We start from the raw sequence: 112,507 nt of genomic DNA on the forward strand, positions 1-112,507 counted from the left end.
CCAGGGGTTGCCGTTGCTGTCGACGGGTCGGGCGCCGGCGCCGGCGACGATGCCCTGCTGGACGTCGGTGCCGCCGATGATCGCGGCGACCGTCGGGTCGTCCTGAACGGCATCCTCGGTGATCCCCAGCGGGGACTTCTCGAGCAGCTGCGCGATCATGACGGCGAGCATCTCGACGTGACCCATCTCCTCGGCGCCGATGCCGAAGACCAGATCCCGGTACTTGCCGGGGATGTGCATGTTCCAGGCTTGGAACTGATACTGCATGGCCACGGTGATCTCGCCGTACTGACCGCCGAGCACCTCCTGGAGCTTTCGTGCGTAGACGGCATCCGGTGCATCGGGTGTGGCCGCGAACTGGAGTTCCTGACGATGGAAGAACATGTCTGCCTCTCTGATCGGTTCTGGATGGATGCCCAGGCAAACCGTTCGGCGCTCGGTCCGATAAGGGCTTTCCATCTGCAGGATCGGCGAGGATAATCCGCGCGGGCCGCGCGAGACCGCTCTCTGCCTCGCGCTTCCCTGATGTGTCAAGACCCCAGATCGACCGGCGGTGGCGGTCGTAGCGTGCGGGCATGAAACACGTGACGTATGGCGAGAAGTCCCTGTTCATGGGCGACGATGCCGCCGACGTGCTCCTCGAGTACGCCAGGGTCGTCGCCGACACCGGGAAGGCGGACACGGTCACCCTGCGCTCGATCAGTCCGGACGGCAACACGGTGGAGGCGTCGTTGCTGTTGAACGTGAGCACGGTACTGATGACCGAGTCCACGCACTCGGACGTAGAGCCGCCGGACAACTCGGCGAGTGTGGAGGACATCCGAGAACGGATCGAGCGGCCGGCGGCGATGCCTGCGGAGGAGGCCTGGGACCGCCCGGACTACGATGCCACCGCCACGCTCTGACCCGCACGGGCGTTAGGCCCCGAATTCGTATGGCCGTTTTTTACTCATAAACGCGAACTTCGTGCTAGCTTCACTCGTAAAACAGTTGATCTAGCTACGGAGTCGCATTGCTGAGTAATACTGCGGTTTCTACTGATTCCGGACAAGCTGCCACGCCGGCGCCCACGCCTGATCAGCTGGCTCGCGAGAACATGCCGCTGGCCACGTTCCTCGCGGTCGAGAAGGCTCGCTCGGCAACACATCTCGACCTCGACGATCTGCTCTCGGCCGCCCGCCTGGGTCTCGCCCGTGCGGCGCTGTCTTACGATGCATCCCGCGGCATCCCGTTCGGCGCTTTCGCGAGCAGTCAGATCAACTGGGCGATGCTCTCGGAGATGCGCAGAGCCGACCCCGCAGGCGAGCGCGGCCGCGACAAGATCGAGCGCGTGCGCGTGGCCGCCGAGACACTGCTCGCGAGGACGGGTCGCCCCGCGACGACAGCCGAGCTCGCGCGGGAGTCGGGGCTCTCGGTCGACGCGGTCGGCGAGATGCTGCAGCTCGACGAGATGGTGCGCACGGCGATCAGCTTCGAAGAGCACTTCGACGTGGAAACGGGCCGTCAGGCCGCCGATCTCACCGACAGCGTCATCCTCCCTGAGCATGCCGTCGAGCAGTCCGAGACGCGAGCGATGGTGAACCGGATCGTCGACGCGCTTCCGGCCGCGATGCAGCAGGTGGTGCGCGGCATCTACCTCGAAGACCGCATGGTCAAGGACATCGCCGAAGAGCTCGCGGTCAGTCACGCCTACGTCTCGAAGCTGCGCTCACGGGGACTCGCCCTGATGCGCGAGGCGATGGAGGCCTGGGAGGACGGCACGACCGGCGACCGATCGACCAAGGCGAAGGCGGAGTTCTTCGAGGCGCTGTTCGGCCCGCTGCCCGTAGAACTCGGCACTCGCGACGGCGACCGCACTCGCGGCCTTCTCGCCGCCGTGTGAGGCAGCCCAGATTCTTCTGGATCGGTGGTTACGCCGCCGACGCTTGTCGCGAATGTCGGTTGTGCAGGCCCACGGATGGGCCCGCATCCAGCCCCATAACCACGGAGGAATTCTCATGGGTCTTCAGATCGCAACCAACGTCGGTGCACTCAACGCGTACCGCAACCTGTCCGTCAACCAGAACGACGTCTCGAAGTCGCTCGAGAAGCTCTCGAGCGGTCTGCGCATCAACCGCGCAGCCGATGACGCCGCCGGTCTGGCCATCTCCGAGGGTCTGCGTTCGCAGGTCAACGGCCTGAACGTCGCAGCCCGCAACGCGCAGGACGGCATCTCGGTCATCCAGACTGCAGAAGGTGCTCTCACCGAGGTGCACTCGATCCTGCAGCGCGTTCGCGACCTCGCCGTGCAGGCGGGTTCCGACTCGAACAACGCCGAGTCGCGTGGCGCCATCAAGACCGAGATCAACTCGCTCGGCGAGGAGCTCACCCGCGTCGCCGCCAGCACGAACTTCAACGGGATCAAGCTGCTCGACAGCGCGAACACCCTGACGTTCCAGGTCGGCGCCGGCTCCGAGGCCGCCGAGGACCAGATCGCTGTCACGCTGACCAACTTCTCGGGTCTCGGTGCCACGATCGGTGCGCTCACGGTCGACACCGCCGCGAACGCGCTCACCACGATCGCGGCCGTCGACGCGCAGATCACCAACGTCTCGACGGCTCGCGCCGGCCTCGGTGCTGTGCAGAACCGCTTCGAGTCGACGATCAACTCGCTCCAGGTCTCGGCCGAGAACCTCGCCGCGGCCAAGAGCCGCATCGCGGACACCGACATGGCAGCCGAGATGGTCAAGTACACCGCCTCGAACATCCTGCAGCAGGCCGGCACCGCCATGCTCGCGCAGGCGAACCAGTCGGGCCAGGGCGTCCTGCAGCTGCTCCGTTGAGCCGCTGCGCCTGAGGCGCACAGGGCGCCCGGGCGGACTCACCTCCGCTCGGGCGCCTTCCTGTAGGACCCCCTTGACCGCATCGCACGGAAGACGACCGGATGAAACTCGACGGACTCGTATCAGGGCTCAAGACCGAAGAGCTCATCAAGGCGCTGATGGACGTCTCGGCGATCCCCAAGACGCTGATCACGAACAAGATCGCGGACCGCAACTCGGTCATCACCAACCTGCAGTCGCTGAACAAGACCCTGCAGGAGCTCGTCGACAAGGCGAAGACCGCAGCGGCGCCGACGTCTCTGGCGTCGTTCACGGCGACCTCGTCGTCCGAGACTGTCACCGTCACGGCCGGGGCGAAGGCGGGCGCATTCTCGACCGCCATCGTCGTCGACGCCGTCGCGACCTCGCACTCCGTGGTCACCGCCGCTGCGGGGGCGACCGCCTGGGGCGGCACGTTCACCCTTGTCGGCTCGGACGGCGAGGCGATCGAGGTGACGCCCGTCGGCACCGGTCCACAGGACCTGGCGAAGGCGATCAACGCGTCGAAGGCCGGCGTGAGCGCCACCGTGGTCCCCGCAGGGACGGATGCCGACGGCAAGCCGCTCTCGCGCATCCAGCTCACCTCGTCCGCCACCGGAGAGGTCGGCGCCTTCACCGCGTACCGGGGGACCGCTGCCCAGGTCGCCGGCGGCACGGCGGCAGACCTCGTCGGCGAGCCGGGAGCCGCCGTCCTCACGCAGGGCGCGGACGCCCGCATCCGACTCTTCGCCGGCACCGCGGCCGAGCAGACTCTGAACAGTGCGAGCAACACGATCTCCGTCGGCGAGGGCATCGAGGTCACCGTGACCAGGGTCAGCGCCGAGCCCGTGACGGTGTCGGTGGCGCGCGATGCGAAGAAGCAGAGCGCGACGGCCGAAGCATTCGTCAAGGAGATCGCGGCGCTCCTCACCCGCATCGACAACGGCTCGAAGGCGACGGTCGGCGAAGTCGGTGAGACCACGACGCTCGGCGTCTTCACGGGAGACAGCACCGTGCGCAACCTCCGCGGTGCGCTCGCGAACGCCGTGCAGCATCCGGTGGACGGCGTCTCGCCCTCGAGCATCGGCATCACCGTGAGCGACAAGGGCGTGCTGTCGTTCGACGCCGACAAGTTCGCCGCGGCGCTGGCCGAGGACCCGGAGGGAACCCAGGAGCTGTTCTCCTCGGTCTCCGCCCGCGTGCAGACAGTCACCACGCAGTACTCGGACAAATACGACGGTCTGCTCACCCAGCGCATCACCGGCCAGGAGGACGAGGTCAAGACCCTCAAGACCCAGGTCGAGCGCTGGGATGTGCGGCTCGAGCAGCGCCGGGCCACCCTCGAGCGCACCTACGCGCAGCTCGAGGTGCAGCTGTCGAAGCTGCAGTCGCAGTCCTCCTGGCTCACCAGCCAGCTCGCGGGTCTGACGCCCTCTGACTCCTGATCACCCTTCCTGACACCGCACCTCATCGGAGCACCCCCCATGGCACTCACCTCCCTCGATCGGGCCAAGCAGCAGTACCTCGAGCAGCAGGTCGCCTCGGCCACGCCCGAGCGTCTGCTCACCCTGCTGTACGACCGCCTGCTGGTCGACATCGACCGAGCGGCCTCCGCGCAGGATGCCGAGGACTGGCCGGCCGCCGGCACCCACCTCACGCACGCGCAGTGGATCGTGTCGGAGCTGAACGGCTCGCTCACCGATGTGTGGGACGGCGCAGCCGAGCTGCGCGGTGTCTACACCTATCTCACCGGCCGACTCATCACGGCGAACATCTCCCGTGACCGTGCAGCGACCGCCGAGTGCCGCGACCTCGTCGCTCCGCTGCGCGAGGCGTGGCACGAGGCCGCTGCGATCACGACTGCCGCGGCGCCGCAGCGCTCGGCGCTGGGTTGAGTCGTCCGTGAGTGACAACCTGACCGCCTGGCTGGCCGTGCTCGACCAGTTCGAACGCGCGCTCGACGCTGCAGACGACACGCTCGACGCCGAGGGGTTCGAGCCGCCGGCAGGTCCCATCCCGGCCGAACTGCGCGCCCGCGCCGAAGCCGTGCTCGCGAGGCAGCAGCTGATGATCGGCGGGCTCACCGCCTCTCGCGCCCATGTCGCGCGGGAGATCGCCGCCCTGCGCCGGGTGCCGACGGGTCGAGCCGACGTCCCCGCCTATCTCGACATACAGGGGTGACGACCGCGGTTACGGCCGGCCCCGAGTGTCGCGATAGTGGGCACAGAGCACGGATCGCTCGACGATTGGCCAAGGATCGGCCTCTCCACCAACATCCGGAGTGCCCCCGTGCTCGAATCCGTCACCTCCTCCGCGCTGATCAGCGCGCTCGACGGGCTGGCGCTGCGCCAGCGCTCGATCGCCGAGAACATCGCCAACGTCAACACCCCCGGCTACCACGCCCAGCGCGTGCAGTTCGAGGATGAGCTGCGCTCTGCCGTCGAGGCGGGCTCAGGCACCGTCTCGCCGACCGTCGAGAGGTCGCTGGAGCCGACCCGCCTGAACGGCAACAATGTCAACCTCGACACCGAGACGCTGTCGAACATCGACACCGTGCTGCGGTTCCAGTTCGCCAGCCAGGCCATCGGCGGCCAGGCGGCATCGATCACCAAGGCGATCGGGCAGGCGTCCGCATGACCTTCGACGCCATCGGCATCGCCGGCACCGGACTCACCGCCCACCGCAAGTGGCTGGACGCCCTCAGCGACAACATCGCCAACGTCAACACCGCGACCCCTGCCGGTCAGGACGCCTTCCGCGAGAAGTTCGTCACCGTTCAGGCAGGCACGGACAGCCCCGGCGTGTACGTCGCGGGGGTCGTGGAATCCGAGGCCGAGGCGAAGCTCGTGTACGACCCCGAGCACCCCTACGCGAACGAGGACGGCTATGTGCAGTACCCCAACGTCGAGCTCGGCGACCAGATGAGCATGCTCATCCTCGCGCAGCGCGGATACGAGGCCAATGCCGCGGTCGTCGACCGCGCGAAGACGACCTACGAGGCCGCCCTGCAGATCGGTCGCGGCTGATGAGCGGCGGGATCGAGGCGGTCTCCGCCGCAGGCATCACGCCGCTGTCGGCGCTCAGCTTCGAGACAGGACCGGATGCCGCGGGCGCCCCGACCTCGGCCGGCACCTTCGCCACCTCGCTCACCGGCGCGGTCGAGAGCCTGCAGCAGCTGCAGTCGACCTCGAACGAGCTCGCGGTGCAGGCCGTGACGGGAGATCTGCAGGACATCCATCAGGCGATGATCGCCTCGACACGTGCGTCGGTGACTCTCGACCTGGTGGTCGCCGTCCGTGACCGCAGCGTCTCGGCGTTCAACGAGATCATGAGGATGCAGGCCTGACGATGCCGAAGATGCTGACCACGTACTACGGCCGCGCCAAGCAGGTCGTCTCGGGCTTCACGCTCGCCCAGCGCACGATCGCCATCATCGGCGTCGCGCTGCTGGTGATGGGCGCCATCGCGCTGGGCTCCTGGCTGACCAAGCCGCAGATGAGTCCGCTCTTCACCGGCCTGAGCGCGGGCGACGCCTCCGCGGTCGTCGAGCAGCTGAAGTCGGCGGGCGTCTCGTACGAGCTCACCGAGGGCGGCGCGACGATCCTCGTCCCGGACGACCAGGTCTACCCGCAGCGCCTCGCCGCGGCATCCGCCGGTCTGCCCGGCGACACCAGCGAGGGGTACACGCTCCTCGACAAGATGGGGGTGACCGCGAGCGAGTTCCAGCAGTCGGTGACCTACAAGCGTGCGATCGAGGGTGAGCTCGCCGGCACCATCGGAGCGATGGAGGGGATATCCACGGCATCCGTGCAGCTGGCGATCCCGGAGGAGAGCGTGTTCGTCTCGGAGCAGCAGAGCCCGACGGCATCCGTGTTCGTGAAGACCCGCAACGGGGCGACACTGAGCGACGAGAAGATCGAGGCCATCGTGCATCTCACGAGCGCCTCGGTGCCGGGCATGACTCCCGAGGACGTCGCCGTCACCGATCAGGACGGCCGGGTGCTCTCCGCCGTCGGTACGGGTCTCACCGGGAACTCCTCGAAGCAGGCGACCGAGCACGAGGCCAAGGTGGCCGCGTCCGTGAGCGCCATGCTCGACACGATCGTCGGGCCTGGCAACGCCACCGTCACCGTGTCGGCCGACGTCGCGAACTCCACCTCTGAGCGGATGGAGGAGACGTACTCGGCGCCGGAGGGCGAGCTGAGCGCGTCGGAGCAGACCAAGACCGAGACCTACACCGGCGGTCAGGGCGGGGGGACCGGCGTGCTGGGCCCGGACAACATCGCGGTGCCGAACAACGGCTCGGGCAACGGCGCCTACGAGTTCGAGGAGACCTCGCGCGACAACGCCGTCAACAAGTCGACCGAGAAGACCATCACCCCCGCGGGCGAGGTGACCAGGCAGACCGTCAGCATCGCGCTGAACCGGGGCACGGTCACCGGTGTGAGCGCCGCGCAGATCGAGTCGCTGGTCGCCTCAGCCGCGGGCATCGACGTCGAACGCGGCGACGAGATCGCCGTCGAGTTCGTCGAGTTCACCGAGGCCGGCGCGACCGCGGCGCAGACAGCGCTGCAGGCGGCGGAGGCCGAGCGCGACGCGCAGTTCCAACAGGAACTGCTGCGCTCGGCGATCATCGGCGGTTCGATCCTGCTCGCCGTCATCATCCTGGTCGTCTACCTCGTCGTGCGTCGCCGGATGAAGCGCCGCGTGATGTACACCGAGGACGGCCCGATCGAGTACTTCGCCACGGTGACGGAGAGCGAGGAGGAGAAGCTCCGCTCGCTGCGCGGACTCAAGGATGCCGACGCCATCATCGCGCCCGCGCCGACGAAGCTGCTGCCCTCGGCGTCGGTCGACCTCGACGATGAGCCGGAGCCGGACAAGGTGCTCGTCGAGCGCCGCCGCCGGGAGATCGACGACCTGGCGCGCCGTGAACCCGATGCCATCGCCAGCGCGCTGGCCGACCTGATGGACGAGGCGACCGTATGAGCCTGCTGACGGATGTGCTGGACGCCCAGGCCGACACTGTCGAGGTCTCCACGGAGACCGTGCCGGCGACGCCGCCGGCGGCGATGAGCGGTCTGCGCAAGGCCGCCATCGTCCTGATGAACATGGATCGAGCGGCCAGCGCCGAGGTCCTGCGCCATCTCGGCGAGGAGCGCTCAGAGCTGCTGGCTGCCGAGCTCACCCAGCTCGGCGGTGTGGATGTCGCCTCGACCGCCCGCGCCCTCGCCGAGTTCCGTCGGATCGCGACCGGGGGCTCCGTGCCCTCTCGAGGCGGCCAGGAGCTCGCCACGGGTCTGCTGGAGACGGCGTTCGGCCGCGAGAAGGCCGTGGGCATGGTGGGACGGGTGATGTCGCAGGGCACCGTCTCCTTCGACTTCCTCAACGCCGCCGACCCCGCCCAGCTCGCCACCATCCTCGAGGGGGAGCTGCCCACGACCGTCGCGGTGGTCCTCGCGAACCTGCGGGCGGATCGCGCGGCCGCAGTCCTCGCCGCGCTCCAGGATCCGCTGCGCACCGACGTCGCCCAGGCGATCGCCACGATGGGCACCGCGACCCAGGAGGCGATCTCGATCGTCGCCGATTCGCTGCGCTCCCGCACGGGCGTCTTCGCGTTGCGAGACAACCATGAATCCATCGGGGGAGTGCAGCCGCTGGTCGAGATCATCAACCGGTCGGACACCGCTCTGGAGAAGTCGCTGCTGGCGAGCCTGGAGGGGCGCGATCTCGCGCTGGCGGAGGACATCCGCAGCCGGATGGTGACCTTCGCCGACATCGCCCGACTCGAGGACCGAGATGCGCAGCGCGTGCTGCGCGGCATCGACCTCCGGATGCTCGCGCTGGCGCTGAAGGGCGCGGACGAGCAGATCACCGAGAAGGTCAAGGGCAACATGACCGAGCGCAACCAGGAGAACCTCGCGGAGGAGACCAAGGTGCTGGGTCCGGTGCGCATGCGTCAGGTCGACGAGGCCCGCGCGGAGATCGTGCGCATCATCCGCGAGCTGGAGGCCGCCGAGGAGATCACGATCTCCCGCGAGGACGAGGACGAGCTCGTCGAGTGACGAGCGCCGCGGTGCCTGATTCGGCCGCGCTGGTTACGGCCGCACCCGACCGTCGCGATAGTCGGGGACGAGCACGGACAGCTCGCCCATCGGGCCACGGACAGGCCTCGTCTTCTACCTCCGAGGTGTCCGTCGTGTTCGAATCCGCCTTCACCCCCCTCGTGGTGCCGCGCGTGGGCGAGACGCCGATCGACGTGCGCAGCGAAGCGGACAGGGCTCGCACCCGGGGGTACGCCGACGGATTCGCTGAGGGCAGACGGGTCGCCCTCGACGAGGGCAGGATGCAGCAGGCGGCGCAGGAGCTGCGCGCCCAGGAGCTGCAGGAGTCATTCCTGCACGAGCGCGGCTCGGCGCTGCGTGCTCTGGCGTCCGCACAGACCGCACTCGAGCAGCGGATCGACGCGCTCAGCGCGCTCAGCGCGGATCGGATCGAGCAGTTCGCCGTGCAGCTCGCCGAGTCGATCCTGGGGGCCGAGCTCTCGGACCCCGCTCGTTCGGCTGCTCATGCGCTGCGGCGCGCACTCGCGCAGATGCCCGCCGACCGATGGACCAAGGTCGCGTTCAGCGTGCGCGACGCGGAGGTCCTCGGGGGCGACCTCGGTGCGATCGAGCAGCTGCACGGGGTGGAGTTCACGGCGTCGGACGACGTCGACCGGGGTGGCGCGATCGTCGAGATCGAGGATGGCGCCGTCGACACGCGCATCGACCAGGCGATGGCCCGCGCATCCGCCGCGTTGCGTGGCGAGGCCGACCTCGGCGATCCCGCCGACGCACAGATCACCGAGGTGCTCGGATGACGGCAGCGACAGCGGTGACGACGTCGTGGCGGCGGGCCCTCGATGCCGCACGCCCCGAGCGCACGGGCACGGTCAAGGCTGTTCGCGGTCTGGGAATCGAAGTGCTCGGCCTCGATGCGGCGGTCGGTGACCGGGTACGCATCGACGCCGCAAAGGGCCGCACGGTCGACGCGGAGATCGTCGCGGTCGACGGTGCGTCCGCCCGGTGCATGCCGCTCGGTCGGCTCGACGGGATCACCGCCAGAGCGCGCGTGCGGCACGGCGGAGCACCGCTGCAGGTGCCGATCGGTCCCGCGCTCCTCGGTCGGGTGCTGGACGGGCTCGGCCGGCCTATCGACGGCAAGGGGCCGCTCGGCGCGAACACGGCCTTCGTCTCGCTGGACCACGATGCGCCGAGCATCATGGACCGCCGCCGCATCGACGAGCAGCTCGGTCTCGGGGTCCGGGTGCTCGACACGATGACGCCCGTCGGCACGGGCCAGCGTCTCGGCCTCTTCGCCGGCTCCGGCGTCGGCAAGTCCTCGCTCATGTCGATGATCGCCCGCGGGTCGGCGGCCGACGTCACCGTGATCGCCCTCGTGGGGGAGCGCGGCCGCGAGGTGCGGGAGTTCCTCGAGGACGACCTCGGTCCCGAGGGCCTCGCGCGCTCCGTGGTGGTCGTCGCCACCTCGGATCAGCCGGCGATGGCACGTCTGCGTTCTGCGTTCGTCGCCACGCGGATCGCCGAGGGGTTCAGAGACGACGGGCGCGACGTCGTCCTGATGATGGACTCGCTGACCCGCGTGGCCATGGCGCAGCGCGAGATCGGCCTGAGTGCCGGTGAGCCGCCGGCGACCCGAGGGTACCCGCCGTCGACGTTCTCCGTCCTCGCTCGACTGCTCGAGCGGGCGGGCACCGGGACCACCGGGTCGATCACCGGTCTCTACACGGTGCTGGTCGACGGAGACGACCACAACGAGCCGATCGCCGACGCTGCGCGCGGCATCCTCGACGGCCACGTCGTGCTCGACCGCGCGCTGGCGATCCGCGGTCATTTCCCGGCCGTCGACGTCCTCGGCTCCGTGTCCCGCGTCGTGTCGAAGATCACCACGCCGGAGCAGCGCGGGCACGCGGTGACGCTGCGCAGCGTCCTGGCGGCCCGTCGCAGTGCGAACGACCTGATCGACATCGGCGCCTACCGCCACGGGGCCAACCCGCTGGTCGACGCCGCGCTCGCTCATGACGAGAGCATCTCGCGGTTCCTCACTCAGCGGATGGACGATCTCACGGCATCCGACGACTCCTGGCAGCAGCTCGCCGCCCTCATCACCGACTTCGGAGGACTCACCCCATGACCTTCCCCTTGGCTGGCCTGCTGCGTGTGCGCGGTGCCCAGGAACGCGTCGCCGCAGAGCAGCTGTCGCGGGCGAGTGCAGAGCGCGTCGACGCCGAGACGGCGACGCAGCACGCCGTCAGCAGCCTCGCCGACATCAGCGCGCAGGTCGACGACCCGAGCACGCTCATGGCGATGGCGGCCGCGAGGGCTGCCGGCCGCAGCACGCTCAGCGATCTGCAGGCGCTCGTGGAGATGAGACGCAGAAGCGAGTCGGAGGCGAAATCGGCCCATGTGGACGCTCGCCGCGAGCTCAAGGGGCTGGAGCGGCTGGAGTCGACGCACCGCGCGGAGGCGGCGAAGTCGGAGCTGGCGGCGGAGCAGAGCGCCCTCGACGAGATCGCCGTGGTGCGCAGCTCTCGCCGCGAGGGGAGTGCAGCATGAGCGGTCTCGATGCGGTGATCACACGCGTCGATGCGATCGAGAGTCAGATCGTGTCCCTTGACCCTGCGGCCCGTGCAGCCGACGCAGCGGCCGTCGAGGCGACGCCGGAGACGGCGCAGGCGAATGCGACGGCGTTCGCCGAGGTGCTCGACGCGGCGAAGTCGGCGTCCGGCGTCGAGACCACGGACCCTGCCGCGGCATCCGGCGCCGTCGGAGAGACAGGCACGGGCGGGACGGATGCCGAGCTGCTCTCCGCCTTGCAGACGCTCTTCTCCGCCGGCTCGGCAGGCTCGAGCCCTGTCGGCGGATCGACATCCTCGATGCAGAAGCTCATCGAGATGATCGGATGAGCGCGGTGAGCCTGGTGGGTGCGATGCTCGGCGCTGCCGCCGACGGAGAGACAGGAAGCCGTCCGGTCGCGGACACCGGATCGTCGTTCGGCGATGCGCTGCTCGTCGCCGGCCGCGAGCTCGATGCATCGGAGGGCCGGGGTCGACCAGAGGGCGACGCTGATTCCGCTGCGGACGGTGAGCGGCCGGGCGTGACCCCGACGCCCGCGGAATCGCACACGGATGCCGGGGCGATGGGTGCGGCGCTCCTGCAGCTCGCGGCTCAGGCCACGGGCGCGATGCCGGGTCCGGGTGCGTCCACGCCGGGCGCCGGCGTGGACGACGACGGTGCCATGCCGGTCCCGTCGTCGGGCGGGACGGCCCTGGCCGGGTCGGTGTCGAACAGCGGTGCTGCCGCGCAGCTGGCGCCCCTCGGAGCCGAGTCCGCGGTATCGATCAGCACGCCGAGCACCGCGTCGCCGAGCGCTCAAGCAGCGGAAGCGGGCGCGAGTGCGACGACGGGCGCGGCAGCGGTCACCCGGCCCGGCCGGGCATCGGAGTCGCCGACGCCGGGCGCACCCTCCGCGTCGACGCCAGCTCCAGCTCCGGGAGTCACGGTGGAGGCGGCGGCAGGGCCGGTCGGCTCCGCCCCGACGCCGGGGCGAGCGTCGACGGACGGCAGCGCGCAGGCAGCTTTGACGCCTCCGCCCGTCCTCGGTGCGGCCGCTGCCGCGCCGACCGCAGTGGAGGCATCCGACGACGGCGTGACGTCGCGCGATGCAGGGGAGCCGATTCCGCAGACCACCGGGGCGTCGGCATCGGGGCCTGTCGTGGCGACGGCATCCGCCCCACCCGTGGCTCCTGCGGCGGGCGCAGGCGCTTCCGCTCCCGTCGCCCGGGCCGTCGCGGCGCAGGTGGCGCCTGTCGTGGTGAGCATCGCGCAGCGGCCGAGCGGCACCCATCAGCTCACGATGACGGTGAACCCCGACAGCCTCGGGCCGGTCACCGTCCGCGCGCACATCAGCGCGGCCGGCGAGGTGCGGGTCGAGCTGAGCGGTGCGACGGATGCGGGCCGCGATGCCCTGCGCACGATCCTCACCGACCTGCGCCGAGACCTGGCCGCGGTGATGCCGCACGCCACGCTCAGCGTCGGGGGCGCGGCCGATGCCTCCGGCGATCGCGGCGGCCAGTCCGGTGCCGGCTCGGCGGCGGCCGACCAGAGCGGCACTCGTGAGGGGAGTGCTCGCGACGGCGGGGCGCGCGAGGGCGGCGACCGTGGCCGATCCGCGCTGCGCACCGACGGCGACCTCGATCCCAGCGCTTCCCGCCTCATCCAGACCACACCCCACGCCGGCCTCGGCGCGGGCCTCGACATCTTCGCCTGAGAGGACGATCACATGACCGTCGACGCCGTGAGCGCACCCAGCTCGATCTACACCGGAAGCACCAGCGACCCGGCCGCCCGCAAGCAGGTGCTCGATGGCGAGGTGTTCCTGAAGCTCCTCGTCACGCAGCTGACCCACCAGGATCCCTCGAGCCCGATGGACACCAACGAGATGATCTCGCAGACGACCCAGCTCGCGATGATGGAGCAGCTGACGACCCTCGCCGACAACGGCGCCGAGGCCTTCGCCCTCAATATGCGCCAGGCGGCGAGCGCCCTCATCGGCCAGGAGGCGAGCTACAAGGACGCCGACGGCAAGACGGTGTCCGGCGTCGTCACGAAGGTGTCGTTCGACGGGCCGATCCCGCAGGTGACGATCGGCCAGAAGACCATCGCACTGGATGCCATCACCGGCCTCGCCTCCCCGACCACCCCGCGGTTCCCCAGACCGCAGCCTGACCCCCGTTCCACCCAGGAAGAGAGAATCCCCATGCTTCGCTCGCTCTACTCCGGCATCTCCGGACTCCGCTCGCACCAGACCATGCTCGATGTCACGGGCAACAACATCGCCAACGTCAACACGGCCGGCTTCAAGGGCTCGTCCGTGCTGTTCCAGGACTCTCTGTCGCAGCTCATCGGCAATCCTGGCATCCCCGACGACGAGGTCGGCGGCCGCAACCCCGCCCAGGTCGGTCTCGGCGTGCAGGTCGCCGGCGTGCGCACCAACTTCGCACAGGGCTCGGCGCAGGCGACCGGCCGCGGTGGGGATCTGATGATCTCCGGCGACGGCTTCTTCGCGGTCCGCTCCGGCGGCGAGACCCTGTACACCCGTGCCGGAGGGTTCTCGTTCGACCCCACCGGCAAGATGGTCACCGCCGACGGCGCGGTCGTCCAGGGCTGGTCGGCGCAGAACGGCGTGGTCAACACCGGGCAGGCGACGGGCAACATCGTGCTGCCGCTCGATGCCGTCTCGCCGGCGAAGGCGACCACGACGGCGACCGTCACCGGCAACCTGCCGTCGACGGCGGCGACCGGAGACGAGCTGGTCCGCGATGTGACCGTGTACGACGCGCAGGGCACCCCCTCGACGCTCAGCCTCACGTTCACGAAGACCGCGACCGGGTGGAACGTCACGGAGCCGGTCAGCGGCGCGACCGGCGCTCTCGCGTTCACCGACGGCAAGCAGGCCGGCGCTGGGCTCACCCTCACGGCCGGCACGGTCAGCGTCGACCTCGGCTCCGTCACCGGCTACGCCAACATGTCGACCGTGGCTGTGTCGGAACAGAACGGCTCGGCGGCCGGGTCGCTGAAGTCGTACAGCATCACGGGCGACGGGTCGATCGTCGGCACGTTCAGCAACGGCGCGACCCAGACGCTCGGCAAGATCGCGATGGCGACCTTCGCCAACCCCGAAGGTCTCGAGAAGGCGGGCGGCACGGCCTACCGCGTGTCGGTGAACTCCGGCGCCGCTCGTATGGGAGAGCCGGGACAGGCCGGATTCGGCAACCTCGTCTCCGGTGCTCTGGAGATGAGCAACGTCGACCTCTCGCAGGAGTTCACCAATCTGATCGTCGCGCAGCGCGGCTTCCAGGCGAACGCCCGCATCATCACCACCAGCGACGAGGTGCTGCAGGAGCTGACCCAGCTGAAGCGCTGACGTCTGATCCCGCTGCTGGCCTGATCCTGCGAATCGCGGCGCCCGTCTCTGGTTACCAGGGACGGGCGCCGTCGCGATAGTCGGGGCAGACTTCCCCCTCTCGTCCGACCCGGAGAACCCCGATGATCATCGTGACCCGCCTCGACCGCACCCGGTTCGCGGTGAACCCCGATCTGATCGAGCGGATCCACGCGTCGCCGGACACCACCCTGCACATGGTCGACGGGCATGTCTACGTGATCGAGGAGTCGCTCGACGGTGTCATCGACCTCGTCGTCGCCTACCGGGCCCGTGTCCTCGACGCAGCGCACGCACTCACGACGCAGACGGGAGCCTGAGCGTGGATCCCGCATTCGTCATCGGCGTCGTCCTCGCGTTCGGCGCCCTCGTCGCCATGATCACGATGGAGGGTGCGAGCTTCGAGGCGCTGCTCATCCCCGCACCGATGATCCTCGTGCTCGGCTCGACGATCGGCGTGGGGATCGCGAGCCACACCCTGCGTGACACGATCCAGGCGGTGAAGAGTCTCGGGCGCATGGTCAGAGGACCCCAGAGTACTCCGGAGGCGGTGATCCCGTTCCTCGTCGGCTACGCGGAGAAGGCGCGCGGCGAGGGGCTCCTGGCGCTCGAGCAGGAGCTCGACGACGCACCGGACCCGTTCACCAGGAAGGCCCTGCAGGCTCTCGCCGACGGCACGGATGCCGAGGACCTGCGGACGGTGATGGACGACGAGATCGTCGCCACGTCGTCGCGCAACCGCGTGGCCTCCAAGTTCTTCGGATCGCTGGGCGGCTACGCGCCCACGATCGGCATCGTCGGCACGGTCGTGTCGCTGACGCACGTGCTGGAGAAGCTGGACGAACCGGATCACCTCGGACCCATGATCGCCGCGGCCTTCGTCGCGACACTCTGGGGGCTGCTCTCGGCCAACTTCATCTGGAATCCCATCGCCGGCCGGCTCGGCCGCATCGCCGCTGTGGAGACCGAGCGTATGACGCTCGTCTCCGAGGGCATGCTCGCGATCCAGGCCGGCAGCGCGCCGCACCTGCTGCAGGAGCGGCTGGAGGCGATGTCCGGCGCGGCGCCCGCGGCGAAGAAGCAGAAGAAGGATGCAGAGCCGGCAGAGGGCGCACGGTGAGCACCGCCCGTCGAGCGCGAGGTCGTGGTCACGAGGAGGACTCGCACGACGAGCCGGACGAGCGCTGGGCCGTCTCCTACGCCGACATGGTCACCGTGCTGATGTGCCTGTTCATCGTGCTGTTCGCCGTCTCGAACGTCGACAAGACGAAATTCGAGATGCTGGCCAACAGCCTCGCCACCGGATTCGGGCAGGAGAGCACCGAGGGTGGCGCCGATACGGCGGAGGGAATGATCGTGCCCCCGGAGCTGCAGGACGACGACGGCGTGGTCGACCTGGCCGCTCGCGCGCAGGCCGAATACGAGTCGCTGGAGGAGCTGCGCGATCGGATGAGCGCCGCTCTCGCCACACAAGGCCTGCAGAACACGGTCGAGTTCGTGATCGACGACCGCGGACTGCAGGTCGGCCTCGTGGGTGCCGAGACGTTCTTCGCCGACAACAGCACCGATCTCTCGCGCAAGGCGGATGCGGTGCTCGACGCGATCGGCGACGTGCTGGTCACGGTCGACAACCAGGTGAGCGTCGAGGGGCATGCCGATCATCGCCATTCCGCCGCCCCGTTCCCGACGAATTGGGAGCTGTCGGGCGGTCGCGCCACCCAGGTCGCCCGCTTCCTCGTCGAGCATGAGGGCGTCGGCGGGCCGCGGGTCAAGGCCACGGCCTTCTCCGACACCCGACCGATCGTGCGCGGCGACAGTCCTCAGGCGCTCGCCAGCAACAGGCGTGTCGACATCGTCGTCGAGTCCACCGAAGAAGAGCAGGTGCGCGCGCTGATCCCCGCACTCGCCGCCGCAGCGAAGAACTGAGTGCCCGTGACCACGATCGTCGAGGAGAACACCATGACCGCAGCCGCCGTGCTCGAGGACTCCGCTGTTCGGTACGCCGAGTACGACTTCAGTCGCCCGGCGCAGCTCGGGCGGGAGAGCACGAGGCACCTGGAGGCGGCGTTCGAGTCGTTCGCCCGCCTGTGGTCGTCCCAGCTCACCGCGAAGGTCAGGGTGCGAGCGCACCTGACCCTCGAGAGCGTCGACCTCGTCTCATACGAGGAGTACTCCGCGACCCTGCCGGGCACCACGGCGATGGTGGCGGGGTCGTTCGCCGACCGCGAGGAGCCGTGCGTCGTGCAGTTCGGGCTCGACAGCGCGCTGCTCTGGGTCGTGCAGATGATGGGCGGGCGCAGCACGTCGCTGCCCGCGGCGCGCACGTTCACGCCGATCGAGCTCGCCCTCGTGCGCAACCTCATGGAGGGCACCTTCGAGCACCTGCACGCGAGCCTCGACGCGCTGCTGCCCGGAGCTCCGCGATTCAGCGCGGTGCACTACAACCCCCAGTACATGCAGGTGATCGCGGCGACGACCGCCGTGATCGTCGCCCGGTACACGATGCGGCTGGGGGACTCCGAGACGGTCGCGACCGTCATGCTGCCCGCCTCGACGGTGGTCGATCGACTCGCCGCGACCGGATCGGACGCGGGCGCGGCACACACCGCGGAGCAGACGCTGGAACAGGTGCGGTCGACACCGCTGGAGCTCACGCTGCGGCTCGCGCCGCTCACGATCGGCACCGGGGAGATCCTCGATCTGGCCCCGGGGGACCTGCTGCGTCTGCCGCATCCGGAGACCAGACCATACGAGCTCGTGGCAGGCCGGACCCAGATCGGCCTCGCCACCCCGGGCAGCAGGGGCTCGCGCCTCACCTGCAAGATCACGACCACCCCTGAGGAGACCCACTGATGAGCACCTTCCACGAGACCGCGATCGCCGCGGCGATCGCCGGCAAGCTGCCGTTCGGCTACCCCGTCATCCCGGCCCCTTCCACCGACCCCGGCGCCGCGGGGGAGGCGGTGGTGGTCACCTTCACCGGGAGCCCTGGAGCGCGGATCGCGATCCAGGTCGCCGACCCGTCGCAGCTGGAGGACGGCTCGCCGACGGCGGACCTGGCCGACCGGCTGCATCCGATCTTCGAGGCGGCGGTCGCCGTCCTCGGCACCGGTGCCCTGAGCGCGGGCGAGCTCGCACCCGCGACAGAGGTGTTCACGGCCGCGGGCACCCAGGTCTTCGACATGGTGGACGCCGACGGCCGTGTCGTCGCCAGGGCCGCCGTGCGCATCGACGGCGCGCGCAGCAGCGCCGCCCCCGGACCCCAGCGGCTGAGTCGGATCGCGGGCGTCGAGATGGAGCTCGTGGTCGAGATCGGCCGCACCCGGATGCCGGTGCGCGACGTGCTCTCCCTCGAACCCGGTCGCGTGGTCGAGCTGGACCGCGCCGCCGGCAGCCCCGCCGACATCAAGCTCAACGGTCGCCTGATCGGACACGGCACCGTCGTCGTGGCCGAGGGCGACTTCGCGATCCGCGTCGAGCGGATCCTCGACGGCGCAGAGAACGTCTGACGATGGACGACCTCCTCGTCGCCCTCCGCGCGATCGTCGCCCTGGCGGCCGTGCTCGGGCTGCTGTACTTCCTCAGCCGGCGGCTGCAGAAGTCGCAGGCGAAGGGATCCAGTCCACTGGCGGGTCTCCTGCCGAAGCGGTGGACGCGACTGGGCGAGCTCGTCCCCTCGCGCCCTGCACCGGGGCCCAGAGCGCCCAGAACGCGGCCGGAGAAGATCACGGTGGTCGCCCGCTCGGGCATCGGCGGCAAGGCCCAGCTGGTCGTGGCCGAGTTCGGAGGCATCCGCTATGTGCTCGGCGTGACCGAGAGCGGTATCAGTGTCGTCGACACGCAGGAAGCGCCTGTCGTGGAGGAGGAGCTGCCGGCGGACGAGTCTCCGGCGGTGAGCCCGCAGCCTCCGGACGACATCGTCGATCGCGCGCTGCGCTCGGTCGCCTGACCGCGCCCGACGCGATCAGACCGCCGGCGGTTACGCGAGGGCCGTCCCGTCGCGATAGTCGTCTGCGAGCACGGATCGCTCACCCCCCTGGCTACGGATCGGCCACGTCACCCATCCTCGGAGTGCCGCCGTGCCCGTATCCGCCGCCGCTGCGTCGCCCCTGCGCGTGACGCACCCGCGTCGGCGTGCCTGGCTCCTCCTCGCCGCCGCTCTGGGAGCCGCAGCCGTGCTGGTGGTGGTCGACGCCCACGGCGCGCACGCCGCAGCGGCCCATACCGCGCTGCCGGCGATCCTCCCCGCCGAGATCGGTGACGGCGAGGGCGTGACGATCAACGGCATCAACGGCGCCCCGTCCGACAGCATCATGACGCTGCTGGGCATCACGATCCTCAGCGTCGCCCCGGCTCTGCTGCTGATGATGTCGAGCTTCACCAAGATCTTCGTCGTGCTCGCGCTGACCCGCAACGCGCTCTCGCTGCCCTCGATCCCGCCGAATCAGGTGCTCGCGGGTCTCAGCCTGTTCCTCACCCTGTTCATCATGTGGCCGGTCCTGACGGACATCAACGCCGTCGCGGTCGCCCCGTTCACCGACGGTCAGATCGACTTCGGTCGAGCCTTCGAGCTCGCTCAGGAGCCGCTGCGCGAGTGGATGCTCTCCTACACCCGCGAAGAGGACATCGCCCTCATGCATCGAGCGGCCCAGATGGAGAACCCGGCGGATGCCGCCGACATCCCGCTGCAGACGCTGGTGCCCGCCTTCATGATCAGCGAGCTCCGCGCGGCCTTCCTGATCGGATTCATCATCTTCGTCCCCTTCCTCGTGATCGACCTGGTGGTCGCCAGCGCGCTGATGTCGATGGGAATGATGATGCTCCCGCCGGTGATGATCTCGCTGCCGTTCAAGATCCTCCTGTTCCTGCTCATCGACGGGTGGGGCATGGTCATCACCGCGCTGGTCCAGTCCTACAACGGCGGCGGCTGATGAATCCCGAAGCAGTCATCGACATCGGCCAGGCGGCCCTGATCCTGGGCGCGAAGCTCTGTGCGCCGCTGCTGATCACGGCCCTCGTGGTCGGGTTCGCCATCTCGCTCCTGCAGTCGATCACCCAGGTGCAGGAGATGACGATCTCGTTCGTCCCGAAGCTGGTGGCCGTGGGCATCGCGCTCCTCGTCAGCGGGCACTGGATGATCGCCGAGATGATCGCGTTCTCGAACGAGATGTTCGCCCGCATCCCGTCGCTGCTGAACGGCGGCTGATGCACATCCCGATCGACTTCACGTGGCTCGAGGCCACCGCACTCGCCTGCGTGCGGATCACGGCGTTCCTCGTGATCGCCCCGCCGTTCAGCCATGGCACGATCCCGATGCGGATCAGGGCGATGCTCGGGGCGGGTCTCGCTCTGGCCGTGTCCCCAGTGGTGACGGACGGCTATGAGCGTCTGGACACCGGCGCGTTCATGCTCGCCCTCGCGGGGCAGGCGCTGACCGGGGCGCTGCTCGGCTTCCTCGTGATGGTGCTGTTCAGCGCGATCCAGGGCGCCGGGCATCTCGTGGACACGTTCGGCGGATTCCAGATGGCCCAGGCGTTCGATCCGGGCATGGCGATCAACGGAGCGCAGTTCACCCGCCTCTTCCAGATGACCGCGATCCTGCTGCTGTTCGCGTCCGACGGCTACCAGCTGGTGCTGGGTGGGCTCTTCCGCTCGTTCGACGCCGTTCCCGTGACCGGGATGATCGACCTCGGCAAGCCCGCTGAGGCCCTGGTGGGCGCTGCCGGCCAGATGATGCTCAGCGCCGTCCAGATCGCGGGGCCGCTGCTGATCGTCCTCTTCCTCGCCGACGTGGGACTCGGACTCGTCAGCCGCGTCGCTCCGGCACTGAATGCCTTCGCGATGGGCTTCCCGATCAAGATCGGTCTGACGCTGCTGCTGGTCGGATTCGTCTACGCCGCACTGCCGAGCGTGGTCGCCGTCATCGCCGAGGACGCTGCCAGGCTGCTCCTGGGGGTGACCCGATGAGCGAGACCGACACCGGAGAACGCACCGAGAAGGCGACCGAGCGTCGCCTGAAGGAAGCGCGGAAGAAGGGCCAGATCGGCCGCAGCCAGGACTTCACCGCCTGGGTGTGCATCGCCGCCGCCGCGGTGATGATGGTCCCGACGATCTCCTCTGGCACCCAGGTGCTCACCGAACTGTTCCTCGCGGTGACCCCGGTGGCGAAGAATCCCACGGACGCGGCCGCGCTCGACGTCCTCGGCTCGGCCGTCGGCTCGCTCGGCGGCATCATGCTGCCGATGCTGCTCGTGGTCCTGCTCGCCACCACCGCCACGGCGGTCGCGCAGGGCGGCATCCACCTCCGGGGCGTCACGACCCGCACCGAGCAGTTCAACATCGTCGCCGGGCTCAAGCGCGTGTTCGGTCAACAGGCGCTGTGGGAGGGTGCGAAGGCGCTCCTGAAGACCGCCGCGATCGGCCTGGCTCTGTGGATCGTCGTCTCGGGTCTCGTGCCCGTGCTGATGGCCAGCGGCAGCCACAACATCACCTGGCTGCTCGAGCAGGCGGCCGGGGGAGCGGTGGCCCTTCTGCAGGTGGCGGTGGCGGTCGGCATCCTGCTCGCGGCGATCGACGTCGCGGTGGTCATGCGCCGGAATCGCAAGCACACCCACATGACCAAGAACGAGGCCAAGGATGAGCACAAGAAGAGCGAGGGCGACCCGCTGGTGAGATCCCAGCGTCGCTCGCGCCAGCTCGCCATGAGCCGCAACCGCATGATCGCCGCGGTCGGAGACAGCGATGTCGTGCTGGTGAACCCCACCCATGTCGCCGTCGCCCTGCGCTACGAGCCGGGCAAGTCGGCGCCCCGCGTGGTGGCGAAAGGTGCGGGCATCGTGGCGCAGAAGATCCGCGAGAAGGCCGAGGAGGCCGGCGTGCCGATGGTCAGGGACATCCCGCTCGCGCGGGCGCTGCACTCCGCATGCGACATCGGGCGGGAGATCCCGGAGGAGCTGTACACCGCGGTCGCTCAGGTGCTCGCGTTCATCGAGCATCTGAAGCGCCGCGGCTCGGCACGCGGGACTCACACGATGCCGTTCGAGAGCACCAAAGACCGCGGGCTGTGAGCCCGGCGGGTCCGGATCAGACGAGTAGAGAGAAACGAAGGCGAGACGCATGATCGGTCAGCTGCTGTCCAAGGGAGCCGTGCCCGTCGGGGTCGTGGGCATCATCCTCCTGCTCATCGTGCCCATCCCGACCCCGCTGCTGGACGTCCTCATCGTCCTCAACATCTCGTTCGCGCTGCTGATCCTCCTCACCGCGATGTTCATCAAGAAGCCGCTCGACTTCTCGGTCTTCCCGAGCCTGCTCCTGGTCGCGACCCTCTTCCGTCTCGGCCTCAACGTCGCCTCGACCCGTCTCGTGCTCAGCGAGGCTCACGCCGGCCAGGTGATCCAGGCGTTCGGACAGATCACGATCAGCGGCTCGCTCGTCATCGGCGCCGTGATCTTCCTCATCCTCACCGTCATCCAGTTCGTCGTCGTGACCAAGGGCGCGGAGCGCGTAGCCGAGGTGGGCGCCCGGTTCACCCTCGACGCGATGCCGGGCAAGCAGATGGCGATCGACGCCGACCTCAACGCCGGGCTCATCACCGACACGGAGGCGCGTCGCCGCCGTGCCGAGGTGGCGGCAGAGGCCGACTTCTACGGCGCGATGGACGGTGCGTCGAAGTTCGTCAAGGGCGATGCGATCGCCGGCATCGTCATCGTGGTGATCAACTTCGTCGGCGGCATCATCATCGGCATGATCCAGCACGGCATGGAGGTCGGTGAGGCGCTGGAGACGTACAGCATCCTGACCATCGGGGACGGCCTGGTCACCCAGATCCCCGCGCTGCTCATGGCGGTCTCCACCGGCATGATCGTCACGCGCGAGAACGCCGAGACCGAGATGGGGCAGGCGGCGGGACGCCAGCTCATGCAGTCCCGCAACGCCCTGGTGATCACCGGACTTGCGGCGATCGCCATGGGCTTCATCCCCGGGATGCCCCTCGTCGTCTTCCTCGCGATCGGCGCCGTGCTGCTGTTCGCCGCGTCTCGCGTGAAGGCCAACGAGGACCGGGATGCCGCACTCGAAGCGGATGCTCTGCAGCAGGAGGCCGTCGAGGCCGGCGCTGAGGGCCCCGAGGAGCTGATGGATCGGATGCGCGTGCACGCGCTGGAGATCTCGCTGTCGCCCGACATCGTCGACCTGGCATCCGGGGGATCGGGCGACCTGCTCACCAGGGTGAAGTCGCTTCGGCGCAAGCTCGCGCTCGACATCGGGATCCTGATGCCGCCGGTGCGCACCCGCGACAACATCGACCTGCCGGCCCAGACCTACGCGATCCTCATCGCCGGCGTCGAGGCAGGTCGCGGCTCGGTGCCGCGCGGTCACGTCCTCGCCATCGGCACCGGGCTCGAGCAGCTGCCCGGCACCGCCGTGGTGGATCCCGTGTTCGGGCTGGAGGGCAAGTGGGTGCCGACCGAGATGTCGCACGCCGCGGACATGGCGGGCGCGACGGTGATCGACCGGGCGAGCGTCATCATCACCCACCTCTCCGACATCGTGCAGGGCCAGGCAGACCGGCTGCTGTCGCTGGAGGATGTACGCCAGCTCACCGAGCATCTGAAGCAGTCGAGCCCGGCGACCGTCGAGGAGCTGACCCCGGCGGTGCTCTCCCTCGCCGCGATCCAGCGGGTCCTCGCCGGCCTCCTGGCCGAGCGGGTGCCGATCAACGACCTGGCCCGCATCTACGAGGCGCTCGCGCTGCGCGGCAAGACCTCGACGGAGACGGCCGGGCTGATCGATGCCGCCCGCGCGGCGCTGGGACCTGCGATCGCTTCGCGCTTCGCCGAAGACGGTCGCATCCGAGTGATCATGTTCGACCCGATCCTCGAGCAGCAGATGCTCGAGGGGATGCGCGTCGTCGAGGGGCTCCCGCAGATCGTGCTCACCCCCGAAGCGACGATGCAGCTGCTGGAGGGCGTGCGACGTACGGTCGCGGAGCTCGAACAGGCGGGCCCGGAGCCGGTGCTCGTGTGCGCACCGTCGCTGCGGCAGGCCGTGCGTCGGATGGTGTCGTCGCAGGTCAGCGGGCTGCCCGTACTGTCGTATGACGAGGCGGCGGCCGGGGGACTCGCGACGGACGTGGTCGGTGTGGTGCGGATGTCGCAGTCCGCGCTGCCGAGCGCGACGGTCTGACCCCGTGATCTGCTGATTTACGAGTCGAGTGCGATAGCTTTATGTGCAGAAGGCGCGACAGCGCTCGAGCCATGGAAGGCAGACGCATGCTGGTACTGACGAGACGCGCGAACGAGAGCATCGTGATCGGCGACGACATCACGGTCACCATCCTGGCGGTGACTCCCAGCGGCGTGCGCGTGGGCATCGACGCCCCTCGGGACAAGCGCATCCATCGCGCGGAGATCGTCCTCGCCGTCACGGACGCGAACCAGGAAGCGGTGCAGACGTCGTCCGACGAATCCGCGGAGGCCCTTCTGCTGAGCGCTCTCGGACGCACGACACCCACGAACTGACATCTGTCAATGGGGAGTTCTCCCCATGCGGTCCGAGTTACTCGTGCGCGCGATGTCGCGATAGTCCTCACTGTGACGGGCGAACCCGACACGTAACCGCGACTTTGACGAGGTGACCTATCGTGGCCGCTCACGACCTGAGCATGCAGCTGATGCGAGAGCGCGATCTGCTCGAAGTGCTGCTCTTCAAGCTGGACGAGCAGCAGATGCTCCTCGCGACCGGACGCAATCGCTGGATCCACCATGCGGCGAACGAGGTCGAGCGCGTGCTCGCCGCGATGCCGACGGTGGCGCTCTCGCGTGACACGCTGGTCGTCTCCGTCGCGGACGAGTGGGGCGTCCCCGAGGCGACGACCCTGCGCGAGCTCATCGATGCCGCACCGACGGACGCGTGGCGCGAGGTCTTCTCCGGCCATCTAGAGGCGATGGTCGTCCTCGCCGACGAGATCGGCGAGATGAAGAAGGTCAACGAGCAGCGCCTGCGCACGGCCATCCGCGTCACTCAGGAGACCATCGCCGGGCTCGGCGTGCCCACCGGCGAATACGACCCGCAGGGCGACGTGGTGCGCGAGGCCGACGCCCGTCTGCTCGACACGAGGGTGTGACGGCCATGTCGTCCTTCGCAGGCCTCCGTCTCGCCGAATCCGCGCTCTCCGCAGCGCGCGCGGGCATGACCGTCACCGGCCAGAACATCGCGAACCAGACAACCCCCGGCTACACGCGCCAGCGGGTCGATCAGGCATCCGTCTCGGCGCCCGGTCAGACGGGACTCTGGCCGTCTGGCCTGGCCGTCGGCGGCGGAGTGAATGTGACCGGCATCGCCCGTCTCGGCGATGACATCCTCGACGCGCGAGTGCGCGATGCGCTGTCCACGTCGGGCTTCTGGGCCGCTCGCGCGACCGCGGCCGGGCGAGCCGAGGACGTGCTCGCGGAGCCGACGAAGGACGGACTCGCCGCGAACCTGAACCTGTTCTGGTCGGGATGGTCCGATCTCGCGAACACGCCGAACCCCGCGGCAGCGCAGGTCGTCCTCACGAAGGCGACGGTGCTCATCGGGCAGATCGCGGCCGGGTATCAGACGATCGCAGGCCAGTGGAGCGACCTCCGTGGACAGGTCGACAGCCAGATCGATGAGGTGAACGCCGTCGCAGGCCAGGTGGCGGCGTTGAACGGCCAGATCCGGGATGCGCTGCAGTCGGGGCGCAACGCGAACGAGCTGATCGACCAGCGCAACGTGCTCGCGCAGCAGCTGTCGACGGCCGTCGGCGCGAAGGGGAACGTCGAGGCTGACGGCACTCTCACGCTGCGCGTCGACGGCAACGCCCTCGTGTCGGGCGACACGAGCAGGGCGCTCGTCGCGAGCGGTCCGCGCGACATCGCCGACGCCGGCCGCATCACCGTGGCGTGGGCCGATCGACCCGGCCTCGCCGTGACCATCACCGGCGGACTCGTCGGCGGCACGATCAGCACGCTGGCTCCGGCGGCCGAGGGCGGCACCCTGGCCGACGTCGCCGCCGCCTACAACCAGACGGCCACGGCGCTCGCGACCGCGGTGAACGACATCCACCGCACCGGCGTCAATGCCTCGGGCACCCCGGGTGGGGACTTCTTCGCGCTGGACGCTGCGGGCCCCGCCGCACTCGGGTTGAGCGTGGTCCCCACGGGCCTCGGCGATCTCGCACTCGCAGCTCCGGGAGCCGGCGCCAAGGACACCACGATCGCCGACCGCATCAGCGGCCTGGGGACGTCCGCGACGGGGCCGAGCAAGACGTGGTCGAGCTTCGTCACCGGGTTCGCGGTGGCCGTCGCCGGTGACCTGCAGCGCGCCGACATCGCCGACATGGGGGCGGTCGCCGCTGTGACCGCCCAGCAGTCGAACTCGTCCGTCGACGGCGACGAGGAGACGATCAACCTCCTGACCTACCAGACCGCGTACCAGGCCGCAGCCCGCGTGCTGACGGCAGTGGACGAGGCGCTGGACCTGCTGATCAACCGCACAGGCCTCGTCGGCCGCTGACTCTGGGGAGAGCATTCATGATCGGTCGCATCACGAGCAGCACCATGACGCAGCAGTCGCTGCGGACGCTGCAGACCAACCTCGCCGACCGCGAGCGCCTGCAGAATCAGGCGGCGTCGCAGCGTGCGTTCCGCTCGCCGAGCGAGGACCCGGCCGCTGCGGCGACGACGCTCGGGGTGCACGGCGACCAGGCCCGCGTCGCGCAGTTCGCCCGCAACATCAGTGACGGGATGGCGTGGGTGACCACCGTCGACACCGCTCTCGGGGCGAGCACCGATCTGCTGAACCGCGCTCGCGACCTCACCGCGCAGGGCGCCAACTCCGGCGCGCTCAGCCCCACGGCCAGGGAGGCCATCGCGCAGGAGCTCGAGACCATCAGCGCCGAGCTCCTCGCGAAGGCCAACACGACGGTGCTCGGCCGAAGCGTGTTCGCGGGCACGAGCGATGCAGGGGGAGCGTTCGATCCGGTGACGTTCGCGTTCAACGGCAGCCAGGGGGACGGCGTGCGTCGACGGATCAGCGACACGGAGACCGTCCGCGTGGACTTCGACGGCGCGCAGGCGTTCGGGCAGGGGGCGAACAGTGCGTTCGCCCTCCTCACCGACATCGCGGCCGACCTCCGCAGCGGTGCCGAGGTGGGTGGCCGACTGGCTGACATCGACGACCGGCTGACGGAGGTCGTGGCAGCGCGTGGCGCCACCGGCGCACGTCAGGTGCAGCTCGAGCGCGCCTCGGCGCAGAATCGCTCGACCTCAGTCGACCTCGAAGCGCGCCGCGCCGAGGTCGAGAACGTCGACAGCCTCGAAGTGCTCGTGCGGCTGCAGTCGGCGGAGCTCGTGTTCCAATCCGCGCTGCAGGTGACGGCGAAGTCGCTGCAGACCAACCTCCTGGAGTTCCTGCGATGACCGCCGCCGCTGAGACGATGAGCCGTTCCGTCCAGTTCGTCTCCCCGATGCCGGGGCTCGCGCCGTACACCGCCTTCACGATCGAGCAGCTCGACGGGGCGGCCGGACTGTTCGCCCTCCGAGCCGTGGATGCCGACGTGCGGCTGTTCCTGTGGGATCCGCTGTCCGCCGACTACCCCTACTCGCCCGACATCCCCGCCGACGTCCTCGCCGATATCGGTGCGCCCGATCAGGGCGCTGCCGGCGTCTTCGTCGTCGCGAACCCGTCGGCTGAGGGCGTGCACGTCAACCTCCGTGCCCCGATCGTCATCCACGACGAGAGCGGGCGCGCCGTACAGGTCATCCTCGATGACCAGGCCCATCCGATCCGCGCGCTGCTCGGCAGCTGACGACCGCCTGCACCCACCAGACGCACAGGAGAGATGAAGTGGTCGATCTGCGATCCCGGACCCATGGACCCGGCGCGATGCGCGCGGTCAATCTCGTCGTGCTGGCGTACGACGACCGCGTCGTCGCGCGGACGGCGGATGAGGATGCCGTGCACTACCTCGACGCGCGGGTGCACCCCGGTGATCGGCGCGCGCCGGGCCAGATCAGCCTCGCTCTCGTCTCGAAGAAGGACGGCAGGTCGGCCTCTGGGCACGAGAACTCGGCGCGATACTCGGCGGAGCAGTTCGCGTCCATCGAGCGCGCCGCCGGCGAGAACAGGACCCCGCTCCGCGATGCAGCGGGAAGCGTCGTCGGTACCGTGTTCGGTGTCAGCGCCGACCTGCTGATCCACGACGGAGCGGTCGTGCTGAACACGAAGACGCTCGGCGGCACGGAGCTGTCGGTGGGCGCCGATGCGGAGGGCCGGGACATCCGCGCGCAGATGGTCGCATCGACGAGATCGGCACGGCGTGCGCGCGACGCGGCCCAGGCGCAGACGCCGCCGCTCGCAGCGGAAGAGCTGGCACTCCGCTAGCACCGGTCGGATGTCGGGGAAGCAGAGAATTCCGATATTCACCGCATATACCAAGGAAGAGCATCTATTCTCTGAAGAGCACAGGCTGGGGTACTGGCAGATCCCGGCGTCGTCGCAGGAGTTTGGGACCTGCGCACGCCACGGATGCGGCTGGTAGGGGTACAGCGCACATCGCTCGGCGACGAGCATTCCATGGGACGGAAACAGAATGAGCACATCAAGGACGCTCGAGACCGCACGCGTCAGCAAGAGAGAGTTCGTGCAGAGGTTCGCGCGACGGGGCGGGATCTCGGTGCAGGCCGCTCAGACGGCGTACAACGCGATGATCGACGAGCTTCTCGACCTCGTCGGGCGGGGCAACACGGTGACTCTCACCAACTTCGGCAAGTTCTATCCGCAGACTCACAAGGGCCACCGCGTGCAGTTCGCGAAGCAGGACGGCGACGCCGAGGTGAACGATTACACGGTGCTGAAGTTCTCGGCGACCCGTGAAGTGAACAGACGCGTGAAGGTGAACGATTAGTCATCGTTATCTGAACGTAAACGAGAATCCCCGGAGGTTGACGCCTTCGGGGATCTTTCTGTGCCGCGCACCTCTAGCATGTAGTTGAATGTAGATCCGGTCGCTGGGGAGTGGCCACGCTGTGAGTCGCTGGGGAGGGCTTGCTCTTACAGTGAAAGAGGCCGTCCGATGCCGATGCGCGCACGGAACCAGCTCGTGGTCGACCACCTGCACATCGTCGGAGCGGCGACCGCCTACGTCGCCTCCCGTCTCACGCAGGTCTCCCGTGACGACCTCGCCTCAGCCGGCGCGTATGCGCTGGTGCGAGCCGCCGAGAAGTTCGACGCCACCCTCGGGGTGCCGTTCGGGGCGTTCGCGAGAGGACGCATCAACTGGGCGCTCATGGACGAGCTGCGTTCGATGGACTGGGCGCCCCGCGAGGTGCGCGCCCGCGCGAAGGCCACCACGAAGGTGCGCGAGACGCTCTCCGCGACGCTCGGGCGCACGCCGACGGTGGCGGAGATCGCGTCGGTGATGGGGGTCGAGCCCGTCGAGGTGCGCGAGGGTCTCGCGGATGCCGAGCGCATGCTTCTGAGTCTCGACGCTCCCGACGCGCCGGATGTGGTGTGGACCGGATACCTGCCGGAAGACCTCGCGATCGCCTCCGAGCGCGACGAGTTCCTGCGTCGAGCGGTCGATGCGCTCCCCGAGCGCAAGCGGTGGATCGTGCGGGCGGTGTACTTCGAGGACCGCACCGTCAGAGAGATCGCCGAGGAGCTCGGAGTCTCACACGCCGCGGTCTCGCAGCAGCGCGCTGAGGCGGTGCGGATGCTGCGCGATGCGCTCCAGCGTCACTACGAGGACGAGCCGCATGCGGTCCCAGAACCCGTGTCGCGATCATCCGCATCCGTGCTCGACGCGTACTTCGAGCGTCTCACCGCCGGTGGGCAGCGCTTCACCAGGGCGATCCTGTCGCACGCCGTCGGCGTCTGACGCGCGGGTTCAGAGCCCGAAGCCGTAGCTCGCCTGGCCGACCAGGATGAGGCTGACCGTCGTCGGGTAGACCTCCGGCTCCTCGTCCTCGTCGTCGAGCAGATCGAGCTTGTGGATCGGGACGAAGATGCTGCCGTCCGGCTCGAAGATGAGATCCTTCGGCACGAATGACGCGAACAGTGAGCGGGTCGCATTGCGCAGCTCGAATGTGCGACCGACGTCCCCACGCTCGAAGAGGTTCATCTCGACCTCTTCCGACCAGACCTTGCCGTCGGGGAAGCGCGCTTCGATGCGGTAGGTGCTCGGTTCCACGGACTTGATGTTCAGATCCTGGACGATCTCGGCGAACCGCGCATCCGCCTGCTCGAGCTCGAAGGCGATCGCGCGCAGATGGTCGTAGTTCAGCCGTGCTCGTCGGGAGAAGAGCGCGACGTTCTCGATCTCGTCCGGATCGGCGTTCGGGGCCTGATCGACCAGGTACTGGCGCACCTCATCCGGCCCCGGGTACTCGAAGCGCATGTGGTAGTGGAATCGTCCAGGACGGTTGACGATGTAGGTGCTCACATCGCTGATGTCGTTCACGGTGAGGCAGTAGATGCGCTTGACGGACGAGAGACCGTCGAAGAGCGAGAGGAACTGGTTCTGGCGATTGCTGCCGTCGGCGATGCCGCGACGACCGGCGGGGAAGATCTTCTCGAACTCGTCGAAGATGATCAGGCACTCGTCGAGCGTGTCCAGGAACTCCACGATGCCGTCGTTGTCCTCCGACACGATTACGACCGGCAGGCACTGCTCGCGCGCCTCCTCGGCCACCATCCGGAGGAACAGCGTCTTGCCGATGCCCTTGTCGCCCGAGAGCATGACTCCGAGGCTGCGATCGGAGAGAGCGTACGAGCGGAAGATCTTGTCGACCTTCCTCTCGCGACCGCCGTAGATCCGCTCGGTGCCGACGGTGAGGTCCTCGACCTTGATCAGGCTGAAGCCCTCTTTCGAGGTGAAGTGCACCCGGTACGTCCCGAGCGGGAACTCCTGATGCGTACGCACAGCGTCGTCGTACACCCGCACGTGCCCACCGGTCTCGATGTAGGTGCTCGTCACCGTTCCTCCTCCTGCATCCCCAACCTATATATCGGTCAGGAATCGGGGAGCGTAAGGCGATTCGTCCATCGTCTTGATCGAACGTGTCCGCCGGTCACTCCGTGCGCAGATACGCATCGACCAGAAGCGGCCCCCTGATGTCGCGCAGGGTGTCGATGAGCCGGTCGACCGTGCGCACCGAGACCGACGAGACCGTCAGGTCGTGCGGCCCCAGCGGCTCGAGTCGACCGGTGCGCAGCCGGATGACCTCCCACCCCGCGGCCCGCAGCGCGCGGTCCTTGCGGAGGTCCGCGTCCTGCCGTTTCCCCACGTGTTCCAGGCCGTGACGACCGACCGTGTCGTACTCGATCGCGATTCTGAGCTCGGGCAGCACGATGTCGGGCCACACCTCGGTGTGTCGGAAGAAGGGGCGCGCGACCTTGACCGCGTTCGCGTCGAGGCAGAGGGTCATGCGCCCGGCGAGCGCGGCGCGCAGGCGGCCCTCGGCGGCGGATGCCGGCGCCGGCGCGCAGACGCTGACGAACGCCTCGCCGGTGGCCAGATCCGGCGTCTTGGTGCACAGCGTCGTCGGTGACTTCGGGCGTCGCGGGATGGCGCGGGCCTCGCCGAGTACGACCGGCTGTGGGCGGGCGAGCGATGAGCACTCGGGACACCACGCGGACTGACGGCGGACGCGCCCAGGGCGTTCGCGCTGTTCGGTGGGGGTCGCCGCGAAGCGGTGGCCGACCCTGCACTCCCAGCACAGCAGCACGTCGGCGGCGAGTGGCACCTGCGACAGCGTGATGCCGTGATTGAGCTCGGGATGGTACTGGCGGACCAGCTCTGGATAGGCCGCCCAGGCCGAGCGGTAGGTGCCAACCTCGTACGGCACGTCGCGGCCACGCGAGAACTGGCGTCTCGCCCACCAGGCCTGCACGGATTCGGTCACATCGGCACGGTAACCTCCGCCGCCGACATCGCCCGGGCCCGGCGGACGTGACAGACTCACGGAGACGGATGGAACCGAGATATCGGGCGGGTCCGGGGAGACAGCAGGGGAGCAGTCATGGCGCAGCGGATCGTGATCAGCGGAGCATCCGGTTTGATAGGCACCGCGCTGGCCTCGTCGCTGCGTGCGGATGGGGCGGAGGTCACGACCCTCGTTCGGCGCCCGCCGCGCGAGAGCTCCGAGGTGCAGTGGGAGCCGGGGGAGCGAGAGCTCGATCCGGATGTCCTCGCCGGAGCGGATGCCGTCGTGGCCCTCGGCGGCGCGAGCGTGGGGCGCCTGCCCTGGACCCGCCGTTACCGGCGTGAGCTGGTCGAGTCCCGGCTGACGACGACGAGGACGATCGCCACGGCCGTGCGGGCACTGCGCGACGATGCCCCGGCTCTGGTGTCGGCGTCCGCGGTCGGATACTACGGATCGGCGCCGGGGGAGACTCTCACCGAGGATTCGCTGGCCGGCGACACGTTCCTCGCGCAGCTCTGCGTCCGGTGGGAGCAGGAGGCGCTGCGCGCCGGGGAGCACAGCAGAGTCGCGCTCCTGCGTACCGCGCCGATCATCCATCGGAAGGGCGTCCTGAAGCCGCTCGTGCAGCTCACCCGGTTCGGTGTCGCGGGGCCGATCGGGCCGGGAACGCAGATCTGGCCGTGGATCTCGCTCGACGACGAGGTGCGAGGCATCCGACACGTGATCGACGCGCAACTCGAAGGCCCGGTCAACTTCACGGGTCCCACCCGCGCGTCGGCCGATGACATCGGTCGGGCGCTGGCGCAGGGCATGCGGCGCCCGTTCTGGCTCCCGGTCCCCGCTTTCGCGCTCCGGCTCGCGCTCAGCTCTGCGGCGGCGGATTCCCTGCTGCTGTCGGACGCGGATGTGCGTCCGACGGTGCTGGAGGGCTCCGGGTTCGTCTTCACGCACCCGACCGCGCAGTCTGCGGTCGACGCGGCGCTCTGATCGCCGGACCGACCGCAGCTCACGACGACAGCAGCAGGGTCAGTGTCCGTGCGGGTCGCGACGGTTGAGGGTGGAGACGACCTGGTCGTACTCGCCCCTGGCCTCGGCGTACCGCAGGAACTTGACGTTCTCGACCTGGATCTCGGTGGCCTCCGGCTGCGTCTCGATCAGCTGCATCACCTCGGTCACGAAGTCATCGAGCGGCATCGCGAAGTCGCTGGTCTCCTGCCCCGGCATCAGGGCGGTGCGCACCGACGGGGGCTCCAGCTCGAGCACCTGCACTGTCGTGTCCGCCAGCTGCAGCCGCAGCGATTCGCTGAGCATGTGGATGGCCGCCTTCGTAGCGTTGTAGGTCGGTGTCACCCGCAGCGGCGTGAAGGCGAGGCCGGAGGAGACCGTCATGATCGTCGCATCGGGGCGGGTCTGCAGGTGCTCGATGAATGCGGCGATCAGGCGGATCGGTCCCAGCAGGTTGGTGGTGACCGTCGCCTCGGCGGTATCGAGGAACCCGGCCGGTGCGGTCCAGTCCTCGACGCGCATGATGCCGGCCATCGTGACCAGGACGTCGAGATCGGGGTGCTTCGCCAGCACGGTCGCGGCGGCGGAGCGGATGCTGTCGGCATCCGTCGTGTCGATCCGCACGGTGTCCAGCGCGGGGTTCTCGGCGGCGATCGTGGTCAGCAGCTCCTGCCTGCGGCCGCCCACGATGACGGTGTTGCCGCGTGCGGCCAGCTGCTGGGCGAGAGCGAGGCCGATGCCGCTCGTCGCCCCGGGGATGAAGATGGTGTTTCCGCTGATGTTCATGTCTCCACTGTCAGGCCCCGTGACACCGTTCACCAGGGAGCGCCTGTCCAGGGACCCGCGATCCCTGGATGCGGGCGAGCGGCCGCGGCATACTGCTGAGGTGGACAGAGAAGCACTCGCAGACTTCCTCGTGCGGCGCAGGGCGCAGCTGAAGCCGTCCGACGTCGGCCTCAGTACCGGAGCCCGGCGTCGGACGGCCGGCCTGCGTCGCGAGGAGGTCGCCCAGCTCGCCGCGATGTCGACCGACTACTACGCGAGGCTCGAGCAGCAGCGCGGACCGCAGCCGAGCGTGCAGATGCTCGCCTCCCTCGCCAGGGCGCTGCGGCTGACGCCGGATGAACGGGACTACCTGCACCGCGTCAGCGGGCACAGCGCTCCCGACCGCACCGTCTTCACCGACTATGTGCATCCCGGCATGCTCCGAGTGCTCGACCGTCTGGAGGACACTCCGGCCTTCGTCGTCTCGGTGCTCGACGAGGTGCTGGTCCAGAACGAGCCGGCCAGAGCCCTCCTGGGCGACGCGAGCGGCTTCGAGGGTCTCGAGCGCAGCGGCATCTATCGGTGGTTCACGGCACCCGACGAGGAGCGGGGCCGATACCCGCGGCCGGATCACGAGCACCGCAGCCGAGTGCTCGTCGCCTCGTTGCGGGCCGCCTACGGTGCTCTGGGGGAGCAGTCCAGGGCGGGGGACATCGTGCGAGAGCTCATCACGCGCAGCCCCGAGTTCGCCGCGCTGTGGGAGGTGCACGAGGTGCAGCGGCGCTTCGAGGATCACAAGGTGCTCATCCATCCCGAGATCGGCGCGATCGAGGTCGACTGCCAGGCGCTGTTCACCGAGGACGAGTCCCAGGCGCTGGTGGTGCTGACAGCGGCACCGGGCAGCGATGCCGCGAGCAAGCTCGAACTGCTCAGAGTGCTCGGAACGCAGCGGGTCTGACCGGCACCCAGCAGGAGACCCTGCGGCTGTACTCGACGAACTCCGATCCGAACCGCTCTTCCAGGTCCGCCTCCTCGAGCGGCCGGACGACCGAGTTCCAGAGCACGGAGCCGAAGAGCGAGTAGGCGACCACCAGCCACGAGCCGAGGATGAGGCCGACGCTGATCCCTTGCGCGATGCCGGCGACGGCCATCGGATTGCGGACGTACCGGTAGGGGCCGCTGATCACCAGTCGTCGAGCCATCTGGGACGGAAGAGGCGTCCCGTCGCCGTCGACCGACATCGACACCGCCGACCAGATTCCGAGCGCGGTCGCCGTGGTGAGCAGCGCACCGCCGGCGAGATGCACGACGAGCGGAACCTCGATGCGCAGTGACCAGCGGGCTTCGACGAACGAGACCACGAGCGGGATGACGAGCAGGAAGGTGCCCCAGAAGAACAGCGTCTGCAGTCCCGTGCGGGCGAGCAGCGCCCGGGTGCCGACTCTCGCCGCCGGACGGAACGCCAGCGGGCCGGTGACGAGCCATTCGACGGGTGCTCGTCCGCACAGCAGGACGATCCCCGCCGCAATACTCGCTCCGGCGGCGACCACCATGGCCAGAGCGCCCCACCCGGCGAGGCCCGTCATCGTGGCGTAGACGGCCATGCCGACGGCCACGATCGTGGTCCACGGGACGGCGACCCAGATCGCCCACCGCGCGCCCGCCGCGATCAGGGCGGAGGCGGCGACGAAGAACGGGAGATCGAACGCCGCCACGAGGCCGGCCGGCAGGTCTCCGAGGGTGACGCGGCGCACGTCGTCGGACAGCGGGACGAGGATCCACCACATCGCTCCTGCCACGGCCTGCACGGCGAAGTACAGCCGAGCCGTCGCCGGTGTGATCGGGATCCCTGCGATGACCGGCATGCCGCCAGTCTAGAAGCGCGACGTGCCGGCGATCGGCGTCGGCGCAGCCTCAGGACTCCTCGTGCGATGCGGGATCCGCATCGAACAGCCGACCGTCCGGGCGCCCGAGCGCGGTGATGGACTCCACCTCCGCCTGGTCGAGCACCACGGCCCCCGCCGCGAGGTTCGAGACCTGATGCTCGCGCGACGAGGCCTTCGGGATGGCGACCGTCTCGCGCGCCACATGCCAGGCCAGGACGACCTGCGCGGGGGAAATGTCGTGTGCGGCGGCGACCTCTCGGATCACCGGCTCGTCGAGGAGCTCCTGCGCACGACCCAGCGGACTCCACGCCTCGGTGAGGATGCCGTGCTCGCGGTGAAAGGCCAGCTGCTCGCTCTGCGGGAAGTACGGGTGCACCTCGATCTGGTTCACGACCGGCCGCACGCCCGTCTCGCGCTCGATGCGCTCGAGATGCTCAGGGAGGAAGTTCGAGACGCCGATCTGTCGCACGACCCCGCGCTGCTGCGCGTCGACCAGTGCCTGCCAGGCCTGCACGTACTCGTCCTGGTGGGGATTGGGCCAGTGGATCAGGTGCAGGTCGGTCACGTCCAGGCCGAGCCGGGAGCGACTCTCCTCGATGCTCGTCCAGGCCTTGGCCGACGGGTGATGCCGGCCGGGGAGCTTGGTCGTGACGATGATCTCGGAGCGGTCGACGCCGGCGGCTCGGAGACCACGACCGACCGAGCCCTCGTTCTCGTAGTTGAACGCGGTGTCGAGGAGGCGGTATCCGGCATCGATGGCGGTCGCGACGGACTCCGCTCCCGTATCGCCGTTGAGGGCGTACGTGCCGAGTCCGAGGGCCGGGAGGGTGAAGCCGTTGTGCGCGGTGAAATGGGGAAGAGCCGTCATGGCGTCAGCGTACGCTGGGGCCATGACAGCAGCGGAGAGGATGGCGCCGCGTGACGGCATCCCCGATAATGCGGCCAGATGTCCCTGCGGCTCTGGGGAGACCTTCGGGGCGTGCTGCGCTCCGCTGCTCGACGGAGCGGCCGCCCCCACCGCCGAACGCCTGATGCGATCCCGGTTCACCGCCTTCGCCGTCGGAGACGGGTCATATCTTCTGTCGAGCTGGCATCCCTCGACGCGCCCCGACGACATCGATCTCGACGACGGCCTGCGATGGCGGCGGCTCGACATCCTCGACCGCGAAGCCGGTGGGCCCTTCGATCGCGAGGGAGTCGTCGAGTTCGAGGCGTTCTGGCGCCAGGGGGACGAGCGCGGCTCGCTCCACGAACGCAGCAGGTTCGTGCGCGAGGACCGTCGGTGGTTCTATCTCGACGGTCTGGTCGGGTGATGGATCGCTCGAGCAGCGACTAGATTTGAAAGCGTGAACGCCAGCCCGGAACACCAGCGCATCCTTCTCGACGTCGCCGACCTGGACCGGCGCATCGCGCAGGCGGAACGCGCGCGCACCAAGCCTCCACAGGCCGCTCGCATCTCCGAGCTCGTCGCGATCCGGCAGGAGCAGCTCCGCGAGCTGACCACGCTGACCGGCCGTCGCGATGATGTGCGCACCGAGCTGACCCGGCTCGAGGCGGACGTGAAGCTGGTCGAGCAGCGTCGCGCGCGCGACGCCGACCGTCTCGCCGCCGCGACGAACTCCAAAGAGGCACAGGCGCTCGAGCACGAGATCGCCAGCCTCGCGAAGCGACAGAGCGATCTCGAGGACATCGAGCTCGACGTCATGGGGCGGGTCGAGGACGCCGACGCCGCCGTGGCGGCGCAGCAGGCTCTGCTCGACACCACCACCTCCGAGGGCAGCGCGCTCACCGCACAGGCCAAGGCCGAGGTCGCGGCCGCGACCGAGCTCGGAGCGCAGCTGACCCGCGATCGCGAGGCCGTGACCTCCGGAGTGCCCGCGCCGCTGCTGGCCGAGTACACGCGCCGGGCCGCCAACAGCGCGGGTGCCGCACTGCTGACCCGTGGCACGTGCGAGGGCTGCCGCATGATGCTGCCCAGCACCGATCTCAACGACATCCGCAACGCCGCCGACGACCTCGTGGTGTCCTGCCCCGAGTGCGGCTGCATCCTGGTGCGTACCGAGGAATCCGGGCTGTGACCCCCGCGCCGCGCGCGCGACGGCGGTGAGCTCGCGCCCGCCGAACGAACGCCGTGTCGTCCTCGTGGCGACCGCGCCCGGCGCGTACACCGCGGTCGAGCTCGACGGGGATGATGTCGAGGCAGCGCGAACCGTCCTCTCCGCATCTGAGCTGTCGACCTGGGTGGCCGCGCAGGAGGCCGAGAATCCGCCGCGCTGGGTGATCCGCAGTGCGCGGGAGCTCTACCCCCTGCTGCTTGCTGACGGCGTGCTGATCGGACGATCGCACGACCTGCTGCTGTGCCATGCGATCCTCCGCGACACCGACATGGTCGCGCGTCCGCTCGCCCCGTCCGACACCTGGCTGCGCCGGGATCCGGTCGACGAGGCGCCTGCCCTGTTCGACGTCACTCCGCACGATGACGTCGACGACCCTGTCGGTGCGGCTCTGGATCAGTACCGGGAGCAGCGCCGCGTGCTGCGGGACTGCAAAGACGGCCGCCTGACTCTGCTCACCTCGGCGGAGTCCGCCGGAGGACTGATCGCCGAGGAGATGCGCGTCGCAGGTCTGCCCTGGAATGAGGCCGTGCACGATGCGATCCTCACCGACGTGCTCGGGACTCGTCCTGCGGCGGGCGGACTCCCGAGCCGGATGGTGGCGCAGGGCGAGCAGGTCCGGTCGATCCTGGGTGATCCGACGCTCAACCTCGAGAGCCAGCCGAAGCTGCTCAGGGCGCTGCACCGGGTGGGGGTGCAGGTCGAATCCACAAGCCGGTGGGAGCTTGCGCAGCACAGCCACGCCGTGGTCGAGCCGCTGCTCGCCTACAAGAAGCTGTCGAGGCTGCTGAGTGCGAACGGATGGGCGTGGCTCGCCGAGTGGGTGCACGACGGGCGGTTCCGTCCGATCTACATCACCGGCGGTGTGGTGACGGGGCGCTGGGCGTCGGCGGGCGGCGGGGCCCTGCAGCTGCCGCGCAACCTGCGCGCCGCGGTGCGGGCCGACGAGGGCTGGACGCTGGTCGTCGCCGACGTCGCGCAGCTCGAACCGCGGATGCTGGCGGGGATGGCGGGCGATCGGGCGATGGCCCGAGCGGCGCAGGGCAAGGATCTGTACGCGGGCGTTGTCGAGTCCGGCGCCGTGGCGACGCGTGAGGAGGCCAAATACGCCGTCCTGGGGGCGATGTACGGGGCGACGACCGGCGACAGCGGTCGACTCGTCCCACGCCTGCGCAAGGTGTATCCCCGAGCGATGGCGCTCGTGGACAAGGCGGCGCGGTTCGGGGAGGACGGGGGAGTCGTGTCCACCTGGCTCGGGCGTTCGTCCCCTCGGCCGTCCACCCAGTGGGAGGCCATGCAGGCGCAGGCGACCGATGCCGACGCCGATCCCGCCGACGTCGCCCTCGCCAGACGCCGTGCGCGTGACTGGGGCCGGTTCACCCGGAACTTCGTGGTGCAGGGCACCGCAGCCGAATGGTCGCTGATCTGGCTCGCGGAGATCAGGCACCGCCTGCAGCGGCTTCCGGACGCCGAGACGCCGGCGCCCGCATCCGGGGTGTTCCGCTCTCGCGCGCATCTGGCCTTCTTCCTGCACGACGAGGTGATCCTGCACGTCCCCGCCGAGCAGGCGGAGGCTGCGGCCGACGCGGTGCGCGAGGCCGCGGCGGTGGCCACTCGTCGCCTCTTCGGCGGGTTTCCCATCGATGTCCCGCTCGATCTGCGGATCGCGGAGTCGGCTGAGAAGTGAGACGCGCTGGTCGTAGACTGGAGGCGCGAATGGGTCGACTGGACGGTCGCGTGGCGGGCAACCGCACCGAGGAACGTCCGGGCTCCTCAGGGCAGGACGGTGGGTAACGCCCACCCGGAGCAATCCGCGAGAAAGTGCCACAGAGAGCAGACCGCCCCGCAAGGGGTAAGGGTGAAAGGGTGGTGTAAGAGACCACCGGGGGCCATGGTGACATGGCCCGCCAGGTAAACCTCGTCCGGAGCAAGGTCAGACAGAGGATGTTGACGCGGCTCGCCGAGTCCTCGGGTAGACCGCTAGAGTGCCACGGCAACGTGTCGCCGAGAGAGATGGCCGTCGAAGGGGCGAAGAACCCCGGAACAGAACCCGGCGTACAGGTCGGCCCATTCGCCTCGACGTGCAGAAGGCCCCGCTGATCCAGCGGGGCCTTCTCGTGTCCGGAGGGGTGGAGGGTCAGTCGCCGGCGAGCGACGCGGCGCCGATGATGCCCGAGTTGTTGCGGTGGATCGCCGGGACGATCGGCGTCTTCAGGTCGAGCAGGGGGAGGAAGTCCCCGGCGTTCTTCGACACGCCGCCGCCGACCACGAACAGGTCGGGGCTGAACAGGAACTCGATGTGCGAGTAGAACTTCTGCAGGCGCTCTGCCCACTCGGCCCAGCTGAGACCCTCGCGTTCGCGCGCCGAGGTCGCAGCGTAGGTCTCGACCGACTCGTACTCGCCGAAGTTCAGGTGACCGAGCTCCGTGTTCGGCAGCAGGACGCCGTCGTACAGGAACGCGGACCCGATACCCGTGCCGAGCGTGGTGAGCAGCGTGAAGCCGCGCACATCCCGCGCTGCGCCGTGGCGGGCCTCGGCGACGCCGGCGGCATCCGCATCGTTCACGAAGACGATGTTGCGGCCGAGCCCGTCGCGGAAGAACCGCTCGGCGTCGAAGTCCAGCCACTCCTTCGAGACATTGGCCGCCGAGAGGGTCTTGCCGCGCTTGACGATCGCCGGGAAGGCGACGCCGAGCGGCAGAGTCGAGTCGTGGACGTCGAGGGTCTTGAGGACCGTCTGCACGGCCTGCAGGACATCCTGCGGGGATGCGCCCTCAGGAGTGGGTACGCGCACCCTGTCCGAGGCCATGATGCCGTGCTCGAGGTCGACGATGCCTGCCTTGATTCCCGTGCCGCCGATGTCGACGCCGATCGCTTTTGCCATGGTCGCTAGCTTAGCGACCGCGCCCCGCGCCAGTAGGATCGATGACACCACGTGATGAAGGGGATCTGCCATGTCGAACGGCGATGAGAAGTACTGGTACAACCTGGAGACCGGACAGGTGGAGTTCGGCATGCTGTCGCCGTCGGTCGACCGAGTGGGCCCCTTCGACACCGAGGCGGAGGCCGCGCACGCGCCGCAGAAGCTGCAGGAGCGCTCGCGCGCCTGGGCCGAAGAGGAAGCGGCCGAGAACGGCTGGGACGCCGGAACGCGCAAGGGCGCAGAGTGACGATGGACAAGCAGAGGGATTTCGTCCTCCGGACGATCGAAGAGCGCGGCGTCAAGTTCGTCCGCCTGTGGTTCACCGATGTCATCGGCACTCTCAAGTCCGTCGCGATCGCGCCGGCCGAGGTCGAGGGGGCTTTCGCCGAGGGCATCGGCTTCGACGGCTCCGCCATCGAGGGCCTCACCCGCAGCTATGAGTCCGATCTGCTCGCGCAGCCGGACCCCACCACGTTCCAGACGCTCCCGTGGCGCGGCGAGATCGACCCCACGGCTCGCATGTTCTGCGACATCACGACGCCGGACGGTCGTCCGGCCGTCTCCGACCCGCGTCACGTGCTCAAGCGCACCCTCGCGAAGGCCGCGGATGCCGGATTCACCTTCTACACGCATCCCGAGATCGAGTTCTACCTGCTGAAGTCCTCGTCGTTCGGTCCGGAGGGACCCGTTCCCGTCGACTCCGCCGGGTACTTCGACAACGTCCCAGGAGGCACCGCCCACGACTTCCGCCGTCGTTCGGTGCGGATGCTCGAGGACCTCGGCATCTCCGTCGAGTTCAGTCACCACGAGGGCGGTCCGGGGCAGAACGAGATCGACCTGCGGTATGCGGATGCGCTGACGATGGCGGATAACGTGATGACCTTCCGCACGGTCATCAAGGAGGTCGCGATCGAGCAGGGCGTCTATGCGACATTCATGCCCAAGCCGTTGAGCGGGCACCCGGGGAGCGGGATGCACACGCACATGTCGCTCTTCGAAGGCGAGCGCAACGCGTTCTACGAAGAGGGCGCGAAGTACCAGCTGTCCAAGACCGGGCGCCACTTCATCGCCGGTCTGCTGAAGCACGCGAACGAGATGGCGGCGGTGACGAACCAGTTCGTCAACTCGTACAAGCGGCTCTGGGGCGGCGACGAGGCGCCGAGCTTCGTCACCTGGGGCCACAACAACCGCTCGGCGCTCGTGCGTGTTCCGATGTACAAGCCCAACAAGGGCGGTTCGTCGCGCGTGGAGTACCGCGCGCTCGACTCCGCGGCCAACCCGTACCTCGCGTACGCGCTCATGCTGGCCGCCGGCCTCAAGGGCATCGAGGAGGAGTACGAGCTGCCGCCCGAGGCCGAGGACAACGTGTGGTCGCTCAGTGACGCGGAGCGCCGTGCGCTCGGCTACTCGGCACTGCCGGCGAGCCTCGACCATGCGCTCGAGTACATGGAGAGCTCCGAGCTCGTGGCCGAGACGCTGGGCGAGTCGGTCTTCAACTACGTGCTGCTGAACAAGCGCAAGGAGTGGGAGGCGTACCGCGGTCAGGTCACGCCGCTGGAGCTGAAGAACAACCTCGAGCTTCTCTGAGCGTCGCGCATGGCCCGTTCGGACGATTCCGTCTCACTCTCCGCGCTGGCCAGGCTGGGTTTCGCCGAGCTCAGTGAGGCGGCAGAGAACCTCACGGAACTCGCGACGCTGATCGGCGTCGAGCGCTCGCTCCTGCTGGGCGAGGCCGACGCCGCCGATCCGGACGCGGCCGTCGAGGGGATGCTGCGCGTGGCGCGACGCGACCCTGCGCCTCTTGCCACGCTGTTCGGCGATGCGCGAGCGCGCAGACGAGCCTGGCGGGTGTTCGGCGCGTCCCACGGCTTCGCGGACTTCTTCCTGCGGCATCCGGATCAGATCTCCGTGCTCGGTGACGCGTCGGCGGACCTCCCGTCCGCCGACGAACTGCGTCGTCGCATGCTCGACGCCGTCGGGGCCGTCGACGGCTTCGCGGAGTCGGGCGATGACGCCGCGGTCGTGACCCTGCGCGTGGCGTATCGCCGCAACCTCGCCGAGATCGCAGCGATCGACCTGACCGCGCACAACCCGGTGCGCATCGTGGGCGATGTCGCCGCGGCCCTCGCCGACATCGCCGGCGCCGCGCTCGAGGCGGCGCTCGCGATCGCCCGCCGACGCCTCACCGACACCGTGAGCCGCGACCAGGTCGCCGCCACGCAGCTCGCCGTGATCGGGATGGGCAAGGCGGGAGCCCGAGAGCTGAACTACGTCAGCGACGTCGACGTCATCTTCGTCGGCGGCACGATCGACGAAGAGGTCGTCTCGGAGGCGCGGGCGATCGACATCGCCACGCGTCTCGCCAGGGAGACGATGCGCGCGCTGAGCGGGATCGAGGTCGAGCCGCCGCTGTGGGAGGTCGATGCGGCGCTCCGACCGGAGGGCAAGCAGGGAGCGCTGGTGCGGTCCCTCGGCTCCCATCTCGCGTACTACGACCGGTGGGCGAAGAGCTGGGAGTTCCAGGCACTGCTCAAGGCGCGTCCGCTCGCCGGTGATCCGGAGCTCGGGGCGGCCTACATCGCAGCGCTCCAGCCGAAGGTCTTCTCGAGCGCCGCGAGGGAGAACTTCGTCGACAGCGTGCAGCGGATGCGCGAACGCGTCATGGAGCACATCGACCCCGAGGATGCGCCGTACCAGATCAAGCTCGGATCCGGTGGGCTGCGCGACATCGAGTTCACCGTCCAGCTCCTGCAGCTCGTGCACGGCCTGACGGATGCACGGCTGCGCACGCGCGGCACTCTGGAGAGCCTGGATGCGCTGGTCGAGGGCGGTTACATCGGGCGGGCCGAGGCGGCATCCTTCGCCGACGACTACTGCGTCCTGCGGCTGATGGAGCACCGCCTGCAGCTCACGGATCTCAGCCGCACCCACCTGATGCCCCGCACACCCGCAGGGCTCCGCGTGCTGGCCCGCAGCACGGGGCTCGGCGACTCGGGGGAGGCAATCTGGGCTCGCTGGGAGAGCGTGCGGCGCGAGGTGCGCGACATCCACACGCGGCTGTTCTACCGCCCGCTGCTCAGCGCGGTGGCCTCGCTCCCCGAGGAGGAGCGGACGCTGTCGACCGAGCAGGCGCACGACAGGCTGATGGCGATCGGGTTCCGCGACCCCGCCGGCGCCCTCCGTCACATCGGGGCGCTCACGACGGGACTCAGCCGCAAGGCGACCATCCAGCGGCACCTCATGCCCGTGATGGTCCGCTGGTTCGCCGACGGCAGCGACCCCGACTACGCGCTGATCGCCTTCCGACGCATCAGCGAGAGGCTCGGCGACACGCCCTGGTTCCTGCGGATGCTGCGCGACTCCTCCGGTGCAGCGGAGAGTCTGACCCGACTGCTGTCGTCATCGCGGTACGTGGGGGAGCTGATGGAGTGGATCCCGGAGTCCGTCGCCTGGCTCGACAGCAGCGAGCTGCTGCGCCCCCGCAGCGGTGCAGCGCTCGACGAGGAGGCGAGGGCGATCCAGACCCGCCACCGCAGTGTGGGCGGTGCACTGCAGGCGGTGCGCGCGCTGCGGCGTCGTGAGCTGCTGCGCACCGCGATGGGCGGCGTGCTCGACGTGCTCTCGATCGAGCAGATCGCCACGTCCCTCACCGAGATCACGGATGCGACGATCCAGTCGGCTCTGCGCGCCGTGCGGCGCGAGATCGTCCCCGCCGAGGACGACGCCCTCGACTTCGCAGTGATCGGCATGGGGCGCTTCGGTGGCGCGGAGCTCGGCTTCGGGTCCGACGCCGACATCCTCTACGTGTACGACGCCAACGGAGTCGACCCGCAGCGCGCGCAGTCTCTCGCCAGCAAGATCGTCGCAGGGCTCCGGGAGCACCTCACCGATCACCGGGTGCCGCTCGACCTCGACGCCGATCTGCGTCCCGAGGGCCGCAACGGCCCTGTGGTCCGCTCGATCGACGCCTACGCCGAGTACTACCGCCGCTGGTCCCTCTCCTGGGAGGCGCAGGCGCTGCTGCGGGCCCGAGGAGTGGCCGGCAGCACGACTCTCATCGAGAAGTTCACCCGGCTCGCCGACAGCATCCGCTACCCGGCCGAGATCGACCTCCAAGGCACGCGCGAGATCAAGCGGATCAAGGCGAGGGTCGAGGGCGAACGCCTTCCGCAGGGTGTCGATCCGCGGCGGCATCTGAAGCTCGGGCCAGGGACACTGAGCGACGTCGAGTGGCTGGTGCAGCTGCTGCAGCTCCAGCACGCCCACGAGGTGCCGGAGCTGCGGACGACGTCGACGCTCACGGCACTCGACGCCGCGGTCACGGCGGGCTTCGTGCCGTCGGAGTCGGCCGACCTGCTGCGCGAGGCCTGGCTGCTGTCGAGCAGACTGCGATCCGCGATCACCCTGTTCACCGGCAAGACCAGTGACGTCCTGCCGACCGACCCCCGCGACCTGGACGCGATCGGGCGACTGCTCGGCTATCCGGACCGCTCGGCGAGCGTCCTCGACGACGACTATCTCGGAGTGACCCGACGGGCACGCCGAGCATTCGAACAGCTCTTCTACGGCTAGACCCCCGGGCGCTGGCGCGCCGTTTTGCGTTTTCTGCGGTCGTCGCCCAGGCTGAGCGCATGACGATCTCGAAGCTCGGTGTGATCTGGAACCCCTCCAAACTCGATGGGGCGGCGCTGCGTGATGCCGTGGCCGAGGTCTTCCCTGCGACGGAGTCCGAGTGGTGGGAGACCAGCATCGAGGACCCGGGGCGTGGAATGGCCGCGCTCGCTGTCGAGGAGGGATGCGACGTCGTGATCGCCGTCGGTGGCGACGGCACCGTGCGCGCAGTGGCCGAGTCTCTGGCCGGCACCGATTCCGCGCTCGGGATCGTGCCGCAGGGCACCGGCAACCTGCTCGCGCGGAACCTCGAGATCCCCCTGAACGACATCCCCGCCGCGCTGGTTCGGGTGCGCGACGGCAAGCCGCAGCGGATCGACATGGGCTGGGTCGACCACGACGGCACCGAGCATGCGTTCGTAGTGATGGTCGGCTTCGGCATCGACGCGCAGATGCTGGTGGAGACCGACGAAGACCTGAAGAACCGGGCGGGATGGATCGCATACGTCGAGGCGATGGGACGTGCTCTCGCCGGCACCGAGATGACCGACATCACCCTCACGCTCGACGACCAGGAGCCGCAGGGTCTTCGCGGTCACACCATGCTGATCGGCAACTGCGGCATGCTCCAGGGCGGCATCCGTCTCCTGCCGGATGCGGTGCTCGACGACGGACTGCTCGACATGCTGCTCGTGAGTGCGGAGGGCCCCCTCCAGTGGCTCGACACCGTCCGTGCCTTCGTCTGGGAGAACGGCATCCGCCGAATGATGGGCAATGTCGACACCGCCGTGAGCACCGAATCGACGACGCACGTCTCCGCTGAACGTGTGCGCGTCGAGCTGGCGTCGCCGCAGATGTTCGAGATCGACGGTGAAGAGGTCGGACACGTCTCCGACTTCACCGTGCGGGTTCAGCCCGGAGCGCTCACCGTTCGCTGAGGGTTCCCGGCGGCACGACCTTGCTGTCCTGCGTGGGGAAGACGACCTTCTGCACGATGATGATGATGCTGGCGGCGACGGGGATCGCGACGAGCGCGCCGAGGATGCCGCCCAGTGCACCGCCGGCCACCGCGGCGATGACCACGAGAGCACCGGGAACGGCGACGGCCTTGTTCATGATCCGCGGCGACAGCACGTATGCCTCGATCTGCATGTAGACGAGGTAGTAGCCGAACGTGATCAGCGCGGTAACCGGGCTCACGATCAGGCAGATGAGCGAGTTGATGATCGATGCGCTCAGCGTGCCGACCAGCGGGATCATCGACCCGATGAAGGCGATCAGTGCGAGCAGAGCGGGCACGGGCGCGCCGATGATGCTCAGCACGATCAGGCTCAGGATGCCGTTGACCAGCGCGAGACTCGCCTGACCCATGACGTAGCGGCCGACGGCTCCGGAGACGTCTTCGAGCAGTCCGCTGAACGTGTCCCGCTGGTAGTAGGGGACGAACCTCGTCGCGACCCGCTTCATGCTGCGCAGCGAGGCCATGAAGTACAGGGTCAGGATGAGCACGATCGTCACCCCGGTGAATCCGCCCGCGATGCCGGCGCCCACCGCCAGGAACCCGCCGCTGATGTTGAGGATGTTGCCCGGGTCCTGGACGAAGGTCAGCACGCCCTGCGCCGCATCGTCGAAGGAGTCGCCGAACTGCGCGCTCACGTCCTTGAACCAGGCGCTGGCCATGAAGTCCTTGACCATCTGCGGACCGTCCTCGATCAGGTTCCCGATCTGCTCGACGAGGATCGGGACGATCGCCAGGATGATCCCCGCGAAGGCGAGGATCACGACCAGGACCACGATGGCGACCGCCGCAGGGCGGGGGAGTCGTCGTTCGATGAACGAGACGATCGGGTCGAGGCCGAGGGCTAGGAAGAGCGCGACCCCGATGTAGACCAGGACGGTCGCCAGCTGATTGACGATGCCGCCCAGCATCAGGGCGACGAGCACGCCGAGCGCGCCGAGCAGGCCGAAGGTGAAGGGGTTGATGCGTGCGATCGCGGCCGCCGCCGTCTTCGGCTGTGCCGGCGGCGTCTCGGAGGTGTGCACCCTCTTCGACTGCGGCTTCTCGAGTTTGCGGCGCATGGTGGACTCCCACTGGATCAGGTCGGACCCCTCAGTTGACCAGTCGTGCAGGGCGAAAGCAAGCGCGACACGGCTGCCCCCTCGCCGATCGCTGCGCCGATGTCGCCGGCTCGTGCGATCCTTCGTCGATGGACACTCTCACGCTCCGTCGCTGGGCACGTGACGACCTCGACCTGCTCCGTGCGGCGAACACCCCCGAGATGACGACGCATCTGAACGGAGGCGAGGACGAGGCTCAGCTCGAGGAGCGCAACGCCCGGTACCTGCGGCTCTGGGAGGCAGGGGAGGCCCGGATGTTCGTGATCGAAGACGAGGGTGAGCGTGTCGGCTCGATCGGGTTCTGGCACACGGAGTGGCGGGCTGAGCCCGCTCTCGAAGCGGGATGGTTCGTCCTGCCAGGATCCCAGGGAAAGGGAGTCGCATCGCGAGCTCTCGGGCTGCTCGTGGACGATGCGCGAGCGCATCGCGACGGTCGCCGGTTCCTGACAGCGTTCCCGTCAGTCACGAATCCGGGATCGAACGGCGTGTGTCGCCGTCGTGGCTTCGAGCTGGTCGGCACCGTCACCGGGGTGTTCCGCGGCGCCGATCTGACGATGAACGAATGGATCCTCGATCTCACGCGGTGAGCGTCTGTCGCGGTGTCCCGAGCGGCAGACGCTGTTCGATCATTCGCCGCCATACGATGTGCACATGACCATCTCGAACCGCGCCGTGCTGGCGCTGGCAGCGAGCCTTCTCGCCGCGGGTGCCCTGCTGACCGCGTGCGCGCCGGAACTCACGCCGGCTGACCCGACGCCCACCTCGCCCAGCCCGTCGCCGACTTCGACGACGACCTCCAGCCCGGAGCCTGCGCCGTCTGCGACGGCGCCCTCGGGTGCGCAGCCGTACGCGCCGTTCACGGCTGCGGAACTCACCCAGATCTGCATCGATGCCACCCGCAGCACCTTCGCGGATGACATCGAGTTCGAGAGTGTCGATGTGCGCATCGAGGAGCGGACCGTCGAGCCTCGCTGGCTCGTGCTCGTGCCCGCTCGTACTGGCGGCATCGACGCGGAAGCACAATGCACCGTCGGGGGCACCCCGTCGGAACCGGTGATCGAGATGTCATCGGGATCGATCGAGCGGCTGTCTGAGGAGCAGATCCAGAACCTCATCGACGGCGAGAACGAGGGCGGCACGGAGTAGCCCATTCCTCGAATAGAACAGATGTTCGATTCTTGGTACCCTGGACGCAGGCCGGGGAAAGGGTGCCGGATGGGGTCGAGCAAGCGGTTGGCTCCGTACTACGACAGGCAGGCGCAGCACGGAGCGGTTCTCGCTGCGGCGAGGTCCGGGCCTCTGCAGTCGCTGACGGATCGCGAGCTGGCGTTGCGCGACACGCCCGTGACGGTCTATCCGCACGCGGCCCAGAGACGGGTGCGCGTGTGGGTGCGCTTCGGCCCTGAGCCGATCCGCGTGGACGCCAAGGTGGTGCGCTCCACGCCCCTTGCGGCAGGGATCGAGTTCAGAGTGGGCGAGCAGACCTTCCGGTGCTGGGTCTGGTCCAACGCCGTCTCCGCTGCGGAGTGATCGAATGACGAAGAGCCCGCCACGGTTGACCGTGACGGGCTCTTCGTATCGACCGGGTGCGTCAGACGCCGAAGTACAGCTCGTACTCGAACGGGTGCGGGCGCTGCGCCATCGGCAGGATCTCGTTCTCGTACTTGTACGAGATCCAGGTCTCGATGAGCTCCTCGGTGAACACGCCGCCCTCGAGGAGGAACTGGTGGTCGGCCTTCAGTGCCTCGAGCGAGTCCAGCAGGGAGTTCGGGACCTGCGGGATGTTCTTGGCCTCCTCGGGCGGGAGCTCGTAGAGGTCCTTGTCGACGGGCTCGTGCGGCTCGATGCGGTTCTTGATGCCGTCGAGGCCGGCCATGAGCTGCGCGGCGAACGCGAGGTACGGGTTGCCCGAGGCATCCGGCGCGCGGAACTCGATGCGCTTGGCCTTCGGGTTCGAGCCCGTGATCGGGATGCGGATGGCGGCCGAGCGGTTTCCGGCCGAGTAGACCAGGTTGACCGGTGCCTCGAAGCCCTTGACCAGACGGTGGTAGCTGTTCAGGGTCGGGTTCGTGAAGGCGAGGACCGCGGGAGCGTGCGCGAGCAGGCCGCCGATGTACCAGCGGGCGATGTCGCTGAGCTGGCCGTAGCCGGCCTCATCGTAGAACAGCGGCTTGCCGTCGTTCCAGAGCGACTGGTGCGTGTGCATGCCAGAGCCGTTGTCGCCGTAGAGCGGCTTCGGCATGAAGGTGGCGACCTTGCCCCACTCTTCGGCGGTGTTCTTGACGATGTACTTGAACTTCAGGATGTCGTCCGCCGAGTGCACCATGGTGTCGAAGCGGTAGTTGATCTCCTGCTGGCCGGCCGTGCCGACCTCGTGGTGCGAGCGCTCGAGGATGAACCCGGCGTCGATCAGCTTCAGGGTGATGTCGTCGCGCAGGTCAGCGGTCTTGTCGACCGGGCTGACGGGGAAGTAGCCGCCCTTGTACGGGGTCTTGTTGGCGAGGTTCCCGCCCTCTTCCTCACGACCGGTGTTCCACGCGGCCTCTTCGGAGTCGACCTTGTAGAAGCTCTCACCAGAGGTGACGGAGTAGCGGACGTCGTCGAAGATGTAGAACTCGGCCTCGGGGGCGAAGACGGCGGTGTCGGCGATGCCGGTCGAGGCGAGGTACTTCTCGGCCTTCTTGGCGACCTGACGCGGGTCCTTCGAGTAGATCTCGCCGGTGCGCGGGTTGTAGATGTCGAACACCATGACGAGGGTGCTCGCCTCGCGGAAGGGGTCGACGTAGGCCGTGGTCACGTCCGGGATGAGCTGCATGTCGGATTCGTGGATGCTCGCGAAGCCGCGGATCGAGGAGCCGTCGAACAGCTGGCCGTTGACGAAGAAGTCCTCGTCGACCGTGGAGGCGGGGATGTTGAAGTGCTGCTGGACACCAGGGAGATCAGTGAATCGGATGTCAAGGAACTTGACGTCGTTCTCCTTGATGTAGCTCAGCACCTCGGACGAATCTTTGAACATGTACGACTCCTGGATTGCGGATCGATGGCTTCACGGCCATTGTGCACAGTACGTGCGGGGCGTTACCCCACGGTATCCGCTTTGTTTCGGGCATGTTACGCGCCGGTAGGCTGGACGGGTGACGGATGCTGTGAACACGTACCCCGGAGAGCGCCTCGGAATGCCGGAGGCGGGACCGGGCAGCATCGCTCGCCCCGGACGCCGGATCGGCGCTCTGCTCATCGACTACGTCGCCGCGACCATCATCGCCACGGGTTTCCTCGGGTACGACCAGTTCGCCCTGCCGTCGGAGGCAGGACTGACGATGTTCGCGCCGATGGCGGTCTTCGCCCTGCTGCAGATCCTCTTCATCCCGACCGCCGGCGGCAGCCCTGGACACCGCGTCCTCGGGATGCGCGTGATCCGCCTCGACGGCGGATGGGTCGGACTGTGGCGACCGATCGTGCGCACTCTGCTCATCATCGTGGTGATCCCCGCAGTGATCTGGGATGCCGACCAACGAGGACTCCACGACAAGGCCGTCGGCCTTGCGCTGATCCGCGCCTGACCGATTCAGTCCTTGCCGCGGTTGCGGCGTCTGGCCTCTCGGGGAGCGCGGCCGCCGACGAACGATCGCGCAGGATCGATGACGTACCCCTGGCGCAGCGCCTCGCGGCCGATCAGCATCCGGAAGCCCATCTCGTCGCGGTTGCTCAGCGTGACCTCTGCGAGCACCTCGCGGTCATGCAGGCGGATGAGCATCTCGACCACGAGGCGCTCCTGGGCGTGGCCGGAGGAGCTGCGCACCGCGCGGCGATCGTGGACGGGGGATTCGACGACCACGGTGTCGGACTGGCTGTCCTGCCAGGGCTTCACCTTGAACCGCACCCACGACACGCCGTCGCGCTCGAACTCGTGGATCTCGAACGCGTGCAGTGAGGACGTGCGCGCGCCGGTGTCGATCTTGGCTTTGATCCAGTCGACGCCGAGATCGGGCAGGCTCACCCATTCTCGCCACCCGATAAGAGTGTTTGAATGGGTTGACTTACTCACCCGACCATCCTGGCAGGAAATCCCCCGTGAAGATCGCAGTGCTCTCCCGTGCGCCGCAGGCGTACTCCACCCAACGACTGCGTGCTGCCGCGCTCCAGCGCGGTCACACCGTCAAGGTGCTGAACACCCTGCGCTTCGCGATCGACCTCACCGCCGACGAACCCGATCTCCACTACCGGGGCCGTCAGCTCAGCGACTACGACGCGATCCTGCCCCGCATCGGCAACTCGATCACCTACTTCGGCACGGCTGTGGTGCGCCAGTTCGAGCAGATGGACGTATACACGCCCAACACGGCGAACGGGATCTCCAGCGCTCGAGACAAGCTGCGGGCGAACCAGATCCTCTCCCGGCACAACATCGCGATGCCGCCGACCGCCTTCGTCCGCAATCGCGCCGACGTGCGGCCGGCGATCGAACGCGTGGGTGGCGCGCCGGTCGTCATCAAGCTCCTCGAGGGCACCCAGGGCATCGGCGTGATCCTCGCGCCCCAGGTGAAGGTCGCCGAGGCCATCATCGAGACCCTGCACTCGACGAAGCAGAACGTGCTGATCCAGAAGTTCATCTCCGAGAGCAGGGGACGCGACATCCGCGCCCTGGTCGTGGGCGACCGCGTGGTCGCCGCGATGCGGCGGTCTGCGGCCGGCGACGAGTTCCGCTCCAACGTGCACCGCGGCGGTTCGGTCGAGGCCGTCGAGCTCGACCCGGTCTACGAGCGCGCTGCGGTCCGTTCCGCGCAGGTCATGGGCCTCCGCGTCGCCGGTGTCGACATGCTCGAGGGGGATGAGGGCCCGTTGGTCATGGAGGTCAACTCCTCGCCGGGGCTGCAGGGCATCGAGATGGCGACCAAGCTCGACGTCGCCGGCGCCATCATCGACTACATCGCCGGCCAGGTCGCCTTCCCCGAGATCGACGTCCGCCAGCGTCTGACGGTGTCGACCGGATACGGCGTGGCCGAGCTGATGGTGCACGGCGCGGTCGACCTGGTCGGCAAGACGCTCGGCGAAGCCGGACTCTGGGAGCGGGACATCACCGTGCTGACGCTGCATCGCGGCGTCTCCGTGATCCCGAACCCGCGCAAGCACGTCGTGCTCGAGGCCGAGGACCGACTGTTCTGCTTCGGCAAGCTCGACGAGATGCGCTCGATGGTGCCGGAGCGCCGTCGCCGCCGCGCGAAGGTCCGCCGACTCCCTCGCCAGCCGCTGTCCGAGTGAACGACGAAGCGCGGCCGCCCTCCGAAGAGGTGCGGCCGCGCTTCTGCGTCTGCAGACGTCAGATCACCGGGGGCGCTGCGCCCTGACCTTCGTCGGGTCGATGCCCTTCGGGATCGGCAGCGAGGAGATGGACTGCGACACCGACTCGATGCGACGGATGACGGCACCCATGGTGGCCTTGTCGATCACCTTCGGCAGCTTCTTGATCGTCTTCGCGAGGTCGGCGATCGCCACGTCGTCGTCGCCGTGGCCCACGTAGAGGACGGTGACCGGCACACCATGGGCGACCCGGGCCGCCTTGCTGCGCTCATCGTTCACGAGACGGGTCAGACGGCCACGCGATCCTTCGCCCACGACGACGACGCCACCGCGTCCGACGGTGCGGTACACGGCATCCTGCGTCTTGGGGTTGATGCCCACCGGGGTCTCGGACCCCTGCCAGTTGCGGCCGAGGCTCGTGGAGAGGACATGGCCGGTGGCGCCGGGCATCCCGTCGATCTTCTGGTACATCGCCGAGGTCGACAGTCGCGTCATCAGGAACATCGCCCCGAGCACGCCGAGCATCAGTCCCGAGATGCCCCACAGGATGAGCGTCCAGACCTGGAACGGCTGGATGAGGTAGCCGACGATGAGTCCGACGAGCACGCCGACCACGAGAAGTGCGATCTGAGCCCACGGAAGCCATGGGTAGATCTCCCTCGTGAAGGTGAAGAGGGACTTGATCTGGGAGAAGAATCCCGGACGCTTCTCGGGCGCGGACGAACGGTTTGCCATGTGCATAAGAATACCGACTCACGGCGCCGGACATGTCGTCGTTCGCGTCAGGCGGATTCACGCGACGACGCACTGCCTCTGCACGATGCGCCGCCCCGTGTCGATCTGTCCACATCGCCCTGATCCGCCACCGTGACCGGCGTCGGTGCGGTGTCATGGCCGGATGGCGACGAGCGATTCACGTGCAGAGGGTGCAGCGTCGGTACTCGGTGCGCACCGGGTCATCAGGCGGCTCGGGGCCGACGAGGGACCGTATGCCGGGGCCCTCGTGACCAGTGGGGCTTCCGTTGCGATCCTGGTGGCCGCTGAGACGATCAGCGGCTGGTCGGGATGGGAGCACGCCGGAGATGACCACGTTGCCGGCCCCGTCGACGTCGTGCGTCGTGCGGACGGGCACGACGTTCTCCTGCCGTGGTGCACGGAGCAGATCTCGGTGTTCCTCGGTCGACGGGCCGCAGCCGGGGTGGGGCTGGGCGACGGCGAGGTCACGACGCTCGTCGCGAGCGTCCTTCGAGGGCTCGCGGAGCTCAACCGTACCGAGCATCGGGAGGCCGGCAGGTGGTGGCTGACCGATGACGGCCGACCGATGTTCGTGATCGGGGCGGGAGCGGATGCGGTGGCAGGAGCGGTGGAGATCCTCGACCTGGTCAGGGAGGACTCCCGGGATCGTGCGCTGATCCGCGTGCTGACGCCGATCGGTGAAGGCCTGCACCGCGGCGGCGAGCGGCCGGTCATCCCTCTGCACCAACTGGAGAGATGGGAGGGGGAGCTGCTCGAGTTCGCGGCACCGCGACCGCTGCAGCGAGACGACTTCACGCCCGAGCGTGCTCGGAAGGGTGACCTGGTGCGGAGGGCGGTCGCGGAGACGGCAGCCCACCCGACGGGCGGACGCCGTGAGCCGAATCGGCGCGGGCGGGCCCGGATGCGGACCCGGGTGCGGGCGAGGAGCTCGGCGAAGGGTGTCGTCGACGCGACCCTGCGGGTCATCGGCGAGCGGGGCCGATCGCTGAGGGACCGATTGCGCCCCACACAGGACCGATCGCGGTCGCGGCAGGGGCGCACGCCGGTCAGACCGCGGCCCAGGTCGGCGTCGCACGGCCGGGACCGGCCCGCCGACTCCGTGAAGGCACCTCGCCTGAGGCGCTACATCATCGCCGTGGCGGCGGCGGCGGTCGTACTCGGTGCAGGGATGCTCTGGCCCGGAGGCGGCTCGGACGAGCCAGCGGGGGCGAAGGAGGCGAGGACCCCTGTGCCCGAGGCACGGCACGGGGCGGGTGATCGAGCCGGCGACAGCTCGGACACAAGGCCTACGCCCACCCCTTCGGCGACGACGATCGACGACGCAGCCGAGCCGATCGCTGCGGCGCAGGCGCTGCTGGTGGAGATCGACGGGTGTGCGGAGGCCGGCGATCCGGTCTGCGCGGATGCCGTGGCCGAGGGCTCGACCGGGATCGTCGAGCTTCTGGCGGCACAGGACTCCGGGGAATCGCGCACACTCGCTCCGGTCGACGAGTACGGCGATGTCGCCGTCATCCGTCTCACGACGGAGACGACCGAGGATCCGGTGGCGTCGGAGCGGCAGCACATGGTCGTGCTTGTGCGGATGGCAGAGAAATGGCTGATCCGCGACGCCTACGACGTCGCGGATCAGCCAGAGTGATGCGGTGGTCAGGCTCCGAGCTGGGCGGCGAACTGCGCCGACTCGAGTCGTGCCTTCACGGCGCCCAGGAACCGGGCGGCGTCTGCACCGTCGATGATGCGGTGGTCGTACGACAGTGCGAGGTAGACGTACGAACGGACTGCGATCGCGTCCGCGCCACCCACCTTGACCAGACCGGGGCGCTTGACCACGGTGCCGGTGCCGAGGATCGCCGACTGCGGCAGGAACACGACGGGCGTGTCGAACAGCGCGCCACGCGATCCCGTGTTGGTCAGCGTGAATGTGCCGCCGGCCAGCTCGTCGGGCTTCAGCTTGTTGTCGCGGGTGCGTGCGGCGAGATCGGCGATCTCGTGCGCGATCTCCGCGATGTTCTTCGACGCCGCGTCACGCAGCACCGGCGTGAGCAGGCCGCGCTCGGTGTCGACCGCGATCGAGACGTTCTCGGATGCCGGGTAGACGATCTGCTCGCCGTCGACCGTGGCGTTCACGATCGGGAAGGCGCGCAGCGCCTCGGCGGCAGCCAGTGCGAAGAACGGCAGGAACGAGAGCTTGTCGCCGGTCTTCTCGAGGAACGACGCCTTCACGCTGTCGCGGTACTCGGCCAGAGCGGTGACATCGACTTCGACGACGGTGGTGAGCTGAGCGGTCTGCTGCATGGACTCGACCGCGCGCTTGGCGAGCACCTTGCGCAGTCGCGACATGGGCTGGGTCGTGCCGCGCAGCGGCGAGACCTCGAGCGGGGCAGGAGCCGGAGCTGCTGCGGCGGCGGGTGCCGATGCCGCGGACTCGGCGGCCTTGAGGACGTCCTCCTTGCGGATGCGCCCTCCGACGCCGGTGCCCGTGACGCTGGCCAGGTCGACGCCCTGCTGCGAGGCCAGACGACGCACGAGCGGGGTGACGTAGAGGTTGTCGCTCTCGGTCGGCAGGTTGAGCTTCGGAGCCGGGGCGGACGCCTCGGATGCCGGAGCGGATGCCGCGGCGGGAGCAGGCTCGGACGGCGCGGCCGCAGGCGCGGGTGCCACCGGGGCGGCCGCATCCTGAGCGGCGGGAGCCTGAGCGACGGGGGCCTCGGCCGCAGGGGCTGCGGGTGCCTCAGCCGGCGATGCAGGGGTCTCGGTGGGAGCGGCCTCTGCGGCCGGAGCCTGCGCAGCAGGTGCTGCGGCGGGCGCGGCACCCGAACCGACACGGGCGAGCACGGCGCCGACGGCGACCGTCTCGTCTTCACCGGCGACGATCTCCTGCAGCACACCGGCCACAGGCGAGGGGATCTCGGTGTCGACCTTGTCGGTGGAGATCTCCAGCAGAGCCTCATCGACCTCGACGGAGTCGCCGACCTGCTTCAGCCACCGGGTGACGGTGCCCTCGGTCACGCTCTCGCCGAGTTCGGGGAGGACGATGTCGGTGGCGTCGCCGGACGCGGCGGGCGCGGGCTCCGCGGGGGCCTCAGCGGGTGCAGCGGGAGCTTCGGCCGGCGCTGCGGCTGCCTCGGCCTGAGCAGGCTCGGGAGCCTGCTCCTCGGCCGGAGCGGCGGCTGCAGGGGCATCCTGCGCGGGAGCTGCAGAGCTGCCGTCGCCGATACGCGCGAGCAGCGCGCCGACCTCGACGGTCTCATCCTCGGCGACGAGGATCTCCTCGATCACACCGGTGACGGGGGAGGGGATCTCGGTGTCGACCTTGTCGGTCGAGATCTCGAGCAGGCCCTCATCCGCCTGCACGGTGTCTCCCACCTGCTTGAGCCAGCGGGTGACCGTACCCTCTGTGACGCTCTCGCCGAGAGCGGGGAGGACGACGGATGTGCTCATGACTGAGTCTCCTTCAGGAAGTTGTTTGACGCTTGTCTAGCTTAGTGACCTGCGCACCGGTTGGTGCTCACAGGGCGTGGAGTGGCTTTCCCGCGAGAGCGAGGAATGCTTCGCCCAGCGCCTCGCTCTGGGTCGGGTGCGCGTGGATCAGCGGCGCGATGTCCTCGGGGTGGGCCTCCCACGCGACGGCCAACTGGCCCTCGGTGATCAGCTCGCCCACGCGGTCGCCCAGCAGGTGCACGCCGACGACGGGGCCGTCCTTGAGGCGCACGACCTTGACCAGACCGGCGGTGCCGATGATCTCGCTCTTGCCGTTGCCCGCGAGGTTGTACTCGTACGACACCACGCCGTCGGCGCCATGCTCGGCGACGGCGGCCTCCTCGGTGACGCCGACCGAGGCGACCTCGGGGCTGGAGTAGGTGACCTTCGGGATTTGCACGTCGGGGATGTTCGCGGGGGAGAGCCCCGCGATCCGCTCGGCGACGGCGATGCCCTGCTGGAACCCGCGGTGCGCGAGCTGGAGCCCTGGCGTGATGTCTCCGACCGCCCACACACCGGGGACGCCGGTGCGCAGGTCCTGGTCGACCGTGACGAACCCGCGGTCCAGGGTCACCCCGGCATCCTCGAAGCCGAGGTCCGCGGTGACGGGGCCCCGGCCCACGGCGACCAGCAGGTAGTCGGCGGTGAACTCCTTGCCGTCCTCGAGCGTGACGGTCACGGAGCTGTCATCCTGGGTCGCCGTCTGGAAGCGCACGCCGAGGGAGTACTGGATGCCGCGGCGGCGGAAGGCGCGTTCGAGGCCCTTGCTCATCGCGATGTCCTCGTTGGGCACGAGGTGAGGCAGCGCCTCGATGATCGTGACCTCGGTGCCGAAGGAGCGCCAGACGCTGGCGAACTCGACGCCGATGACGCCGCCGCCGAGGATCAGGACGCGCTCGGGGATGACATCGAGCTCCAGCGCCTGCTCGCTTGTGAGGACACGGCCGCCGATCTCGAGGCCTGGAAGCGTGCGGCTGTACGAGCCGGTGGCGAGGACGACGTCGGCGCCGACGTACACGTCATCGCCCACGCTGACCGAGCGGTCGGCGTTGAGGCGGCCGGTGCCGGCGACGGTCGTGATGCCGCGCGCCTTCACGAGTCCTTCGAGTCCCTTGTACTTCTTCGCGACGATCCCCTCGCGGTACGCGCGGACTCCGGCGGGGTCGATGCCGTCGAGCGTGGCGGAGATGCCGACGTGCGCGGCATCGCGGACGTGCTCGGCCACCTCGGCCGCATGCAGCAGGGCCTTGGTGGGGATGCAGCCGCGGTGGAGGCAGGTGCCGCCGACCTTGTCCTTCTCGATCAGGGCGACGGACTTGCCGAGCTCGCTGGCGCGCAGCGCGGCGGCGTACCCGCCGCTGCCGCCGCCCAGGACGACGATGTCGAAGGTGTGCGTGGTCATGGTCATGCCTCCTTGTGGGATGCTTCGGCGAACGCGATGATCGATCGGACCATCGCCCCGGTGGGGCCCTTGTCGGTGAAGCCGTACGGCGCACCGTTGTGCTCGGCGGAACCCGCGATGTCGAGGTGGACCCACGGGATCCGCGGCGCGTCCTTCTCGTCGGAGACCCGGCCGATGAAGCGTCGCAGGAACAGTCCCGCATACGACGCCCCGCCCATGCGGTCGCCCATGTTGGCGTTCTGCATGTCGGCGATGGGGGAATCGAGCGAGTCCTCCATGTAGTCGGGGAGGGGCATGTGCCAGGCCAGCTCGTCCGCGGCATCCGCGGCGGCCAGGAACTCGTCGACCGTGTCGTCGGCGCCGAAGACGCCGGTGTGCCGGTGGCCGAGGGCCATGACGATCGCGCCGGTCAGTGTCGCCACGTCGAGGATGACGTCCGGGTGCTCGCGGCTGGCGGCGACCAGGCCGTCGGCGAGGACGAGGCGGCCCTCGGCATCCGTGTTCGGGACCTCGACGGTCGTGCCGTCCAGGAGTCGCAAGACGTCGCCGGGGCGCAGCGCGCGACCGGAGGGCATGTTGTCCGTGATGCACAGCCAGGCAGTGACCCGGACGGGGAGGCGCAGGGCGGCGATCGCCCGCAGTGCCGCGACGCTGGTCGCGGCACCCGCCATGTCGAACTTCATGCCGACCATCGAGGCCGCTGGCTTGAGCGAGAGCCCGCCCGTGTCGAACGTGATCCCCTTGCCGACGATCGCGATGTGACGGGCGGCGTCAGCCGGAGCGTAGTCGAGGCGGACGAGGCGAGGAGGGCGGTCCGATCCCTGGGCGACACCGAGGATGCCCCCGAATCCCTGCTCGGCGAGTGCCGTCTCGTCGAGGATCTCGACAGTGACATCGTCCAGTCCCGCGACGCTGTCGGCCGCGCTCTGCGCCAGCTGCGCCGGGCTCTGCCACTCGGCGGGCACGAACACGAGATCCTTGATCAGCGCGACGGCCTCTCCCACGGCGACAGCCTTCGACACGGAGGCGTCGTCGAGGTCGGCATGCAGGACCACGGACGTGGCCCGTGTCTTGCCCGCCTCGCGGCGGTAGGAGTCGAAGCGGTAGCCGCCGAGGACGGCGCCCTCTGCGGCAGCGGCGGCGAACGGCTCGAGCCCGGGGGCCAGCGCCACCGACACGGTCTCGAACCCGGTGAGCGAGCGCAGCGCGGCACCGACGGCATTGCGGACGGCCGCGGCGTCGGGCGATGAGCCGGCGCCGACGACCGCGAACGGCAGGTCCGTCACGTCGGGGGCGTACACGCGGCTGAACGCGGAGGCCTTGCCCGAGAAGCCGATGGCGGTGAGGGAGGCCGTGAGCCCCGGGTAGTCGGAGAGCGACTCGGGGAGTCGCCGATCTCGGGGATGACGAGCACTGCGGCGTCTGCAGCGCTTCCGGGGAACTGATCTGAGGTGCGCGAGAGCGCGGGAAGCGTCATGCCTCCATCCTAGGGATGCTGGTGCGCGCCGACGCGGCCACAGGTGTTCGCTCTCAGCATGACGGTCGCCGCCCGCCGGTCGGACCGTGCTCGTAGCATGGAGTCATGCCCTTCTCCGGAGAGATCCATGAACGTGTGGCGAACGCGCCGGTGGTACCGCGCGGGCTGCCCCTTGTCCTCCTCCTCACTGGTTTCACCGACGCGGGCAGCGCCGTGTCCGGCCTGATCGAGCACCTGCGCGAGACGACATCGCCGCAGCCGATCGCGGTCTTCGACAACGACGTCCTGCTGGACTATCGCGCCCGACGTCCGGTCATCTCGTTCGACCAGGACCACCTCACCGAGTTCCGCCCTGCGCGGCTCGAGCTGTCCCTCGCCACCGACGCGCTCGGTCAGAAGTTCCTGCTCCTGGCCGGCTATGAGCCGGACTTCGCCTGGAACGAGTTCGCGCGCACGGTGCTCGAACTCGCCGACGAGTTCGAGGTGTCCGGGCTCAACTGGGTCCACTCGATCGCGATGCCGGTGCCGCACACGCGGCCCATCGGCACCACGGTCAGCGGAAATCGCCGTGAGCTCACCGTCGCGCACTCTGTCTGGCGTCCGCGGACGCAGGTGCCGGCGACGGCGGGCCACCTGCTCGAGTTCCGCTTCGCGGAACACGGTGACCGGGTCGTCGGATTCGTCCTGCTCGTGCCGCACTACCTCGCCGAGACCGAGAACCCGGATGCCGTGATCGCCGCTGCGGAGCGGTTGATGGCCGCCACCGGACTCGTGCTCATCCTCGACGAGGTGCAGGAGCGGCGCGAGGACTACCTCGCCAGGGTCGACGAGCAGGTCCTCGGCAACGACGAGCTGCAGCAGATGGTGCAGGGTCTCGAGCGTCGCTACGACGCGTACATGGCAGGGCGCGACCCGGAGGACGGCTCGTACGACGAAGGCGGATTCAACGAGCGCGACCTCCCGAGTGCCGACGAGTTGGCCGCCGAGCTGGAGCGCTACCTCGCGTCGCGGCCGAGCGGCGACGAGGACAAGCCGGGTCGCGGCTGAGATCGGTGCCACGAACTTCGTCGCAATGCACCTGCATGCCCACACGTGTGCGATACTAGGACTCTGACCCGTTGTCAATCGATCTTTTCGGAGATCTGACTTGACAAGGGTCTTACTAGTGTCCGAAATGCTCCGGGGCCTGTGAGCGGCCCCGTGAAAGGCGAAACGTGACTCCTGCCACGACGAAGAAGACCCGGACGAAGAAGACCGCCGACGCTCCCGAGGTCGACGCTCCGGTCGAGGAGGCCGCTGAGAAGCCGGTTCCCAAGACCGCTGCGCAGCGGGCCGCTGCCAAGCGCGCTCCCGCGAAGAAGAAGAAGGCAGACGACATCGTCGAAGACGACGAGACGCCGCCCCCCGCCGAGCCCGATGAGGACGACGAGGACTCCAAGCCGAAGTTCACCGAGCCCCTTCCCACGGGTGCCATCGTCATCTCGTCGAACGACGACGAGGACGTCCCGGTCTACTCGACGCAGATCACCGGTGCGACCGCCGACCCGGTGAAGGACTACCTGAAGCAGATCGGAAAGGTCGCTCTGCTGAACGCGGCCGAAGAGGTCGAGCTCGCGATGCGCATCGAGGCCGGCCTGTTCGCCGAGGAGAAGCTCTCCACGATGACGGCCGCCGAGAAGGCGGGCCAGCTCGGACTCGACCTGCAGTGGGTGGCCCGCGACGGTCAGCGTGCCAAGAGCCACCTGCTGGGTGCCAACCTTCGACTGGTCGTCTCGCTCGCGAAGCGCTACACGGGTCGCGGCATGCAGTTCCTGGACCTGATCCAGGAGGGCAACCTCGGTCTGATCCGCGCGGTCGAGAAGTTCGACTACACCAAGGGCTTCAAGTTCTCGACCTACGCGACGTGGTGGATCCGCCAGGCGATCACCCGCGCGATGGCCGACCAGGCCCGCACGATCCGCATCCCGGTCCACATGGTCGAGGTCATCAACAAGCTGGCCAGAGTGCAGCGTCAGATGCTGCAGGATCTGGGTCGCGAACCCACTCCGGAAGAGCTCAGCCGTGAGCTGGACATGACGCCCGAGAAGGTCGTCGAGGTCCAGAAGTACGGTCGCGAGCCGATCTCCCTGCACACGCCGCTCGGTGAAGACGGAGACAGCGAGTTCGGTGACCTCATCGAGGACACCGAGGCCGTCGTCCCCGCCGACGCGGTCGGCTTCACGATGCTGCAGCGTCAGCTCGAGCAGCTGCTCGACTCGCTGTCCGAGCGCGAGGCGGGTGTCATCCGCATGCGCTTCGGACTCGGTGACGGTCAGCCGAAGACGCTCGACCAGATCGGCGACACGTTCGGGGTGACGCGTGAGCGCATCCGTCAGATCGAGTCGAAGACGATGGCGAAGCTGCGTCACCCGAGCCGCTCGCAGTCGCTGCGGGACTACCTCGAGTGATGCAGGCGAACGAGGGCAAGGCGCTCGAGGCGAGGGTCGACGGCAAGAGCTATGCACGTATCCCGCTGCGCACGCGCGTCGTGATGCCGAACGACGACCTCGACTCCGTGGTCGTCGAGTACGCGAAGGACGCCGTGCAGCCGGGCGACCTGCTGTTCGTGACCGAGAAGATCGTCGCGATCACGCAGGGACGCTCCTACCGTCTCGATGAGATCACCCCGCGTCCGCTCGCGCGTTTCCTTTCGCGCTACGTGGTCCGCACGTCCTACGGCATCGGCCTCGGCATGCCCGAGACGATGGAGATGGCACTGCGAGAGTGCGGCACGCTGCGGATCCTGTTCGCCGCAGGAGTCTCGGTCGTCACGAAGGCCTTCGGGCGACGCGGCGACTTCTATCGCATCGCCGGCGACAAGGCGCGCGCCATCGACGGGCCCACCAAGAACACGATCCCGCCGTACAACCAGGCGGTCGTGCTCGGCCCGAAGAACCCGCGCGAGGTCGCACAGCGTCTGCAGAAGCTGCTCGGGGGAGACCTCGACGTGGCCGTGGTCGACATCAACGACATCGGCGGCAACATCCTGGGCTCGACCCTCGACAAGGCCGGCGAGCGTCGACTCGTGCAGATCCTCGGCGACAACCCGCTCGGTCAGGCGACGCAGTCGACGCCGATGGGCATCGTCCGCGAGGTCTGACGACCCGCACGCCGCACGACAGAGAAGGCCCGGATGCTGAGCATCCGGGCCTTCCTCGTTCGTGGGGTCGCTGCGTCAGAAGCCGATGGCCGCCTGGTAGCGCGGCTTGTGACCGGTGCGGATGCCGGTGACGCTCGGCTTGTTCTCGTAGACGCCGGCTCCCCAGTTGCCCTCGACGAGCACGGGGCCGTCCGGGGTGACCACGACGTCCCACCCGACGTACTGCACCTGCGGTACGACGCGGGCGACCTGGTCGACGAAGTCGCGGACCTCGTCCATCATCGGCAGCTGGAAGTCGGCGATCGGGAAGCCGGAGTCGGGGTGGGTGACGTGGACGTGTCCGTGCGAGTCGTAGCCGGAGCCGACGGAGTGGCCGTTCTCGTCGAGCATCGTGTAGAAGCCGCCGAAGCTCATCTGGTCACTCACGGCGCCGCGGCCGAACTTCTGCGCCATCGCGAGGATGTGCGTCTTCTCGCCGTCGAAGAAGGCGGTGATGCGAGTCGTGTTGACCGTGCCGGGGCAGACGGCCGCGAGGTCGGCGTGCTGGCGGATGACCTCTTCCACGAGGACCTGCTTCTTCGACAGCAGCTCGGCGTGGAAGGCGTCCCAGTCGGTGACGTCCGCCGCATGGTAGCGGTGCACGCCGGTGCCGGCCTGACCATGGGTCTCCTTCACCACGATCGTGCCCTGCCGCTCGGTGAACTCACGAAGCTGGGCGGCGTTGCCCTCGACGATCAGCATCCATTCGCGCTTCAGGAACGCGTCGAAGACGGCGTTGAACTCCGCCTTGTCGTGGAAGAGGTGCCGGTAGTCGGGGTGGTCGTACTTCTGCGAGATCTCGTTCGACACCGGGTGGGTCATGAACGTGTCGCGTTCCGCCTTGGTGAGGATGGCGAAGTCGTAGTCGATGTAGTCCTGGAAGCCGACGTTGTGGCGTCCGGCCGACCAGAGCATGTCGACCACGACGAGCGGCACGGCCTTGCCATGCTGTGTCGATGCCTCCTTCGCCCTCTCGATCACCGAGGCGACGTCGATACGACGGGCGCGCGCCAGCAGATAGCGAAGACGGGGAACGGGGGAAAAGCGGGACATGGATCTCCAAGGTCGGGGTCCTCTCCAGTCTACGGGGGGCGCACACGGCATCCTGAGAAGCCGGAGCTAGGGTGGAAGGGTGTGTGAGACGACATCCAGCTCCCGTCCTCGGGCGATGATCTCGCGGTCGGCTCTGGCTGCCGCGGCTGCCACCGCCGTCGACTCCGGCGGACGGATCGCAGACCTGCGCAGGGACGCCTGGGGGCACGGCGTGCTGCCGGTCGCCCACGCCGTCATCGCGGCGGGTGCCGCCGCAGTCCGCGTCGACCACCCCGACGAAGCCGAGACCCTGCGCCTCGAGGGGATCGAGGCAGTCGTCGACGCCGAACCGGACATCGATCCCGTCCTTCTCTACGGGCTCCCCGACGTGGAGGGCTCGCTCTTGACCGCCCCGGTGATGCGGCTCGCGGGGCGCGTGCTGTCGACGAAGCCGCTGAAGACCGGCGATGCCGTCTCCTACGGATACACCTATCGGGCGACGCGCGACACGACCGCCGCGCTCATCACCGGCGGATATGCCCAGGGCATCGTGCGTGCGCTCGGCAACGCGGCGGACGTCGAGATCGACGGGGTGCTGCGTCCGATCGTGGGGCGCGTCGCGATGGACGTGTGCGTCATCGACCTGCAGGGTGCGTCGGCGGTCGCGCCAGGCACCGAGGCCACCTACTTCGGGGGCACCGGCGCCGCGGGTCCGGGGCTCGCCCGGTGGAGCGCCGTGACCGGACTGACCGTCGCCGAGCTCCTGACCGTCGCCGCAGCCCACGCCGACCGGGGGTGGGAGGCATGACGCGTCCTGAGCTGCGCATCCGCACCGATCGCTTCGTGTCGAACATCCACGCAGTCCGCGATCGCATCGCGCCGTCTGAGCTCATGGTCGTCCTGAAGGACGACGCCTACGGGCACGGCCTGGACTGGGCCGTCGAGGCGGCTCGGGATGCCGGGGTGCTGTGGTACGGCACCTATGACGTCGCCGGCGGTGTCGCGACGCGTCGCGTGCTGGGTGACGACGGCCGCATCTTCGCCTGGGTCACCTCCACCGACGCCGAGATCGACGAGGCGCTGGCCCGCGGCATCGATCTGGGCGTCGGCTCACAGGAGTACCTGGCGCGTATCGTCGCCCGAGCGCGGGAGCGCGGCGCGACCGCGCGCATCCATCTCAAGATCGACACCGGACTGCACCGCAACGGACTGCTGCCGGAGGAGTGGCCGCAGGCGACCGACGAGGTCCGCCGTGCCGAGGCAGACGGGCACGTTCTGCTCGTCGGCATCTGGAGTCACCTCGCCGAGGCCAGCGACCCCGAGGACGACGAGGCCCAGACCGCGTTCCTCGAGGCCGTCCGGATCGTCGAGGCCTCGGGCGCGACACCGGAGGCTCTCCACCTGACCGCCTCCGCTGCGTCGTGGTGGCGTCCCGAGCTGCGCGGCACGGTGTCGCGCATCGGGGCGTTCTGCTACGGCATCCGCTCGGCTGACGGCCCGGACATCCCCGGTGTCGCGCCGGTCGCCGAGCTCGTCGCGACCGTGGTGGGCATCGAGGAGGATGCCGCGGAGATCTCGATCGGGTCCTTCGACGGCATCCCCTCGACGCTCGTCGGCGCGGAGGTCGGGACCGACGCCGGCACGCGTGCTCTGCAGAGCATCCGGGCCACCACGTCTCTGGTCGCCGGATGGCCGGGGATGCGGGTCGGCGATCCCGTGTGGCTCTTCGGCGCGGGCGAGCACGGCGAGAGCAGTGCGACGACCCTCGCTGAGCGGATCGACACCGTCGGCGAGGAGATCCTCACCCGGCTCACTCCGCGGGTCCGTCGAGTGATCGTCGACTGATCCACCGGTTAACGAAAGCGGAGCCCGTCGACAGGACGGGCTCCGAGGCGGATCAGACCGAGTGGCTCAGTCGATCAGACGAGAGGTCTCGTCGTGCCAGCTCGTTGCGATGCTGCGAAGCTTCTCTTCGTACTTGCGGCCGTGGTGAGCGCAGAAGAGCAGTTCGGAGCCGTTGACCTCGGCCGCGATGTAGGCCTGAGCGCCACAGGAATCACAGCGATCCATGGCGGTCAGGCGGAACTCGACGGCGGAGGTCTCACGTTCGGTCGTTGCGTTCATCTCGGTGCCTCCTTGAGTGTCGGGTCCGCTGGTTGGGCGTGTTCAATACAACCACGCTGCAGGCCCACCCATGCCCGGTTTGCGGCGTGTTTCGCTCAGCGCGTACGCCCGCCGTGCCCAGTGGTGGCCCGTGGGGAGTGTCGGCGGCCTCCGGGGCGGTCCCGCGAATAGACTCGGAGATTGTGACCGCCGAGTATTCCGCCCATCATCTCCAGGTGCTCGAAGGGCTCGAGGCCGTCCGCAAGCGCCCAGGCATGTACATCGGGTCGAACGGATCGCCCGGCCTGATGCACTGCCTGTGGGAGATCATCGACAACGCCGTCGACGAGGCCGTCGCTGGCAACGGCTCGAAGATCGACATCATCCTCCACGAGGACGACAGCGTCGAGGTGCATGACCGCGGTCGAGGCATCCCGGTCGACGTCGAGCCTCGCACCGGACTCACCGGTGTCGAGGTCGTCTTCACGAAGCTGCACGCCGGTGGCAAGTTCGGCGGCGGCTCGTACGCGGCATCCGGTGGTCTGCACGGTGTCGGCGCCTCCGTCGTCAACGCCCTCTCCGAGCGGCTCGACGTCGAGGTCGACCGTGGCGGCAAGACCTATGCGATGTCCTTCCACCGCGGGGAGCCGGGCATCTTCGCCGACGAGGGCGGCGAGAAGCGCCCGGACGCCGCCTTCACGCCCTTCCAGAACAAGAGCGAGCTACGGGTCGTGGGCAAGGCGCCCCGGGGTACCAGCGGCACGCGCATCCGCTACTGGGCCGACCATCAGATCTTCACGAAGGACGCCGCCTTCCAGGTCAACGAGCTCGTCACCCGCGCTCGTCAGACGGCTTTCCTCGTACCGGGGCTCGAACTGGTCATCCGCGACGAGCGGGTCACCGACGGGCCCGGCGAGGGACAGCCGAAGGAGACGTCGTACCGGTACGACGGCGGCATCTCGGAGTTCGTCGAGTACCTCGCCACCGATGCCCCGGTCACCGACACCTGGCGCATCCAGGGCGAGGGGACGTTCAAGGAGACCGTTCCGGTACTCCAGGCCGACGGGCACATGATCGCCACCGAGGTCGAGCGCGTCTGCGCCGTCGACATCGCCCTACGCTGGGGCACCGGCTACGACACCGTCACCCGCTCGTTCGTCAACATCATCGCGACGCCCAAGGGCGGCACACATCAGCAGGGCTTCGAGCAGGAGCTCCTCAAGGTGCTGCGCGCCCAGGTCGACCAGAACGCGCGTCGGCTCAAGGTCGGCGCCAACGACAAGCTCGAGAAGGACGACGTCCTCGCCGGTCTCACCGCGGTCCTTACCGTCAACGTGCCGGAGCCGCAGTTCGAGGGGCAGACCAAGGAGATCCTCGGCACGCCGGCAGCGCGTCAGATCGTGGCGCAGGTGCTGCGCAAGGATCTCGCCGCGCGGTTCAGCTCGACCAAGCGCGACGACAAGAGCCAGGTGACCCAGCTGCTCGACAAGGTCGTCGCCGAGATGAAGGCGCGCGTGTCCGCCCGCGCGCACAAGGAGACGCAGCGTCGCAAGAACGCCCTCGAGTCCTCGACGCTGCCGACGAAGCTCGTCGACTGCCGGACCAACGAGGTCGAGCGCAGCGAGCTGTTCATCGTCGAGGGCGACTCGGCGCTGGGCACGGCGAAGAACGCGCGCAACAGCGAGTTCCAAGCGCTCCTGCCGATCCGAGGCAAGATCCTGAACGTGCAGAAGGCCTCGGTCGGTGACATGCTGTCGAACGCCGAGTGCGCCTCGATCATCCAGGTGATCGGCGCCGGATCCGGACGCAGCTTCGACATCGATGCGGCCCGCTACGGCAAAATCATCCTGATGAGCGATGCCGATGTCGACGGCGCGCACATCCGCACCCTTCTGCTGACCCTGTTCTATCGCTACATGCGACCGCTCATCGAGCACGGCCGGGTGTTCGCGGCGGTCCCGCCGCTGCACAGGGTGATCGTGATGAACCCCGGCTCCAAGCCCAACGAGACGATCTACACCTACAGCGAGCAGGAGATGCACACGCTCCTCGCGAAGCTCCGCAAGGCCGGCAAGCGCTGGCATGAGCCGATCCAGCGCTACAAGGGTCTCGGCGAGATGGATGCCGAGCAGCTGGCCTCGACGACGATGGACCGCGGCGGTCGCCTGCTGCGACGCGTGCGCATGGAGGATGCCGAGGCGGCCGGCCGCGTGTTCGAGCTGCTGATGGGGAACGAGGTGGCTCCGCGCCGCGAGTTCATCATCGACTCGTCCGACCGGCTCTCCCGGGAGTCGATCGACGCCTGAGCGTCAACGCCGCGGCGACAGCACCGCGCGATAGACGTCGAGGAGCGCATCGCGATGCGTGTCCTGAGCCACCTGGCTGCGATGCGCGATCGCCGCGGCGCTCATCGCGCGGACACGCTCCGGATCATCGCGCAGGTCCTGCAGCGCCGCGGCCAGCCCCTCCGCGTCAGGAGTGCGGCTCACAAGCCCTCCGCCGGGACGCAGCACCTCTGCGAGGTCGGGGTCGGTGACGATCACGGGCAGTCCTGCGGCGATGCCCTCGAGGATGACCATCGGCTGGTTGTCGAAGTCGAGCGAGCTCGAGACCAGCACGTGCGCGCGCGACATCGCCTCGAGCACCTGCGACTGCGGCACCGCGCCGTGCACGGTCAACCGTCCGTCTGGCAGATCCTGGGCTGCCGTGGCGACACGACGCCTGGCCACACCGTCGCCGAACATCTCGGCGCGGATGCCCGGAACGCGCCCGACAGCCTCGACGAACACCGACGGCCGCTTCTCGGGGGACAGACGTCCGCACCAGATCACGCGCAGCTCATCCCCGGCTGCGGGTCGGCGCAGGGCCGGCGCGCCGACGGTCTGGAGGACGGTGTCCTCCAGACCGTTGGAGAGCACGGTGAGCGGTGTCCGCACACCCTGGGTGGTCAGCTTGTCGGCGAAGTGCTGCGAGGGCACGATGACGTGGTCGGCGTGATTGGCCTGACTCACCATGAGACGCCACATCCGGCGAGCCATCCGGGTGCGCGCATACGGGGCCGACGGGTCGAGGCGTGCTCGGTCATGGCTCATGCGGCGGCGGTGCATCGCGGCGAGCACCGCCGTCGTGACCGACGGCAACGGCAGCACGGAACGCGTGTAGACGTCGATGCGCCCGTGCATGGTCTGCACGATCGGGAGCCCCTCGGCCGTGGCCGCCTCGAACCCGGCGAGGGCGGCGAACATCTCGGTGTGCACGTGCACGACGTCGATGCGGTGTGCGCGCAGCCCCTCCCGCACCGCGGACGCCGCAGCCGACGGCGTCCAGGTGAAGGGGTACCCGTCCGGCGCGAAGCCCCGTGCGGTCGGAAGCCGGATGACGTGCGGATCGTCGCTCGGCGCGGACAGGGGCGTGAACACGAACACCTCGTGTCCTGCGTGCTCCAGAGCCTCGCGGTGGGCCTTGATCACAGTCTGCACACCACCGAGGGTCGGCAGGTAGTAGTCGGTGACCATGGCGATACGCACCCGACCACAATAGGACGGCTAGGGTGAGGGTCATGTCCGGAGCCCGTGTGCTGGTGACGGGGGCGAGCGGGTTCCTCGGCGGCTACGTCGTGCCCGAGCTGCAGCGCCACGGACACGAGGTCTACGCGGCCGGGCGCGACGCCGACGCGCTGGCCAGAGTCGCCGACCCCGAGCACCGCGTTCGCGGCGACCTCGAGGCGCTCGGGTCGCGGGAGCTCCGCGTCGATGCCGTCATCCACTGCGCCGCGCTCTCCACGCCGTGGGGGCCGTGGAAGGACTTCCGCACAGCCAACGTCGACGGCACGGCGCGGGTCGTCGACTTCGCCCGACGCAACGGTGTCCGGCGGATCGTGCATGTGTCCTCGCCGAGCGTCTACGCCGCGGCGCGCGACCGGATCGGCATCCGCGAATCCGGGGTCGATCCCCGCAATCGCCTGAACGGATACATCCGCTCGAAGATCGCCGCCGAACAGCTGCTGCGTCGCGCCCTCGACGCCGGCGACATCGAGGAGCTCGTGATCGTGCGCCCGCGGGGTCTGATCGGCGTCGGAGACCCCAGTCTCGTGCCGCGGCTGCTCGCCGTGCACGAGCGCATCGGGGTCCCCCTCTTCGGCGGCGGCGACAACCTCATCGACGTCACCGCCGTCGAGAACGTCGCATCGGCTCTGCGTCTCGCGCTCACTCATGGCGACCCGGCCGGCGGCGTGTACAACATCACGAACGGGGAGCCGCGGCCCTTCCGCGAGCTTCTGAGCACGTTGCTCGGGCTGCTGGGTGAGACGCCCCGGTTCCGTCCGCTGAACCGACGGATCGCCTGGGCGAGCGCCGGCGTGCTCGAGGGTGTGTGCACCGCGGTGCCGGGCAGGCCGGAACCGCCGCTCACCCGCTACACCCTCAGCACGATCGCCTACTCCCAGACGCTCGACATCAGCCGCGCCGTGGCGGAGCTCGGATATCGCCCCGAGGTCTCCCTGGACGACGCCCTCGCGAGGGTCGCCGCGCATCTGAGAGTGAGAGCCTGATGGGGCGCCTGCGCCACTACGCCTGCGGGCGGACGTCTCATGATCTCGCGTCGATGTTCCGTGGGGTCGGGCACGCGGTGCGGGAGTTCCCGTCCGGGGTGTTCCTGTACGAGGGCGAGGAGGGGCGACGAGTCCTCTTCGACACCGGGTACGCGACCGGCGAATGGCATACCGGATGGCGCGGCGCGATCTATCGGCGACTCCTGCCCCGGAGGTCCAGGAGTCGGACGACGTGGCGGCGCGGTTGCGCGCGGACGGCATCGACCCGGCATCCATCACCCACGTCGTGCTCTCGCACCTGCATCCGGATCACGTCGGGGGAGTGCGGAGGTTCCCGGATGCGACCTTCGTGCTCGGTGCCGGGCAGGAGCGAACCCTCCGTAGTCCCTCTCTGCGGTCGGGGGTGCTGACCGGGCTCTTCCCGAATGGTTCGGTGACGTCGATCGCGTGCTCCTCGACGACGGCGCGTTCCAGCCGGTGTCGGTGGGAGGTGCCGAGCTGCAGGCCCACGACCTCTTCGGCGACGGCTCCTATCTCGTGCTCGATCTCCCCGGCCACGCCGACGGGCATCTGGGGGCGCTCGTGGAGGATTCCGTGCTGCTGGCGGGCGACGCGGGGTGGGGACACGACCTCATCGAAGAGTCGGCACACCTCCGGGCACTGCCTCGCGCGATCCAGCACGACGCAGCGGCGTACGTCACGACGGCTCGGGTCCTCGAGCAGGTCGCCGCTGCCGGCATCCGAGTGGTCTGCAGTCACGATGCTGTCGGTGCGACGGAGCTGCTGAACTGATGGGCAGGCTTCGGATACTCCGGGAATTCACCGCGGTGCGATGGTTCCGCCCGTTGCGCACGCGGCGCGCGGTCGAGCGGCGCCAGCGGCGACTGCTGGCGGCGCACCTCCGCTTCCTGCGACGGCGTTCGCCGTACTTCCGCGATCAGCTGCGTTCACGCTCGTTCGTCGAACTCCCCTTCATGGACAAGAGCTTGATGATGGAGCGGTTCGACGAGATCAGCACGGTGGGCATCGCGAAGGAGGATGCCCTCGCCCTGGCTCTCGCCAACGAACGCGCGCGGGAGTTCGACGCCGACCTCGGCTCCCACTCCGTCGGTCTCTCGAGCGGGACCAGCGGCCACCGCGGCCTCTTCGTCGTCAGCGCCGCCGAGCGCGATGCCTGGGTAGGGACCGTGCTCGCGCGCACTCTGCCCCGCGGCGCGCTGCTCGGACACCGGATCGCCCTGTTCCTGCGCGCCGACAACACGCTGTACGAATCCGTCGGCTCGAGGGTGGTGTCGTTCCGCTACTTCGACGTCTTCGCCGACATGGCCGACAACCTCGCACGACTGCGCGACTACCGGCCCACGATCCTCGTCGCGCCGCCGTCTGTGCTCCGCCTGATCGCGCGTGCGGTGGATGCCGGCGAACTCGAGCTCAGGCCCCGGAAGGTGTACTCGGTCGCCGAGGTGCTCGAGCTCGCGGACGAGCAGCGTATCGTGCGGTCGCTGAAGCAGGACCGGCTGCACCAGCTCTACCAGTGCACCGAGGGATTCCTCGCACACACCTGCGAGCAGGGTGTGATTCACCTGAACGAGGACAACATCCTCGTCGAGCGCGAGATGCTGGATGACGTCCGGTTCACGCCCATCGTGACGGATCTCCGTCGACGCGCGCAGCCGATCGTGCGCTACCGCCTCGGTGATGTCCTGCGGGAGTGTTCCGATCCCTGCCCGTGCGGCAGTGCGCTCACGGCGATCGAGCGGATCGAGGGACGAGAGGGCGACACTCTGGTGCTCCGCGGTCAGGACGGGCGCAGCATCCCGGTCTTCGCCGACGTGATCACCCGCGCCCTGCTCTATGCCGAGGGCTTCGACGAGTACCGGATCCGCCAGATCGGCGACGCACAGCTCGAGATCGCGCTGGACCGCCTGGATGACGGCTCCGTGGGCAGCGTTCGGAGCGAGGTGCATGCGCTGCTGGACCGGCTCGGCTGCGAGCGTCCGGAGATCTCCTTCGTGGAGTATGTGAACGACGGCTCGGCCAAGTTGCGCCGCGTCGTGCAGGAATGGGGGGAGCGTCGATGGTGAGGAACTGCGAGATCGCGGGGTGGGGGACATCGCTGCCCGCGCGGACCGTCCGGTTCGGCGGCGAGATCAGGTACCGGATCGAAGACGACCGCTCGCACCTCGACATGCTCACCGAGGCATGTGAGCGCGCACTGACCCACGCGGGGATCACGGCGGACGAGGTCGATCTGGTGCTCGGCGCCTCTGCCGCGGGCGTGCAGCCCATCCCGTGCACCGCGGCGCTCGTGCTCGAGCGTCTCACCCTGACGGGTCACGCCGCCGCCTTCGACGTCAACTCGACCTGCACGAGCTTCATCACCGCACTCGATGTCGCGTCGCGGTACCTCGATGCGGGCGATCACGAAACGATCCTCGTCTTCGCCGGCGACGTGGGCAGCCGCTTCCTCAACCCCGAGCAGCGCGAGAGCTACGAGCTGTTCAGCGACGCCGGAGCGGCCGTCGTGCTCAGGCGCTCGATCGACGCCGACCGGGGCGTGATCGCCAGCGCCCAGCGCACCTGGCCCGCGTACGCGCACGACACCGAGATCAGGGGAGGCCTCTCGCGCTCGCCCGCCCAGGTCTATGCAGAGGCGGATCCGGCGGACTACCTGTTCGATATGAACGGCCGACGGGCGCTACTCGGGATGATGCGCGTGCTGCCGGAGTTCTTCGAGACGTTCCACAACTCATCCGGCGTGGCGTACGACGATGTCGCGCTATGGGTCCCGCACCAGGCCTCCGCGGCACTCGGGCCGATGCTGGACCGCCTGGGCATACCGGCCGAGCGCAGGATCGACGAAGTGTCCGCCTACGGGAACATGGTCTCCGCCTCGGTGCCGTTCATGCTCGCTCGCGCTCTCGAGAGCGGACGAGTCGGTCGAGGGGACACCGTCATCCTCTGCGGCACGGCAGCCGGCCTCACCGCGAACATCCTGGCGCTGCGGCTCTGAGCCGTCGACTCACACCAGGGTGCGGCCGATGCTGCCGATCACACCCTCGATCGGCTGACCCGAGCCATCGCGACGTGCGACGGCGTCGGGCAGCTTGCGCACGGCTCCGGTCGGATCGACGGCCTGCGCGGGGTTCGGGCCCACCCACGCCACCGTGAGGCGGTCTTCGCCTTTGAGGAACGCGTGCGCGCGGACGCCGCCGGTCGCTCGGCCCTTCGAGGGGTACTCCGCGAACGGGGTGACCTTGCCGCGGCCGGGATCCGTGCCAGGCAGGCTGCTCTCCGCTCCGGATACGGTCGCGACCACGGCATCGGCGTCGGGCGAGACTGCGCCGAAGAAGAGGACGGAGGCTCCTGCGCCGAGCTTGATGCCCGCCATGCCACCGGCGGGGGCTCCCTGCGGCCGCACTGCGGATGCCGAGAAGCGCAGCAGCTGCGCGTCCGTGGTCACGAACACGAGATCCGCGTCGTCCTGAGCGTCGGCGATGCCGACCACGGTGTCGCCGGGCTTCATGCCGATGACCTCGAGGTCGGGACGCACGGGCAGGGCTGCGGGCACGATGCGCTTCACCGTGCCCTGCGCGGTGCCCAGCGCGATCGGGGTGTCGCTGTCGAAGCGCACGAATCCGAGGATCCGCTCCCCTCGGGTGGTGATACCGAGATAGTCGCGAAGCGGAGCGCCCGCTGCCAGTTGCACGGACGAGGACGGCACGGACGGGAGGTCGACGGGGGAGAACCGCAGTACGCGGCCCTCGGTCGTCAACGCCCCGATCTCGGCGCGCACCGTCGTCTGCACGGTCGCCAGGATCGCGTCGTGCTTGCTGCGCCGAGCCGGCGTCGTGAGCTCCTGACCCTCGCCGAGGTCGACGCGCACCGCGCGACCTGTCGTGGACAGCACCAGCACGGTGGGCGCATCCGCGATCTGCAGGTCGACGGCACCCTTCGTGGCCCGGGGCTTGGGAGGTGCGGCGTTCATCAGCAGGGTGCGTCGAGGAGTGCCGTAGGCGTCGGCCACGGCATCCAGCTCCCGTGCCACCGCGGCCCGCAGCAGCACGTCGCTGCCGAGCAGTTCCCGCAGCGCGGCGATCTCGGCGAGGAGGGAGTCGCGCTCGGCCTCGAGCTCGATGCGGGAGAACTTGGTGAGCCGACGCAGGCGCAGCTCGAGGATGTACTCGGCCTGCAGCTCGCTCAGGTCGAAGACCGAGCGCAGCCGGGTGCGCGCCTGCTCCGAGTCGTCGGACGAGCGGATGACCTGGATGACCTCGTCGATGTCGAGGATCGCGATGAGCAGCCCCTCGACCAGGTGCAGTCGCTCTTCGCGACGCGCGAGCCGGAAACGGCTGCGACGGGTGATCACCTCGAGGCGGTGCGCCACATAGACGCGGAGCATCTCCTTGAGGCCGAGCGTGCGCGGCTGCCCGTCGACCAGAGCGACGTTGTTGATGCTGAAGGAGTCTTCCAGGGGCGTGAGACGGTACAGCTGCTCGAGCACGGCGTTCGGATCGAAGCCGGTCTTGATGCCGATGGCGACGCGAAGTCCGTGATTGCGGTCGGTGAGGTCGGTGACGTCGCTGATGCCCTGCAGCTTCTTCGACTGCACCGCGTCGCGGATCTTCTCGATCAGCCGCTCAGGGCCGACCATGTACGGCAGCTCGGACACGATGATGCCGGTGCGACGGGGTCCGAGCGGTTCGACCGAGACCTTACCCCGGACCTTGAGCGCTCCGCGGCCGTTCGCGTACGCGTCCTTGACGCCGTCGAGGCCCATGAGGATGCCGCCGGACGGGAAGTCGGGACCCGGGACGAACTCCATGAGGTCCTCGGTCGTCGCGTCCGGGTTCTCGAGCAGATGGGTCGCCGCGGCCACGACCTCGATCAGGTTGTGCGGCGCCATGTTGGTGGCCATGCCGACGGCGATGCCGCTGGCGCCGTTGACGAGGAGGTTCGGGAAGGCGGCCGGGAGCACGGAGGGCTGCTGGAACTGCCCGTCGTAGTTCGGGATGAAGTCGACGACGTCCTCGTCGAGATCCTCCGTCAGTGCCATCGCGGGAGAGGCCAGGCGCGCCTCGGTGTAGCGGGCGGCGGCGGGTCCGTCATCCAGCGAGCCGAAGTTGCCGTGGCCGTCGACGAGCGGCACACGCAGTGCCCAGTCCTGGGCGAGGCGCACCAGAGCGTCGTAGATCGCCGAATCGCCGTGGGGGTGCAGCTTTCCCATGACCTCGCCGACGACGCGCGCGCTCTTGACGTGTCCGCGGTCGGGCCGCAGACCCATCTCGGCCATCTGGTAGAGGATGCGCCGCTGCACCGGCTTCAGGCCGTCGCGGGCATCGGGCAGTGCGCGCGAGTAGATGACCGAGTACGCGTATTCGAGGAACGACCCCTGCATCTCGCTTTCGAGGTCGATGTCCTGGATACGCTCCGGGGCGAGCTCGGGAGGCGGGGTCTTGGGCATGGCCATCCTGAATGGTGCGAGGCTGAGGGCGTACGGGAGCCTGTGTCAGACTGGCTCGGATGTCCCTCATGCTACCGCCCGAGTCGTCTGCAGCCCGGAGCGTCGCCGGGGTGGCGGACGACATGTTCGCCGCACTCCGGGGCGAATCCGGGGTTCTGCCGCGCGCGGAGTCGGTCGTGCTGGTCCTCATCGACGGACTCGGTGCGATCAGTCTCCGCGCTCACGCCGGCCACGCGCGCGCACTCACGACCGGGATGGCGAAGAAGGATGTCGCGCATTCCGTCTTCCCCTCCACGACTGCGGCCGCGCTCACGACCCTGCTGACCGGCGTCTGGCCGGGGCAGCACGGCCTGGTCGGGTATCGGGTGCTCGACCCGTCGCGGGGGATCCTCGTCAACCAGCTCACCGGCTGGGAGGCCGAAGGGCTGGACCCCGCGACCTGGCAGGCGTCTCCCACCGTGTTCGAGCGCGCGGCAGCCGAAGGACGTCCGACGTTCGCTGTCGGGGTCGCCGCCTACGCGGGCAGTGGCTTCACGCGAGCGACTCTGCGCGGAGCGGAGTTCGTCGCCGCGCAGACGCCCGCCGAGCGGGTGGCGGCCGCGTACGACCTGGCCGAACGGCATCCGGGCTCCCTCGTGTACTGCTACCTCCCCGAAGCGGACAAGGCGGGACACCGCTACGGCGTCGACTCCGGGCACTGGGTCGCCGCACTCGAGGAGATCGACGCCGCCCTGTCGCGCCGCGTTCCCCCCGGCGTCGGGGTTCTCGTGACCTCGGACCACGGGATGGTCGACGTCCCCGCCCACCGCCAGGTCGTCCTGGAGGCGGAGCACCTCGAGGGCGTCGCCCTCGTCGGCGGCGAGCCGCGGATGCTGCACCTCTACCTGGACCCTGACGCGGATGCCGAGGCGGTGTCGTCCCGCCTGACGGCGGACCTGGACGGACTCGCGGACGTGGGCACCCGTCGGACCGCGATCGATGCAGGGCTGTTCGGTCCCGTGGTCACCTCGGCCGCCGCGTCGCGGATCGGAGATGTGCTCGTCGTCTCGCGGAACAACCACGCCGTGTACGACGGGACGGCGCACGATCAGCGTAACCGGGGGATGATCGGTCAGCACGGAGGTCTCACGCCCGAAGAGCGTCAAGTGCCCCTGCTGCGATTCGGGGTCTTCGCCCGCTGATCCGATGGCGGCGAGCGATCCTACTCGTCGGTGCGGGCTCCGAACACGATCTCGTCCCACGAGGGCATCGCGTTGCGGCGCTTGCGACGACCGCCGGTCGTCTCGTTCGACGGCTCCGGGGCGGCGGCCGTCGGATCGTCGTCCTCGTCCGAGTCGGCACTCTCGAACGCGTCGAAGAGGGCGATCGGGCTCTGCCCGGTCTCCTCGTCGACATCGTCGATAATCGGAGCGGTCTCGCGCTGGCCGCGCCGACGGCGCAGGGCCTCGAGAAGGTCGGCGGTCTCGGGGCTGGTCGTCGACGAGTCCGGTGCGCGCTTGATGGCCGCATCCTGCACCGCTGCCGTGGAACGCTCCGGTGCCGCGGGGTCTTCGATGTCGGCTTCCGGTGCCGGCACGAGCCGCGGACCGAAGGCGCCGGAGTCGAAACGGCTGTCGTCCTTGTACGGGGACGGCTGGCGCTCCGCCTCGACGGCGCGCAGCCGCGGGATGAGTCCATCCGGGAGCGAACCCTGGCGGGAGAGCTGAGTCGCGTCGGCGTTGAGCGGCGACAGTGCGCTGCGACGGGGATCGAAGCTCCACCTCGCATCGTGCTCGACCTCGTTGGCCGAGAACTCGAGCTTGATGATCCAGCCGCTCTCGTCCTTCCAGCTGGCCCAGCGCTCGGACGACGCCTCGAGCTCGGCGAGCTTGGCGCGGATGGCGGTGCCGAAGGTCGGCTGCGCGTCCGGCTCGACCTCGCTGCCGATCAGGACAGGAACGGCGAGGGCCTGACCGATGACATGCTCACGTTCGGCGAGGACGGGACCTTCGAAGCGGGCGACGTCCTCGACGGAGATGCCGAGCAGCTCTGCCACCTCCGGGGCCGTGAGCCCCGCGCGGATCTGCGCCTGGATGTCGCGGGGACTCGCGGCGAGGCGCTGGGCGGTGGGCTCGCTCTGGCGGGTGGCGCGACGGATCTCACGGTGCAGGACGTCGTCGATGGGCAGCGCGAACCGCTCGCCCGACTCGGTCGCGAGTACGAGCACTCCTGCTTCTGTGCCGACGATGGTGACGTTTTCCATGCGAATGCCCCTCTGATGGGTGTGCGTTCATGGTGTCACGCGGGGGTGCCAGGAGCCGGGAATACTCTGGGCGTGCCGTCAGTTTGGTCTGTCGCACCCACGGGCATTTGCTTATTCGTTCGTGGTCGTGCAAACTATGGCCGCCGATTACCCCGACGGCGCACCACCCACTCGCATGAAAGTGGAGATTCACCACATGGCAACCGACTACGACGCTCCCCGCAAGAGTGAAGACGACTCCGAGTCGATCGAAGCCCTCAAGGAGCGTGTGCCGGACAAGCTCTCCGGTTCCACGGGAGACGAGGACGCGGACAATCCGTCCAGCTTCGACCTCCCCGGAGCCGATCTTTCCGACCTCGAGCTCGATGTCGTCGTGCTGCCCGCGCAGCAGGACGAATTCACCTGCATGAACTGCTTCCTCGTGAAGCACCGTTCACAGCTCGATCACGAGGGCTCCTCCGGCCCCATCTGCAAGGAGTGCGCCGCCTGAGCGCACGCGAACGAGATTCCACGCGCCCCCGGCCTCACGGTCAGGGGCGCGTCGTCTTTTCCGAGCGGAGGGTCACTCAGCGCTGTGCTGCGACTCAGCGCTGTGCCGCGACGATGGCGGCGGCCAGACGATCGGGCGTCCGCGACGAGATGGTCCACGTGTCGACGGGGTCGTCCTGGTCGAGATTGGGCACGACGACGATGCCGTCGATGCCCCCGCGGATGAGATGCCAGCCGCGTGCCGGCAGCCCCGGTCCTCGCGCCTGTCGCGCCTCCTCGGCGTTCAACGCGACGGGCGCCCCGAGGTGGGAGACGTCGATGTGGGCACGGCCGGCACGGAGCACCCCGCCCTCGACGCTGACCACGGGATTGAGGACGATGAACGCGACGACGAGCAGCGCGGAGACCGCCGCTCCCACGATCAGGGCGATGGTCGATCCGACGGGGACGAAGATGAGGGACACCATGGGGCCGGCGAGGGCGACCGTCACCAGCAGCCAGAGGCTGGGCGACAGTCGCTCGCGGTAGCTGATCCGCGCGTCGGGGGCGTTGTTCTGCATTAGCCTCGTGGGGTGACTGAATCCGTTGATGTCCCCATTATCGCCTCTACGGTCCCCGGCTACGCCCACCCCGGCGATGCCGGAGCGGATCTGGTGGCTGCCGAGGCCGTGCATCTGGGCCCGGGGGAGCGCGCGCTGGTCGCGACCGGCGTGCGCATCGCGCTGCCGGACGGCTACGCGGCATTCGTGGTGCCGCGCAGCGGCCTGGCGGCGAAGCACGGCATCTCGATCGTCAACTCGCCCGGCACCGTGGATGCGGGATACCGCGGTGAGATCAAGGTGAGCCTGATCAACACCGACATCCACAGCGCGTACGATGTCGCCGTCGGCGATCGCATCGCACAGCTGATCGTGATGCCGGTCACCCGTGCCGTGTTCCTCCCCGTCGAGGAGCTGCCGGACAGCGTCCGCGGCGAAGGCGGCTTCGGGTCGACCGGCTACCAGGCAGGAACCGATTCCCGTTCGGGAGGACACACCAATGACTGACAACAACGCCACCCCCTCGAAGTCAGCACCGCTGGACCGAGCGACCCAGGGTCCGTTCGACGACTCCGAAGCCAACCCCGTCCGTCCGTACATCGACCTCGGCGGCATCAAGATCCTCCCGCGCGAGGGTCTGAATCTGCGTCTCGAGGTCGAGGAGCAGTCCAAGCGCATCGTCGCGGTCGGCCTCGACTACGCGGACTCCTCCCTGCAGGTGCAGCCGTTCGCCGCGCCGCGCTCCGGAGGTCTCTGGGACGAGACCCGCGTGCAGCTGCGCGACCAGGTGCGCACCCAGGGCGGCCGCGTCGAAGAGCGCGAGGGTCCCCTCGGCAAGGAGCTGCTCGCCGAGGTGCCGGCTACCGCGAACGAGGGATCCGAGCTCCGGCTCGCCCGTTTCGTCGGCATCGACGGACCTCGCTGGTTCCTGCGTGGTGTGATCGGCGGCGCCGCGGCATCCGATCTCGAGGCCGCGGCCCAGGTCGAGGACCTCTTCCGCTCCATCGTCGTCGTGCGCGGGGGCGCCCCGATGCCGCCGCGCGACCTGATCCCGCTGAAGATGCCGGCGACCCCCGGCTCCGCGTGAGCGCGCAGACACCGGACCCTGAGCGCGAGCAGAGCGCGTCGGAGATCCTCGGCGCGGCGCTCGGCGGTGCCGCCAGACGTGCGGGCCTCGACCCTTCCGAGAGCGCCAGCACCCAGAAGGTCGTCTGGTCGGCGATCGGCGGGTGGCGCGGCATCCTCGAGTCCGTGCTGCCGAGCCTGGCCTTCGTCGTGCTGTTCACGATCAGCCCTGAGCCCCTGGTCCTCGCCCTCGGCGTGTCGGTCGGCCTCGCTGCGCTGTTCACCATCGTCCGGCTCGTGCAGAAATCGCCGCCCTCGGCCGCGATCGGGGGGCTCGTCGCCGCGGGCGCGGCCGCGGGGCTCGCGCTGTGGACGGGACGCGGACAGGACAACTTCGTACCCGGCCTCATCACGAATGCCGCCTACGGCACGGCGATCCTCATCTCGGCGCTGATCGGCTGGTCCCTCATCGGGCTCGCGGTCGGCTTCCTGATGGGAGAGGGTACCGGCTGGCGTGCCGACCGCCGCAAGCGACGGGCCTTCTTCTGGCTCGGCATCGCGTGGGCTGCGCTCTTCTTCGCCCGACTCGCGGTGCAGCTCCCGCTGTACCTGACCGAGCAGGTGACCGCGCTCGGCACGCTGAAGCTGATCATGGGGCTGCCGCTGTTCGCGCCGCTCATCGCCGTCACCTGGCTGGTCGTGAGGGCGCTGTATCCGCGCACTCCGGCGGATGACGCACGCTCGGCGGCGTGATAGATTTATCTTGACATCAAGATAAATTGAAGGCTTCCGCCCGGAGGCTGAGCGGAGCAGACTGGTTAGGTCTGCCTTGCTAGCCGCAGGGGCTCGCTGACGAGCAAGATGGAGGCGCCTGTCGCTCCCATCCGAATAGAAGGAGACGGATTCGTGTCCACGGTGAACAGCTTCGGTGCCAAGAGCACCCTGACGGTCGGCAGCACCGACTACGAGATCTTCCGCATCGACACGGTGCCCGGTTTCGACAAGCTCCCCTTCAGCCTCAAGGTCCTCCTCGAGAACCTGCTGCGCACCGAAGACGGCGCGAACGTGACGAAGGCCCAGATCGAGGCCCTCGGCTCCTGGGATGCTGCGGCTGAGCCCAGCACTGAGATCCAGTTCACGCCCGCCCGTGTCGTCATGCAGGACTTCACCGGTGTGCCCTGCATCGTCGACCTCGCCACCATGCGCGAGGCGGTCACGGCACTCGGCGGAGACCCGAACAAGATCAACCCGCTCTCGCCCGCCGAGATGGTGATCGACCACTCGGTCATCGCCGACCTCTTCGGCTCCGAGAACGCGCTCGAGCGCAACGTCGAGATCGAGTACGAGCGCAACGGCGAGCGGTACCAGTTCCTGCGCTGGGGCCAGACGGCCTTCAGCGACTTCAAGGTCGTCCCGCCGGGAACCGGCATCGTGCACCAGGTCAACATCGAGCACCTGGCCAAGGTCATCTACGACCGTGACGTGGACGGCGTGCTGCGCGCCTACCCCGACACCTGCGTCGGCACCGACTCGCACACGACCATGGTCAACGGTCTCGGTGTGCTCGGCTGGGGCGTCGGCGGCATCGAGGCGGAGGCGGCCATGCTCGGCCAGCCCGTGTCGATGCTCATCCCGCGCGTGGTCGGGTTCAAGCTCTCGGGTGAGATCCCTGCCGGCGTCACCGCGACCGACGTGGTCCTGACCATCACCGACCTGCTGCGCAAGCACGGGGTCGTCGGCAAGTTCGTCGAGTTCTACGGCGAGGGCGTCGCATCCGTGCCGCTGGCCAACCGCGCCACGATCGGCAACATGTCGCCGGAGTTCGGCTCCACCGCCGCGATCTTCCCGATCGACGACGTCACCCTCGACTACCTGCGCCTCACCGGTCGCAGCGAAGAGGCCGTCGCACTCGTCGAGGCGTACGCGAAGGAGCAGAAGCTCTGGCACGACGCATCGCAGGAGCCCGTCTTCAGCGAGTACCTGGAGCTCGACCTCGGCACCGTCGTACCGTCGATCGCCGGCCCGAAGCGCCCGCAGGACCGCATCCTCCTCTCCGAGGCGAAGACGCAGTTCGAGCAGGACATCCTCGCCTACGCCGCACCCTCGACCTCGGACGACATGGTCGACCTCGAGTCGAAGCACTCGTTCCCCGCGTCGGACCCTGGCAACGCCCCCGGCGAGGAGGAGCCGCGTACCACCCGGCCCGTGCACATCAACAGCGGCGCACCGGCGAACGCGTCGAAGCCCGTCCCGGTGACCACACCGAGCGGCGAGCACTACATCCTCGACAACGGTGCGGTCACCCTCGCGGCGATCACCTCGTGCACCAACACCTCGAACCCGTCGGTGATGATCGCCGCCGGTCTCGTCGCCCGCAAGGCGCTCGAGAAGGGGCTCAAGCAGAAGCCGTGGGTCAAGACCACGCTCGGACCCGGATCCAAGGTCGTCACCGACTACTACGAGAAGTCCGGCCTCGACAAGGACCTCGAGGGCCTCGGGTTCTACACCGTCGGCTACGGCTGCACCATCTGCATCGGAAACTCCGGTCCGCTGATCGAAGAGGTCTCCGAGGCGATCAACTCGCACGACCTCGCCGTGACCGCTGTGCTCTCGGGCAACCGCAACTTCGAGGGCCGCATCAGCCCCGACGTGAAGATGAACTACCTCGCCAGCCCGCCGCTCGTGATCGCCTACGCGCTGGCCGGATCGATGCACTTCGACTTCGAGAACGACGCGCTCGGCAAGGGATCCGACGGCAACGACGTGTTCCTCAAGGACATCTGGCCGACGCCGGACGAGGTGCAGGAGATCGTCGACTCGTCGATCTCGCGTGAGCAGTTCATCAAGCAGTACGCGACCGTCTTCGACGGCGACGAGCGCTGGCGCAGCCTGCCCACCCCGGACGACGACATCTTCCAGTGGGACGAGAACTCGACCTACGTGCGCAAGGCGCCGTACTTCGACGGCATGACGATGGAGCTCACGCCGGTGCGCGACATCGAGGGTGCCCGCGTGATGGCGACTCTCGGCGACTCGGTCACGACCGACCACATCTCGCCGGCCGGAAACATCAAGCCGGGTACGCCCGCCGCTCAGTACCTCACCGAGCACGGTGTGGACCGCAAGGACTTCAACTCCTTCGGCTCACGTCGTGGCAACCACGAGGTGATGATCCGCGGCACCTTCGCGAACATCCGTCTGAAGAACCTGATGGTCTCGGCCGTCAACGACGGTCAGGTCGTCGAGGGTGGATACACCCGCGACTTCACGCAGCCCGGCGGCCCGCAGTCGTACATCTACGACGCGAGCATGAACTACCAGGAGCAGGGCACGCCCCTCGTCATCTTCGGTGGCAAGGAGTACGGTTCCGGCTCCTCCCGCGACTGGGCGGCCAAGGGCACGAGCCTGCTGGGCGTCAAGGCGGTCATCACCGAGAGCTTCGAGCGCATCCACCGCTCGAACCTGATCGGCATGGGCGTCGTCCCGCTGCAGTTCCCCGCCGGTCAGAGCTGGGAGTCGCTCGGACTCGACGGCACCGAGATCGTCTCGATCTCGGGACTCGAGGAGCTCAACAACGGCGTGACCCCGAAGACGGTCCGCGTCACGGCCACCCCGAGCGACGAGTCGCCCGAGGGCAAGCAGGTCGTGGAGTTCGACGCGGTCGTCCGCATCGACACCCCCGGTGAGGCGGACTACTACCGCAACGGCGGCATCCTGCAGTACGTGCTGCGCTCGCTGGTCTGATCACCCGCGTACAGAGGGCCCGGTTCTTCGGAACCGGGCCCTCTGTCGTGTGCCGGGACTGCTGTCAAGGGGAGCGGCGTTCTCCGAGCTTTCCCGGATGCCCGGGGTAGGATCGAGCAGGCGTTCGAACCGGAATCGGATGCCGCAAACGGTGCCTATGAGGAGGTGCAGATGCCCATTCTTCCGAGCATCTCAGGACCCCGTGACCTCGACTCCCTGTCTGAGGATCAGCTCGTCGAACTCGCTGAGGAGATCCGTGAGTTCCTCGTCGAGAACGTCTCGCGCACCGGCGGTCACCTCGGCCCGAACCTGGGCGTCGTCGAGCTCACGATCGCCCTGCACCGGGTGTTCTCCTCGCCGGACGATCCGTTCATCTTCGACACCGGGCATCAGTCGTACGTGCACAAGCTGCTGACGGGGCGTCAGGACTTCTCGTCCCTGCGGGTCCGCGGCGGCCTGGCCGGCTATCCGCAGCGTTCCGAGAGCGCTCACGACGTGGTCGAGTCCTCGCACGCGTCGAGCTCTCTCAGCTGGGCGGACGGCGTCTCGCGAGCCCTCACCGCGACCGGTCGCGCCGACCGCCACGTGGTCGCCGTCGTCGGAGACGGTGCGCTGACCGGCGGGATGACGTGGGAAGCCCTCAACAACATCTCCGACGACAACGACCGCAACCTCGTGGTCGTCGTGAACGACAACGGACGCTCCTACGCTCCCACCATCGGCGGGATGTCCCGATTCCTGAACCGCGTGCGCACGGCTGCTGCCTACAAAGAGCTCCACCACAAGTCAGACCGGCTCTTCCGAGCCTTCGGTCCGGTCGGTCGGGCGGTCTTCCGCGGTGTCCGCGGCGGTACGCACGGATTCCTCTCGCGCTTCACGAACAACGAGGCGCTGTATTCCAATCTCGACATCAAGTACCTCGGGCCGGTCGACGGGCATGATCTGCCCGCGCTCCTGGAGACGCTGGAGCTGGCGAAGTCGTACGGAGCCCCGGTCATCGTCCACGCGATCACCGAGAAGGGACGCGGCTATCAGCCCGCCCGCGACGATGTCGCGGATCAGTTCCATGCCGTCGGACGCATCGACCCGACGACGGGTGAGACCCTGTCGTCCGGGGGGACCGGATGGACGGATGTCTTCTCCGACGCGCTCGTGGCCGTGGGGGAGCGACGGGACGACGTCATCGCGATGACGGCTGCGATGCTGCGACCCACCGGTCTCGCGCCCTTCGCCGAGAGATTCCCCGACCGCGTCTACGACGTGGGCATCGCCGAGCAGCACGCCGTCGCCTCGGCGGCCGGGCTCGCCTTCGGCGGACTCCACCCCGTCGTGGCGGTGTACGCGACCTTCATGGGTCGCGCCTTCGATCAGGTGCTGATGGACGTCGCGCTGCATCGTGCCGGCGTCACCTTCGTGCTGGATCGCGCGGGTGTCACGGGCCCCGACGGCCCGAGTCACCACGGCATGTGGGATCTGGCGATGCTCCAGATCGTGCCGCACATCCGCATCGCGGCACCTCGAGACGGCGTGCGCCTGACCGAGGCGCTCAATGAGGCGGTGCTCGTCGACGACGCGCCCACCGTCATCCGCTTCCCCAAGGGCGATGTGGCTTCGGAGCTTCCTGCGGTCGAGCGGCTGCACGACGGCGTGGACGTGCTCGCACGGGGCGAGTCCGAAGACGTGCTGCTCGTCGCCATCGGACCCTTCGCTGCGCTGGCGATGGACGTGGCCGAACGGCTGCGCGCGCAGGGGATCGGGGCGACCGTCATCGATCCACGGTGGGCGATTCCCGTCCAGCCGTCGGTCGTGAGCATGGCGGCGCGCCACCGGCTCGTGATCACCCTCGAAGACGGCATCCGCGTCGGCGGCATCGGCACGCGCGTGCGCCAGGTGCTGCGCGAGGCCGGTATCGACACGGCCGTCGACGAGCTGGGACTGCCCGACGAGTTCATCGATCACGCCTCTCGCGATCAGATCCTCGCGGATGCGGGGCTCACCGCCTCGAAGATCGCGCAGGACGTCGTCGCGCAGGTGCTGGGGACCAGGATTCCGGTCGCCCGTCACGCGGGCGAGACCGGCACCATCGATCTGCCCCTGCACGAGCGGCGCTGACGGCGCTGGGCGCCCGAGGGGTCATCCCAGGGGCAACCGCTCACCGGATCGGTGAGGCTCCGTCGGCGAGCGCATCCTCCGTCGCGGCATCGTGATCGATGGGCCCCCGGCGGCCGCGGCGGCGCGGGAGGAGTCCGGCGTCTCGGCGGAGTGCGCGTCGCGCGGTCAACCACCAGCCGAGGGGCACGGCGAGCGTCACCGCGATCGCGGGCATGCCGAATGTCAGCGCTCCGGCGGGGGAGAGGAACCACGAGGCGTCCGGCCCGCCGAGAGTCGCCAGATAGGCGTACCCCAGGCCGGCACCGATCAGCGTGTAGCACAGCAGGTGGATCGCGATCGGCCGCACCCGGCGCAGCACGGAGGCCAGCGGCCACACGACGAGGAGCGCGAACGGCAGCAGCAGCAGCGCGACGATGCCGGCCACGACCATGACCACGAGCACCATCCCGACCAAGGATCCGACTGCAGCGAGATCGAACCCTGAAGAGCCGGGGATCGTGACGATCGCCGCGACGAGGAGACCTGCGGGGAGCAGCGCGAGGAACAGCACCCAGGTCGTGAGTGCCCCAGCGAGCAGCTCGTCGCGCGTGAAGGCCATCGGATGCTCCGGAGTGCGCACCGACGACTCCGGCGTCGTCATGCGCGCACCTCCGTGATCAGGGTGAGCAGCTCTCTCGTGGCGTGGTGCAGACCGGGGACCCTGACGAACGGCAGTGCGACGGCGAGCAGACGCATCCCGGCGGCGAGCAGCTCTCGCGTCTTCCGCTGCTCCGCAGAGTTGTCATAGGTCCAGCGGAGGACGAGAGCGAGGTGGATGACGAGCAGCGCCTCGGGGAGCAGGGTGGCGACATCGGCGGGCAGACGGTGCTGAGCGCCGTCGACCGCATCGCGGAACAGGGAGACCGTCAGGTCGCGCGCGGGCGTCGAATCGGCGGAGAGCGGGTTGATGGGGGAGTCGGGCGCGATCATCGCCGCGAGGAATCCCGGCGCGACGCTGCGATAGGCGGCGAGGGTCTCCAGCCCCGCTTCGAAGACGATCCGCAGCCGGCCGACGAGCGAGCGCTCAGAGTCGAGACGGCTGCGTGCTGTCACCTCGTGCTCGCGCTGCACCCGTTCGTACAGCGCCTGGACGAGATGATCCTTCGATGGGAAGTAGTAGTACGCGTTGCTGACGGAGACCCCGGCCTGATCGGCGATACGCCGCATCGTGGACTCCGCGTATCCCCGCGTCATGAACGAGTCGATCGCCGCAGCGCTGATGCGAGCGCGGGTCCGCTCGCTCTTACTCCCCGATGACCCAGTTTCGAACATGTTCAAAAACTAGCACAGAGGTGTGCTCTGGCATCGAGAGCAGGTCTGTCAGTTGAGTGCGTGCAGCGCTGCGGCGACCTCCGCGCCCCGATCCGAGTCACGCAGCGCGGCGGAGAGCAGGTAGCCGTCGGTGAGCGCATCGCCGGTGACCATGACGCGCACGAGCTCCACACCGCACGCACGACGCACCTCGTCGGCGCTGGCGGCGATGACCCGCGTGCTGATCTCGTCGTTGTGCGGCAGCTCGGCACCGTCGAGTCCGCGGATCACATCTCGCAGTGCCGCGCCGACGATGTTCGAGGCGCGCTCCTTGACGTTCACGACGTCGAGCTCGAACACACGCAAGTCACGGCCCGTGGGTATCGGGCGCCATTCGAACGACGCATGGACGCGATGCTGATGACCTCCCGCGCCCGTCATCTCCCTGGCCGGCAGGTCCGTCGCCCTGCATCGGACGTCGATCAGCTTGTACCAGTAGAAAAGCGGGAAGGCGCCGTGGGAGCCGGGGTCGAGGACGACCACCTCGCCGACCGCGCCGCCCCGGGAGGTGGGACGACGCTGGGGGCGATTGCGGATGATCGGCTTCCCGTTGCGGGTGCGGATCGCCGCCCACCCCTCATCCACCGTCACGATGAAGATCTTCAGAAGCGCCGGTACCACCAGCAGGATCGTCAGGATCGCGGTGCCGGTCTTGAAGAGACCGGACATCCCCTTGCCGCCGAGCATCGAGAGGAGCATGTCCATGACACCCACTGTGCACGGTGCGGCGGGGCGATCGCGCCGCCGAAGCTCCGCGCGCGACGGTGTTCATGCGCTGTTCCGCGCGCGTTCGCCGTCGTGCCGTGCAGCGGATACGCACGGGGAGCCGCAGGCTCGGCGGCGTCAGTCGAGTGTGTCGAGCGCCTCGCGCAGCAGGGCATCGACGCGGGGCGCGGCGGCGTCCCTGTCCGAGCGGACCAGTCCGATCCGGGTGCGCCGATCCAGAACGTCATCGACGGTCATCGCGCCCTCGGCGCGCACCATGAACTCGACCTGGGCGCGTGAGATGGATTCGTCACGCTGGTCGGTCTTCGGGGGTGCGGTGTCGGTCAGTCGCACCGACGACGTCCGACTCGCCGGCGCGCTCAGGCCCCGGACTGTCGAGGCGAGGTCCACAGCATCCTCCGCCATCCGCCGGTAGGTGGTGAGCTTGCCGCCGAGGACGGTCACGAAACCCTCGTCAGCCGCGGCCACGAGGTGTCGTCTCGAGATGTCGGCCGTGGCCTGCGCCCCGGTGTCGACCAGCGGTCGCAGTCCCGCGAACGCCCCGCGCACCTGCTCGCGGCGGACCGGTTCCGCCAGCACTCTGCCGAGGGTCGAGAGCAGGAATGCGATCTCACTCTCTGTCGGGTCCGCGACGCGCGGCACGGGTCCCGGCGCCTCTTCGTCGGTGAGACCGACGATCACCCTCCCGTCCTGCTGCGGCAGAGCGAAGACGTACCGGCTGATCGACCCCTTGTGAGGGATCGTGAGAGCTGCGGTCGGATGCCCCAGTGCCGCCCCGTCCAGCACGATGTGGGTGCCGCGACTCGGACGCACCGTGATCGAGGGGTCGAGACCGCCCGCCCAGACTCCGGTCGCATTGATCACGCTCCGTGCGCGTATCTCGAATCGCTCTCCCGTCAGAGCGTCCTCGGCCGTCGCCCCGTCGGCTCGGAGCGCGAGCGCGCGCACGCGGGTGAGGATCCGCGCGCCGTGGCTCGCCGCGGTGCGCGCCACGGTCACGACCAGGCGGGCGTCGTCCACCAGCTGGCCGTCGTACGAGAGCATCCCGCCGCGCAGGCCTCCGGCCTCGAGCGCCGGTACGAGCCGGCGGGCGGTGCGGGCCGACACCGGATGCGGAGCGGGCAAGGTCCTTCGCGGCGTGCCGGCCCTGAGCCGGAGCAGATCGCCCATCGTCATGCCGGCGACGCCGGCGGCTCGCTGTCGTGCCGATACCGACGGGCTGAAGGGCAGGAGCTGCCCCAGCGGTCTGATCAGATGCGGCGCGATGACGGTCATCAGCAGATGACGCTCACGCGCGCTCTCCTCGGCGGTGGCGACGTCGCCCGTCGCGAGGTAGCGGAGTCCGCCGTGCACGAGCTTCGAGCTGAACCTGCTCGTGCCGAAGGCCAGGTCCTCTGCTTCGATCAGGGTGACCCGAAGGCCGCGCGAAGCCGCATCGAGTGCGGTGCCGACTCCGGTGATGCCTCCGCCGACCACGAGGACGTCTGCGGTGTCGGAGCCCGACCTCCTCAGCTCGATCGCCCGACGCGCGACGTTGAGGTCGGGGGAGTCCGTGGTCATGGTCGCAGCAGCCCGTCCAGCGCCGCCCGCAGCTCGCGCTCCCAGGCGGTCTCGGAGAGGAGGTCGGACACGGTTCCGTGCGAGAGGACCGCGGATTGGGCGATGAGCAGGAGCATCACCGCGATCTCGTCCGGCTCACCGCGGCGCACCGTTCCACTCTGCTGAGCTGCGGCGATCGCCGTGGCGAGCCACTGCAGGATCAACCGCTGACTCGAGCCGACGCGCTGCAGGGTGTATCGCGTGAAGACCTCGGGTTCGTCCTCGAGCAGTCGCCCGTACACGTCGTCGGCGCGGAAGAGCGCGGAGAAGCGGAGCACATCGTCGACGAGGGTGTCACGGCTCTCGGGCGGCACGGGGAAGTGCGCGAGCACTGCGGTGACGCGCCGGAGCAGCGCGGCGCGCACCACGTCGTCGGCGTCGCTCCAGCTGCGGTAGATCGTCGGTCTACTGTGGCCCGCCCGTCGGGCGAGTTCGGCGATCGTCACATCGTGCACACCCCTGCGGCCGATGAGATCGTCGGCGGCGTCGAGGATGCGCGACTGCGTGGCATCCCACCGCGGAGCTTCCGGCGACAGCGGGTCCGTGCGTGCTTGACGTTCTTCCATGATCTGTCACACTGTAACGCATGGGCGAGGAGAACGGCAGAGCTGCCGGACCGACCGAGATGCGGTGGAACGGGTGGGGCGACCCGGCACGAGAGAAGCCGCTTCCGCGCGCCGTGCGCGTGCTCCTCCCGATGCTGCTCGGTCGCATCCGCCGCCCGGAGGATCCCGTGGAACTGCACGAGGTGCGGGTCGACCCCACCGCGCTGGATGTCGAGGATCTGAGCGCGCTGGGTGCCGTCGTCGGCGTCGAGCACGTGGACGTCACCCCGGAGGCCCGGATCCGGCACTCCGGCGGTCGCTCGACCCCTGATCTGCTCCGCACGCGACTGCGCGACCAATCCGTGCCGGATGCCGTCGTGTCGCCGGGAAGCCATGACCAGGTCGCGGCAGTCCTGCGCCTCGCCGCCTCTCGGCAGATCGCGGTGATCCCCTACGGCGGGGGAACGAGCGTCGTCGGAGCACTCACTCCGGAGCGCGGCGAGCATCGGGCCGTCGTCAGTCTCGATCTGCGACGCCTGTCGGGGCTCATCCGTATCGATGAGATCAGCGCGGAGGCTGTGCTGGCAGCCGGGACGACGGGTCCGGATGCCGAGGCCCTGCTCACCGCACACGGGTACGAGCTCGGCCACTATCCGCAGAGCTTCCGCTACGCCACCATCGGCGGGTTCGCCGCCGCTCGGTCGTCAGGCCAGAACTCCGCCGGTCACGGGCGTTTCGACGCGATGGTGACCGGCATCCGCGTCGCGACCCCCACCGGCGATCTCGAGCTCGGCAGGGCACCGGGTTCTGCCGCGGGCCCCGACCTCGTCCGGGTGTTCCTCGGCTCCGAGGGCATCTTCGGGGTCATCACGGAAGTACGGGTGCGGATCCATCCTGTGCCGCGCGATCGGCTGGTCGAATCGTGGACGTTCCCCGACTTCGCGAGCGGCGTCGACGGACTGCGACGGGTCGCACAGCACGGCGGCGGCCCCACCGTCGTGCGACTCTCCGACGAGGCCGAGACGGCCGTCAGCCTCGCGCAGGTCGGCAGGATCGGCAAGGCGTTCGCCAAGGGCGCCGGCGTCGTCACCGTGTATGAGGGGGACGGCATCCCCGAGAGGAGGGCGCGCACCGCAGCGCTGATCGCGGCCGCCGGGGGAACACCCTCGGGCGAGAGCGCGGCGGAGGAGTGGGTCGACGGCCGCTTCGACGGCCCCTATCTCCGTGACGCGCTGCTGGATGCCGGGGTGTTCTGCGAGACGCTCGAGACCGCCACGACGTGGTCGAATCTGCTGGCGCTCCGCACGGCCGTCACCACCGCGCTGAGCGCCGGGTTCGCGCATGCCGGCGCCAGGTCGCACGTGCTCTGCCACGTCTCGCACATCTATCCGACAGGCGCGTCGCTGTACTTCACGGTGCTCGCCGGCATCCGCTCCGACCCCCTGGGGGTGTGGGATCAGGTCAAGGCGCGAGCCAACGACGCGATCCTCGCTGCGGGCGGCACGATCAGCCACCACCACGGAGTCGGACGCGATCACGTGCCGTGGCTCGCGCAGGAGATCGGGGACACCGGCATGCGCATCCTCGGCGCGATCAAACGCGAGCTGGACCCTGCGGGGATTCTCAACCCCGGCGCCCTGATCCCGTCGGAACGGCGGTCCTGAGGTGTCGCAGCACATCGCGGTGCTGACGAATCCCTTCGCCGGAAAGGGGCGAGGCGAGCGCGAGGCCGAGGCGGCGATCGCCCATCTCCGCGCTCGCGGTGCCGCGCATCGCGTGTATGTGGGGGAGTCGTCCGCCACGAGCCTCCTGCTCGCCGCCGAGGCACTCGCCGAGCAGCCGCGAGTGCTGGTCGTCGTCGGCGGAGATGGCACGCTGTCCGGCATCCTCGACCTCGTCTGCGCGGCTGCGGTGCCGGTGGTGCTCGTCCCTGCGGGCACAGGCAACGACCTCGCCAGGGCCCTCGGCCTGCCACGTCGCGATCCGGTCGCCGCCGTCGAACTCGCGCTCACGGGAGTGCCGCGGGCGATCGACGTCGGCGAGATCCGTACCGCGGAGCGCAGCTCGTCGTTCCTGACCATCGCGGCGCTCGGATTCGATGCGAAGGTGAGCGACCGCACGAACAGACTGCAGTGGCCGCACGGCGTGCTGCGCTACTACCTCGCGCTGTTGATCGAGTTGTTCCGGCTGCGCCCCATGGACTTCGTCGTATCCGTCGACGGCGGAGCCGCGCTGCAGTCGCCTGGCACTCTCGTCGCCGTGGGCAACACTGAGAGCTATGGCGGGGGGATGCCGCTGTGCAGGGGCGCGGAGCCGGACGACGGACTTCTCGACGTCGTGCATGTGCGGCCGCTGACGAGGGCCAGGCTCCTCCGACTGTTCCCGCTCCTGCTCCGCGGCACGCACCTGACCCGTCGGGAGGTCACCCATCGCGAGGTGACCTCGGTCACGGTCAGCGCTCCGGGACTCGTGGTCTACGCCGACGGTGAGCGCCTCGGCGAGGACGAATGCACGATCGGGGTGCGGCCGGCCGCTCTCACCGTGCTCGTGCCGGCGGATCCGGCCGGTCGATGAGGAAGACGGAGGCGGCCGGCCGGGAGGCGGAGTTCGACGAGGACGTCGTGATCGTCGGCTCCGGCTTCGGCGGTTCGGTGGCGGCGCTGCGGCTGGTCGAGAAGGGCTACCGGGTGCGCGTGTATGAGGCGGGGCGACGCTTCGAGGATGCGGACTTCGCACGGACGAACTGGAACGTGCGCCGGTACCTCTGGGCGCCGGGCATCGGCTGCTACGGCATCCAGCGCATCCATCGCCTGCCGCACGTGATGATCCTCGCGGGTGCGGGGGTCGGCGGCGGATCGCTCAACTACGCGAACACGCTCTATCAGCCGGGCGCGGCCTTCTTCACGGATCCGCAGTGGCGGGAGATCGCGGATTGGGAGAGCGAACTCGCGCCGCACTACGCGACAGCCAAGCGCATGCTGGGCGTCGTGGAGACGTACCCGCACACGGGCCCCGTCGAGCGCATCATGGCGGGTGCCGCCGAGGACCTCGGCGTCGGCGACACATTCCGGCGCGCGCCGGTGGGCGTGTGGTTCGGCCGACCGGGCGAACGCGTCGCCGACCCGTTCTTCGGCGGAGAGGGCCCGGAGCGCACCGGCTGCACCCTGTGCGGCAACTGCATGGTCGGATGCCGGGTCGGCGCCAAGAACACCCTCATGAAGAACTACCTGCCGCTCGCCGAGAGACGCGGCGCGGTCATCGAGGCGCTGCGCACGGTCACGGAGGTGCGGGAGCTGCCCGAGGGCGGCTTCGCCGTCACCACGCAGCGCAGCGGCGCGTGGATCCGGCACGGGCGGCATACCGTCCATGCCCGCCAGGTCGTGCTCGCAGCAGGCACCTGGGGCACCCAGCAGCTGCTGCATCGGATGCGACGAGACGGCGCGCTTCCTCGGGTCTCCTCGGCGATCGGTCGCCTGACACGGACCAACTCCGAGGCGCTCGACGGCGCCGTCGCCACCCGGGTCCCCGCGTCTCTGGAGCTTGCTCGAGGCGTCGCGATCACGACCTCGTTCCATGTCGATGAGCGCACGCACGTCGAGAACGTGCGCTACGGACCCGGTTCGAATCTGATGGGCGCGCTCGCGTCGATCCTCGTCCCCGGAGACTCGGGAATCGCGGTCCGGCTTCTCAGACTGGTCGCACGAGCGGTGCGGGCGCCGGTGCGACAGCTCCGGCTCGGATCGCTGCGGCGATGGAGCGAGCGCGGGATCATCGCCCTGGTCATGCAGACCGAGGACAACTCCCTCACGCTGTCACTGCGTCGGCGATGGGGTCGGACGGTGATGACGAGCGCGCAGGGCCACGGAGGACCCAATCCGTCGCACCTGCCGCAGGCCCACCGTGCCGCGGAAGCGATCGCGGCCCGGATGCAGCAGGAGAGCGGCGTGCCCGCCGAGGCCAGGGGGTCGTGGCCCGAGGTCTTCGGCATCCCGCTGACCGCGCACTTCCTGGGCGGCGCCGTGATCTCCGACTCGCCCGACACGGGAGTCGTCGATCGCTACCACCGGGTCTGGGGACACCCGGGGCTGCACGTGGTCGATGGAGCTGCCGTCCCCGCGAACCCCGGCGTGAACCCGTCGCTGACGATCACGGCGCTCGCGGAGAGGGCCATGTCGTATTGGCCCCGGTCCGGCGAGGTCGATCCGCGCCCCGCGCCCTGAGCACGCAGAAGGGGGCCGCGCCGAGCGCGACCCCCTCCATGCTGTGGATCAGCGGCTCTCGATGCCGCGGATCTGCGGGGTGTGGAAGTCTCCGCCGAATGCGCGCTGCGAGGCACCTTCGCGATCGAGGTACGGCGAGGCGCCGCCGTCGATGAACGGCCAGCCGGCGCCGAGGATGAGGCAGAGGTCGATGTCCTCGACCTCTGGCACCACGCCCTCGTCGAGCATCAGCTTGATCTCGCTCGCGAGACCGTCCTGCACGCGCTGCAGGATCGTCGCCGCGGATGCGGGATTCTTGCCGACGGCGGGCTTGAGGAGCTTCTCGGCCTGCTTGGTCCAGCCGGTCACCCGTCCGCCCTTGTCCTTCTCGACGACCGCATCGAGCTCAGCGAGAGCGTGGAAGTTCTCGTTGGCGTAGAACCGGTCGGAGAACGCGGTCGCCATGGTGTCCTGCACGTGGGCGGCGACCTTCCAGCCGACGAGGTCGATGAGCTGGAACGGCCCCATCGGCAACCCGAGGGGAGCGAAGGCCTTCTCGACGTCGGCGATCGGTGTGCCCTCGTAGACCGCACGAGCGGCTTCTCCCATGACCTTGGCGAGGAGGCGGTTGACGACGAAGCCGGGGGCGTCGGCGGTCAGCACCGCGTTCTTGCCCAGATTCTTCGCCACAACGAAGGCCGTCGACAGCGCGGCCTCGGAGGTCACGGGCGTCTTGACGATCTCGATGAGAGGCATCACGGCGACAGGGTTGAAGAAGTGGAACCCGACGAGGCGCTCGGGGTGAGCGAGCTTCGCGCCGATCTCCTCGACCGACAGCGACGAGGTGTTCGTCGCGAGGATCGCGTCCTCGGCGATGATCTTCTCGATCTCGCCGAACACCTGCTGCTTGACGCCGACCTCCTCGAACACGGCCTCGATGACGAAGTCGCAGTCCGCGTAGAGGCTCTTGTCGGTGGTGCCGGTCACGAGCGCACGGAGCTTGTTGGCGGAGTCCGCGTCGAGGCGGCCCTTCGCCTCGAGCTTGCCGATCTCCTCGTGGATGTAGGCCACTCCCTTGTCGACGCGCGCCTGATCCAGATCCGTGATCAGGACCGGCACCTGGAGCTTGCGCACGAACAGGAGGGCGAACTGGCTGGCCATGAGGCCCGCACCGATGATGCCGACCTTCGTGACCTTCTTGGCCAGCTGCTTGTCCGGCGCGCCGACGGGGCGCTTCGCGCGCTTCTGCACCAGGTCGAACGCGTACATGGATGCGGCGAACTGGTCGCCGGTGACGAGATCCGCGAGCGCTTCGTCCTCACGGGCGAAGCCCTCCGCCTTCGTACCGCTCTTGGCCTTGTCGAGCAGCTCGAGCGCCGCGTACGGCGACTTCGGAACGGTGCCGATCTTCGACTCGAGCATGCCGCGCGCCATCTTGACGGCGATCGGCCACTTGGTGAGCCGCTCCATCTTGCCCGGCTCGTTGCGGCGCTCGACCTTCTTGCCGCCGAGTACTGCATCGGCCCAGGCGAGCGAGTTCTCGAGGTAGTTCGCGGCCGGGAAGATCGCGTCGACGATCCCGAGATCGAACGCCTGCTGCGGCTTCAGCATCCTGTTCTGCTTGAGCGGATTGGAGATGACGACCTCGAGCGCGTTCTCGATGCCGATGAGGTTCGGCAGCAGGTACGCGCCACCCCAACCGGGGATGATGCCCAGGAAGACCTCGGGCAGCGCGATCGCGGCCGCGGAGGAGTCGACCGTGCGGTAGCTGGAGTTCAGGGCGATCTCCAGCCCGCCGCCGAGGGCGAGTCCGTTCACGAAGGCGAACGAGGGGACACCCAGCTCGCCGAGCTTGCCGAGCACCTTGTGTCCGAGTTGGGCGATGAGGCGGGCGTTGTCGCGCGAGCCGACCTTGCTGATGTCGGACAGGTCGGCACCGGCGGCGAGGATGTACTGCTTGCCGGTGATGCCCACCGCCTGGATCTCCCCGGCGGCGGCGCGGCTGGCGAGAGCGTCGAGCGTCTCGCCGAGCGCGGTGAGCGTCGCGGGTCCCAGCGTGTTGGGGCGGGTGTGATCGCGTCCGTTGTCGAGCGTGATCAGGGCGAGCACCTTGCCGGAGGCGAGGCGGATGTCACGGACCGGCGAGTGCGTGATCACCTCGCCCTCGGTCAGCGCCTGGATGGGGGAGAAGTCGACGTTCGCGTACTGTTCGGAGACCGAGTGTGCCATCGGGACTACTTCCTCTTCTTGCCGTCGAAGTGCGGGTTCTCCCAGATGACGGAACCGCCCTGGCCGAGACCGACGCACATCGCCGTCAGGCCGTAGCGCACGTCGGGACGCTCCGCGAACTGGGCCGCGAGCTGGATCATCAGACGGACTCCGGATGCCGCGAGCGGGTGCCCGAGGGCGATCGCGCCGCCCCACTGGTTGACCCGGGGGTCGTCATCCGCGATGCCGAAGTGATCGAGCAGCGAGATCACCTGGATCGCGAACGCCTCGTTCAACTCGAACAGGCCGATGTCGTCGATCGTGAGTCCGGCCTTCTTCAGTGCCTTCTCGGTCGAGGGGATCGGGCCGATGCCCATGATCTCGGGCTGCACGCCGGCGAAGGCGAACGACACCATGCGCATCTTCGGGGCCAGGCCGAACTCCTTGACGGCACCGCCGCCGGCGAGGAGTGACATCGTGGCGCCGTCGGTGAGCGGCGACGACGTGCCGGCGGTCACGCGACCGTGTGGACGGAACGGCGTCTTGAGGGCTGCGAGGTCCTCCATCGTCGTCTGAGGGCGTCGGCCCTCGTCCTCGGTGGCGAGACCCCAGGCCCCGTCAGCGCCCTTGGTCGCGACGGAGACGAGGTCCGGCTGGATCTTGCCGGCGTCGTAGGCCGCCTGCACCTTGTGCTGGCTGAGCATGCCGAACCGGTCGGAGCGCTCCTTGGTCAGGTGCGGGAACCGGTCGAAGATGCGCTCAGCCGTGACGCCCATGTTGAGAGCGCCGGGGTCGACCATGCGCTCCGCGACGAACCGGGGGTTCGGGTCGGCGTTGCCGCCGATCGGGTGGTGTCCCATGTGCTCGACGCCGCCCGCGAGGGCGAAGTCGTACATGCCGACGCCGATCGAGGCTCCCATGGTCGTCACGCTGGTCATCGCGCCGGCGCACATGCGCTCGACGGCGAGGCCGGGGACGGTCTGGGGGAGTCCGGCGAGGATCGCCACGGAACGTCCGAGTGTGAGTCCCTGATCGCCAGTCTGGCTCGTTGCCGCGATCGCGACATCGTCGATGCGATCAGCCGGCACGGCGGCGTTCCGCTCCATCAGGCCGATGGTCGCCTTCACGGCGAGGTCATCTGCGCGGGTGTTCCAGTACATGCCCTTTTCGCCGGCGCGCCCGAAGGGGGTGCGCACTCCATCGACGAAGAAGACGTCCGAGATCTCGGCCACTCTGCCTCCAAGTTTGTGCGGTGGCCTCAGTCTATGGAGGCCCCGAAACGGGGAGGAATCGGTTGGATCGAACCTACGAAGCCGCTGCGGGCGCTTCGTCGGGCGTTTGCGCGGCCTCTACAAAGGCCTCCGCGATCTTCTGTGCAGTCTGTGCAATCTGCCAGGGGCGGGCACCGAGCGTCGCAAGCGCTTCGCCGATCGCTTCGGGGGTCGTGCCGGGGACATCCCAGGCCACGCGGCGCAGGTGATCGGGGGTCAGGAGGTTCTCGGTCGGCATCCCGAGCTCTTCGGCCGTCGCCTCGATCAGAGGGCGTGCGGCCTTCAGTCGGGCATCCGCCTCCGGGTTGCGATCCGACCAGGCGCGCGGCGGCGGCAGCGCGTCGCTGGGGACCCGCTCGCGCGGGAGCTCCTCGGTCGTCCGTCCGTCGACCATCGCCTGCCACCAGCGGTCGAGCTGGGTGCGGCTCGCGCGGCCCTGGAACTCCTTGATGCCCGCCAGCGCCTGTTTGCTCTGCGGGTTCGCCAGCACGGCGGCGATCAGCGACCGGTCGGGGACGAGTCGGCCGGGGGAGACGTCCTGGTCCTGGGCGTAGGCCTCGCGCGCCTGCCACAGCGACCGTGCGACCGCGAGGTTGCGGGCACCCCGCACCTGGTGGAGTCCGCTGAGCCGACGCCACGGATCTTCCCGCGGGGGCTTGGGAAGTCGGGTCAGAGTCGCGGCGAATTCCTCGGCCGCGAACTCGGTCTTGCCCTGCTCCTCGAGCTCCGCCTCCAGCACCTCGTACACATCGATGAGATGCAGCACATCCAGTGCCGCGTACTCGAGCCAGGCCGCGGGCAGCGGACGGGTCGACCAGTCCGCTGCGGAGTGCTCCTTCTTCAGTGTGATGCCGAGGGCGTTCTCGACGACAGCCGCGAGACCGACGCGCTCGTGACCCAGCAGACGCGAGGCGAGCTCGGTGTCGAAGATCGACGGCGGCAGGAGGTCGAGCTCGCGCAGCGATGGGAGATCCTGGCTCGCGGCATGGAAGATCCACTGCACGTCGCCGATCGCCGCCTGCAGCGGACTGAAGTCGCCCAGCGCGGGAGGATCGAAGAGGAAAACACCGGCATCGCGACGGAAGACCTGCACGAGGTAGGCGCGCTGCGAGTAGCGGAATCCGGATGCCCGCTCGACGTCGACGGCCACAGGACCCGTGCCCGCAGCGAGTGCGGCGCACGCCGCATGGAACTCCGATACGTCGGAGATCACGGAGTATTCAGTCACGTGCTGCCTTTCGCGCGCCGATCACGGCGATGCCCTCGGAACCGGGCGGAAGACCCGCCAGCATTCCGACCAGCTCGACCCATGCTTCGACGTGCGGTCGGAACGGGCCCTCTGGAGTCCAGGACGCCCTCAATTCTATCTGCGCACCGTCGCCCTCGTCGGCGAGGCCGCCGAACCCCTTGGACAGGGTCTTGGTCGACGTGCCGGATGCGGAATGGTAGACGGCGTCCCCGGACTCGAGGGCATCCACCAGCCACGACCAGGTGACGTCGGCGAGCAGCGGGTCTGTGCCGATCTCGGTCTCCAGAGGAGCCTGCGCGAAGATCACGATCCGCCAGTCCCCGTCCCAGGCCGCGGGGCCCTCGGGGTCGTGGAGCAGGACGAAGCGGCCGGTGCCGTACGCGGACTCGCCCTCGTCGTCCGGGCGGACGTCCGCGGCCAGCGCGAGGGCGTGCGGGGCGAGGCCCTGCGGAGTGGGGATCTCGCGGATCGTGATGTCCGAGCGGAACGTGAGATCACGGAGCTCGGCCACTGCGGCGTCGAAGAGGGTCCCGGCATCGGGGTGTGCGGTCACGGCAACAGGCTAGAGTCAGGAAGCGATGAAGAGTCTCAGGCACGCCGTTGCGCTTCTTGTCCCTGCACTGATCGCGCTCGGGACCGCGATGGCCCTGCTCGTTTTCAGCGTCGCCCGCCGGGTGGTCATCCCCGCCAGACGCCCCGCCGACACCGAGATCCTCGCGGTCGACACCGGCGCCCAGACGATCGAGCTCACGCGCACCCCCGACACGGAGCTCCCAGGCCGGTACGGGCTGTTCACTTCCGGCACGCACGGCTACGTGAAGCTCGGGGCCGTGCTCGGCGCCGATGCCACCACGGTGCGCCGCAAGCTGCTCACCCAGATCGAGCCGGGCTCGCAGGTCGACCGCAGCGCCGCGTTCAGCGGCTGGTACTACTCCACCCCGAGCGAGCTGCACCTGCCGTGGGAGAACGTGCTGATCGGGTCACCGGCCGGTCCATGCCCTGCGTGGCTCTTCTCGGCGGAGTCGACCACCTGGGTGATCCAGATCCACGGCAGAGGAGTGACGCGCGCCGAGTGCCTGCGTGCGGTGCCCGTGCTGCACGCGGCCGGATTCCCGAACCTCGTGGTCTCGTACAGGAACGACGGCGAGGCACCGCGCAGTCGCAGCGGCGCCTACGCGCTCGGGGCGCACGAGTGGCGTGACGTGGATGCTGCCATCTCGTTCGCCCGCCGCCGGGGCGCAGAGCGTGTGATCCTGATGGGATGGTCGATGGGCGGCGCCGTCGCGCTGCAGACAGCGGTGAACTCGGGCAACCGCGATCGCATCGCCGGTCTGATCCTCGAGTCGCCGGTCGTGGACTGGCGCTCTGTACTGCGCTTCCAGGCGCGCGAGGCGGGGATGCACGCTCCGCTGCCCGACCTGGCGATGAGTGCGCTCTCGCTTCCGCTCACGGCGCGGCTCAGCGGCGCGGACGGGGCGATCCCGTTCGACAGCCTCGACATGGTGGCCCGCGCCGACGAGCTGAGCGTTCCGATCCTGATCCTGCACAGTGACGATGACGGGTTCGTGCCTGCAGACGCCTCCCACGCTCTGCAGGCGGCTCGCCCCGACCTCGTGACGATGCCGGCGTTCTCGGTCGCACGCCACACCAAGCTCTGGAACTACGACGAGGCGGGCTGGAGCGCCGCGATCACCGACTGGCTCGCGGAGCAGGGGCTCAGCGCTTCTGCCTGACCTGCTTCTTGGCGCGCATCAGCATTCCCGTCATCCCGCCGATGCGCAGCGGAGACACGGCCTTCGTGAGCCCGATCGACTGCGGGTAGTCGTCGGGGATGGCCAGCACCTCGTCGGGTGTGAGCCCCGTGATGCCCTGCACCAGGATGCTCGCGAATCCACGCGTCGTCGGAGCCTCCGGCGGCGCGGTGGCATGCATCGTGACGACGCCGTCGTTCACCTCGACGTAGATGTAGACGGGGGACTGGCACTCGGCGACCCGCTCGCACATCTCGGGGTGGCTCGCCACCTCCTCCGACACCTCAGGTAGCTCGTCCGAGAACTCGAGGAGCAGCAGCAGGCGCTCGGCCTCCGGGGTCTCCAGGAAGGCGTCGCGGATCTCGGCGAGAGTGTCAGGAACGTCGCTCGTGCTCATCCCCGACATTCTTCCACGATCAGAGGGAACCGGGCTCCGCTCCGGTGACGATGGGAACGCGCACGGCGCTGCCCCACTCCGTCCACGATCCGTCGTAGTTGCGCACGTCGTCGAAGCCGAGCAGGTGCTTGAGCACGAACCACGTGTGGCTCGATCGCTCACCGATCCGGCAGTACGCCACAACGGGGTCGCCGTCCTTCAGACCGGCGCCGTCGCGGTAGATGGCGTCGAGCTCCGCGCGGGGGCGGAAGCCGCCATCCTCGGCCACGGCCTTCGCCCACGGAACGCTCTGCGCGGTCGGGATGTGGCCGGCGCGGAGCGTGCCCTCCTCCGGGTAGGCGGGCGCGGTGGTGCGCTCACCGCTGTACTCCTCGGGGGAGCGCACATCGATCAGAGGGCTGCCGATGTGAGCGAGCACGTCGTCCTTGTAGGCGCGGATCACCGAGTCGTCGCGTTCGACGATCGGGTAGTCCGTGGGCGTGACGGTCGGGGCCTCGCGGGTGATCTCGCGGCCCTCGGCGATCCAGCGGTCGCGCCCTCCGTCGAGCAGGCGCACGTCCTCGTGGCCGAACAGCGAGAAGACCCACAGTGCATAGGCGGCCCACCAGTTGTTCTTGTCGCCGTAGATCACCACGGTGTCATCCCGCGAGATGCCCTTGCTGCTCAGCAGCTTCGCGAATCCCTCGCCGTCGACGTAGTCGCGCACGACCGGGTCGTTGAGCTCGGTGTGCCAGTCCACCTTGACCGCACCGGGGATGTGGCCGGTCTCGTACAGCAGCACGTCCTCGTCGGACTCGACGACCACCAGGCCCGGCGTTCCGAGACGCTCGGCGAGCCATTCGGTGCTCACGAGACGGCCGGGTTCGGCGTACTCGGCGAACTTGGACGAAGTGGTGTCGAACTCGATGGCCACAGGGATCTCCTCAGACGGTGAGCGGCGATTGTGCAGGGCATGACGGCGTAATGTGGAGCCGATACTTCGACGATAGATCCACGCCGTGCGCGCTGCACCCGATTCGTAAGACTTCGACACAGGTGCGCACCCGACACAGGACCGTGATGACCGACACGCCCAGCCGCACGGGCATCGTGCACCTGACCGATCGCCAACCCACCGTCACCGGCCCCGAGATGCTGGCCAGCCTCACGCCGCCGCCGCAGTTCGACGGGGCGACCTTCGAGAGCTACCGAGCCGACTCCTCGTACCCCTCGCAGGAGGAGGCGAAGGAGACGCTGACGCGGTTCGCCGGTCGCGGTGGCGGCCCGATCAAGCGTGGCGGGTTCTTCAGCCGCGCGAAGAAGGAGCCGGAGATCAAGCCCGGCGTGTACCTCGACGGCGGATTCGGTGTCGGCAAGACGCACCTGCTCGCGTCGATCTATCACGCGATGCCGGCCCGCCGGAAGTACTTCGGGTCGTTCATCGAGTACACCGCTCTGGTCGGAGCCCTCGGCTACAAGAACACGGTGGACCTGCTCAAGGGGGCGGACCTGCTGTGCATCGACGAGTTCGAGCTCGACGATCCGGGCGACACGATGGTGATGACCCGGCTGATCGGTGAACTCGTGCCGACCGGCACGAGACTCGCCGCGACGTCGAACACCCCGCCCAACGCGCTCGGAGAAGGTCGCTTCGCTGCACAGGACTTCCTTCGTGAGATCCATGCGATGTCAGACAGCTTCCAGACGATCCGCATCGACGGGGTCGACTTCCGTCAGCGTGCGCTGGACGGGCACGCGGTCGTCAGCGATGCGGACGAGTACGCGCAGACCGTGCAGCGGGGCGGCGAAGCAGGGATCGCATCCGACGACTCGTTCGTCGACGTGATCCGGCACCTCGCCCGGGTGCATCCGTCGCGCTATCTCCGGGTGATCGAAGGACTCGACCTCGTCGGTCTGCGCGATGTCCAGGTGCTGACCGATCAGTCGGAGGCGCTGCGCTTCGTCGCGTTCGTCGACCGTGTCTACGATGCGCAGATCCCGATCGTCGCCACGGGTGTGAGCCTCGACCAGGTGTTCGCGCAGGAGATGCTCGGCGGCGGATACCGCAAGAAGTACCTGCGTGCTATCTCCAGACTCAATGCACTTACACACGCGGAGCGCAGTGTCGCGTAACGCGATGTTCACATGCGGGGCGCGGCTGTAACGCCACCGCAACAAACTTCACGCATTCCGGAAATCGGGCCTCGTCACACTGAAGCTCTCAGTTTCCCGAATTGTGAGGTTTGACTATGGATGCTCCAGGCAACATCTCCTGGGCGATCACCGCGACCGCCCTCGTTCTGCTCATGACGCCCGGCGTCGCCTTCTTCTACGGCGGTCTCGTCAAGGCCAAGAGCGTCGTCAGCATGATGATGATGAGCTTCGGCTCGATCGGTCTCGTCGCCGTTCTCTGGATCCTCTTCGGATTCTCGATGAGCGCGGTGGACAGCCCGACAGCCTTCGCCGGCAACCCCTTCGCCGACTTCGGCCTCTCGAACCTCGCCGCCGGTGAGGACTCGAACGTGGCCCTGCTCGGAGTCGCGTACGGCGCGACGTTCGCGATCATCACGGTCGCGCTGATCTCCGGAGCGATCGCCGACCGCGCGAAGTTCGGCAGCTGGCTGATCTTCGCCGGCGTATTCGCCACGGTCGGCTACTTCCCGGTCGCCGCATGGGTCTGGGGCGGCGGATGGATCATGAATCTCGGCACCACCCTCTTCGGTGAGGACAGCGGAATCGGCGTCATCGACTACGCCGGTGGTACCGCGGTGCACATCAACGCCGGTGCCGCGGCACTGGCCCTCGCGATCGTCCTGGGCAAGCGAATCGGCTTCCAGAAGGGCATCCTCAAGCCGCACAACGTCCCGCTGACCCTTCTCGGCGCAGCGCTGCTGTGGTTCGGCTGGTTCGGCTTCAACGCCGGAGCCGAGTGGCTCGCGGAGGACATGGGCGGCGTCGGACTCATCGGCCTCAACACGCTCGGCGCCACCGCTGCGGCGATCCTCGGCTGGATCCTCATCGAGCGCATCAAGGACGGCAAGGCGACGTCCGTCGGAGCAGCCTCGGGAGCCGTCGCCGGTCTCGTCGCGATCACCCCGGCCTGCGCCAACCTCACGCCCGGCTGGTCGCTGCTGCTCGGTGCTGTCGCCGGTATCGTCTGCGCACTCGCGGTCGAGATGAAGTTCCGTCTCGGCTTCGACGACTCGCTCGACGTCGTCGGCATTCACCTTGTGGGCGGACTCATCGGAACGCTGTACCTCGGCCTCTTCGCGACCGGCACCGGTGTCTTCGTCGGCGGCGACCTGCGTCAGCTGGCCGTGCAGGCCATCGCCGCACTCGGTGTGCTGATCTACTCGTTCGTCATCGCGTTCATCATCGGCTTCGCGATCGAGAAGACGATCGGGTTCCGCATCACGAGTGAAGACGAGATCGCCGGCGTCGACCAGGTCGTCCACGGCGAGGAGGGCTACGCACTCGCAGATGCGTGACCTGCCGTTAGGGTGACCGTGTGAGCACAAGCAACGGCATCCTGGCAAGACTCGCGGAGATCCTTCTCACCGCACTGGGATCGGACCGGGCGTCCAGGACGAGCAATCGTCCCGGACGCCCGGTCTCGCGTGTACGGACCTCCGGTGACGCGCGTCCGGATGCGGCAGAGTCCGCGCGGGGACAGCGTTCGGGGACGGGCACTGTGCGGGTCGACCCTGATGCGATCGACGACCTGCGCATCGACTACGCGCCCGACAGGGACGGTGCTCCCGATGCCGGAGAGATCGTCTGGACCTGGGTGCCGTACGAGGAGAACGACGGCAGGGGCAAGGATCGTCCTGTCCTCGTGATCGGGCGTGAATCTCGAGACCGGGTGTACGCGGTGCGGATGACCAGCAGACCGCACGACGGCGATCGCGACTACCTCACGATCGGCACGGGCGACTGGGATTCGCAGGGACGCGAGTCCTGGGTCGACATCGAGCAGCTCTACAGCGTGCACGAGAGCGGACTGCGCCGCGAGGCCGCCGTGCTTGATCACTCTCGCTACGGGCGCGTCGCGGCCGCGCTCTCCGCCCGCTACGGCTGGGCGAGCGTCTGAGTCTGCCGGGCTCGGCGTGAGGTTCGCGTCGAGCGGCGCGGCAGTCGGGTGAGCGCCCAGACGCCCGCTCCAGAGACGAGCAGCGCGGCGAGCAGGCCGACGACATGCGCGACGAGCGAGAGCGCGCCGCGCTCGGGGAGCAGGAAGCCGTAGGGCACCCATCCGTCCGTGACGCCGCGGATCAGGACGACGAACAGCCACAGCGCGGGGTAGGGGAGCACCATCCAGAGCTGCCGCCACGGAAGCCGCGTGCGATCGGGCGCGAACACCCAGTCGATCACGAGCAGTGCAGGGAAGAGCGTGTGGAGCGCGAGACTCACCCATGCGGGCGCACTGCCTGTCCCCGGGACCAGGACGTTGTAGACGACGCCGACGATGATCATGCAGGACACCGAGACGGCGCGAACGGTGGTCAGCACCGGCGACACCGCACCGCCGCGCAGGGCGAGGACACCGGCACCGATGAGGGCGGCGGCGGTGAGCAGACTCGTCAGGTTGGTGAAGTAGCCGAAGTAGTCGAAGAGGCTGGCGCCGCGGGCGGGGATGCCGATGGAATACGTGTACGAGAGGATGCCGATCACTGCCGCGCCCGCCACGATGCGCGCCGCCGCGATCGATGGCGGTGCAGGTGAGGTGTGCGTCATCCCCTCAGGCTAAGTGGACCCGACGGGCAATCCGTTTCGCGCGGCGCTGCGAACCAACTGTGAGTCGCAGTAAGCGGCACCACCAAGGAGGAATCATGCGCTTCATCCCGACCAAGGTCCACGGCATCCTCGACTACGTCGTCGGAGCGGCCCTCATCGTCGCCCCGTGGCTCTTCGGCTTCGTCGGCGTCGGCGGGCCCGCCGTCATCATCCCGATCGTCCTGGGTGTGGGCCTCATCGTCTACAGCCTGTTCACCAAGTACGAGTGGGGCCCCTTCGGATTCATCCCGATGCCCGTGCACCTCGTGTTCGACATCGTCGCCAGCCTGTTCCTCGCTCTGTCGCCGTGGATCTTCGGATTCTCGACGGAGGCGCCGAACGTCTGGGTGCCGCACGTGGTCGTCGGTGTGGCCGTGATCGTCGTGGTCCTGTTCTCGCAGCCGCAGCCTGCACAGGTCAAGGCCACCGCCCGCGCCTGAACGAGCCGGACAGCTGACCCTGAAGCCCCGCACGGAAGTCGGTCCCGTGCGGGGCTTCAGTGCTGCCGGGCTTCTACGGTCTGCGGGCTTCAGCTCTGGAGGGCGAAGCTGACCCACCGCGCGTAGAGCTGCCACGGATCGCCGGCGGCCCGAAGCCCGGCGACGTGCCTGGTCAGCTCCGGGGTGAGAGTGAACCATTCGCCGCCCTCGCGAATGGCGGCGAACTCGCGGTGCCGGGCCTGCTCGACCTCGCGTCCGCCGCGTTCGAAGGCCAGCAGCTCCTCGTGTCGGATGCTGGTGAGGCGCTGGCGTGGGCGGCGGCTCGTGCCGATCTTGATCCGTCGGTCGTAGCGGATGTAGTACACCACCTCGATCACGGGCCGCGGAAGATCGGGATCGGGGGAGTCGCCGTAGCGCCACCCGCACCAGCTGCAGACGAGCGCGGTCGCCACCCGCTCGCCGCGCAGTCGCCCGCACAGGCTGCACGGGCTGGGAAGCGGGATGCTCATCACCGTTCGCACGCTACCGTGGGCCCCCGACATCGGAACTCGCCGCGTCGACGTGTGAGTCCGCGGCACCCAATTGCACCACGTCACGTGGTGATCGCCCGAGGCGTGACGCTGCACTCGAGGCGTACCGCTGCACCGCCCGGTCCGGTGCGGGGTCAAGAACGCACCGCTAGAGGCTGTTTCCGGTGCGAAAGTGACCCCGCTGGCGGCGAACGGTGCGAAGCCCGCGTGAGGTGGGGATCCACGCCCGGATACGGAAAAACCCCCGGGGAGACCGGGGGTTGTGTGGTGGGCGATACCGGACTCGAACCGATGACCTCTTCCGTGTGAAGGAAGCGCGCTACCAACTGCGCCAATCGCCCATACCCGTGGGGTACGTCAACCGATACTACCCGACGGTCGGAGCCCGAGATGACCATCCCGGCGGACACGCGCGAGAATCGCTTCCGGTTTGGACAGTCGCCGATCATCGGCTAATGTTTCATAAGTGCCCGGGGCAACAACCGGGGATAACGCGGATGTAGCGCAGTTGGTAGCGCACAACCTTGCCAAGGTTGGGGTCGCGAGTTCGAGTCTCGTCATCCGCTCAAGTGCAGGGGCCTTCTTCGGAGGGCCTTCCGCACGTGGGGTCAATCCACACGGTGGCGTGGCCGAGCGGCTAGGCACCGGCCTGCAAAGCCGTTTACACGGGTTCGAATCCCGTCGCCACCTCTCAGAACTGAATAGCCCACATGGGCGCGATTGGCGCAGCGGTAGCGCGCTTCCCTGACACGGAAGAGGTCACTGGTTCGATCCCAGTATCGCGCACAGAGAAACCCCCGGTTCTCCGGGGGTTTTTTGTTGCCCGTGCCACGGTGCGCATGTGTCGAGCGTGACGCTCCGCCTCGATACCCCGCGACCGCGTGGCCGACGCTGGCACGCCCGGTGCGGATCGGTGGTCATCTCGGAGAGTGTGGTCCGGGCGGCATCCACCGTTTCTCATCCGTCACATCCGCACCATTGTCATCACCTGTGAGTTCACCTAGGGTGATATGACGGTGTACCGGGGAGGGACCCCGTACTAGGGGGTCTTTTACCGATGGTCCGGGGGAGTGGTAGGCGCGTTTGGCGTCGCTCTGCGGTCGCGATGACGACGGCTGTCGCCGTGATCGTCGCCGGCCTGACCCTCGGCGCTCCGCAGGCTGCTGAAGCGGCCGTCGTCCAGTGGGGCACGAACTCCGGCACGGCACCGAACTACCAGGCCAACGTCAACGGCGACTTCATCATGGCCGGCAACGGTGTGCTCGCCTGCACGGCGACGACGGCGACGACGAACGGCACCTGCGCGGATCTGCACGCGGCGTCCAGCACGAACGCGCAGAACGTCAATGACAACTTCGTCATGACGCAGACGAACGCCGTCTCCGGCTTCACGAACAACTCGAGCAGCGCGACGATCACGGTCCCCGCCGGAGCGACGGTCGTGAAGGCCTTCCTGACCTGGAGCGCCAACACCGGCGTGTACACCGGCGACACGCGACGGCTGTGCGCCCAGTACTCCGCCGCCCGCGGCGTCGCGACGATGCCGGCGGGAAGCGCTACCGGGTACACCTCTCGCGCCGTCCAGCTCAAGGTCGCCGGCGCGGCGGTCGTGAGCGTCGCCCCGCAGAGCATGCTCGTCGACCCTGCATCCCAGGCGACAGCGCTCTACTACTCCGGCAGCGCGGACGTGACCTCGGCCTTCGCCGGCGTACCCACCGGGTCTGCGGTCACCGTCTCAGCGGGCAACATCTGGACGCCGACCGGTGCCGGCTGCTACGCGGGCTGGTCGCTGAACGTCGTCTACGACTACGGCACATTCATCCCGGACAACCCAGCCTCCGTGCCGCACAACATCATCTACTACGAGGGCCACGTGCGTCAGGGTGCCAACGACCCCGACCTCACCGTCGCGTTCAACGGATTCACTGCGGTCGCCGCCGGCACCCGCGCAGGCTTCACGCTCTTCGAGGGCGATAGGAACATCACCGGCGACACGGCCGAGTACTCGCGAGGAGGGTCGACTCCCTACACCGAGATCGCGAACGCCGCGGGCGCGACCGACAACGTCGGCATCTCGCGCGCGGTGGGCTCCGTCCGATACGCAGGGACGGCGGGGACAGCGTTCACCAACCAGAGCGTCGACGTCGCGACGGTGGGTCTCACGAACGTGGTCGCCGGCGACACGACCGTGAACCTCCGACTGGGCACGTCGGGAGACTCCTATCTGCTGCGCAACGCCATGCTCTCGGTGCCGACCGCCGGCCTGCAGATCGTGAAGAGCTTCGACGGGACGGCAGACACGCAGTCGCGGACCTCCGGCGAACTCGCGACCTTCACGATCCGCATCACGAACACGGGCGCGGGAACCCTGCGCAACATCGTCATCACGGACGATCAGACGAATTGCGCGCGCAACCTCGGCGCCATCACGCTGGCACCGCTGCAGACGACGACCTTCACCTGTACGGCGACAGCGCCGTCCGCCTCGGGCTACGTATCGACCGCCGAGGCGACGGGCCGCACGGTGGTGGGGGACTTCCTCGCGCAGGACAGTGACAGCACGACGGTGCTGCTCAGCGCGATCAGCCTCAGCAAGACCAGTGCACTCGCACCCGGTGGAACCGGCCGCGCCGGCGACGTCGTCATCTACACCTTCACCGTGACGAACACGGGCCAGTCGACGCTGACGGACATCGTGCTGACCGATCCGCTCCCGGGACTCTCCGCGATCACCTTCGGCGCCTGGCCCGGCCCCGTCGGCACGCTGACCCCCGGCCAGTCGGTCACCGCGACGGCGAACTACACGCTCAAGCAGAGCGATGTGGATGCAGGGTCGGTCGCGAACACGGCGTCGGTCAGTGCTCGGGACGACGACGGAGGCATCCGCCCGTCCGGTTCCGCGAACCGCGTCACCCCCATCGCCTCCGCCGGGGCACTCACGGTCAGCAAGACCGGCTCGCTCGCGGGTGGGACGACGGGCCGGGTGGGCGACCGGATCAACTACACCTTCACTGTGCGCAATACCGGGAACGTGACCCTCGAGAACGCGTCGCTCGTCGACCCGCTGCCGGGACTCTCGCCACCGGTCATCACCTGGCCCACGACCACGGCCGGTGTGATCCCGGTCGGCCAGACCGCCACAGCCACCGCCTTCTACACGATCACCCAGGCGGATGTGGATGCAGGAAGCGTCCGCAACACCGCCAGCGCCACCGCTCGAACCCCCAACGGGACAACCGTCTCCGGAACCTCTTCGCAGGTCACCGTCCCCACCATCGCCTCGGCCCCCGCACTCACGACGACGAAGTCGGGAGCATTCACCCAGGGCACGGGCGGCGTGGGCAGCACGATCACCTACAGCTTCACGGTGCGGAACTCGGGTAACACGACTCTCACGAACGTCGCCATCACCGATCCTCTCGCCGGACTCTCCGCTCTGACGTACTCGTGGCCCGGAACCGCAGGCACCCTCGCCCCGTCGCAGTCGGTGACGGCCACCGCCACGTACACGGTGACGCAGGCCGACGTCGACGCCGGGTCCGTGCGCAACATCGCCACCGGCACCGCCCGCACCCCCGCAGGCGCGACCCTGACCGTTCCGAGCAGCCAGTCCGTCGTGGCCACCGCGACCTCGGCGCCGTCGGTGAGTCTGACGAAGACCGGTGCGCTCGCGCCCGGCAGCACCGGCCGGGCCGGCGACGTCGTCACCTACTCGTTCCGCCTCGCCAACACCGGAAACGTCACCCTCACGGACGCCGTGATCGCCGACCCGCTCGCCGGACTCTCGGCGCTGACGTACTCGTGGCCGGGGACCGCCGGCACACTCGCGCCAGGGCAGGCGGTCACCGCCACCGCGACGTACACGCTGAAGCAGTCGGATGTGGATGCCGGAGCGGTGGCGAACACGGCCACCGCATCCGCCCTGCCGCCCAGCGGCGCGCGCGTCACCCAGACGCGCTCGTCCACCCTGCCGGTCGCTCCGGCGGGGGCGCTCACCGTGCTCAAGTCCGGATCCGTCACCGCGGGCACCGGCGGGGTCGGCAGCACCGTCACCTACACGTTCTCGGCGACGAACAACGGCAACGTGACCCTGACGCAGGTCGGGATCGCGGACCCGCTGGCCGGCCTTTCGGCGATCACCTACACGTGGCCAGGCACCGCGGGCACGCTGGCACCTGGCCAGACCGTGCAGGGCCGCGCGACCTACACGGTGCGTCAGGCTGACGTCGACGCCGGCGCCGTCACCAACACCGCGACGGCCGCGGCGCGCACGCCGGGTGGTGCCTCGGTCACCGGAACCTCGCCGACGACGCGGGTGAACACCACTGCTGCAGCGCCCGCCAGCACCACCACCAAGACGGCCGTCGCGTCGGGATCCGCCGCAGTCGGCGACGTCATCACCTACACGGTGCGGACCACCAACACCGGCAACGTCACGCTGACCGACGTCGCGATCGCCGACACGCTGCCGGGTCTGTCCGCGTTCACCTACACCTGGCCGGGCACGGCCGGACGCCTCGCTCCGGGGCAGTCCGTCACCGCGGCCGCGACGTACACGATCAAACAGGCCGACGTGAATGCCGGATCCGTGCGCAACGTCGCCTCATCCACCGCCGTATACGGCACGACACCGGTCACGAGCACCTCCGGTGCCGTCACCACCAGCACCGTCGCGGCATCGGCGAGCATCGTCACGACCAAGGCGGGTGCGCTGCAGAGCGGATCCTCGGGGCGCGCCGGCGACACGATCATCTGGTCGCTGACGCTGCGCAACGCCGGGAACGTCACGCTGACGGGCGTCTCGGTGACCGATTCGGTGCCCGGCGTCTCCGCACCCGCCTACGGGACGTGGCCGAGCGGCACCACAGGCGTGCTGCAACCGGGGCAGACCGTCACTGCGACCGCGACGTCCGTGATCTCGCAGACCGATGTGAACTCGGGCGCAGTCAGCAACACCGCCACCGGCAGCGGCACGCCGCCCACCGGCGCCGCCGTCACCAGCACGGCACCCGCGACCGTGTCCCTCGCCTCGGCCCCGGGACTGACGCTCACGAAGACGGGATCGGTCACCTCCGGGAACGGCTCCGTCGGCAGCACCATCACCTATTCGTTCTCGGCCCGCAACACCGGCAACGTGACTCTCACGGGCGTCGCGATCGCCGATCCGCATGCCGGACTCTCGGCGCTGACGTACTCGTGGCCGGGGACCGCCGGCACACTCGAGCCGAACCAGACGGTGACCGCGACTGCGACGTACACGGTGCGCCAGTCGGACGTGGATGCCGGATCCGCAAGGAACACGGCGAGCGTCAGCGGCACACCGCCGACGGGGGCGGCGATCAC

At 68.9% G+C, this 112,507-nt stretch carries 110 protein-coding genes, 4 tRNA genes, 1 other RNA gene and 3 pseudogenes (2 of these 118 only partly in view); 82 read left to right on the forward strand and 36 right to left on the reverse strand.

Annotated features, from left to right (window positions below; genetic code table 11):
• A protein-coding gene (locus BLW44_RS09000) for a manganese catalase (protein WP_060926067.1) crosses the window boundary here: on the reverse strand, positions 1-384 show its start. 498 nt of this gene lie to the left of the window's left edge; only the first 384 of its 882 coding nucleotides appear in the window; the start codon lies at positions 382-384; its stop codon lies off the left edge, out of view.
• Positions 385-575: 191 nt separating this feature from the next.
• On the opposite strand from BLW44_RS09000, the gene BLW44_RS09005 reads away from it, so the two are divergent.
• From BLW44_RS09005 to BLW44_RS09180, 36 genes are all read left to right on the forward strand, one after another.
• A complete protein-coding gene (locus BLW44_RS09005; RefSeq protein WP_139305260.1) occupies positions 576-905 on the forward strand; it encodes a hypothetical protein in 330 nt (109 codons plus the stop codon).
• Between the two features lie 107 nt (positions 906-1,012).
• Positions 1,013-1,882 carry a sigma-70 family RNA polymerase sigma factor gene (locus BLW44_RS09010; protein WP_276326152.1) on the forward strand — a complete coding sequence of 290 codons (870 nt, stop codon included), beginning with the start codon at positions 1,013-1,015 and terminating at the stop codon, positions 1,880-1,882.
• 115 nt (positions 1,883-1,997) lie between these two features.
• Positions 1,998-2,822, forward strand: coding sequence for a flagellin N-terminal helical domain-containing protein (locus BLW44_RS09015; protein WP_060926064.1), 825 nt, complete (start codon positions 1,998-2,000; stop codon positions 2,820-2,822).
• Between the two features lie 101 nt (positions 2,823-2,923).
• Positions 2,924-4,285 (forward strand): flagellar filament capping protein FliD, encoded by a 1,362-nt coding sequence (gene fliD / locus BLW44_RS09020; RefSeq protein WP_060926063.1) that lies wholly within the window; start codon positions 2,924-2,926, stop codon positions 4,283-4,285.
• Between the two features lie 39 nt (positions 4,286-4,324).
• Positions 4,325-4,735, forward strand: coding sequence for a flagellar export chaperone FliS (fliS, locus tag BLW44_RS09025; protein ID WP_060926062.1), 411 nt, complete (start codon positions 4,325-4,327; stop codon positions 4,733-4,735).
• Positions 4,736-4,742: 7 nt separating this feature from the next.
• The gene (locus tag BLW44_RS09030) at positions 4,743-5,021 is read left to right on the forward strand and encodes a hypothetical protein (protein ID WP_060926061.1); all 279 of its coding nucleotides are present in this window, start codon (positions 4,743-4,745) and stop codon (positions 5,019-5,021) included.
• Between the two features lie 108 nt (positions 5,022-5,129).
• Positions 5,130-5,477: a flagellar basal body rod protein FlgB gene (locus BLW44_RS09035; RefSeq protein WP_060926060.1), complete on the forward strand. Its 348-nt coding sequence runs from the start codon at positions 5,130-5,132 to the stop codon at positions 5,475-5,477.
• Positions 5,474-5,866 carry a flagellar basal body rod protein FlgC gene (gene flgC, locus BLW44_RS09040; protein WP_060926059.1) on the forward strand — a complete coding sequence of 131 codons (393 nt, stop codon included), beginning with the start codon at positions 5,474-5,476 and terminating at the stop codon, positions 5,864-5,866. Before BLW44_RS09035 ends, flgC begins: the two co-directional genes overlap by 4 nt.
• On the forward strand, positions 5,866-6,186 hold the full coding sequence (gene fliE / locus BLW44_RS09045; protein ID WP_060926058.1) for a flagellar hook-basal body complex protein FliE: 321 nt from the start codon (positions 5,866-5,868) through the stop codon (positions 6,184-6,186). The genes flgC and fliE overlap by 1 nt, the downstream gene beginning before the upstream one ends.
• 2 nt (positions 6,187-6,188) lie before the next feature.
• On the forward strand, positions 6,189-7,829 hold the full coding sequence (fliF, locus tag BLW44_RS09050; protein WP_060926057.1) for a flagellar basal-body MS-ring/collar protein FliF: 1,641 nt from the start codon (positions 6,189-6,191) through the stop codon (positions 7,827-7,829).
• Positions 7,826-8,905, forward strand: coding sequence for a flagellar motor switch protein FliG (fliG, locus tag BLW44_RS09055; RefSeq protein WP_245647356.1), 1,080 nt, complete (start codon positions 7,826-7,828; stop codon positions 8,903-8,905). Before fliF ends, fliG begins: the two co-directional genes overlap by 4 nt.
• Positions 8,906-9,039: 134 nt before the next feature.
• Positions 9,040-9,702: a FliH/SctL family protein gene (locus BLW44_RS09060; protein WP_139305261.1), complete on the forward strand. Its 663-nt coding sequence runs from the start codon at positions 9,040-9,042 to the stop codon at positions 9,700-9,702.
• Positions 9,699-11,036: a FliI/YscN family ATPase gene (locus tag BLW44_RS09065; RefSeq protein ID WP_060926055.1), complete on the forward strand. Its 1,338-nt coding sequence runs from the start codon at positions 9,699-9,701 to the stop codon at positions 11,034-11,036. Before BLW44_RS09060 ends, BLW44_RS09065 begins: the two co-directional genes overlap by 4 nt.
• The gene (locus tag BLW44_RS09070; protein WP_060926054.1) at positions 11,033-11,458 is read left to right on the forward strand and encodes a flagellar FliJ family protein; all 426 of its coding nucleotides are present in this window, start codon (positions 11,033-11,035) and stop codon (positions 11,456-11,458) included. The genes BLW44_RS09065 and BLW44_RS09070 overlap by 4 nt, the downstream gene beginning before the upstream one ends.
• Positions 11,455-11,808, forward strand: a complete 354-nt coding sequence (locus BLW44_RS09075; RefSeq protein WP_060926053.1) for a hypothetical protein — start codon at positions 11,455-11,457, stop codon at positions 11,806-11,808. The genes BLW44_RS09070 and BLW44_RS09075 overlap by 4 nt, the downstream gene beginning before the upstream one ends.
• Positions 11,805-13,172: a flagellar hook-length control protein FliK gene (locus BLW44_RS09080; protein ID WP_074731722.1), complete on the forward strand. Its 1,368-nt coding sequence runs from the start codon at positions 11,805-11,807 to the stop codon at positions 13,170-13,172. Before BLW44_RS09075 ends, BLW44_RS09080 begins: the two co-directional genes overlap by 4 nt.
• A gap of 12 nt (positions 13,173-13,184) precedes the next feature.
• Complete coding sequence (locus tag BLW44_RS09085; RefSeq protein ID WP_074731724.1) at positions 13,185-14,828, forward strand: flagellar hook-basal body complex protein; 1,644 nt, start codon at positions 13,185-13,187, stop codon at positions 14,826-14,828.
• 122 nt (positions 14,829-14,950) lie between these two features.
• Positions 14,951-15,166, forward strand: a complete 216-nt coding sequence (locus BLW44_RS09090; RefSeq protein ID WP_060928155.1) for a flagellar FlbD family protein — start codon at positions 14,951-14,953, stop codon at positions 15,164-15,166.
• A 2-nt stretch (positions 15,167-15,168) separates the two neighbouring features.
• Positions 15,169-15,966: a motility protein A gene (locus BLW44_RS09095; protein ID WP_060928154.1), complete on the forward strand. Its 798-nt coding sequence runs from the start codon at positions 15,169-15,171 to the stop codon at positions 15,964-15,966.
• Positions 15,963-16,772 (forward strand): OmpA/MotB family protein, encoded by an 810-nt coding sequence (locus BLW44_RS09100; protein ID WP_060928153.1) that lies wholly within the window; start codon positions 15,963-15,965, stop codon positions 16,770-16,772. The genes BLW44_RS09095 and BLW44_RS09100 overlap by 4 nt, the downstream gene beginning before the upstream one ends.
• 33 nt (positions 16,773-16,805) lie before the next feature.
• Positions 16,806-17,699: a flagellar motor switch protein FliM gene (locus BLW44_RS09105; protein ID WP_074732073.1), complete on the forward strand. Its 894-nt coding sequence runs from the start codon at positions 16,806-16,808 to the stop codon at positions 17,697-17,699.
• Complete coding sequence (locus tag BLW44_RS09110) at positions 17,699-18,355, forward strand: FliM/FliN family flagellar motor switch protein (protein WP_060928151.1); 657 nt, start codon at positions 17,699-17,701, stop codon at positions 18,353-18,355. Before BLW44_RS09105 ends, BLW44_RS09110 begins: the two co-directional genes overlap by 1 nt.
• Positions 18,356-18,357: 2 nt before the next feature.
• Positions 18,358-18,795 (forward strand): flagellar biosynthetic protein FliO, encoded by a 438-nt coding sequence (locus tag BLW44_RS09115; RefSeq protein ID WP_060928150.1) that lies wholly within the window; start codon positions 18,358-18,360, stop codon positions 18,793-18,795.
• 130 nt (positions 18,796-18,925) lie between these two features.
• Positions 18,926-19,777, forward strand: a complete 852-nt coding sequence (fliP, locus tag BLW44_RS09120; protein WP_420811374.1) for a flagellar type III secretion system pore protein FliP — start codon at positions 18,926-18,928, stop codon at positions 19,775-19,777.
• Positions 19,777-20,052 (forward strand): flagellar biosynthesis protein FliQ, encoded by a 276-nt coding sequence (gene fliQ, locus BLW44_RS09125; protein ID WP_060928149.1) that lies wholly within the window; start codon positions 19,777-19,779, stop codon positions 20,050-20,052. Before fliP ends, fliQ begins: the two co-directional genes overlap by 1 nt.
• Positions 20,052-20,813 carry a flagellar biosynthetic protein FliR gene (locus BLW44_RS09130; RefSeq protein WP_060928148.1) on the forward strand — a complete coding sequence of 254 codons (762 nt, stop codon included), beginning with the start codon at positions 20,052-20,054 and terminating at the stop codon, positions 20,811-20,813. Before fliQ ends, BLW44_RS09130 begins: the two co-directional genes overlap by 1 nt.
• A complete protein-coding gene (locus BLW44_RS09135) occupies positions 20,810-21,913 on the forward strand; it encodes an EscU/YscU/HrcU family type III secretion system export apparatus switch protein (RefSeq protein ID WP_060928147.1) in 1,104 nt (367 codons plus the stop codon). The genes BLW44_RS09130 and BLW44_RS09135 overlap by 4 nt, the downstream gene beginning before the upstream one ends.
• A 49-nt stretch (positions 21,914-21,962) precedes the next feature.
• A complete protein-coding gene (locus BLW44_RS09140; RefSeq protein WP_060928146.1) occupies positions 21,963-24,029 on the forward strand; it encodes a flagellar biosynthesis protein FlhA in 2,067 nt (688 codons plus the stop codon).
• An 86-nt stretch (positions 24,030-24,115) separates the two neighbouring features.
• Positions 24,116-24,364 (forward strand): carbon storage regulator CsrA, encoded by a 249-nt coding sequence (gene csrA, locus BLW44_RS18430; protein WP_060928145.1) that lies wholly within the window; start codon positions 24,116-24,118, stop codon positions 24,362-24,364.
• A gap of 122 nt (positions 24,365-24,486) precedes the next feature.
• Positions 24,487-24,969, forward strand: coding sequence for a flagellar export chaperone FlgN (gene flgN / locus BLW44_RS09150; RefSeq protein ID WP_060928144.1), 483 nt, complete (start codon positions 24,487-24,489; stop codon positions 24,967-24,969).
• A 5-nt stretch (positions 24,970-24,974) separates the two neighbouring features.
• Complete coding sequence (gene flgK / locus BLW44_RS09155; RefSeq protein ID WP_060928143.1) at positions 24,975-26,381, forward strand: flagellar hook-associated protein FlgK; 1,407 nt, start codon at positions 24,975-24,977, stop codon at positions 26,379-26,381.
• Between the two features lie 17 nt (positions 26,382-26,398).
• Positions 26,399-27,286, forward strand: a complete 888-nt coding sequence (flgL, locus tag BLW44_RS09160) for a flagellar hook-associated protein FlgL (RefSeq protein WP_074731727.1) — start codon at positions 26,399-26,401, stop codon at positions 27,284-27,286.
• A complete protein-coding gene (locus BLW44_RS09165; RefSeq protein WP_245647467.1) occupies positions 27,283-27,675 on the forward strand; it encodes a flagellar assembly protein FliW in 393 nt (130 codons plus the stop codon). The genes flgL and BLW44_RS09165 overlap by 4 nt, the downstream gene beginning before the upstream one ends.
• A gap of 38 nt (positions 27,676-27,713) precedes the next feature.
• Positions 27,714-28,250 (forward strand): hypothetical protein, encoded by a 537-nt coding sequence (locus BLW44_RS09170; RefSeq protein WP_060928142.1) that lies wholly within the window; start codon positions 27,714-27,716, stop codon positions 28,248-28,250.
• 208 nt (positions 28,251-28,458) lie between these two features.
• Complete coding sequence (locus tag BLW44_RS09175; RefSeq protein WP_060928141.1) at positions 28,459-28,773, forward strand: HU family DNA-binding protein; 315 nt, start codon at positions 28,459-28,461, stop codon at positions 28,771-28,773.
• Positions 28,774-28,941: 168 nt separating this feature from the next.
• Positions 28,942-29,745 (forward strand): sigma-70 family RNA polymerase sigma factor, encoded by an 804-nt coding sequence (locus BLW44_RS09180; protein ID WP_060928140.1) that lies wholly within the window; start codon positions 28,942-28,944, stop codon positions 29,743-29,745.
• 9 nt (positions 29,746-29,754) lie between these two features.
• On the opposite strand, the gene BLW44_RS09185 is transcribed toward BLW44_RS09180, so the two are convergent.
• Positions 29,755-30,843: an AAA family ATPase gene (locus BLW44_RS09185; protein ID WP_060928139.1), complete on the reverse strand. Its 1,089-nt coding sequence runs from the start codon at positions 30,841-30,843 to the stop codon at positions 29,755-29,757.
• A gap of 94 nt (positions 30,844-30,937) precedes the next feature.
• Complete coding sequence (locus BLW44_RS09190) at positions 30,938-31,771, reverse strand: zinc-ribbon domain-containing protein (RefSeq protein WP_060928138.1); 834 nt, start codon at positions 31,769-31,771, stop codon at positions 30,938-30,940.
• Positions 31,772-31,888: 117 nt separating this feature from the next.
• Here BLW44_RS09190 and BLW44_RS09195 point away from each other — a divergent pair, with 117 nt between their 5' ends.
• Positions 31,889-32,779, forward strand: coding sequence for a TIGR01777 family oxidoreductase (locus BLW44_RS09195; protein WP_060928137.1), 891 nt, complete (start codon positions 31,889-31,891; stop codon positions 32,777-32,779).
• 39 nt (positions 32,780-32,818) lie between these two features.
• On the opposite strand, the gene BLW44_RS09200 is transcribed toward BLW44_RS09195, so the two are convergent.
• Positions 32,819-33,583: an SDR family oxidoreductase gene (locus BLW44_RS09200; protein ID WP_060928136.1), complete on the reverse strand. Its 765-nt coding sequence runs from the start codon at positions 33,581-33,583 to the stop codon at positions 32,819-32,821.
• 100 nt (positions 33,584-33,683) lie between these two features.
• Between BLW44_RS09200 and BLW44_RS09205 the strand changes: the two genes are divergently transcribed.
• Positions 33,684-34,520, forward strand: a complete 837-nt coding sequence (locus BLW44_RS09205; RefSeq protein WP_060928135.1) for a helix-turn-helix transcriptional regulator — start codon at positions 33,684-33,686, stop codon at positions 34,518-34,520.
• Here BLW44_RS09205 and BLW44_RS09210 read toward each other — a convergent pair.
• Positions 34,492-35,427 (reverse strand): methyltransferase family protein, encoded by a 936-nt coding sequence (locus tag BLW44_RS09210; RefSeq protein ID WP_060928134.1) that lies wholly within the window; start codon positions 35,425-35,427, stop codon positions 34,492-34,494. The genes BLW44_RS09205 and BLW44_RS09210 overlap by 29 nt on opposite strands.
• Positions 35,428-35,476: 49 nt before the next feature.
• Positions 35,477-36,316, reverse strand: coding sequence for an aldo/keto reductase (locus BLW44_RS09215; protein WP_060928133.1), 840 nt, complete (start codon positions 36,314-36,316; stop codon positions 35,477-35,479).
• Between the two features lie 22 nt (positions 36,317-36,338).
• Here BLW44_RS09215 and BLW44_RS09220 point away from each other — a divergent pair, with 22 nt between their 5' ends.
• The 4 genes from BLW44_RS09220 (at position 36,339) to rnpB (ending at position 39,636) form a co-directional block, all read left to right on the forward strand.
• Positions 36,339-36,761 (forward strand): YchJ family protein, encoded by a 423-nt coding sequence (locus BLW44_RS09220; RefSeq protein ID WP_082724617.1) that lies wholly within the window; start codon positions 36,339-36,341, stop codon positions 36,759-36,761.
• 33 nt (positions 36,762-36,794) lie between these two features.
• The gene (locus tag BLW44_RS09225) at positions 36,795-37,526 is read left to right on the forward strand and encodes a zinc ribbon domain-containing protein (RefSeq protein WP_060928131.1); all 732 of its coding nucleotides are present in this window, start codon (positions 36,795-36,797) and stop codon (positions 37,524-37,526) included.
• 25 nt (positions 37,527-37,551) lie between these two features.
• On the forward strand, positions 37,552-39,249 hold the full coding sequence (locus BLW44_RS09230) for a bifunctional 3'-5' exonuclease/DNA polymerase (protein WP_139305262.1): 1,698 nt from the start codon (positions 37,552-37,554) through the stop codon (positions 39,247-39,249).
• Positions 39,250-39,279: 30 nt separating this feature from the next.
• An RNA gene (gene rnpB / locus BLW44_RS09235) (RNase P RNA component class A) lies at positions 39,280-39,636 on the forward strand.
• A gap of 63 nt (positions 39,637-39,699) precedes the next feature.
• Here rnpB and ppgK read toward each other — a convergent pair.
• Positions 39,700-40,446 carry a polyphosphate--glucose phosphotransferase gene (gene ppgK / locus BLW44_RS09240; RefSeq protein ID WP_060928180.1) on the reverse strand — a complete coding sequence of 249 codons (747 nt, stop codon included), beginning with the start codon at positions 40,444-40,446 and terminating at the stop codon, positions 39,700-39,702.
• A gap of 70 nt (positions 40,447-40,516) precedes the next feature.
• Between ppgK and BLW44_RS09245 the strand changes: the two genes are divergently transcribed.
• The 4 genes from BLW44_RS09245 to BLW44_RS09260 are packed head-to-tail and all read left to right on the forward strand — an operon-like array spanning position 40,517 to position 46,034.
• Entirely contained in the window at positions 40,517-40,732 is a 216-nt protein-coding gene (locus tag BLW44_RS09245) for a hypothetical protein (RefSeq protein ID WP_060928179.1), read from the forward strand.
• A 2-nt stretch (positions 40,733-40,734) separates the two neighbouring features.
• On the forward strand, positions 40,735-42,072 hold the full coding sequence (glnA, locus tag BLW44_RS09250) for a type I glutamate--ammonia ligase (RefSeq protein ID WP_060928178.1): 1,338 nt from the start codon (positions 40,735-40,737) through the stop codon (positions 42,070-42,072).
• Positions 42,073-42,081: 9 nt separating this feature from the next.
• Positions 42,082-45,057 (forward strand): bifunctional [glutamine synthetase] adenylyltransferase/[glutamine synthetase]-adenylyl-L-tyrosine phosphorylase, encoded by a 2,976-nt coding sequence (locus BLW44_RS09255; protein WP_060928177.1) that lies wholly within the window; start codon positions 42,082-42,084, stop codon positions 45,055-45,057.
• 59 nt (positions 45,058-45,116) lie between these two features.
• Entirely contained in the window at positions 45,117-46,034 is a 918-nt protein-coding gene (locus tag BLW44_RS09260; protein ID WP_060928176.1) for a diacylglycerol/lipid kinase family protein, read from the forward strand.
• On the opposite strand, the gene BLW44_RS09265 is transcribed toward BLW44_RS09260, so the two are convergent.
• Positions 46,021-47,175 (reverse strand): AI-2E family transporter, encoded by a 1,155-nt coding sequence (locus tag BLW44_RS09265; RefSeq protein ID WP_074731731.1) that lies wholly within the window; start codon positions 47,173-47,175, stop codon positions 46,021-46,023. The genes BLW44_RS09260 and BLW44_RS09265 overlap by 14 nt on opposite strands.
• A 128-nt stretch (positions 47,176-47,303) precedes the next feature.
• Here BLW44_RS09265 and BLW44_RS09270 point away from each other — a divergent pair, with 128 nt between their 5' ends.
• The 3 genes from BLW44_RS09270 (at position 47,304) to BLW44_RS09280 (ending at position 48,744) form a co-directional block, all read left to right on the forward strand.
• Positions 47,304-47,801, forward strand: a complete 498-nt coding sequence (locus BLW44_RS09270) for a GNAT family N-acetyltransferase (protein ID WP_060928175.1) — start codon at positions 47,304-47,306, stop codon at positions 47,799-47,801.
• A gap of 64 nt (positions 47,802-47,865) precedes the next feature.
• On the forward strand, positions 47,866-48,360 hold the full coding sequence (locus tag BLW44_RS18010) for a hypothetical protein (protein ID WP_060928174.1): 495 nt from the start codon (positions 47,866-47,868) through the stop codon (positions 48,358-48,360).
• 69 nt (positions 48,361-48,429) lie between these two features.
• Positions 48,430-48,744, forward strand: coding sequence for a hypothetical protein (locus tag BLW44_RS09280; RefSeq protein WP_060928173.1), 315 nt, complete (start codon positions 48,430-48,432; stop codon positions 48,742-48,744).
• Between the two features lie 61 nt (positions 48,745-48,805).
• Here the strand turns inward: BLW44_RS09280 and glnA (BLW44_RS09285) are convergent, their stop codons facing one another.
• Entirely contained in the window at positions 48,806-50,230 is a 1,425-nt protein-coding gene (gene glnA / locus BLW44_RS09285) for a type I glutamate--ammonia ligase (RefSeq protein WP_060928172.1), read from the reverse strand.
• 160 nt (positions 50,231-50,390) lie between these two features.
• Here glnA (BLW44_RS09285) and BLW44_RS09290 point away from each other — a divergent pair, with 160 nt between their 5' ends.
• Complete coding sequence (locus tag BLW44_RS09290) at positions 50,391-50,777, forward strand: RDD family protein (protein ID WP_139305336.1); 387 nt, start codon at positions 50,391-50,393, stop codon at positions 50,775-50,777.
• A gap of 5 nt (positions 50,778-50,782) precedes the next feature.
• Here BLW44_RS09290 and BLW44_RS09295 read toward each other — a convergent pair whose 3' ends face one another.
• Positions 50,783-51,262 (reverse strand): ATP-dependent zinc protease family protein, encoded by a 480-nt coding sequence (locus BLW44_RS09295; protein WP_060928170.1) that lies wholly within the window; start codon positions 51,260-51,262, stop codon positions 50,783-50,785.
• 26 nt (positions 51,263-51,288) lie between these two features.
• Between BLW44_RS09295 and BLW44_RS09300 the strand changes: the two genes are divergently transcribed.
• Positions 51,289-52,476, forward strand: a complete 1,188-nt coding sequence (locus BLW44_RS09300) for a RimK family alpha-L-glutamate ligase (protein WP_060928169.1) — start codon at positions 51,289-51,291, stop codon at positions 52,474-52,476.
• A gap of 63 nt (positions 52,477-52,539) precedes the next feature.
• Here the strand turns inward: BLW44_RS09300 and BLW44_RS09305 are convergent, their stop codons facing one another.
• On the reverse strand, positions 52,540-53,250 hold the full coding sequence (locus tag BLW44_RS09305; protein ID WP_060928181.1) for a DUF4191 family protein: 711 nt from the start codon (positions 53,248-53,250) through the stop codon (positions 52,540-52,542).
• 163 nt (positions 53,251-53,413) lie between these two features.
• Here BLW44_RS09305 and BLW44_RS18245 point away from each other — a divergent pair, with 163 nt between their 5' ends.
• A complete protein-coding gene (locus tag BLW44_RS18245) occupies positions 53,414-54,910 on the forward strand; it encodes a hypothetical protein (protein ID WP_060928168.1) in 1,497 nt (498 codons plus the stop codon).
• Between the two features lie 8 nt (positions 54,911-54,918).
• Here BLW44_RS18245 and sucB read toward each other — a convergent pair whose 3' ends face one another.
• The 3 genes and pseudogenes from sucB to BLW44_RS09325 form a co-directional block, all read right to left on the reverse strand.
• Entirely contained in the window at positions 54,919-56,712 is a 1,794-nt protein-coding gene (sucB, locus tag BLW44_RS09315; RefSeq protein WP_060928167.1) for a 2-oxoglutarate dehydrogenase, E2 component, dihydrolipoamide succinyltransferase, read from the reverse strand.
• Positions 56,713-56,779: 67 nt separating this feature from the next.
• Positions 56,780-58,153, reverse strand: a complete 1,374-nt coding sequence (gene lpdA, locus BLW44_RS09320) for a dihydrolipoyl dehydrogenase (protein WP_060928166.1) — start codon at positions 58,151-58,153, stop codon at positions 56,780-56,782.
• Positions 58,154-58,155: 2 nt separating this feature from the next.
• Positions 58,156-59,630 (reverse strand): annotated as a pseudogene (locus tag BLW44_RS09325) (leucyl aminopeptidase).
• 105 nt (positions 59,631-59,735) lie between these two features.
• Between BLW44_RS09325 and BLW44_RS09330 the strand changes: the two are divergent.
• The 3 genes from BLW44_RS09330 (at position 59,736) to BLW44_RS09340 (ending at position 62,769) form a co-directional block, all read left to right on the forward strand.
• Positions 59,736-60,677, forward strand: a complete 942-nt coding sequence (locus BLW44_RS09330; protein WP_060928164.1) for a proteasome assembly chaperone family protein — start codon at positions 59,736-59,738, stop codon at positions 60,675-60,677.
• 167 nt (positions 60,678-60,844) lie between these two features.
• Complete coding sequence (locus tag BLW44_RS09335) at positions 60,845-62,077, forward strand: RNA polymerase sigma factor (RefSeq protein WP_060928163.1); 1,233 nt, start codon at positions 60,845-60,847, stop codon at positions 62,075-62,077.
• Positions 62,077-62,769 carry a coenzyme F420-0:L-glutamate ligase gene (locus BLW44_RS09340; protein WP_060928162.1) on the forward strand — a complete coding sequence of 231 codons (693 nt, stop codon included), beginning with the start codon at positions 62,077-62,079 and terminating at the stop codon, positions 62,767-62,769. Before BLW44_RS09335 ends, BLW44_RS09340 begins: the two co-directional genes overlap by 1 nt.
• Before the next feature lie 75 nt (positions 62,770-62,844).
• Here BLW44_RS09340 and BLW44_RS09345 read toward each other — a convergent pair whose 3' ends face one another.
• Positions 62,845-63,861 (reverse strand): sugar-transfer associated ATP-grasp domain-containing protein, encoded by a 1,017-nt coding sequence (locus BLW44_RS09345; RefSeq protein ID WP_060928161.1) that lies wholly within the window; start codon positions 63,859-63,861, stop codon positions 62,845-62,847.
• 79 nt (positions 63,862-63,940) lie between these two features.
• Between BLW44_RS09345 and BLW44_RS09350 the strand changes: the two genes are divergently transcribed.
• Positions 63,941-64,648 (forward strand): alanine racemase C-terminal domain-containing protein, encoded by a 708-nt coding sequence (locus tag BLW44_RS09350; RefSeq protein WP_254775124.1) that lies wholly within the window; start codon positions 63,941-63,943, stop codon positions 64,646-64,648.
• Positions 64,645-65,685 (forward strand): alanine racemase, encoded by a 1,041-nt coding sequence (locus BLW44_RS09355; RefSeq protein WP_060928202.1) that lies wholly within the window; start codon positions 64,645-64,647, stop codon positions 65,683-65,685. Before BLW44_RS09350 ends, BLW44_RS09355 begins: the two co-directional genes overlap by 4 nt.
• Positions 65,686-65,751: 66 nt before the next feature.
• On the opposite strand, the gene BLW44_RS09360 is transcribed toward BLW44_RS09355, so the two are convergent.
• Complete coding sequence (locus BLW44_RS09360; RefSeq protein WP_060928201.1) at positions 65,752-65,964, reverse strand: DUF7455 domain-containing protein; 213 nt, start codon at positions 65,962-65,964, stop codon at positions 65,752-65,754.
• Positions 65,965-66,146: 182 nt separating this feature from the next.
• On the opposite strand from BLW44_RS09360, the gene BLW44_RS09365 reads away from it, so the two are divergent.
• Positions 66,147-68,249, forward strand: coding sequence for a DNA gyrase/topoisomerase IV subunit B (locus BLW44_RS09365; protein ID WP_082724621.1), 2,103 nt, complete (start codon positions 66,147-66,149; stop codon positions 68,247-68,249).
• 3 nt (positions 68,250-68,252) lie between these two features.
• On the opposite strand, the gene BLW44_RS09370 is transcribed toward BLW44_RS09365, so the two are convergent.
• Positions 68,253-69,470, reverse strand: a complete 1,218-nt coding sequence (locus tag BLW44_RS09370) for a glycosyltransferase (RefSeq protein ID WP_060928200.1) — start codon at positions 69,468-69,470, stop codon at positions 68,253-68,255.
• A 32-nt stretch (positions 69,471-69,502) separates the two neighbouring features.
• Between BLW44_RS09370 and BLW44_RS09375 the strand changes: the two genes are divergently transcribed.
• The 5 genes and pseudogenes from BLW44_RS09375 to BLW44_RS09390 all read left to right on the forward strand — a co-directional run bounded on the left by BLW44_RS09375 (position 69,503) and on the right by BLW44_RS09390 (position 73,505).
• Positions 69,503-70,492: an NAD-dependent epimerase/dehydratase family protein gene (locus BLW44_RS09375; RefSeq protein ID WP_060928199.1), complete on the forward strand. Its 990-nt coding sequence runs from the start codon at positions 69,503-69,505 to the stop codon at positions 70,490-70,492.
• Between the two features lie 175 nt (positions 70,493-70,667).
• Positions 70,668-70,841, forward strand: a pseudogene (locus tag BLW44_RS18645) (MBL fold metallo-hydrolase); the annotation flags it as partial.
• Positions 70,842-70,939: 98 nt separating this feature from the next.
• Positions 70,940-71,284: an MBL fold metallo-hydrolase gene (locus BLW44_RS18250; RefSeq protein WP_254775125.1), complete on the forward strand. Its 345-nt coding sequence runs from the start codon at positions 70,940-70,942 to the stop codon at positions 71,282-71,284.
• On the forward strand, positions 71,284-72,576 hold the full coding sequence (locus BLW44_RS09385) for a F390 synthetase-related protein (RefSeq protein WP_060928197.1): 1,293 nt from the start codon (positions 71,284-71,286) through the stop codon (positions 72,574-72,576). Before BLW44_RS18250 ends, BLW44_RS09385 begins: the two co-directional genes overlap by 1 nt.
• Positions 72,570-73,505 carry a 3-oxoacyl-ACP synthase III family protein gene (locus tag BLW44_RS09390; protein WP_060928196.1) on the forward strand — a complete coding sequence of 312 codons (936 nt, stop codon included), beginning with the start codon at positions 72,570-72,572 and terminating at the stop codon, positions 73,503-73,505. Before BLW44_RS09385 ends, BLW44_RS09390 begins: the two co-directional genes overlap by 7 nt.
• Positions 73,506-73,514: 9 nt before the next feature.
• On the opposite strand, the gene BLW44_RS09395 is transcribed toward BLW44_RS09390, so the two are convergent.
• Complete coding sequence (locus tag BLW44_RS09395) at positions 73,515-75,956, reverse strand: DNA gyrase/topoisomerase IV subunit A (protein ID WP_139305264.1); 2,442 nt, start codon at positions 75,954-75,956, stop codon at positions 73,515-73,517.
• Between the two features lie 59 nt (positions 75,957-76,015).
• On the opposite strand from BLW44_RS09395, the gene BLW44_RS09400 reads away from it, so the two are divergent.
• The gene (locus tag BLW44_RS09400) at positions 76,016-77,137 is read left to right on the forward strand and encodes an alkaline phosphatase family protein (protein WP_338061381.1); all 1,122 of its coding nucleotides are present in this window, start codon (positions 76,016-76,018) and stop codon (positions 77,135-77,137) included.
• Between the two features lie 20 nt (positions 77,138-77,157).
• Here BLW44_RS09400 and sepH read toward each other — a convergent pair whose 3' ends face one another.
• Positions 77,158-78,198 carry a septation protein SepH gene (sepH, locus tag BLW44_RS09405; protein WP_060928193.1) on the reverse strand — a complete coding sequence of 347 codons (1,041 nt, stop codon included), beginning with the start codon at positions 78,196-78,198 and terminating at the stop codon, positions 77,158-77,160.
• Positions 78,199-78,394: 196 nt separating this feature from the next.
• Between sepH and BLW44_RS09410 the strand changes: the two genes are divergently transcribed.
• Entirely contained in the window at positions 78,395-78,688 is a 294-nt protein-coding gene (locus BLW44_RS09410) for a DUF4193 domain-containing protein (RefSeq protein ID WP_060928192.1), read from the forward strand.
• Positions 78,689-78,782: 94 nt separating this feature from the next.
• On the opposite strand, the gene BLW44_RS09415 is transcribed toward BLW44_RS09410, so the two are convergent.
• The gene (locus BLW44_RS09415) at positions 78,783-79,247 is read right to left on the reverse strand and encodes a DUF3093 domain-containing protein (RefSeq protein ID WP_060928191.1); all 465 of its coding nucleotides are present in this window, start codon (positions 79,245-79,247) and stop codon (positions 78,783-78,785) included.
• A 12-nt stretch (positions 79,248-79,259) separates the two neighbouring features.
• Between BLW44_RS09415 and dut the strand changes: the two genes are divergently transcribed.
• From dut to dxs, 5 genes are all read left to right on the forward strand, one after another.
• Positions 79,260-79,733: a dUTP diphosphatase gene (gene dut, locus BLW44_RS09420; RefSeq protein WP_060928190.1), complete on the forward strand. Its 474-nt coding sequence runs from the start codon at positions 79,260-79,262 to the stop codon at positions 79,731-79,733.
• Positions 79,726-80,313 (forward strand): DUF3710 domain-containing protein, encoded by a 588-nt coding sequence (locus BLW44_RS09425; protein ID WP_060928189.1) that lies wholly within the window; start codon positions 79,726-79,728, stop codon positions 80,311-80,313. The genes dut and BLW44_RS09425 overlap by 8 nt, the downstream gene beginning before the upstream one ends.
• Positions 80,310-81,044, forward strand: a complete 735-nt coding sequence (locus BLW44_RS09430; RefSeq protein ID WP_060928188.1) for a DUF3159 domain-containing protein — start codon at positions 80,310-80,312, stop codon at positions 81,042-81,044. Before BLW44_RS09425 ends, BLW44_RS09430 begins: the two co-directional genes overlap by 4 nt.
• 108 nt (positions 81,045-81,152) lie before the next feature.
• Entirely contained in the window at positions 81,153-84,035 is a 2,883-nt protein-coding gene (locus BLW44_RS09435) for an aconitate hydratase (RefSeq protein ID WP_174521379.1), read from the forward strand.
• A 171-nt stretch (positions 84,036-84,206) separates the two neighbouring features.
• On the forward strand, positions 84,207-86,147 hold the full coding sequence (gene dxs, locus BLW44_RS09440) for a 1-deoxy-D-xylulose-5-phosphate synthase (protein WP_060928186.1): 1,941 nt from the start codon (positions 84,207-84,209) through the stop codon (positions 86,145-86,147).
• A 40-nt stretch (positions 86,148-86,187) separates the two neighbouring features.
• Here the strand turns inward: dxs and BLW44_RS09445 are convergent, their stop codons facing one another.
• The 5 genes from BLW44_RS09445 to BLW44_RS09465 form a co-directional block, all read right to left on the reverse strand.
• Positions 86,188-86,787, reverse strand: coding sequence for a hypothetical protein (locus BLW44_RS09445; RefSeq protein ID WP_060928185.1), 600 nt, complete (start codon positions 86,785-86,787; stop codon positions 86,188-86,190).
• Positions 86,784-87,458 carry a TetR/AcrR family transcriptional regulator gene (locus tag BLW44_RS09450; protein WP_074731738.1) on the reverse strand — a complete coding sequence of 225 codons (675 nt, stop codon included), beginning with the start codon at positions 87,456-87,458 and terminating at the stop codon, positions 86,784-86,786. The genes BLW44_RS09445 and BLW44_RS09450 overlap by 4 nt, the downstream gene beginning before the upstream one ends.
• A gap of 48 nt (positions 87,459-87,506) precedes the next feature.
• Positions 87,507-88,202 carry an SPFH domain-containing protein gene (locus BLW44_RS09455; RefSeq protein ID WP_060928183.1) on the reverse strand — a complete coding sequence of 232 codons (696 nt, stop codon included), beginning with the start codon at positions 88,200-88,202 and terminating at the stop codon, positions 87,507-87,509.
• Positions 88,203-88,340: 138 nt separating this feature from the next.
• The gene (locus BLW44_RS09460; RefSeq protein ID WP_074731740.1) at positions 88,341-89,783 is read right to left on the reverse strand and encodes a glycerol-3-phosphate dehydrogenase/oxidase; all 1,443 of its coding nucleotides are present in this window, start codon (positions 89,781-89,783) and stop codon (positions 88,341-88,343) included.
• Positions 89,780-90,388, reverse strand: a complete 609-nt coding sequence (locus BLW44_RS09465; protein ID WP_060928069.1) for a TetR/AcrR family transcriptional regulator — start codon at positions 90,386-90,388, stop codon at positions 89,780-89,782. The genes BLW44_RS09460 and BLW44_RS09465 overlap by 4 nt, the downstream gene beginning before the upstream one ends.
• Before the next feature lie 20 nt (positions 90,389-90,408).
• Here BLW44_RS09465 and BLW44_RS09470 point away from each other — a divergent pair, with 20 nt between their 5' ends.
• Genes BLW44_RS09470 through BLW44_RS09480 form a run of 3 tightly spaced genes read left to right on the forward strand, consistent with a single transcriptional unit; the run spans position 90,409 to position 94,587 of the window.
• Positions 90,409-92,031, forward strand: a complete 1,623-nt coding sequence (locus BLW44_RS09470; protein ID WP_245647464.1) for an FAD-binding oxidoreductase — start codon at positions 90,409-90,411, stop codon at positions 92,029-92,031.
• 1 nt (position 92,032) lies between these two features.
• The gene (locus tag BLW44_RS09475; RefSeq protein ID WP_060928070.1) at positions 92,033-92,941 is read left to right on the forward strand and encodes a diacylglycerol/lipid kinase family protein; all 909 of its coding nucleotides are present in this window, start codon (positions 92,033-92,035) and stop codon (positions 92,939-92,941) included.
• Positions 92,938-94,587 (forward strand): GMC oxidoreductase, encoded by a 1,650-nt coding sequence (locus BLW44_RS09480; protein WP_060928086.1) that lies wholly within the window; start codon positions 92,938-92,940, stop codon positions 94,585-94,587. The genes BLW44_RS09475 and BLW44_RS09480 overlap by 4 nt, the downstream gene beginning before the upstream one ends.
• A 48-nt stretch (positions 94,588-94,635) precedes the next feature.
• Here BLW44_RS09480 and BLW44_RS09485 read toward each other — a convergent pair whose 3' ends face one another.
• From BLW44_RS09485 to BLW44_RS09500, 4 genes are all read right to left on the reverse strand, one after another.
• Positions 94,636-96,795 (reverse strand): 3-hydroxyacyl-CoA dehydrogenase NAD-binding domain-containing protein, encoded by a 2,160-nt coding sequence (locus BLW44_RS09485; RefSeq protein ID WP_060928071.1) that lies wholly within the window; start codon positions 96,793-96,795, stop codon positions 94,636-94,638.
• A 5-nt stretch (positions 96,796-96,800) separates the two neighbouring features.
• A complete protein-coding gene (locus BLW44_RS09490) occupies positions 96,801-98,006 on the reverse strand; it encodes a thiolase family protein (protein ID WP_060928072.1) in 1,206 nt (401 codons plus the stop codon).
• Between the two features lie 73 nt (positions 98,007-98,079).
• On the reverse strand, positions 98,080-99,273 hold the full coding sequence (locus BLW44_RS09495) for a ribonuclease D (RefSeq protein ID WP_060928073.1): 1,194 nt from the start codon (positions 99,271-99,273) through the stop codon (positions 98,080-98,082).
• Complete coding sequence (locus BLW44_RS09500; RefSeq protein ID WP_060928074.1) at positions 99,266-99,847, reverse strand: DUF3000 domain-containing protein; 582 nt, start codon at positions 99,845-99,847, stop codon at positions 99,266-99,268. Before BLW44_RS09500 ends, BLW44_RS09495 begins: the two co-directional genes overlap by 8 nt.
• 25 nt (positions 99,848-99,872) lie before the next feature.
• Here BLW44_RS09500 and BLW44_RS09505 point away from each other — a divergent pair, with 25 nt between their 5' ends.
• Positions 99,873-101,027 (forward strand): alpha/beta hydrolase, encoded by a 1,155-nt coding sequence (locus BLW44_RS09505; RefSeq protein ID WP_060928075.1) that lies wholly within the window; start codon positions 99,873-99,875, stop codon positions 101,025-101,027.
• Here BLW44_RS09505 and BLW44_RS09510 read toward each other — a convergent pair.
• Positions 101,011-101,442: a SufE family protein gene (locus BLW44_RS09510; protein WP_060928087.1), complete on the reverse strand. Its 432-nt coding sequence runs from the start codon at positions 101,440-101,442 to the stop codon at positions 101,011-101,013. The two genes, BLW44_RS09505 and BLW44_RS09510, sit on opposite strands and share 17 nt — an antisense overlap.
• Before the next feature lie 19 nt (positions 101,443-101,461).
• A complete protein-coding gene (locus tag BLW44_RS09515) occupies positions 101,462-102,355 on the reverse strand; it encodes a sulfurtransferase (RefSeq protein ID WP_060928076.1) in 894 nt (297 codons plus the stop codon).
• Between the two features lie 146 nt (positions 102,356-102,501).
• Between BLW44_RS09515 and zapE the strand changes: the two genes are divergently transcribed.
• From zapE to BLW44_RS09530, 3 genes are all read left to right on the forward strand, one after another.
• Positions 102,502-103,554: a cell division protein ZapE gene (gene zapE, locus BLW44_RS09520; RefSeq protein ID WP_060928077.1), complete on the forward strand. Its 1,053-nt coding sequence runs from the start codon at positions 102,502-102,504 to the stop codon at positions 103,552-103,554.
• Between the two features lie 116 nt (positions 103,555-103,670).
• Entirely contained in the window at positions 103,671-104,909 is a 1,239-nt protein-coding gene (locus tag BLW44_RS09525; RefSeq protein ID WP_060928078.1) for an ammonium transporter, read from the forward strand.
• 20 nt (positions 104,910-104,929) lie between these two features.
• A complete protein-coding gene (locus BLW44_RS09530) occupies positions 104,930-105,511 on the forward strand; it encodes a type II toxin-antitoxin system PemK/MazF family toxin (protein WP_060928079.1) in 582 nt (193 codons plus the stop codon).
• On the opposite strand, the gene BLW44_RS09535 is transcribed toward BLW44_RS09530, so the two are convergent.
• Positions 105,490-106,155 (reverse strand): Pr6Pr family membrane protein, encoded by a 666-nt coding sequence (locus BLW44_RS09535; protein WP_060928080.1) that lies wholly within the window; start codon positions 106,153-106,155, stop codon positions 105,490-105,492. The genes BLW44_RS09530 and BLW44_RS09535 overlap by 22 nt on opposite strands.
• 95 nt (positions 106,156-106,250) lie before the next feature.
• On the opposite strand from BLW44_RS09535, the gene BLW44_RS09540 reads away from it, so the two are divergent.
• Positions 106,251-106,634 (forward strand): SPW repeat domain-containing protein, encoded by a 384-nt coding sequence (locus BLW44_RS09540; RefSeq protein ID WP_060928081.1) that lies wholly within the window; start codon positions 106,251-106,253, stop codon positions 106,632-106,634.
• Between the two features lie 89 nt (positions 106,635-106,723).
• On the opposite strand, the gene BLW44_RS09545 is transcribed toward BLW44_RS09540, so the two are convergent.
• Together BLW44_RS09545 and BLW44_RS09550 are read right to left on the reverse strand one after the other, a co-directional pair.
• Complete coding sequence (locus BLW44_RS09545; RefSeq protein WP_060928082.1) at positions 106,724-107,143, reverse strand: GIY-YIG nuclease family protein; 420 nt, start codon at positions 107,141-107,143, stop codon at positions 106,724-106,726.
• Positions 107,144-107,429: 286 nt separating this feature from the next.
• A tRNA-Val gene (locus BLW44_RS09550) sits at positions 107,430-107,505 on the reverse strand.
• A gap of 152 nt (positions 107,506-107,657) precedes the next feature.
• Between BLW44_RS09550 and BLW44_RS09555 the strand changes: the two genes are divergently transcribed.
• The 3 genes from BLW44_RS09555 to BLW44_RS09565 all read left to right on the forward strand — a co-directional run bounded on the left by BLW44_RS09555 (position 107,658) and on the right by BLW44_RS09565 (position 107,950).
• Positions 107,658-107,730 (forward strand) — tRNA-Gly (locus BLW44_RS09555).
• A gap of 53 nt (positions 107,731-107,783) precedes the next feature.
• Positions 107,784-107,854: transfer RNA gene (locus BLW44_RS09560), tRNA-Cys, on the forward strand.
• Between the two features lie 24 nt (positions 107,855-107,878).
• Positions 107,879-107,950, forward strand: a tRNA-Val gene (locus BLW44_RS09565).
• Positions 107,951-108,376: 426 nt separating this feature from the next.
• On the opposite strand, the gene BLW44_RS18715 is transcribed toward BLW44_RS09565, so the two are convergent.
• Together BLW44_RS18715 and BLW44_RS18720 are read right to left on the reverse strand one after the other, a co-directional pair.
• Complete coding sequence (locus BLW44_RS18715) at positions 108,377-108,796, reverse strand: hypothetical protein (protein ID WP_476703353.1); 420 nt, start codon at positions 108,794-108,796, stop codon at positions 108,377-108,379.
• Positions 108,797-109,189: 393 nt separating this feature from the next.
• On the reverse strand, positions 109,190-109,372 hold the full coding sequence (locus BLW44_RS18720; protein ID WP_476703354.1) for a hypothetical protein: 183 nt from the start codon (positions 109,370-109,372) through the stop codon (positions 109,190-109,192).
• A gap of 64 nt (positions 109,373-109,436) precedes the next feature.
• Here BLW44_RS18720 and BLW44_RS09570 point away from each other — a divergent pair.
• A pseudogene (locus BLW44_RS09570) lies at positions 109,437-112,507 on the forward strand (beta strand repeat-containing protein) (its annotated part continues 13,341 nt past the right edge of the window); the annotation flags it as partial.

The sequence above is a fragment of the Microbacterium hydrocarbonoxydans genome, assembly GCF_900105205.1.
In the GTDB taxonomy this organism is placed as follows: Bacteria; Actinomycetota; Actinomycetes; order Actinomycetales; family Microbacteriaceae; genus Microbacterium; species Microbacterium hydrocarbonoxydans.

Excerpts from the sequence above, each read along its gene's own strand:
- BLW44_RS09005 (WP_139305260.1), top strand. The coding sequence starts at position 576 with ATGAAACACGTGACGTATGGCGAGAAGTCCCTGTTCATGGGCGACGAT.
- BLW44_RS09015 (WP_060926064.1), top strand. The coding sequence starts at position 1,998 with ATGGGTCTTCAGATCGCAACCAACGTCGGTGCACTCAACGCGTACCGC.
- fliD (WP_060926063.1), top strand. The coding sequence starts at position 2,924 with ATGAAACTCGACGGACTCGTATCAGGGCTCAAGACCGAAGAGCTCATC.
- fliS (WP_060926062.1), top strand. The coding sequence starts at position 4,325 with ATGGCACTCACCTCCCTCGATCGGGCCAAGCAGCAGTACCTCGAGCAG.
- flgC (WP_060926059.1), top strand. The coding sequence starts at position 5,474 with ATGACCTTCGACGCCATCGGCATCGCCGGCACCGGACTCACCGCCCAC.
- fliE (WP_060926058.1), top strand. The coding sequence starts at position 5,866 with ATGAGCGGCGGGATCGAGGCGGTCTCCGCCGCAGGCATCACGCCGCTG.
- fliF (WP_060926057.1), top strand. The coding sequence starts at position 6,189 with ATGCCGAAGATGCTGACCACGTACTACGGCCGCGCCAAGCAGGTCGTC.
- fliG (WP_245647356.1), top strand. The coding sequence starts at position 7,826 with ATGAGCCTGCTGACGGATGTGCTGGACGCCCAGGCCGACACTGTCGAG.
- BLW44_RS09065 (WP_060926055.1), top strand. The coding sequence starts at position 9,699 with ATGACGGCAGCGACAGCGGTGACGACGTCGTGGCGGCGGGCCCTCGAT.
- BLW44_RS09070 (WP_060926054.1), top strand. The coding sequence starts at position 11,033 with ATGACCTTCCCCTTGGCTGGCCTGCTGCGTGTGCGCGGTGCCCAGGAA.
- BLW44_RS09075 (WP_060926053.1), top strand. The coding sequence starts at position 11,455 with ATGAGCGGTCTCGATGCGGTGATCACACGCGTCGATGCGATCGAGAGT.
- BLW44_RS09080 (WP_074731722.1), top strand. The coding sequence starts at position 11,805 with ATGAGCGCGGTGAGCCTGGTGGGTGCGATGCTCGGCGCTGCCGCCGAC.
- BLW44_RS09085 (WP_074731724.1), top strand. The coding sequence starts at position 13,185 with ATGACCGTCGACGCCGTGAGCGCACCCAGCTCGATCTACACCGGAAGC.
- BLW44_RS09090 (WP_060928155.1), top strand. The coding sequence starts at position 14,951 with ATGATCATCGTGACCCGCCTCGACCGCACCCGGTTCGCGGTGAACCCC.
- BLW44_RS09105 (WP_074732073.1), top strand. The coding sequence starts at position 16,806 with ATGACCGCAGCCGCCGTGCTCGAGGACTCCGCTGTTCGGTACGCCGAG.
- BLW44_RS09110 (WP_060928151.1), top strand. The coding sequence starts at position 17,699 with ATGAGCACCTTCCACGAGACCGCGATCGCCGCGGCGATCGCCGGCAAG.
- BLW44_RS09115 (WP_060928150.1), top strand. The coding sequence starts at position 18,358 with ATGGACGACCTCCTCGTCGCCCTCCGCGCGATCGTCGCCCTGGCGGCC.
- fliQ (WP_060928149.1), top strand. The coding sequence starts at position 19,777 with ATGAATCCCGAAGCAGTCATCGACATCGGCCAGGCGGCCCTGATCCTG.
- BLW44_RS09130 (WP_060928148.1), top strand. The coding sequence starts at position 20,052 with ATGCACATCCCGATCGACTTCACGTGGCTCGAGGCCACCGCACTCGCC.
- BLW44_RS09135 (WP_060928147.1), top strand. The coding sequence starts at position 20,810 with ATGAGCGAGACCGACACCGGAGAACGCACCGAGAAGGCGACCGAGCGT.
- BLW44_RS09140 (WP_060928146.1), top strand. The coding sequence starts at position 21,963 with ATGATCGGTCAGCTGCTGTCCAAGGGAGCCGTGCCCGTCGGGGTCGTG.
- csrA (WP_060928145.1), top strand. The coding sequence starts at position 24,116 with ATGCTGGTACTGACGAGACGCGCGAACGAGAGCATCGTGATCGGCGAC.
- flgK (WP_060928143.1), top strand. The coding sequence starts at position 24,975 with ATGTCGTCCTTCGCAGGCCTCCGTCTCGCCGAATCCGCGCTCTCCGCA.
- flgL (WP_074731727.1), top strand. The coding sequence starts at position 26,399 with ATGATCGGTCGCATCACGAGCAGCACCATGACGCAGCAGTCGCTGCGG.
- BLW44_RS09165 (WP_245647467.1), top strand. The coding sequence starts at position 27,283 with ATGACCGCCGCCGCTGAGACGATGAGCCGTTCCGTCCAGTTCGTCTCC.
- BLW44_RS09175 (WP_060928141.1), top strand. The coding sequence starts at position 28,459 with ATGAGCACATCAAGGACGCTCGAGACCGCACGCGTCAGCAAGAGAGAG.
- BLW44_RS09180 (WP_060928140.1), top strand. The coding sequence starts at position 28,942 with ATGCCGATGCGCGCACGGAACCAGCTCGTGGTCGACCACCTGCACATC.
- BLW44_RS09195 (WP_060928137.1), top strand. The coding sequence starts at position 31,889 with ATGGCGCAGCGGATCGTGATCAGCGGAGCATCCGGTTTGATAGGCACC.
- BLW44_RS09200 (WP_060928136.1), bottom strand. The coding sequence starts at position 33,583 with ATGAACATCAGCGGAAACACCATCTTCATCCCCGGGGCGACGAGCGGC.
- BLW44_RS09210 (WP_060928134.1), bottom strand. The coding sequence starts at position 35,427 with ATGCCGGTCATCGCAGGGATCCCGATCACACCGGCGACGGCTCGGCTG.
- BLW44_RS09215 (WP_060928133.1), bottom strand. The coding sequence starts at position 36,316 with ATGACGGCTCTTCCCCATTTCACCGCGCACAACGGCTTCACCCTCCCG.
- BLW44_RS09220 (WP_082724617.1), top strand. The coding sequence starts at position 36,339 with ATGACAGCAGCGGAGAGGATGGCGCCGCGTGACGGCATCCCCGATAAT.
- ppgK (WP_060928180.1), bottom strand. The coding sequence starts at position 40,446 with ATGGCAAAAGCGATCGGCGTCGACATCGGCGGCACGGGAATCAAGGCA.
- BLW44_RS09245 (WP_060928179.1), top strand. The coding sequence starts at position 40,517 with ATGTCGAACGGCGATGAGAAGTACTGGTACAACCTGGAGACCGGACAG.
- glnA (WP_060928178.1), top strand. The coding sequence starts at position 40,735 with ATGGACAAGCAGAGGGATTTCGTCCTCCGGACGATCGAAGAGCGCGGC.
- BLW44_RS09255 (WP_060928177.1), top strand. The coding sequence starts at position 42,082 with ATGGCCCGTTCGGACGATTCCGTCTCACTCTCCGCGCTGGCCAGGCTG.
- BLW44_RS09260 (WP_060928176.1), top strand. The coding sequence starts at position 45,117 with ATGACGATCTCGAAGCTCGGTGTGATCTGGAACCCCTCCAAACTCGAT.
- BLW44_RS09265 (WP_074731731.1), bottom strand. The coding sequence starts at position 47,175 with ATGCGCCGCAAACTCGAGAAGCCGCAGTCGAAGAGGGTGCACACCTCC.
- BLW44_RS09270 (WP_060928175.1), top strand. The coding sequence starts at position 47,304 with ATGGACACTCTCACGCTCCGTCGCTGGGCACGTGACGACCTCGACCTG.
- BLW44_RS18010 (WP_060928174.1), top strand. The coding sequence starts at position 47,866 with ATGACCATCTCGAACCGCGCCGTGCTGGCGCTGGCAGCGAGCCTTCTC.
- BLW44_RS09280 (WP_060928173.1), top strand. The coding sequence starts at position 48,430 with ATGGGGTCGAGCAAGCGGTTGGCTCCGTACTACGACAGGCAGGCGCAG.
- glnA (WP_060928172.1), bottom strand. The coding sequence starts at position 50,230 with ATGTTCAAAGATTCGTCCGAGGTGCTGAGCTACATCAAGGAGAACGAC.
- BLW44_RS09290 (WP_139305336.1), top strand. The coding sequence starts at position 50,391 with ATGCCGGAGGCGGGACCGGGCAGCATCGCTCGCCCCGGACGCCGGATC.
- BLW44_RS09305 (WP_060928181.1), bottom strand. The coding sequence starts at position 53,250 with ATGGCAAACCGTTCGTCCGCGCCCGAGAAGCGTCCGGGATTCTTCTCC.
- BLW44_RS18245 (WP_060928168.1), top strand. The coding sequence starts at position 53,414 with ATGGCGACGAGCGATTCACGTGCAGAGGGTGCAGCGTCGGTACTCGGT.
- sucB (WP_060928167.1), bottom strand. The coding sequence starts at position 56,712 with ATGAGCACATCCGTCGTCCTCCCCGCTCTCGGCGAGAGCGTCACAGAG.
- lpdA (WP_060928166.1), bottom strand. The coding sequence starts at position 58,153 with ATGACCACGCACACCTTCGACATCGTCGTCCTGGGCGGCGGCAGCGGC.
- BLW44_RS09330 (WP_060928164.1), top strand. The coding sequence starts at position 59,736 with ATGCCCTTCTCCGGAGAGATCCATGAACGTGTGGCGAACGCGCCGGTG.
- BLW44_RS09340 (WP_060928162.1), top strand. The coding sequence starts at position 62,077 with ATGCAGGCGAACGAGGGCAAGGCGCTCGAGGCGAGGGTCGACGGCAAG.
- BLW44_RS09345 (WP_060928161.1), bottom strand. The coding sequence starts at position 63,861 with ATGTCCCGCTTTTCCCCCGTTCCCCGTCTTCGCTATCTGCTGGCGCGC.
- BLW44_RS09355 (WP_060928202.1), top strand. The coding sequence starts at position 64,645 with ATGACGCGTCCTGAGCTGCGCATCCGCACCGATCGCTTCGTGTCGAAC.
- BLW44_RS09360 (WP_060928201.1), bottom strand. The coding sequence starts at position 65,964 with ATGAACGCAACGACCGAACGTGAGACCTCCGCCGTCGAGTTCCGCCTG.
- BLW44_RS09375 (WP_060928199.1), top strand. The coding sequence starts at position 69,503 with ATGTCCGGAGCCCGTGTGCTGGTGACGGGGGCGAGCGGGTTCCTCGGC.
- BLW44_RS09385 (WP_060928197.1), top strand. The coding sequence starts at position 71,284 with ATGGGCAGGCTTCGGATACTCCGGGAATTCACCGCGGTGCGATGGTTC.
- BLW44_RS09390 (WP_060928196.1), top strand. The coding sequence starts at position 72,570 with ATGGTGAGGAACTGCGAGATCGCGGGGTGGGGGACATCGCTGCCCGCG.
- BLW44_RS09395 (WP_139305264.1), bottom strand. The coding sequence starts at position 75,956 with ATGCCCAAGACCCCGCCTCCCGAGCTCGCCCCGGAGCGTATCCAGGAC.
- BLW44_RS09400 (WP_338061381.1), top strand. The coding sequence starts at position 76,016 with ATGTCCCTCATGCTACCGCCCGAGTCGTCTGCAGCCCGGAGCGTCGCC.
- sepH (WP_060928193.1), bottom strand. The coding sequence starts at position 78,198 with ATGGAAAACGTCACCATCGTCGGCACAGAAGCAGGAGTGCTCGTACTC.
- BLW44_RS09410 (WP_060928192.1), top strand. The coding sequence starts at position 78,395 with ATGGCAACCGACTACGACGCTCCCCGCAAGAGTGAAGACGACTCCGAG.
- BLW44_RS09415 (WP_060928191.1), bottom strand. The coding sequence starts at position 79,247 with ATGCAGAACAACGCCCCCGACGCGCGGATCAGCTACCGCGAGCGACTG.
- BLW44_RS09425 (WP_060928189.1), top strand. The coding sequence starts at position 79,726 with ATGACTGACAACAACGCCACCCCCTCGAAGTCAGCACCGCTGGACCGA.
- BLW44_RS09435 (WP_174521379.1), top strand. The coding sequence starts at position 81,153 with ATGGAGGCGCCTGTCGCTCCCATCCGAATAGAAGGAGACGGATTCGTG.
- dxs (WP_060928186.1), top strand. The coding sequence starts at position 84,207 with ATGCCCATTCTTCCGAGCATCTCAGGACCCCGTGACCTCGACTCCCTG.
- BLW44_RS09445 (WP_060928185.1), bottom strand. The coding sequence starts at position 86,787 with ATGACGACGCCGGAGTCGTCGGTGCGCACTCCGGAGCATCCGATGGCC.
- BLW44_RS09450 (WP_074731738.1), bottom strand. The coding sequence starts at position 87,458 with ATGTTCGAAACTGGGTCATCGGGGAGTAAGAGCGAGCGGACCCGCGCT.
- BLW44_RS09455 (WP_060928183.1), bottom strand. The coding sequence starts at position 88,202 with ATGGACATGCTCCTCTCGATGCTCGGCGGCAAGGGGATGTCCGGTCTC.
- BLW44_RS09460 (WP_074731740.1), bottom strand. The coding sequence starts at position 89,783 with ATGACCACGGACTCCCCCGACCTCAACGTCGCGCGTCGGGCGATCGAG.
- BLW44_RS09465 (WP_060928069.1), bottom strand. The coding sequence starts at position 90,388 with ATGGAAGAACGTCAAGCACGCACGGACCCGCTGTCGCCGGAAGCTCCG.
- BLW44_RS09470 (WP_245647464.1), top strand. The coding sequence starts at position 90,409 with ATGGGCGAGGAGAACGGCAGAGCTGCCGGACCGACCGAGATGCGGTGG.
- BLW44_RS09480 (WP_060928086.1), top strand. The coding sequence starts at position 92,938 with ATGAGGAAGACGGAGGCGGCCGGCCGGGAGGCGGAGTTCGACGAGGAC.
- BLW44_RS09485 (WP_060928071.1), bottom strand. The coding sequence starts at position 96,795 with ATGGCACACTCGGTCTCCGAACAGTACGCGAACGTCGACTTCTCCCCC.
- BLW44_RS09505 (WP_060928075.1), top strand. The coding sequence starts at position 99,873 with ATGAAGAGTCTCAGGCACGCCGTTGCGCTTCTTGTCCCTGCACTGATC.
- BLW44_RS09510 (WP_060928087.1), bottom strand. The coding sequence starts at position 101,442 with ATGAGCACGAGCGACGTTCCTGACACTCTCGCCGAGATCCGCGACGCC.
- zapE (WP_060928077.1), top strand. The coding sequence starts at position 102,502 with ATGACCGACACGCCCAGCCGCACGGGCATCGTGCACCTGACCGATCGC.
- BLW44_RS09525 (WP_060928078.1), top strand. The coding sequence starts at position 103,671 with ATGGATGCTCCAGGCAACATCTCCTGGGCGATCACCGCGACCGCCCTC.
- BLW44_RS09535 (WP_060928080.1), bottom strand. The coding sequence starts at position 106,155 with ATGACGCACACCTCACCTGCACCGCCATCGATCGCGGCGGCGCGCATC.
- BLW44_RS09540 (WP_060928081.1), top strand. The coding sequence starts at position 106,251 with ATGCGCTTCATCCCGACCAAGGTCCACGGCATCCTCGACTACGTCGTC.
- BLW44_RS09545 (WP_060928082.1), bottom strand. The coding sequence starts at position 107,143 with ATGAGCATCCCGCTTCCCAGCCCGTGCAGCCTGTGCGGGCGACTGCGC.
- BLW44_RS18715 (WP_476703353.1), bottom strand. The coding sequence starts at position 108,796 with ATGCTCTGCGGGGCGACGCTCACGACCGCCGCGCCGGCGACCTTGAGC.